The sequence below is a fragment of the Dyella humi genome, assembly GCF_044904605.1.
GTDB classification, from domain to species: Bacteria; Pseudomonadota; Gammaproteobacteria; order Xanthomonadales; family Rhodanobacteraceae; genus Dyella_B; species Dyella_B humi.
In genome coordinates this window covers 2,000,681-2,116,023 of record NZ_JADIKI010000023.1, presented here as the reverse complement: position 1 = coordinate 2,116,023, position 115,343 = coordinate 2,000,681, and the positions used below count along the sequence as shown (strand labels likewise).

General features: G+C 61.6%; 99 protein-coding genes and 1 riboswitch (2 of these 100 running past the window's edge). Of the genes, 53 read left to right on the top strand and 46 right to left on the bottom strand.

What is annotated here, in order from left to right:
* Positions 1-824 carry the 5' portion of a UDP-N-acetylmuramate:L-alanyl-gamma-D-glutamyl-meso-diaminopimelate ligase gene (mpl, locus tag ISP18_RS20490; RefSeq protein WP_380011878.1) on the bottom strand. Its footprint begins 532 nt before the window's first position, so only the first 824 of its 1,356 coding nucleotides appear in the window; its start codon is at positions 822-824; the stop codon falls past the left edge of the window.
* A 60-nt stretch (positions 825-884) separates the two neighbouring features.
* Positions 885-1,469, bottom strand: coding sequence for an adenylate kinase (locus tag ISP18_RS20485; protein ID WP_380011875.1), 585 nt, complete (start codon positions 1,467-1,469; stop codon positions 885-887).
* Positions 1,470-1,660: 191 nt separating this feature from the next.
* Here ISP18_RS20485 and ISP18_RS20480 point away from each other — a divergent pair, with 191 nt between their 5' ends.
* From ISP18_RS20480 to ISP18_RS20470, 3 genes are all read left to right on the top strand, one after another.
* Positions 1,661-2,932 (top strand): 6-phosphofructokinase, encoded by a 1,272-nt coding sequence (locus tag ISP18_RS20480; RefSeq protein ID WP_380011872.1) that lies wholly within the window; start codon positions 1,661-1,663, stop codon positions 2,930-2,932.
* Between the two features lie 259 nt (positions 2,933-3,191).
* Positions 3,192-5,219: a sodium-translocating pyrophosphatase gene (locus ISP18_RS20475; protein ID WP_380011869.1), complete on the top strand. Its 2,028-nt coding sequence runs from the start codon at positions 3,192-3,194 to the stop codon at positions 5,217-5,219.
* 169 nt (positions 5,220-5,388) lie between these two features.
* Positions 5,389-6,342 (top strand): polyprenyl synthetase family protein, encoded by a 954-nt coding sequence (locus tag ISP18_RS20470; protein WP_380011866.1) that lies wholly within the window; start codon positions 5,389-5,391, stop codon positions 6,340-6,342.
* On the opposite strand, the gene ISP18_RS20465 is transcribed toward ISP18_RS20470, so the two are convergent.
* Positions 6,334-7,344 carry a terpene synthase family protein gene (locus tag ISP18_RS20465; protein WP_380011863.1) on the bottom strand — a complete coding sequence of 337 codons (1,011 nt, stop codon included), beginning with the start codon at positions 7,342-7,344 and terminating at the stop codon, positions 6,334-6,336. The two genes, ISP18_RS20470 and ISP18_RS20465, sit on opposite strands and share 9 nt — an antisense overlap.
* 418 nt (positions 7,345-7,762) lie before the next feature.
* On the bottom strand, positions 7,763-8,929 hold the full coding sequence (locus ISP18_RS20460; protein ID WP_380011860.1) for a hypothetical protein: 1,167 nt from the start codon (positions 8,927-8,929) through the stop codon (positions 7,763-7,765).
* A 137-nt stretch (positions 8,930-9,066) separates the two neighbouring features.
* Between ISP18_RS20460 and pdxR (ISP18_RS20455) the strand changes: the two genes are divergently transcribed.
* The 3 genes from pdxR (ISP18_RS20455) (at position 9,067) to ISP18_RS20445 (ending at position 13,731) form a co-directional block, all read left to right on the top strand.
* On the top strand, positions 9,067-10,605 hold the full coding sequence (pdxR, locus tag ISP18_RS20455) for a MocR-like pyridoxine biosynthesis transcription factor PdxR (protein WP_380011857.1): 1,539 nt from the start codon (positions 9,067-9,069) through the stop codon (positions 10,603-10,605).
* Between the two features lie 94 nt (positions 10,606-10,699).
* Positions 10,700-12,826, top strand: a complete 2,127-nt coding sequence (locus ISP18_RS20450) for a prolyl oligopeptidase family serine peptidase (RefSeq protein ID WP_380011854.1) — start codon at positions 10,700-10,702, stop codon at positions 12,824-12,826.
* Positions 12,827-12,879: 53 nt separating this feature from the next.
* Positions 12,880-13,731 (top strand): 2OG-Fe(II) oxygenase, encoded by an 852-nt coding sequence (locus ISP18_RS20445; RefSeq protein ID WP_380011851.1) that lies wholly within the window; start codon positions 12,880-12,882, stop codon positions 13,729-13,731.
* 175 nt (positions 13,732-13,906) lie between these two features.
* Here the strand turns inward: ISP18_RS20445 and ISP18_RS20440 are convergent, their stop codons facing one another.
* A complete protein-coding gene (locus tag ISP18_RS20440; RefSeq protein WP_380011848.1) occupies positions 13,907-14,401 on the bottom strand; it encodes a hypothetical protein in 495 nt (164 codons plus the stop codon).
* A gap of 226 nt (positions 14,402-14,627) precedes the next feature.
* On the opposite strand from ISP18_RS20440, the gene pdxR (ISP18_RS20435) reads away from it, so the two are divergent.
* Positions 14,628-16,061, top strand: coding sequence for a MocR-like pyridoxine biosynthesis transcription factor PdxR (gene pdxR, locus ISP18_RS20435; protein WP_380011845.1), 1,434 nt, complete (start codon positions 14,628-14,630; stop codon positions 16,059-16,061).
* A 136-nt stretch (positions 16,062-16,197) separates the two neighbouring features.
* Positions 16,198-16,725 carry an inorganic diphosphatase gene (ppa, locus tag ISP18_RS20430; RefSeq protein WP_380011842.1) on the top strand — a complete coding sequence of 176 codons (528 nt, stop codon included), beginning with the start codon at positions 16,198-16,200 and terminating at the stop codon, positions 16,723-16,725.
* Between the two features lie 28 nt (positions 16,726-16,753).
* Here ppa and ISP18_RS20425 read toward each other — a convergent pair whose 3' ends face one another.
* Positions 16,754-17,686 carry a LysR family transcriptional regulator gene (locus tag ISP18_RS20425; protein WP_380011839.1) on the bottom strand — a complete coding sequence of 311 codons (933 nt, stop codon included), beginning with the start codon at positions 17,684-17,686 and terminating at the stop codon, positions 16,754-16,756.
* A gap of 102 nt (positions 17,687-17,788) precedes the next feature.
* Here ISP18_RS20425 and ISP18_RS20420 point away from each other — a divergent pair, with 102 nt between their 5' ends.
* From ISP18_RS20420 to ISP18_RS20410, 3 genes are read left to right on the top strand one after another with little or no spacing between them, the layout of a single operon-like run.
* Positions 17,789-19,000, top strand: coding sequence for an MFS transporter (locus ISP18_RS20420; protein ID WP_380011836.1), 1,212 nt, complete (start codon positions 17,789-17,791; stop codon positions 18,998-19,000).
* 40 nt (positions 19,001-19,040) lie between these two features.
* Entirely contained in the window at positions 19,041-20,081 is a 1,041-nt protein-coding gene (locus tag ISP18_RS20415; RefSeq protein ID WP_380011833.1) for an aldo/keto reductase, read from the top strand.
* 24 nt (positions 20,082-20,105) lie between these two features.
* Positions 20,106-21,122 carry a zinc-binding alcohol dehydrogenase family protein gene (locus tag ISP18_RS20410; protein ID WP_380011830.1) on the top strand — a complete coding sequence of 339 codons (1,017 nt, stop codon included), beginning with the start codon at positions 20,106-20,108 and terminating at the stop codon, positions 21,120-21,122.
* A 166-nt stretch (positions 21,123-21,288) separates the two neighbouring features.
* Here ISP18_RS20410 and ISP18_RS20405 read toward each other — a convergent pair whose 3' ends face one another.
* Positions 21,289-21,732, bottom strand: a complete 444-nt coding sequence (locus ISP18_RS20405) for a DUF3224 domain-containing protein (protein ID WP_380011827.1) — start codon at positions 21,730-21,732, stop codon at positions 21,289-21,291.
* A gap of 47 nt (positions 21,733-21,779) precedes the next feature.
* Here ISP18_RS20405 and ISP18_RS20400 point away from each other — a divergent pair, with 47 nt between their 5' ends.
* Positions 21,780-22,598 (top strand): DUF6597 domain-containing transcriptional factor, encoded by an 819-nt coding sequence (locus ISP18_RS20400; RefSeq protein WP_380011824.1) that lies wholly within the window; start codon positions 21,780-21,782, stop codon positions 22,596-22,598.
* 160 nt (positions 22,599-22,758) lie between these two features.
* Here the strand turns inward: ISP18_RS20400 and ISP18_RS20395 are convergent, their stop codons facing one another.
* The 6 genes from ISP18_RS20395 to ISP18_RS20370 all read right to left on the bottom strand — a co-directional run bounded on the left by ISP18_RS20395 (position 22,759) and on the right by ISP18_RS20370 (position 27,733).
* Entirely contained in the window at positions 22,759-23,343 is a 585-nt protein-coding gene (locus ISP18_RS20395) for a hypothetical protein (protein ID WP_380011821.1), read from the bottom strand.
* A 377-nt stretch (positions 23,344-23,720) separates the two neighbouring features.
* The gene (locus ISP18_RS20390) at positions 23,721-24,179 is read right to left on the bottom strand and encodes a nuclear transport factor 2 family protein (RefSeq protein ID WP_380011818.1); all 459 of its coding nucleotides are present in this window, start codon (positions 24,177-24,179) and stop codon (positions 23,721-23,723) included.
* A gap of 47 nt (positions 24,180-24,226) precedes the next feature.
* Positions 24,227-25,219 (bottom strand): methyltransferase, encoded by a 993-nt coding sequence (locus ISP18_RS20385; RefSeq protein ID WP_380011961.1) that lies wholly within the window; start codon positions 25,217-25,219, stop codon positions 24,227-24,229.
* 58 nt (positions 25,220-25,277) lie between these two features.
* On the bottom strand, positions 25,278-26,273 hold the full coding sequence (locus ISP18_RS20380; protein ID WP_380011815.1) for an aldo/keto reductase: 996 nt from the start codon (positions 26,271-26,273) through the stop codon (positions 25,278-25,280).
* Positions 26,270-27,370 (bottom strand): type III polyketide synthase, encoded by a 1,101-nt coding sequence (locus tag ISP18_RS20375; RefSeq protein ID WP_380011812.1) that lies wholly within the window; start codon positions 27,368-27,370, stop codon positions 26,270-26,272. The genes ISP18_RS20380 and ISP18_RS20375 overlap by 4 nt, the downstream gene beginning before the upstream one ends.
* 126 nt (positions 27,371-27,496) lie before the next feature.
* Entirely contained in the window at positions 27,497-27,733 is a 237-nt protein-coding gene (locus ISP18_RS20370; RefSeq protein WP_404559557.1) for a hypothetical protein, read from the bottom strand.
* A gap of 342 nt (positions 27,734-28,075) precedes the next feature.
* On the opposite strand from ISP18_RS20370, the gene ISP18_RS20365 reads away from it, so the two are divergent.
* Positions 28,076-28,453: an ArsR/SmtB family transcription factor gene (locus ISP18_RS20365; protein WP_380011809.1), complete on the top strand. Its 378-nt coding sequence runs from the start codon at positions 28,076-28,078 to the stop codon at positions 28,451-28,453.
* Between the two features lie 39 nt (positions 28,454-28,492).
* Positions 28,493-29,041, top strand: coding sequence for an SRPBCC family protein (locus ISP18_RS20360; protein WP_380011806.1), 549 nt, complete (start codon positions 28,493-28,495; stop codon positions 29,039-29,041).
* Positions 29,042-29,138: 97 nt separating this feature from the next.
* On the opposite strand, the gene thiC is transcribed toward ISP18_RS20360, so the two are convergent.
* Both thiC and ISP18_RS20350 read right to left on the bottom strand, forming a co-directional pair.
* Positions 29,139-31,016: a phosphomethylpyrimidine synthase ThiC gene (gene thiC, locus ISP18_RS20355; protein WP_380011803.1), complete on the bottom strand. Its 1,878-nt coding sequence runs from the start codon at positions 31,014-31,016 to the stop codon at positions 29,139-29,141.
* A gap of 91 nt (positions 31,017-31,107) precedes the next feature.
* Positions 31,108-31,203, bottom strand: a riboswitch (TPP riboswitch).
* Positions 31,204-31,270: 67 nt separating this feature from the next.
* A complete protein-coding gene (locus tag ISP18_RS20350; RefSeq protein WP_380011800.1) occupies positions 31,271-31,924 on the bottom strand; it encodes a TetR/AcrR family transcriptional regulator in 654 nt (217 codons plus the stop codon).
* A gap of 106 nt (positions 31,925-32,030) precedes the next feature.
* Here ISP18_RS20350 and ISP18_RS20345 point away from each other — a divergent pair, with 106 nt between their 5' ends.
* The 3 genes from ISP18_RS20345 to ISP18_RS20335 all read left to right on the top strand — a co-directional run bounded on the left by ISP18_RS20345 (position 32,031) and on the right by ISP18_RS20335 (position 34,528).
* Complete coding sequence (locus tag ISP18_RS20345; protein ID WP_380011797.1) at positions 32,031-32,339, top strand: hypothetical protein; 309 nt, start codon at positions 32,031-32,033, stop codon at positions 32,337-32,339.
* Positions 32,340-32,501: 162 nt separating this feature from the next.
* Positions 32,502-33,161, top strand: coding sequence for a protein-L-isoaspartate O-methyltransferase family protein (locus ISP18_RS20340; protein WP_380011794.1), 660 nt, complete (start codon positions 32,502-32,504; stop codon positions 33,159-33,161).
* A 35-nt stretch (positions 33,162-33,196) separates the two neighbouring features.
* Positions 33,197-34,528, top strand: a complete 1,332-nt coding sequence (locus tag ISP18_RS20335) for a TolC family outer membrane protein (RefSeq protein ID WP_380011791.1) — start codon at positions 33,197-33,199, stop codon at positions 34,526-34,528.
* A 49-nt stretch (positions 34,529-34,577) separates the two neighbouring features.
* Here ISP18_RS20335 and waaA read toward each other — a convergent pair whose 3' ends face one another.
* Positions 34,578-35,843, bottom strand: a complete 1,266-nt coding sequence (gene waaA / locus ISP18_RS20330; protein ID WP_380011788.1) for a lipid IV(A) 3-deoxy-D-manno-octulosonic acid transferase — start codon at positions 35,841-35,843, stop codon at positions 34,578-34,580.
* Positions 35,844-35,954: 111 nt separating this feature from the next.
* Here waaA and lpxL point away from each other — a divergent pair, with 111 nt between their 5' ends.
* The 3 genes from lpxL to ISP18_RS20315 all read left to right on the top strand — a co-directional run bounded on the left by lpxL (position 35,955) and on the right by ISP18_RS20315 (position 38,891).
* Positions 35,955-36,881 carry an LpxL/LpxP family Kdo(2)-lipid IV(A) lauroyl/palmitoleoyl acyltransferase gene (lpxL, locus tag ISP18_RS20325; RefSeq protein ID WP_380011785.1) on the top strand — a complete coding sequence of 309 codons (927 nt, stop codon included), beginning with the start codon at positions 35,955-35,957 and terminating at the stop codon, positions 36,879-36,881.
* Positions 36,882-37,044: 163 nt separating this feature from the next.
* Positions 37,045-37,818, top strand: a complete 774-nt coding sequence (locus ISP18_RS20320) for a polysaccharide deacetylase family protein (protein ID WP_380011782.1) — start codon at positions 37,045-37,047, stop codon at positions 37,816-37,818.
* Complete coding sequence (locus ISP18_RS20315) at positions 37,815-38,891, top strand: glycosyltransferase family 4 protein (protein WP_380011779.1); 1,077 nt, start codon at positions 37,815-37,817, stop codon at positions 38,889-38,891. The genes ISP18_RS20320 and ISP18_RS20315 overlap by 4 nt, the downstream gene beginning before the upstream one ends.
* A gap of 117 nt (positions 38,892-39,008) precedes the next feature.
* On the opposite strand, the gene ISP18_RS20310 is transcribed toward ISP18_RS20315, so the two are convergent.
* The 6 genes from ISP18_RS20310 to ISP18_RS20285 form a co-directional block, all read right to left on the bottom strand.
* The gene (locus ISP18_RS20310) at positions 39,009-39,794 is read right to left on the bottom strand and encodes a glycosyltransferase family 2 protein (RefSeq protein WP_380011776.1); all 786 of its coding nucleotides are present in this window, start codon (positions 39,792-39,794) and stop codon (positions 39,009-39,011) included.
* Positions 39,784-41,043: an O-antigen ligase family protein gene (locus ISP18_RS20305; RefSeq protein WP_380011773.1), complete on the bottom strand. Its 1,260-nt coding sequence runs from the start codon at positions 41,041-41,043 to the stop codon at positions 39,784-39,786. Before ISP18_RS20305 ends, ISP18_RS20310 begins: the two co-directional genes overlap by 11 nt.
* Positions 41,044-41,094: 51 nt before the next feature.
* On the bottom strand, positions 41,095-42,219 hold the full coding sequence (locus ISP18_RS20300; protein WP_380011770.1) for a glycosyltransferase: 1,125 nt from the start codon (positions 42,217-42,219) through the stop codon (positions 41,095-41,097).
* Positions 42,220-42,307: 88 nt separating this feature from the next.
* The gene (locus ISP18_RS20295) at positions 42,308-42,514 is read right to left on the bottom strand and encodes a zinc-finger domain-containing protein (RefSeq protein ID WP_115496296.1); all 207 of its coding nucleotides are present in this window, start codon (positions 42,512-42,514) and stop codon (positions 42,308-42,310) included.
* Positions 42,515-42,747: 233 nt separating this feature from the next.
* Positions 42,748-43,335 carry a YceI family protein gene (locus ISP18_RS20290; protein WP_380011767.1) on the bottom strand — a complete coding sequence of 196 codons (588 nt, stop codon included), beginning with the start codon at positions 43,333-43,335 and terminating at the stop codon, positions 42,748-42,750.
* A 106-nt stretch (positions 43,336-43,441) separates the two neighbouring features.
* Entirely contained in the window at positions 43,442-44,035 is a 594-nt protein-coding gene (locus tag ISP18_RS20285) for a malonic semialdehyde reductase (protein WP_380011764.1), read from the bottom strand.
* Positions 44,036-44,116: 81 nt separating this feature from the next.
* Between ISP18_RS20285 and ISP18_RS20280 the strand changes: the two genes are divergently transcribed.
* Entirely contained in the window at positions 44,117-45,133 is a 1,017-nt protein-coding gene (locus tag ISP18_RS20280) for a mitochondrial fission ELM1 family protein (RefSeq protein WP_380011761.1), read from the top strand.
* A gap of 9 nt (positions 45,134-45,142) precedes the next feature.
* Here the strand turns inward: ISP18_RS20280 and glnE are convergent, their stop codons facing one another.
* A complete protein-coding gene (glnE, locus tag ISP18_RS20275) occupies positions 45,143-47,995 on the bottom strand; it encodes a bifunctional [glutamate--ammonia ligase]-adenylyl-L-tyrosine phosphorylase/[glutamate--ammonia-ligase] adenylyltransferase (protein WP_380011758.1) in 2,853 nt (950 codons plus the stop codon).
* A 147-nt stretch (positions 47,996-48,142) separates the two neighbouring features.
* Here glnE and ISP18_RS20270 point away from each other — a divergent pair, with 147 nt between their 5' ends.
* A complete protein-coding gene (locus ISP18_RS20270; RefSeq protein ID WP_380011755.1) occupies positions 48,143-48,439 on the top strand; it encodes a peptidoglycan-binding domain-containing protein in 297 nt (98 codons plus the stop codon).
* Positions 48,440-48,449: 10 nt separating this feature from the next.
* Here the strand turns inward: ISP18_RS20270 and ISP18_RS20265 are convergent, their stop codons facing one another.
* The 5 genes from ISP18_RS20265 to ISP18_RS20245 all read right to left on the bottom strand — a co-directional run bounded on the left by ISP18_RS20265 (position 48,450) and on the right by ISP18_RS20245 (position 53,644).
* Entirely contained in the window at positions 48,450-49,595 is a 1,146-nt protein-coding gene (locus ISP18_RS20265; protein WP_380011752.1) for a sulfate/molybdate ABC transporter ATP-binding protein, read from the bottom strand.
* Positions 49,596-49,609: 14 nt separating this feature from the next.
* Complete coding sequence (cysW, locus tag ISP18_RS20260; RefSeq protein ID WP_380011958.1) at positions 49,610-50,470, bottom strand: sulfate ABC transporter permease subunit CysW; 861 nt, start codon at positions 50,468-50,470, stop codon at positions 49,610-49,612.
* Positions 50,470-51,294, bottom strand: coding sequence for a sulfate ABC transporter permease subunit CysT (gene cysT / locus ISP18_RS20255; RefSeq protein WP_380011749.1), 825 nt, complete (start codon positions 51,292-51,294; stop codon positions 50,470-50,472). Before cysT ends, cysW begins: the two co-directional genes overlap by 1 nt.
* A gap of 5 nt (positions 51,295-51,299) precedes the next feature.
* Positions 51,300-52,301, bottom strand: coding sequence for a sulfate ABC transporter substrate-binding protein (locus ISP18_RS20250; protein WP_380011746.1), 1,002 nt, complete (start codon positions 52,299-52,301; stop codon positions 51,300-51,302).
* Positions 52,302-52,438: 137 nt separating this feature from the next.
* The gene (locus tag ISP18_RS20245) at positions 52,439-53,644 is read right to left on the bottom strand and encodes an OprO/OprP family phosphate-selective porin (RefSeq protein ID WP_380011743.1); all 1,206 of its coding nucleotides are present in this window, start codon (positions 53,642-53,644) and stop codon (positions 52,439-52,441) included.
* A 224-nt stretch (positions 53,645-53,868) separates the two neighbouring features.
* On the opposite strand from ISP18_RS20245, the gene ISP18_RS20240 reads away from it, so the two are divergent.
* The 4 genes from ISP18_RS20240 to ISP18_RS20225 all read left to right on the top strand — a co-directional run bounded on the left by ISP18_RS20240 (position 53,869) and on the right by ISP18_RS20225 (position 59,952).
* Entirely contained in the window at positions 53,869-55,713 is a 1,845-nt protein-coding gene (locus ISP18_RS20240; RefSeq protein ID WP_380011740.1) for an assimilatory sulfite reductase (NADPH) flavoprotein subunit, read from the top strand.
* A gap of 10 nt (positions 55,714-55,723) precedes the next feature.
* A complete protein-coding gene (gene cysI, locus ISP18_RS20235) occupies positions 55,724-57,421 on the top strand; it encodes an assimilatory sulfite reductase (NADPH) hemoprotein subunit (RefSeq protein ID WP_380011737.1) in 1,698 nt (565 codons plus the stop codon).
* Positions 57,418-58,140 (top strand): phosphoadenylyl-sulfate reductase, encoded by a 723-nt coding sequence (locus ISP18_RS20230; protein WP_380011734.1) that lies wholly within the window; start codon positions 57,418-57,420, stop codon positions 58,138-58,140. The genes cysI and ISP18_RS20230 overlap by 4 nt, the downstream gene beginning before the upstream one ends.
* A gap of 66 nt (positions 58,141-58,206) precedes the next feature.
* Positions 58,207-59,952, top strand: a complete 1,746-nt coding sequence (locus ISP18_RS20225) for a bifunctional sulfate adenylyltransferase/adenylylsulfate kinase (RefSeq protein WP_380011731.1) — start codon at positions 58,207-58,209, stop codon at positions 59,950-59,952.
* A 62-nt stretch (positions 59,953-60,014) separates the two neighbouring features.
* On the opposite strand, the gene ISP18_RS20220 is transcribed toward ISP18_RS20225, so the two are convergent.
* Both ISP18_RS20220 and ISP18_RS20215 read right to left on the bottom strand, forming a co-directional pair.
* On the bottom strand, positions 60,015-60,539 hold the full coding sequence (locus ISP18_RS20220) for a DUF4019 domain-containing protein (protein ID WP_380011728.1): 525 nt from the start codon (positions 60,537-60,539) through the stop codon (positions 60,015-60,017).
* A gap of 214 nt (positions 60,540-60,753) precedes the next feature.
* A complete protein-coding gene (locus tag ISP18_RS20215) occupies positions 60,754-61,761 on the bottom strand; it encodes a LysR substrate-binding domain-containing protein (protein WP_380011726.1) in 1,008 nt (335 codons plus the stop codon).
* 301 nt (positions 61,762-62,062) lie between these two features.
* Between ISP18_RS20215 and cysG the strand changes: the two genes are divergently transcribed.
* From cysG to ISP18_RS20200, 3 genes are all read left to right on the top strand, one after another.
* Positions 62,063-63,502 carry a siroheme synthase CysG gene (gene cysG, locus ISP18_RS20210; RefSeq protein WP_380011723.1) on the top strand — a complete coding sequence of 480 codons (1,440 nt, stop codon included), beginning with the start codon at positions 62,063-62,065 and terminating at the stop codon, positions 63,500-63,502.
* A 26-nt stretch (positions 63,503-63,528) separates the two neighbouring features.
* Positions 63,529-64,170: a peroxiredoxin gene (locus ISP18_RS20205; protein ID WP_380011720.1), complete on the top strand. Its 642-nt coding sequence runs from the start codon at positions 63,529-63,531 to the stop codon at positions 64,168-64,170.
* Between the two features lie 199 nt (positions 64,171-64,369).
* Positions 64,370-66,274: an LTA synthase family protein gene (locus tag ISP18_RS20200; RefSeq protein WP_380011717.1), complete on the top strand. Its 1,905-nt coding sequence runs from the start codon at positions 64,370-64,372 to the stop codon at positions 66,272-66,274.
* 156 nt (positions 66,275-66,430) lie between these two features.
* Here ISP18_RS20200 and ISP18_RS20195 read toward each other — a convergent pair whose 3' ends face one another.
* From ISP18_RS20195 to groES, 4 genes are all read right to left on the bottom strand, one after another.
* Positions 66,431-67,174: an MHYT domain-containing protein gene (locus ISP18_RS20195; protein WP_380011714.1), complete on the bottom strand. Its 744-nt coding sequence runs from the start codon at positions 67,172-67,174 to the stop codon at positions 66,431-66,433.
* A gap of 109 nt (positions 67,175-67,283) precedes the next feature.
* The gene (locus ISP18_RS20190; RefSeq protein ID WP_380011711.1) at positions 67,284-68,051 is read right to left on the bottom strand and encodes a hypothetical protein; all 768 of its coding nucleotides are present in this window, start codon (positions 68,049-68,051) and stop codon (positions 67,284-67,286) included.
* A gap of 252 nt (positions 68,052-68,303) precedes the next feature.
* Positions 68,304-69,947 carry a chaperonin GroEL gene (groL, locus tag ISP18_RS20185; protein ID WP_380011708.1) on the bottom strand — a complete coding sequence of 548 codons (1,644 nt, stop codon included), beginning with the start codon at positions 69,945-69,947 and terminating at the stop codon, positions 68,304-68,306.
* Between the two features lie 125 nt (positions 69,948-70,072).
* Positions 70,073-70,366: a co-chaperone GroES gene (gene groES / locus ISP18_RS20180; RefSeq protein WP_380011705.1), complete on the bottom strand. Its 294-nt coding sequence runs from the start codon at positions 70,364-70,366 to the stop codon at positions 70,073-70,075.
* A gap of 286 nt (positions 70,367-70,652) precedes the next feature.
* Between groES and ISP18_RS20175 the strand changes: the two genes are divergently transcribed.
* A complete protein-coding gene (locus ISP18_RS20175; protein WP_380011702.1) occupies positions 70,653-71,318 on the top strand; it encodes a class II aldolase/adducin family protein in 666 nt (221 codons plus the stop codon).
* A gap of 10 nt (positions 71,319-71,328) precedes the next feature.
* Positions 71,329-71,652, top strand: coding sequence for a divalent-cation tolerance protein CutA (gene cutA, locus ISP18_RS20170; RefSeq protein WP_380011699.1), 324 nt, complete (start codon positions 71,329-71,331; stop codon positions 71,650-71,652).
* On the opposite strand, the gene ISP18_RS20165 is transcribed toward cutA, so the two are convergent.
* The 3 genes from ISP18_RS20165 to pdxR (ISP18_RS20155) all read right to left on the bottom strand — a co-directional run bounded on the left by ISP18_RS20165 (position 71,616) and on the right by pdxR (ISP18_RS20155) (position 74,680).
* Positions 71,616-72,056: a cupin domain-containing protein gene (locus tag ISP18_RS20165; protein WP_380011696.1), complete on the bottom strand. Its 441-nt coding sequence runs from the start codon at positions 72,054-72,056 to the stop codon at positions 71,616-71,618. The two genes, cutA and ISP18_RS20165, sit on opposite strands and share 37 nt — an antisense overlap.
* 50 nt (positions 72,057-72,106) lie before the next feature.
* The gene (locus tag ISP18_RS20160) at positions 72,107-73,120 is read right to left on the bottom strand and encodes a TlpA family protein disulfide reductase (RefSeq protein WP_380011693.1); all 1,014 of its coding nucleotides are present in this window, start codon (positions 73,118-73,120) and stop codon (positions 72,107-72,109) included.
* 108 nt (positions 73,121-73,228) lie between these two features.
* Complete coding sequence (gene pdxR / locus ISP18_RS20155; protein ID WP_380011690.1) at positions 73,229-74,680, bottom strand: MocR-like pyridoxine biosynthesis transcription factor PdxR; 1,452 nt, start codon at positions 74,678-74,680, stop codon at positions 73,229-73,231.
* A 108-nt stretch (positions 74,681-74,788) separates the two neighbouring features.
* On the opposite strand from pdxR (ISP18_RS20155), the gene ISP18_RS20150 reads away from it, so the two are divergent.
* The 11 genes from ISP18_RS20150 to purH all read left to right on the top strand — a co-directional run bounded on the left by ISP18_RS20150 (position 74,789) and on the right by purH (position 86,090).
* On the top strand, positions 74,789-75,487 hold the full coding sequence (locus ISP18_RS20150; protein WP_380011687.1) for a glutathione binding-like protein: 699 nt from the start codon (positions 74,789-74,791) through the stop codon (positions 75,485-75,487).
* 92 nt (positions 75,488-75,579) lie between these two features.
* Positions 75,580-76,491, top strand: coding sequence for a DMT family transporter (locus ISP18_RS20145; protein ID WP_380011684.1), 912 nt, complete (start codon positions 75,580-75,582; stop codon positions 76,489-76,491).
* Between the two features lie 53 nt (positions 76,492-76,544).
* Positions 76,545-78,716, top strand: coding sequence for a protein-disulfide reductase DsbD family protein (locus tag ISP18_RS20140; RefSeq protein ID WP_380011681.1), 2,172 nt, complete (start codon positions 76,545-76,547; stop codon positions 78,714-78,716).
* A gap of 19 nt (positions 78,717-78,735) precedes the next feature.
* On the top strand, positions 78,736-79,281 hold the full coding sequence (locus ISP18_RS20135; RefSeq protein ID WP_380011678.1) for a peroxiredoxin family protein: 546 nt from the start codon (positions 78,736-78,738) through the stop codon (positions 79,279-79,281).
* A gap of 144 nt (positions 79,282-79,425) precedes the next feature.
* Positions 79,426-79,878 (top strand): type II 3-dehydroquinate dehydratase, encoded by a 453-nt coding sequence (gene aroQ / locus ISP18_RS20130; RefSeq protein WP_380011675.1) that lies wholly within the window; start codon positions 79,426-79,428, stop codon positions 79,876-79,878.
* 83 nt (positions 79,879-79,961) lie between these two features.
* The gene (gene accB / locus ISP18_RS20125) at positions 79,962-80,426 is read left to right on the top strand and encodes an acetyl-CoA carboxylase biotin carboxyl carrier protein (protein ID WP_380011672.1); all 465 of its coding nucleotides are present in this window, start codon (positions 79,962-79,964) and stop codon (positions 80,424-80,426) included.
* A gap of 15 nt (positions 80,427-80,441) precedes the next feature.
* A complete protein-coding gene (gene accC, locus ISP18_RS20120; protein ID WP_380011669.1) occupies positions 80,442-81,815 on the top strand; it encodes an acetyl-CoA carboxylase biotin carboxylase subunit in 1,374 nt (457 codons plus the stop codon).
* 261 nt (positions 81,816-82,076) lie between these two features.
* On the top strand, positions 82,077-82,973 hold the full coding sequence (prmA, locus tag ISP18_RS20115) for a 50S ribosomal protein L11 methyltransferase (RefSeq protein ID WP_380011666.1): 897 nt from the start codon (positions 82,077-82,079) through the stop codon (positions 82,971-82,973).
* Positions 82,974-83,102: 129 nt separating this feature from the next.
* Positions 83,103-83,885 (top strand): zinc-ribbon and DUF3426 domain-containing protein, encoded by a 783-nt coding sequence (locus ISP18_RS20110; protein WP_380011955.1) that lies wholly within the window; start codon positions 83,103-83,105, stop codon positions 83,883-83,885.
* Positions 83,886-84,079: 194 nt separating this feature from the next.
* Positions 84,080-84,367, top strand: a complete 288-nt coding sequence (locus ISP18_RS20105; protein WP_380011663.1) for a helix-turn-helix domain-containing protein — start codon at positions 84,080-84,082, stop codon at positions 84,365-84,367.
* Positions 84,368-84,479: 112 nt separating this feature from the next.
* Positions 84,480-86,090, top strand: coding sequence for a bifunctional phosphoribosylaminoimidazolecarboxamide formyltransferase/IMP cyclohydrolase (gene purH, locus ISP18_RS20100; protein WP_380011660.1), 1,611 nt, complete (start codon positions 84,480-84,482; stop codon positions 86,088-86,090).
* Positions 86,091-86,162: 72 nt separating this feature from the next.
* On the opposite strand, the gene ISP18_RS20095 is transcribed toward purH, so the two are convergent.
* The gene (locus tag ISP18_RS20095) at positions 86,163-87,173 is read right to left on the bottom strand and encodes a bile acid:sodium symporter family protein (protein WP_380011657.1); all 1,011 of its coding nucleotides are present in this window, start codon (positions 87,171-87,173) and stop codon (positions 86,163-86,165) included.
* A 94-nt stretch (positions 87,174-87,267) separates the two neighbouring features.
* On the opposite strand from ISP18_RS20095, the gene ISP18_RS20090 reads away from it, so the two are divergent.
* Positions 87,268-88,164 (top strand): LysR family transcriptional regulator, encoded by an 897-nt coding sequence (locus ISP18_RS20090; protein WP_380011654.1) that lies wholly within the window; start codon positions 87,268-87,270, stop codon positions 88,162-88,164.
* A gap of 86 nt (positions 88,165-88,250) precedes the next feature.
* Positions 88,251-88,961 (top strand): glutathione S-transferase, encoded by a 711-nt coding sequence (locus tag ISP18_RS20085; protein ID WP_380011651.1) that lies wholly within the window; start codon positions 88,251-88,253, stop codon positions 88,959-88,961.
* An 8-nt stretch (positions 88,962-88,969) separates the two neighbouring features.
* Here the strand turns inward: ISP18_RS20085 and ISP18_RS20080 are convergent, their stop codons facing one another.
* Positions 88,970-89,401, bottom strand: coding sequence for an EamA family transporter (locus ISP18_RS20080; RefSeq protein ID WP_380011648.1), 432 nt, complete (start codon positions 89,399-89,401; stop codon positions 88,970-88,972).
* Between the two features lie 160 nt (positions 89,402-89,561).
* Entirely contained in the window at positions 89,562-90,095 is a 534-nt protein-coding gene (locus ISP18_RS20075) for a DUF2782 domain-containing protein (RefSeq protein ID WP_380011645.1), read from the bottom strand.
* A 150-nt stretch (positions 90,096-90,245) separates the two neighbouring features.
* Here ISP18_RS20075 and polA point away from each other — a divergent pair, with 150 nt between their 5' ends.
* From polA to ISP18_RS20050, 5 genes are all read left to right on the top strand, one after another.
* On the top strand, positions 90,246-92,993 hold the full coding sequence (gene polA, locus ISP18_RS20070; RefSeq protein ID WP_380011642.1) for a DNA polymerase I: 2,748 nt from the start codon (positions 90,246-90,248) through the stop codon (positions 92,991-92,993).
* Between the two features lie 286 nt (positions 92,994-93,279).
* The gene (locus ISP18_RS20065; protein WP_380011639.1) at positions 93,280-94,371 is read left to right on the top strand and encodes a LacI family DNA-binding transcriptional regulator; all 1,092 of its coding nucleotides are present in this window, start codon (positions 93,280-93,282) and stop codon (positions 94,369-94,371) included.
* A gap of 155 nt (positions 94,372-94,526) precedes the next feature.
* On the top strand, positions 94,527-94,940 hold the full coding sequence (locus tag ISP18_RS20060; RefSeq protein WP_380011636.1) for a VOC family protein: 414 nt from the start codon (positions 94,527-94,529) through the stop codon (positions 94,938-94,940).
* A gap of 12 nt (positions 94,941-94,952) precedes the next feature.
* Complete coding sequence (locus ISP18_RS20055; protein ID WP_380011633.1) at positions 94,953-95,366, top strand: YciI family protein; 414 nt, start codon at positions 94,953-94,955, stop codon at positions 95,364-95,366.
* Between the two features lie 52 nt (positions 95,367-95,418).
* Positions 95,419-96,696, top strand: a complete 1,278-nt coding sequence (locus ISP18_RS20050) for an RNA polymerase sigma factor (RefSeq protein WP_380011630.1) — start codon at positions 95,419-95,421, stop codon at positions 96,694-96,696.
* Positions 96,697-96,787: 91 nt separating this feature from the next.
* On the opposite strand, the gene ISP18_RS20045 is transcribed toward ISP18_RS20050, so the two are convergent.
* The 6 genes from ISP18_RS20045 to ISP18_RS20020 form a co-directional block, all read right to left on the bottom strand.
* Positions 96,788-98,290: an MFS transporter gene (locus ISP18_RS20045; protein WP_380011627.1), complete on the bottom strand. Its 1,503-nt coding sequence runs from the start codon at positions 98,288-98,290 to the stop codon at positions 96,788-96,790.
* Positions 98,287-100,467 (bottom strand): alpha-L-rhamnosidase-related protein, encoded by a 2,181-nt coding sequence (locus ISP18_RS20040; protein ID WP_380011624.1) that lies wholly within the window; start codon positions 100,465-100,467, stop codon positions 98,287-98,289. The genes ISP18_RS20045 and ISP18_RS20040 overlap by 4 nt, the downstream gene beginning before the upstream one ends.
* A 220-nt stretch (positions 100,468-100,687) precedes the next feature.
* Positions 100,688-102,244, bottom strand: coding sequence for a GH39 family glycosyl hydrolase (locus ISP18_RS20035; RefSeq protein WP_380011621.1), 1,557 nt, complete (start codon positions 102,242-102,244; stop codon positions 100,688-100,690).
* A 184-nt stretch (positions 102,245-102,428) separates the two neighbouring features.
* Positions 102,429-104,792: a TIM-barrel domain-containing protein gene (locus tag ISP18_RS20030; protein WP_380011618.1), complete on the bottom strand. Its 2,364-nt coding sequence runs from the start codon at positions 104,790-104,792 to the stop codon at positions 102,429-102,431.
* 140 nt (positions 104,793-104,932) lie between these two features.
* Entirely contained in the window at positions 104,933-106,501 is a 1,569-nt protein-coding gene (locus ISP18_RS20025; protein ID WP_380011615.1) for an alpha-amylase family glycosyl hydrolase, read from the bottom strand.
* A gap of 173 nt (positions 106,502-106,674) precedes the next feature.
* The gene (locus ISP18_RS20020; RefSeq protein WP_380011612.1) at positions 106,675-109,569 is read right to left on the bottom strand and encodes a TonB-dependent receptor; all 2,895 of its coding nucleotides are present in this window, start codon (positions 109,567-109,569) and stop codon (positions 106,675-106,677) included.
* Between the two features lie 654 nt (positions 109,570-110,223).
* On the opposite strand from ISP18_RS20020, the gene ISP18_RS20015 reads away from it, so the two are divergent.
* The 4 genes from ISP18_RS20015 to ISP18_RS20000 all read left to right on the top strand — a co-directional run.
* Positions 110,224-111,864, top strand: coding sequence for an alpha-glucosidase family protein (locus ISP18_RS20015; RefSeq protein WP_380011609.1), 1,641 nt, complete (start codon positions 110,224-110,226; stop codon positions 111,862-111,864).
* 459 nt (positions 111,865-112,323) lie between these two features.
* Complete coding sequence (locus tag ISP18_RS20010; protein ID WP_380011606.1) at positions 112,324-113,826, top strand: hypothetical protein; 1,503 nt, start codon at positions 112,324-112,326, stop codon at positions 113,824-113,826.
* A gap of 117 nt (positions 113,827-113,943) precedes the next feature.
* Entirely contained in the window at positions 113,944-114,738 is a 795-nt protein-coding gene (locus ISP18_RS20005) for a TOBE domain-containing protein (RefSeq protein WP_380011952.1), read from the top strand.
* Positions 114,739-114,840: 102 nt separating this feature from the next.
* A protein-coding gene (locus tag ISP18_RS20000) for a molybdopterin-dependent oxidoreductase (protein ID WP_380011603.1) crosses the window boundary here: on the top strand, positions 114,841-115,343 show its 5' portion. The gene runs 19 nt beyond the window's last position; only the first 503 of its 522 coding nucleotides appear in the window; the start codon lies at positions 114,841-114,843; its stop codon lies off the right edge, out of view.

Sequence of the window (115,343 nt, the reverse complement as noted above, 5' to 3'; positions counted from 1 at the left end):
GGCCAATGGATCTCACCGATCACGTCGCCCTTGTACTGCACGGAAAAATGCGAGCCGTCCGCCGCGATCAGCGTGGCCTGCCAATCGCCCTTGTCGATGCCGAAGGTTTCCACCGGCGTCCAGCAGCCCATTGCCAGCACTTCTTCCAGATACGCATCATGCGCGTTGACGATCAGCCTGCCGTTGCCGGGCACGGTGCGAACCAGATGATGAAACTGGCGCTGGATCGCGGCGACGTCAGGAAAGATATCCGCGTGGTCGTATTCGAGATTGTTGAGGATGGCAATGCGCGGACGGTAATGCACGAACTTGGAGCGCTTGTCGAAGAACGCGCTGTCGTATTCGTCAGCCTCGATCACGAAATGCTTGCCTTGCCCGAGCCGCGCGGAAATGCCGAAATTGCCGGGCACGCCGCCGATCAGGAAGCCGGGCGCAAGCCCCGCGTTGTCGAGCAGATGCGCGAGCAAGCTAGTGGTGGTGGTCTTGCCGTGCGTACCGGCCACAGCCAGCACTTCGCGTTCGACCAGCAAACGCTCGCCCAGCCATTGCGGGCCGGAGACATAGCGCAGCTGCTGATCGAGCATGTATTCGACGGCGGGATTGCCGCGCACCATCGCATTGCCGACGATGACCAAGTCCGGTGCGGGCTGTAGATATTCCGCTTTGTAACCCTGCATCAGCTCAATGCCGAGCGCTTCGAGCTGCGTGCTCATCGGCGGATAGACGTTGGCGTCGGAGCCCTCCACCGTTTCGCCGAGTTCGCGCGCCAAGGCGGCGACGCCGCCCATGAAGGTGCCGCAGATACCGAGGATGTGCAGACGCATGAATGGCTCGTGTGATCTTAAGCACCTCTCCCTTCGGGAGAGGAATGCTGAGTAGCAGGCTCAACCGTTCGCCGCAGCTGCCTCATTGGACAGCGCACGCTTGACGCGCGCCGTGACCTCATCCAACTCACCCACGCCGTCCACCACCTGCAGCTTGCCGCGGCGGACGTAGAAATCGGCAACCGGTGCGGTCTGCTCCGCATACACCTTCAGGCGATCGCGCACCACCACCGGGTCGTCGTCCTTGCGATGCTCGGCGGCGAAGCGGATTTCGCAGCGCTTGATGATCACTTCGCTCGGCACTTCGAGCTTTACCACTGTATCGAGCGGCTGGCCGATCTTGGTGAGCAGGTGATCCAGCGCATCGGCCTGCGCGAGGTTGCGCGGATAGCCGTCGAGGATGAACCCGGAGCGCACGTCGGCTTCCGCCAGGCGCTCTTCCAGCATGCCAAGCAGGATGTCATCGGACACTAGCTGGCCGGCATCCATCACCGCCTTCGCCTTCACGCCAAGCGGCGTGCCCGCTTTCACCGCTGCGCGCAGCATGTCGCCGGTGGAAATGTGCGGCACGCCGAGATCGGCCTTCAGCCGAGCTGCCTGGGTACCCTTGCCCGAGCCGGGCGCGCCAAGGAGGACAAGTCGCATAGAACTCCACAGATCCCAAGTTCTGCCGCACACTGCGGCATTCCCAGGGATTCCTTAGATGAATGCCGATCAAGGTAGCGTCTGCGGGGGGTGGCGTCAAACGACGCACGCCTCAAATTCACGCCAACTGCTTGATAAATATGTGATCCAAGATTGAAGCCGAATTGTCACACGCCTACGGAGAGCGCCTTATGAAGTCCAAAGCCCGGCCGGCCAGCGGCCGCCTGCTGTATGCCCAGTCTGGCGGCGTGACTGCCGTGATCAATGCGACCGCCGCCGGTGTGATCCAGACAGCCCGTGCGCACCGCATTCCGGTGTATGCGGCACACAACGGCATCCTGGGCGCGCTGCGCGAGGAGCTGATCGATACCACCAAAGAAACCGCCGCCGCCATCGCCGCGCTGAGGCACACGCCGGGTGGTGCGTTCGGGTCCTGCCGCTACAAGCTGAAATCGCTGGACGCCAATCGCGCCGAATACGAGCGGCTGATCGAAGTACTCCGCGCGCATGACATCCGCTGGTTTCTCTACAACGGCGGCAATGATTCGGCCGATACGGCGCTGAAGATTTCCCAGCTCGGCAAAGCGATGGATTACGACATTCGTTGCATCGGCGTGCCTAAGACGGTGGACAACGACCTGGCCGTAACCGACTGCTGTCCCGGCTTCGGCTCGGTGGCGAAGTACACGGCCGTGTCCACGCTGGAAGCGAGTCTGGACGTAGCCTCCATGGCCGATACCTCCACCAAGGTATTCATCCTGGAAGTGATGGGCCGTCACGCGGGCTGGATCGCTGCTGCCTCAGGCCTTGCAGGCGAAGGAGCGGATGCGCCGCCGCACATTATCCTGTTCCCCGAGCGGGTGTTCGACGAAGCCGCCTTTCTCGAAAAAGTGAAGGCCACGGTGGAGCGCGTGGGTTGGTGTACGGTGGTCGCTTCCGAGGGCATCCGGAATGCCGAGGGTCAGTTCCTAGCCGAAGCGGGTACGCGCGACGCATTCGGCCACACGCAACTCGGCGGCGTAGCGCCGGTGCTGGCTGCACTCGTGAAGGAGAAGCTCGGCTACAAGTATCACTGGGCGTTGCCCGACTACCTGCAGCGTTCCGCACGCCACATGGCTTCGAAGACCGATGCCGACCAAGCCTATGCCGTCGGCAAAGCCGCGGTGGATTACGCGTTGGCCGGTATGAACGCAGTGATGCCGGTGATCGTGCGCACCTCCGATACGCCGTATCGCTGGAAGCTGGAACCGGCGCCGCTGGAAAAGATCGCCAACCACGAGAAGAAGATGCCGAAGAACTTCCTCACACGCGATGGCTTCGGCATCACGCCCGCTGCGCGGCGCTATCTCGCGCCACTGATCCAAGGCGAGGCGCCACCGCCGTATGGGCGCGATGGCTTGCCGAAGTATGTGCAGTTGAAGAATGTGGTGGTAGAGAAGAAGTTGCCGGAATTCGCGCGCTAAAACGTAGTAAGCCGGTAACACCCTCTCCCCTCCGGGGAGAGGGTTGGGGGTGAGGGGCCAAGGCTCGCCTCACTCTTTGATAAGAGCAACGCAAGAATCACCTGCGTCGCTAGATTGTCCCCTCACCCTAGCCCTCTCCCCGAAGGGGAGAGGGAACCAAGGCGCTGCAACGCACAACGTTTCATCACACAAGCTCTGCCTATACTCGGCCCGAACCGTCCCATTCTGGACGGTCGACACAACTTGAGGGGAGGCACCGATGCTGCAGCAGTATGGCTTGTGGATCGCGTTGGCTTGCGCGGTCGTGGCGATTTTGTACGGGGCATTTTCTGTGCGTTGGGTGCTGGCGAAGTCGCCGGGCAACGAACGCATGCAAGAGATCGCCTCGGCTATCCAGGAAGGCGCACGTGCCTACCTCAACCGCCAGTACCGCACGATCGCGCTTGTGGGCGTGGTGCTGCTGGTCATCATCGGGTTCGCCCTGGACTGGGGCACGGCCATAGGCTTCGCGATCGGTGCTGTGCTGTCCGGCGCCACCGGCTACATCGGCATGAACGTATCGGTGCGCGCCAACGTGCGCACCGCTGAAGCGGCACGTCATGGACTGGCTGCCGCCCTGAACGTGGCATTCCGCGGCGGCGCGATCACCGGCATGCTGGTGGTAGGCCTGGCCCTGCTCGGCGTGGCCGGCTATTTCACGGTGCTCACGCATATGGGCTATGACAACGGCCGCGCCTTGCACGCGATGGTGGGGCTGGCGTTCGGTTCTTCACTGATCTCGATCTTCGCGCGTCTCGGCGGCGGCATCTTCACCAAAGGTGCGGACGTGGGCGCGGACTTGGTCGGCAAGGTGGAAGCCGGCATTCCGGAGGACGACCCGCGCAATCCCGCAGTGATCGCCGACAACGTGGGTGACAACGTGGGCGACTGCGCCGGCATGGCCGCCGACCTGTTCGAAACCTACGCGGTGACGCTGATCGCCAGCATGCTGCTCGGTGGCGTGGTGGGCGAACAGGCCGGCGTAAACGCGGTGCTTTATCCATTGCTGCTGGGCGGCGCCTCGATCATCGCCTCGGTCATCGGCACCTTCTTCGTGCGAGCCCGCGCTGGTGCAAAAATCATGAGCGCGCTGTACATGGGCGTGATGGTTTCTGCCGTGCTGGCGGCGATCGCGTTCTGGCCCATCACCAAGGCGTTGATGGCCGATGCCACGCTAGGCGTCACCCGCATCTACGGCAGCGCGCTGATTGGCCTGGTGCTGACGGGCGTGATCGTGGTGATCACCGAGTACTACACCGCCACCGAATACGCGCCGGTACGTCACGTGGCGAAGTCGTCGACCACCGGCCATGCCACCAACATCATCGCGGGTCTGGGCGTGTCGATGAAATCGACCACGCTGCCGGTATTGGCGGTGTGTGCGGCGATCTGGGGCGCCTACGCGCTGGCCGGCCTGTACGGCATTGCCGTCGCGGCCACTGCGATGCTGTCGATGACCGGCATGGTGGTCGCACTCGATGCATACGGCCCGATCACCGACAACGCCGGCGGCATCGCCGAAATGGCCGACCTGCCGCCGGACGTACGCGGTGTCACCGATCCGCTCGATGCGGTCGGCAACACCACCAAGGCGGTCACCAAGGGTTATGCGATCGGTTCGGCTGGCCTGGCTGCGCTGGTGCTATTCGCCGACTACACGCATCGCCTGTCGCTGGAGCATGCGGGCACGGTCTACACCTTCGATCTTTCCGACCATCGCGTGATCGTGGGCTTGCTGATCGGCGGCCTGATTCCGTACCTGTTCGGCGCTATGGCGATGGAAGCGGTGGGTCGCGCCGCTGGCGCCGTGGTGGAAGAAGTGCGTCGCCAGTTCCGCGAGATCGCCGGCATCATGGAAGGCACCACCAAGCCGGATTACTCGCGCGCGGTGGACATGCTGACCAAATCGGCAATCCAAGAAATGCTGATTCCTTCACTGTTACCAGTGCTGGTACCGATTATCGTCGGCTTCGTGCTCGGCCCGGTGGCGCTGGGCGGCATGCTGATCGGCACCATCGTCACCGGCTTGTTCGTGGCCATCTCCATGACCACTGGCGGCGGCGCTTGGGACAACGCCAAGAAGTACATCGAGGATGGCAACTTCGGCGGCAAGGGTTCCGATGCGCACAAGGCGGCCGTTACCGGTGACACCGTGGGCGATCCCTACAAGGACACCGCAGGGCCGGCGGTGAATCCGCTGATCAAAATCATCAACATCGTGGCGCTACTGTTGATTCCGCTGCTGTAAATACCACGATGAACTAACCCTCCCCTGTTTGCAGGGGAGGGTTTCGGGTAGGGCCTGGCGCTTGCCCCACCCAGCATGTCTCTCACTAGAGCGCCAAGACGGCTCTTGATAGTTGATGCACCCTTTCTTGACGTCTGAAAGCCAGGGATCGCTATAGGGAGATACCAAAATGACTGGGCCACTTCTGACAACGATGGTTTCAGAGGATGCACGGTACGCGCTGGCCAAAAAGCGATGGGTGGATCCTTTCGACTATCAGGAGCGACAAGGGGGCAAGAAAATTCGGACAGAATTGACGCATGCCATGGCCTCACTCTTCGGAATTGGCGAGCGGCAGGCCAATTTGCTATGCGAGGTCGTTGAGAAATTCAATGCGGCGTCGTTAATTCATGATGACATTGTCGACCAGAGCGAAGTTCGCCGCGGCGCTCCCTCAGTGTGGATGGCATTTGGAGTGGGCGCCGCGCTTAACTGCGGCATGCACGGATACGTCCACGGATTGCAACTCTTGGCGAAATTAGAACGCGTCGATCTGCTTGAGGTCGGCCTCAAGAGTCTTGAGGCACTGCATATGGGGCAATACCTCGATACACAAGTCAGCGAAGGCTCGGCGCTGCCGACCATGGAAGAGTATCGTTTTATTGCTGAAACAAACACCGGCTGTTTCTTCGTGCTTATCCTGGATTTTTGCCAGTTATTGAAGCCTCTTTCCGAGAGACTGTACGTCGAACTCAAAGCGCTGATGCTAGAGCTTGCTGTTTATTATCGCTACGTCAATGACTACTGCGATATCAACCACATCCCTCATTTCGAGAAAAAAGGATTTGCACCGGATTTGGACGAGGGACCAAAATCATTCCTAATGATTTTAGCCGACTGCCCCTTGATTAAGAAAAAAAGATCGGACGAGCAGAAACAAAAAATCATCGTCGACTTTGGTCGCGCAGGCATCTTTAGCCAGGCAAAAAAGGTGATGGATGCCAGCTACGAAAAGATATTGCAGCACCTAAATCTTGCACGAGACCTCTCCACGGATCGAAATATCACCCCGTTAAGTGCTTTTTTGTGCAACATTCGTTTTGAGCAGCAGATAAAAGACAACTATTACGAAGGCTTAGTCTGAGTATTGGGGCGGCACTTCATTCAATGAACCCTCCTGTGGCTGGAACCGAATCTCCCGATAACGGGGGGCTTCCAGATGCCATCCGATATTGCCGTGCCACTGCAGCTTGAATGCCTCGGCACATCGCAAGGCTTGTTCATGAACGATATCGTCGCATTTGAGTTGGTCCAACGCCCTTGGCAATCCTAGTTGGGCGTGCTCGAAGCGCTCGGCCCATTCTTCAAGGCGCCTGGAAACCTCACAGGCCGCTCGGTCCGGCGAATACCCACGGCTATGCCTCAGGTGCGTCAGCAGGTTGTAAATATCCTCATCAGGGTTTTCCATGATGCTGAAAGAAAGCAGGTCGTTGACGGCTTTCAGCAAATTCAGGTTCAGGAGACGAATCTCCTGCCACGCGGCGCTGTAGTAAAGAAAGGACGGCAAGTGCACGTTCCTTTCGAAGTAGGTGAATTCATGACACACCTGAAAGCCGCCGGCGTTGCGCCAAATGCTTTCATATTCTTCAGCGCCTGGCTGTGTTTTCTGCAGACGATGTATGGCCGCAGTCACGCAAGGGAACAGATAACTGGCGTATTGTTCGGCAGTACGTTGTTTCCACTGTTCGGGCATTCGCTTGCCACTGCGTCGCACGATATCCGCGAGTCCTGCGCCGAGTGCGCCGACCGGTTTTGTACCTCTACCGAATGCTGTGCGGTATACCTCGTGCAGCGATGCCTCCAGGGCAACCGGGTCCTGACTCAAATCTTCGTCAGCAATGTCGTCCTGACAGCTGAACCATCCAGTCAGATCAGAAAGAATAAACAGATCGTTGCGTGACGCTTGCGGCCACATATATCCCGCATACGTGCCCGGCAAATAGATGTCGAGTTGGTGAGCCGTATGTTCCGAGTGTTCGAGGCCCTGCTTTATGGTCCACTGTCGTGTATGTCGCTGTGCTGCCTCGGTGTGGCGATTGCGCGCAATCGCTATGCTGCGTAATGGTTGAGGCAAGGGATAGTTCATGATGGAGCTCCTAGCGCCAAAACGGATTTGACGGACACTTGATGGAGCATGGAGATTTCCTTGCCGCTCGTGCGTCTAATTTTGCTCGGACGGTGTGGATTTCCCCTCTTCGTAGATCCACTTCCTAAGTGCTTCCCATGGCCGCTTGAGTGGTCATCGCCATGTTGGCAATGGCGACCGTAGCGCTGGTGAATACAGAGCCGGATATTGAGCAATGGATTATGTGTTTCTTTCTTCAAACCAGAGCGAAAATTAAGTTATGAAGACGCTAAGAAAACCGACTCGACTTCGAGGTTTGATTTAGCACACGCAGCAGCAAGCACTTCGCCATGGTCCTCTGTGGAAAGGACCATGACAAAGCGATCTGCGATGCGTTTGTGAGGTGTGAGGCAGAACCTTGACAGCAGGTAAGCTCTTCTTAGCGACCAGCTGGCAAAGCTAGAAATGCCGAAGCAATATTTGTCGTCGCATTCACCGCTTGCCCAGTGATCGCACCCGCGTCATTGATGTCATTCGCATACACCAGTTGGTCGGTGTATCCCGGCGCGACCAACGTATTGAGATCGACGATGCCGCCATCGCGGCGCCACAGCACTGCGCGACATCCGTTGGCTCCGCACGACTCGCCGACAATCACGCCTTCGTCATTGATGCCCAGCGCTTCACTGATGCTATCGCCGGGGAGCGTACCCAGATCACGCATACCGCCGCCGGCAGTCCAGATAAAAGCGTGCGCGTTGAAATTCCCCGCGCTTCCGCCGCCAAGCACGTTGGCGAATCCAACCACCATGCCATGCTCGTTGATGGCCATGGGCGTATTCCACGCCGGCACACCGAGACTGCCCAGATCCGTTGCATGGTTGTTTTGCCACAGCACCGCATGGATGGCCGAGTAACGCCCGACCGCCTGATCGCACAAGCCCGAAATGCCGACTATCTGGCCATGGTCGTTGATGGCTGTCGCCGCACCGGATGTGTCGTTGCCAATCAGCGGCAAGGCCTGGATGTCGTCCTCACCCGGCCCCCACACCACCGGCTTGAACTGCAGCACTTGTGTGGAAGTTGGGTCGCAAGTGGAGTCGTGCACGGTGTTTTCTGCCCAACCGACGGCCAAGCCGAAGTTGTTCGCACCCGTGGCAAACCCATTGTTGCCACCCAGTGTGGGCAAGGCGTGCATGTGCCCCCACCGCCATACAAATCCTCGACAGATATGGCCGGTGACCGTCGGGAAGAACGCCGAACAGCTCCAGTTTTCGCCCAGCGGATCCAGTTGTGCCGTTTCGGCAATGCCCACCAGCACGCCATAGTCATTTTTCACTGGCCAGGTAATCCCACTATTGGGCCCGCCCAGCGTGCCGAGGTCGAACGCCGAACCGTTCAACCAGAGCGCTGCATGCATGCTCTGGTTACCGGCCAGGTTGGAAAACCCGCTCACCAAACCAACATTATCGATGCTGATGCCTGCGCTGGACGTACCACCCAGCGAACCGAGATTGCGCACTTGATACTTGCCGTCCGCTGCCGCCGGCGCGGACGCCGCCATCGTGCACAAAGCCGCCACCAACACGCTTGTGATCCGACGCATGGGATGCTCCTTTCTTCACCTTGTAGGGCTGGAATCAGCCGTGGGGACGAACGGCTCCAGCGTGACCCATTCGATTGGCCGCCGAAAGCGCCACTTTTGCGATGCCGGCTAGTCCGGTCCGCGCTATAGTTCTGGCCATGCGTCGCTGGGCATTGACCATTGCGCTCGATCCCCAAGGCGAACTGCCGATCTTTCTGCAGCTCGCGAATGCGATTGCCGATGACATACGCTGCGGACGCCTGAAGGTCGGCGAACCGCTGCCCGGTACGCGCGAGCTGGCCGAGCAACTTTGCGTTAACCGCAACACCGTCGTAGCCGGCTACGAAGAACTCGCTGCGGAAGGGCTGGTGCATACGCGCATTGGCGGCGGCACGTTCGTTGCGTCGTCATTGCCTCCGGCCACTCGCGCCGCACCATCAGCGCAAGACACGCCGACGTACCCGCTCACCGAATCCATCCAAGCCGTGCCTGCCGTCAAGATCCCACCACTTGGCACCCTGATGATTGCGTACAGCTTGCCGGATACGCGACTGTTTCCCGCTGAAGCACTCACCCGTGCGTTCCGGCGCGCGATCGTGCAACGCGGCCGTTCGCTGATCGGTTATGCAGACCCATGCGGTCACATGCGCCTGCGCGAAGAACTCGCAAAGATGCTGCGCAGCACGCGTGCCCTGCCCGCTACTGCCGATTGCCTGATGGTGACGCGCAGCCTCGAACAAGGCATCGACCTGGTCGCGCGCATGCTGCTCAAACCCGGCGATGTCGTGGCGGTGGAGGTGCTGGGTTATCCACCCGCATGGAGCGTACTGCGCTTGGCCGGCGCGCAACTGATGCCACTGCCCGTGGACGATGATGGGCTAAACGTGGATGCGCTGGAGGATGCGTTGAAACATCAACGTATTCGCGCCGTGTTCCTCACACCGCATCATCAGTTTCCCACCACTTGCGTCATGTCAACCGCGAAGCGTGAACGGCTTGCCGCGCTGGCGCTTTCGCATCAGTTTGCGATCATCGAAGACGACTACGATCACGAATTCCATTACGCCGGCAAACCCGTGCTACCCATTGCCGCGGGGCCTGGTCGCGCCAACGTGATCTATATAGGCTCGCTGTCGAATATGCTTGCGCCGGGCATCAGCACCGGCTTCATCCACGCGCCACCGTCCGTGTTCGGACAGCTTGCCGGCCTGCGTGCGGCCAGCGATCCACGTAGCGACGTCGCCATCGAATGCGCCATCGCCGAATTGTTTGAGGATGGCGAGGTGCTGCGGCATGTGCGCCGCCTGCAACAAACCTATGCGGCACGCCGGGATGCGCTGGCCGAAGCGCTGCGGCGCCATCTTGGGAGTGCCTTGGATTTCCGTATTCCCGATGGCGGCATGGGGCTATGGGCGCACGTGGACGAAGCCATCGCCATCGACTGCTGGAGCATGGAAGGCGAACGCGAAGGCGTGCAGTTCTTCGGTGCAAAGCGCTATGACTTCCATCAACGCGAACAACCGTACCTGCGCCTGGGTTTCAGCTATCTCAACGAAACCCAACTCGACGAAGCGGTGCAGCGCATGGCGCGTGCACTGGCGCGGGTGAACACCCGGCGGTCGCCCAGAAAAATGTCCCGAGCGGCACCGGCCGGCACGATCGGGCATGGCCAGCGACCCGGCGTGCGGTCTGCGTAGGACTGACTTCCACCACTGGTGTTTTGTGTGTGAACGTGCATGCTGATCGTTCCGCGCGAGGACCCGCCTTGCGCCTCCACCACGGAGCGGAAGCATGAGTTTGAAAGCATCGATGCAGCTGGCCCTGGCGCTGGCCGTCATAATGGGCGGCATGACTCAAGCCCACGACACCTCGGCCCCCGGCGCGGCCGCAAGCGCTGACGATCCCTACCTCTGGCTGGAAGACATCCACGGCGCGCGCCCGATGGATTGGGTGAAAACCCAGAATGCGGTCACCGAGAAGCAGTTCGCCAGCAGCGCCGAATTCACGCACACGCGCGACCGCATCCTGGAAGTGCTCGATTCCGATGCACGCATTCCGTATGTGGAACGCCGCGGCGACTATCTCTACAACTTCTGGCAGGACAAGGCGCATCCGCGCGGACTCTGGCGCCGCACCACGCTTGACGAATACCGCAAGGCCGATCCCAAGTGGGAAGTGCTGTTGGATATCGACGCGCTCAACAAGGCCGAAGGCAAGCGCTGGGTGTTCAAGGGCAGCGATTGCTTGAAGCCCGATTACAAACGCTGCCTGATCAACCTGTCGCCCGACGGCGGCGACGCGGTGGAAGTGCGCGAGTTCGACATTCCCAGCAAATCCTTCGTGAAGGAGGGCTTTCTGCTGCCGGTCGCCAAGAGCCAGGTGGGCTGGATCGATGACGACCACATTTATGTGGGCACGGATTTCGGCCCTGGTTCGATGACCACCTCGAGCTATCCGCGCATCGCAAAAGTGTGGAAGCGCGGCATGCCGCTCAGCACCGCCACCACGGTGTACGAAGGCAAGATGGACGATCTTGCAGTGAGCGCCTTCCACGATCGCACGCCTGGCTTCGAGCGTGACTTCGTTAGCGTCAGTCACGATTTCTTCCACAGCGACATGTATCAGCTCAAGGATGGCAAGCTGATTCACCTTGATGTGCCCGAAGATGCAGCGAACGTGGATGCGCATCGCGAGTGGCTGCTGGTCCAACTGCGCAATGCGTGGACGGTCGCTGGCAACACGTATCCATCCGGTGCGCTGATCGCGATCAAATACGACGACTTCATCGCCGGCAAGCGCCAGTTCACCACGCTGTTCGCACCAGATGAGCACACGGCGCTATCGAACTATGCGTGGACGCGGCATCACCTCGTCCTGGACATCATGGATGACGTGAAGAGCCGCCTCGACGTGCTCACGCCCAAGGACGATGGCAACTGGGCGCACGAAGACATGCCCGGCGCACCGCAGTTCAGCACTGTGTCAGTGACCGATACCGATCCGGACCATAGCGACGAATACTGGCTGAGCGTCACCGGCTTCCTCGCGCCTTCCTCGCTGGAACGCGGCGTACTGGGCGAAGGCAAGGCGCAGACGATCAAGCAGAGTCCGGCGTTCTTCGATGCATCGAAATTCCAGGTGAGCCAGCACTTCGTCACGTCCAAGGACGGCACGCAGGTGCCGTACTTCGAGATCGCACCGAAGAACATCAAGCTGGACGGCAACAGCCGCACGTTGCTGTACGGCTACGGCGGCTTCGAAGTTTCGCTGCAGCCGTTCTACAGCGGCAGCATCGGCCGCGCCTGGCTGGAACGCGGCGGCGTGTATGTGATCGCCAATATCCGCGGCGGCGGCGAATACGGTCCGCGCTGGCACCAGGCGGCGCTACAGGCGAATCGTCCGCGCGCGTATGAAGATTTCGCAGCGGTAGCGAGCGACCTGATCAAACGCGGCGTCACCTCGCCCAAGCATCTGGGCGCCGAGGGTGGCAGCAACGGCGGCCTGCTGATGGGCAACATGCTCACGCTGTATCCGCAGTTGTTCGGCGCGATCGCCTGCGAAGTGCCGCTGCTGGATATGAAGCGTTACGTGCATCTCTCCGCCGGCGCATCGTGGATCGCCGAATACGGCAATCCGGATGATCCCAAGCAATGGGAGTTCATCAAAACGTTCTCGCCCTACCAGAACGTCAAGCCCGATACGGCCTATCCATCGGTGCTGTTTTACACCACCACCAGCGACGACCGCGTTGGCCCGGTGCAGGCCCGCAAGATGGCTGCGAAGATGGAAGGCATGGGCTACAACAACCTGTGGTTCTACGAGAACACCGAAGGTGGCCATGGTGCGGGTGCAGACAACAAGCAATCGGCCCATATGCATGCGCTCGCCTATGAATTTTTGTGGGACAAGTTGAAGTAACAGCGATCCATCTCCCTCTCCCCAGCGGGGAGAGGGAGGTTAAAATCGCCCACATGAAATCGCAGATCCCCATACGTCCCGAACTTCGCGAGTGGATCCTCACCACTACGCGCGACGGCCACAGCGTCGAAACCGTGCTGAAGATGATGCAGGACAATGGCTACGATCCACGGCAGAGCCGAAGCATCGTCGCCACGGTATTGAACATGCCGATCTCCGCGCTGGATGCGCACGCCCAGGCCCCGAAAAACCAAGGCCGCCGCACGCAGCATCCAGAACCGCCGCAGATGATGATCGATAGCCGCACCGTTCACGTGGGACTGAGCATGGAATCTCCCGCGCTACGCGTGCTCAACGATTTTCTTTCGGCCGAGGAATGCGACACCCTAATCGAGCAGGCCCGGCCGCGCCTGCAGCGCGCCAAGACCGTCGACAGCGCAGGTAAGCAGCAGATCGACGCGCGCCGCACCAGCGAAGGCATGTTTTTCACCCTCGGCGAAACACCACTGATCAAACGCATCGAGCAGCGCATCGCCACGATGCTCGGCATTCCCGCCGACCACGGCGAAGGCCTGCAGATATTGCATTACCTGCCGGGTCAGCAGTACGAACCGCATTACGACTGGTTCAATCCCGAGCAACCCGGTTTTGCCGCGGTCACCGCCAAGGGCGGCCAGCGCATTGCCAGCCTGGTGATGTACTTGAATACGCCCGAGGCCGGCGGTGGCACGGCGTTTCCGGAGGTGGGCGTTACCGTAACGGCGCTATGCGGTTCAGCTGTTTATTTCGCCTACGACACCGGCGATACGGCGTCGCTGCATGCGGGGCTGCCGGTGCAGAAAGGTGAGAAGTGGATCGCTACGAAGTGGTTGCGGGAACTGCCGTTTCAGAAGGCTTCCCGCTGAACTTACCTCGCTTGACGACACCGAACCTTGCCTCATTGTCATTCCGGCGCAGGCCGGAATCCAGTCAAATTAATCGTGCGAAGCACACTACATTCTTATTTGTGTTGAGTGCTACGCACAGAGTGTTTTCACTGGATTCCGGCCTGCGCCGGAATGACTGTGAGGTGTGATGTGGCTAGCCGCGAAACGCGCGCCGCGCACTAAGCGCGATCACCAATCCAATGATCAGATGCACTACGACGCTGCTAATGATCCAGCTCAACACCACCGGCGCCTTAGGGGCCGCTGACAACGGCACGACAATCAGATTCATCACGACGAAGAGTATGGCGCCATACAGCACGCCATACAGCCAAGGCCGCTCAACGAGCGCCTTCATCCTTCGAGCCATCAGATAGTACGTAGCCACCATCACGCCCATGATGGCGTAGTGCAACAAAGCGCCCAGCAACACGGTACTGCTTCCGCCGACAAACGCACGCTTGCCCAGCAAGCCCGCCGCAATGTTCTGCATGAGGCGCAATGGCGGCACGCCATACATCGTTCGCCAATACGTGCAGGCAAATAGCAGATCCGCCGTTGCCAACACCAACGTTATGACCACCGCGAACGTCACAGCGCGCTGCGCGCGCGCATGCTGCGGCACGGCGGAATCAAAGGATACGGACATGGCTGTCACTCAATAAAAAGACCCGCGGAGCAGTTGCGAAAGAGAACTGCCCCGCGGGTGTGGGAAGTGAGGGAGACGTCGTCGCCGCTGGGTTCGTCAGCCTGGGGAGGTGCTAACGATAAGGTTTTGTTAGCGAGCCCTGCGACGATATGAGACTAGGCAGGTCGGCACATTCCCTCCATAGCCAATTGCCCGTATTTTCATAGAGCCAATAGGAGGGCACGGCGTGTATCTACAACTTGACGGACGTGGGCCGCTCTACGACCAGCTTACGCGAGCCTTAAAAGCTTCCATTTTGGATGGCCGCATTGCGGCAGGCACGCAGTTGCCGCCTACGCGCGAACTGGCACAGGAGCTGGAGATTTCTCGCACTACCGTGCTGACCGCCTACGAGCAGTTGCGCGCGGAAGGCTTCATCGACGGCCGGGTGGGTTCGGGCAGTTTCGTCAGCCAGCTGCAAACCAGGCCACCGGTGCATCATGACCGCACCGACATCGATGCGCCGTCCCGCTATGCGCAACGTGTCCGCGAAGTATGCAATTGGGACATTCCCCGCCTGCATCGCGGCCTGCGCTACAACCTCGAATACGGTTATCCGATGATCAATCCCACGCTCAACAATGCGTGGGGGCGGGAACTGGCCCGTGCTGCTGCGTATACACGTCTCAACAGTCTTGAAGCGGCCGGGCTGAGCGTGTTGCGCAAGCAGACATGCGATTACCTGGCGCGCCGCCGCGGCGTGCAGGCACAACCGGACGACGTGCTGATCGTCAGCGGCACGCAGCAGGCCATCAATCTGACCGCGCGCGTGCTGGTGAATGAAGGCGATCCCGTGGTTTTGGAGGAGCCTCACTACTTCCTTGCCCATCAGGCACTGGTTGCGCACGGCGCTAGACTTGTCGCCGTGCGAACCGACGAGCACGGCCTGGTTTGCGACGAACTTCCCGCGCAAGCGCCGCGACTGATCTATGTGACGCCTTCACATCATTTTCCCTCCGGTGCCGTGCTCTCCATGCAGCGCCGGCTGGATCTGCTGCATTACGCCGAACAGCACCAATGCTGGATCCTGGAAGACGACTACGACGGTGAATTCCGCTACGACGCGCATCCGCTGGCGGCGTTGCGCTCGCTCGACGAACAGGACCGCGTGATCTACGTGGGCACCTTCTCCAAGGTGATGTTTGGTGGCTTGCGCCTCGCTTACATGGTGATGCCCGCCGCGCTGCGCTCGGATTTCCTCGGCGCGAAATACCTTGGTGACATGGCCTGCCCGGTGATCGAACAGGCGGCCTTGGCTCGCTTTATGGAAGACGGTGGCTTCGAGCGGCATCTGCGCATGGCGCGCAAGGAGCTGAAGGCGCGTCGCGAAGCGGTGATAGCCGGGTTGAAGGAGCATGCGCGCGATCGTGTCGAGATCACCGATACACCCGCTGGCATGCATCTAGTGGCGTGGTTGCACGGCTACGATGCACCACGCTGCCAGGCACTGATCGCCCACGCGGCCGAATATGGTCTCGGACTTCATCCGATGGCGCCGTTGTATTTGCATACACCAGAGCGGCAGGGGCTGCTGCTGGGTTACTGCGGGTTGTCGGTGAACGAGTTGCGCGAGGCGATGCGCTTGTTTGGGCAATGCTTGGATCACATGGAGCTTGCATGATCCGCCCCCTCCCCCTCGGGGGAGAGGGAGAAAGATGTCGCAGCATCGGAAGTTTTGGCCCCGTGGTGCACCGCGACAAGCTTTGCCTTATGCTGAGCGGCTTTCCCTGCTTTGGCAAAGATGTGAGGAGTGCCCCATGGGCCTGGATATGGTTAGCGCCGGCCGCGACGTGCCGAACGAGATCAACGTCGTCATCGAAATTCCGAAGGACGCGGAACCGGTTAAATACGAGGTCGACAAGGAAAGCGGCGCGATTTTCGTGGATCGCATCCTGTCCACCCCCATGCGCTACCCCTGCAACTACGGCTACGTGCCGGGCACCCTGGGCGGCGACGGCGACCCGCTCGACGCGCTGGTGATCCTGCCGCTGCCGCTGGTACCGGGCTCGGTGATCCGCTGCCATCCGGTCGGCATGCTGAAGATGACCGACGAAGCCGGCAGCGACGAGAAGCTAGTGGTGATCCCCTCACCGAAGATCTTCCCGGGCTACGCCCATATCAACGACATCAAAGGTGTCTCCGGTCATTGGCTGGAACGCATCGGCCACTTCTTCGAGCACTACAAGGATCTAGAGAAGGGCAAGTGGGTAAAGGTCGAAGGCTGGGTCGGTGCCGAAGAGGCCAAGGCCGAGATCATGGCCGGCATCGAGCGCTGCAAGAAATAAGGCGCGATCCGCTCTGCTCCCTCTCTTCTTATGTGGAGAGGGAGCCGTTCAACCCACGCTCCCACGGCGGCACCTCTCCAAACTGCTCCGCTAGAAAATCCACAAACGCCCGCACCCGCAACGGCACCAGCCGCCGCTGCGGCATCACCGCGTAAATGCCGGTATCGGCGATCGAATACTCCGGCAGCACCACCTTCAAACGTCCCTCGCGCAAGTCATCGCACACGTGCCAGATCGAGTGCTGCGCAATACCCAGCCCGGCCAGCACGCCATCGCGCAACATCTCGCCCAGCGTCGACTCCAGCCGCCCGTTCACGCGTACGGTGCGCAATTGACCCTGTGCATCGTGCAGTCGCCAGATGTCCTGGCGTCCGTTGCTGCCCACCAGCATCAGGCATTCGTGCTTGACCAGATCTTCCGGTGTTTTCGGTGCGCCGAAGCGGCGCAGGTAATCCGGCGAAGCGCATAACACGCGGCGGTTCACCGCCAGCTTGCGCGCGACCAGCCGCGAGTCGTGCAGTGCGCCGATGCGGATGGCAAGGTCGAAACCGGAACTGATCAAGTCCTGCAACTCGTCTGTGAGATGCACGCTCAGGCGCACGCGCGGGTAGCGCGCCATGAACGCCGGCAGCAGCGGCGACACGTATTGCCGCCCGAAGGAAGCCGAGACAGTAAGGCGCAATGTGCCGGTCACGTCCGCGGCGCCCTGGCGCAGGCCCGACGTGAGCGCTTCCAGATCTTCCACCAGCGTACGCCCCTGCTCGGCCAGGGCCAGACCCTCCGGGGTGGGATGCAGGCGACGCGTGGTCCGATGCAGCAAGCGCACACCCAGATGCTGCTCCAGCCGCTTCAAGCGCTGACTGGCCACGGCGACGGAAAGGTCCAGACTGCGCGCGGCGGCGCTGATCGAGCCCTGGTCCAGCACGCGCATGAACAGAACGAGGTCGCCGACGCGATCCATATTTTCAACGTTTCATTGAAAGTTATTCATCATCTTGGCGGTTTTTGCAGAAGATGCAAGCGCCTACGCTGCACTGCATCGTTTTCCCGACGGAGTCGCCGTATGGCCGCCAACCCTTCCCGCTCCATGCCGCTGGCGCTCTACGCGCTGGCCGCCGGCGCCTTCGGCATCGGCACCACCGAGTTCGTGATCATGGGCTTGCTGATCCAGGTGGCGGCCGACCTGAAAGTAACCATCGCCACGGCGGGCTTGCTGATTTCCGGCTATGCGTTGGGCGTATTCGTAGGCGCGCCGGTGCTTACCGTCGCCACCAGCCGCCTGCCGCGCAAGGCGGTGCTGATCGGGCTGATGGCGATCTTCACCCTCGGCAATGTGTGCTGCGCTATCGCGCCGAATTACGCGGTGCTGCTGCTGGCCCGCGTGATCACCTCGCTGGCGCACGGCACGTTCTTCGGTGTGGGTTCGGTGGTGGCCACCGGCCTGGTGGCGGCGGATCGGCGCGCCTCGGCCATCTCGGTCATGTTCACCGGCCTGACCATCGCCACGCTGCTGGGCGTACCGGCGGGTGCGTGGCTGGGCCTGCATTTCGGCTGGCGCTCGACGTTCTGGGCGGTTGCTGCCATCGGCATAGCAGCGATGGTGGTGATCGCAGCGCTGGTACCCGCCGGTCATGAGCATGGCAAGCGCATTGCGGTGCGCGACGAGATGCGCGCTATCGGCAATCCTTCCGTGCTGCTCGGTCTGCTGATGACGGTGCTTGGCTTTGCGGGCGTGTTCACCGTATTCACTTACATCCAGCCCATCCTGACCGAAGTGACCGGTTTCGCGCAGAGCGCCGTGTCGCCGATCCTGCTGGTGTTCGGCGTCGGTTTGATCGCGGGCAATCTGTTGGGCGGCAAGCTGGCCGATCGCCATCTGGTGCGTGCGCTGCTGCTGACGCTGGTAGCGTTGATCATGGTGCTTGGCGCGATGACGTTCGCGTTGCACAGCAAAGTGCTGGTGGTACTGTTCGTCGGCTTGCTCGGCATCGCTGCCTTCGCCACCGTGCCGCCACTGCAATTGTGGGTGCTGCATAAAGCCGACGACGCCAAGAGCCTCGCCTCCAGCTTGAACATTGGCGCCTTCAATCTCGGCAACGCGCTGGGCGCATGGCTCGGCGGCGTCGTGGTGGCACGCGGCCCTGGTCTCGGCGCGTTGACGTGGGTGGCGGCACTGATCACTTTCTCCGGCCTGTTGATCGCACTGTGGGCGCGGCAGCGTGATGCCAATCTCCAGCGGCTGCCTGCTGGCGCCTGCCCTAGCAGCGGCGTGTAAGCGCCCCGCTTCCATCGTTGACTGCATAAAAGGAACGATCATGAATTATCGACTGCTTGGTGCATCCGGTTTCAAAGTGCCGGTACTCGGTTTTGGCGCAGGCATGTTCGGCGGCAAAGGTCCGCTGTTCAGTGCGTGGGGCAATGCCGATACGGAAGAAGCGCGCCGCCTGCTCGACATCTGTCTGGAAGCCGGCGTGAATCTGTTCGACACGGCGGACGTCTATTCCGATGGCGCATCGGAAAGCATTCTCGGTGAAGCACTCAAAGGGCGTCGCGATCAGGCAACCATTTCCACCAAGCTAACGCTGCGCGCGGGCGATGGTCCGAATGATGTGGGCGCATCGCGACACCATCTCATCACCGGCGTCGAGCGCGCGCTCAAGCGCCTCAACACCGATTACATCGACCTGCTGCAACTGCATCACTTCGATGCGATGACGCCGGTGGAAAGCGTGATGCGCACGCTCGACGACCTGGTGCGCGCGGGCAAGGTGCGCTACCTCGGCGCATCGAACTTCTCTGGCTGGCAGCTGATGAAATCACAGGGCGTGGCGGATCGTTACGGCTACACACGCTTCGTCGCCAACCAGACGTACTATTCGCTGATCGGCCGCGATTACGAGTGGGAACTGATGCCGTTGGGACTGGACCAGGGCGTGGGCGCAGTGGTGTGGAGTCCGCTAGGCTGGGGCCGACTCACCGGCAAGATCCGTCGCGGCCAGCCTTTGCCAGAAGGTAGCCGCCTGCATGAAACGGCCGGCTTTGCACCCCCAGTGGACGAAGAACGGCTGTATCGCGTGGTCGATGCGCTGGACGAGATCGCCGCCGAAACCGACAAAACCGTACCGCAGATCGCGCTGAATTGGCTGCTGCAGCGTCCCACCGTATCGACTGTGCTGATCGGCGCACGCAATGAAGAACAATTGCGGCAGAACCTGGGCGCCATCGGCTGGACGCTCACGCGCGAACAAGTGATGCGACTGGATGCCGCCAGCGCCGTCACGCCGCCTTATCCCTATTACCCGTATTGGAACGGACAATTCGCCGAGCGCAATCCGCCGGCCATCCAGATCGCTTGAACCTCGCCTTGGGAGATATTCGCCATGAAAGCCGTCGGCCTCACCCGCTACCTGCCCATCGACGATCCGCAATCACTGATCGACGTCGACATAGCCAAGCCGGAAATCGGCGCGCACGATCTGCTGGTGCGCGTTGAAGCAGTATCCGTCAATCCCGTCGATACCAAACTGCGTGCGCCCAAGCCGCAGGTGGAATCACAACCACGCGTGCTCGGCTTCGACGCAGCCGGCACGGTGGAAGCGGTCGGCGCCGACGTCACCGGCTTCAAACCGGGCGATGAGGTGTACTACGCCGGCGACATCACCCGCCCTGGCAGCAATGCGCAATATCAAGCGATGGACGCGCGACTGGTGGCCCATCGTCCACGTCGGCTGGATGCAGCCGCAGCCGCCGCGCTGCCGCTGGTGACGATCACCGCGTGGGAGCTGCTGTTCCATCGCATGCCCTACGACCCAGAGCATGGCGGTGAAGGTAAGTCGCTGCTGGTGATTGCGGGCGCAGGCGGCGTGGGCTCGATCGCCATTCAATTGGCTCGGCGCGCAGGCTTCACCGTGATCGCTACCGCCTCGCGGCCGGAGACACAAGCATGGTGCCGCGCGATGGGCGCGCAGCACGTGATCGATCACCGGCAATCGCTTACCGCGCAGTTGAAAGCATTGGGCTTCAACGAGATCGACGCCGCCATCAACCTGGCCGATACTGCGCACTACTGGACCGAACTGGGCGAACTGCTGGCGCCACAAGGACACGTCGGCTTGATTGTGGAGCCGAAATCCCCGGTAAACATCGGCGATCCCTACAAGGCCAAGTGCATCGGCATCCACTGGGAGATGATGTTCTCGCGGCCCCGCTTCAAAACCGCGGACATGGCCGAGCAAGGTCGCATTCTCGCGCGCGTTGCCCAGTTGATCGATGAAGGCGAACTGCGTGGCATTCAGCGCGAAACACTAAGTCCGATCAATGCGGAAAACCTGCGCGAGGCGCATCGGCGACTGGAGTCTGGCAACACCATCGGCAAGTTGGTGGTGGCAGGTTGGTAATACAGGCCGAAGTAGCGCACCTGTAGCCCCGTCATTCTCGCGAAAGCGGAATGACGGACCCGGGCGCGGATCAATGCCTGAGTGGCTTTGCCTGCTCGCCTTTCTTTCCCAACTCTTCGAGCAAGGTCGACAGCTCCTCTTCACGTTTCATATTCAGACTCGCCGATTAGGAAAACGTGTAATCAAAAACATAAGAATGCTTTCCTTGTTCGATGTGAATCTGCATGGATCCGCTCAAGCCGGTCAATTCATCTGTGCCTGAATCCGGCACCACCGTGACCGATAGCTGCGGCACACCGCGATCCATGATGCCTTGATGCTGCAACACGAAGCTCCCTCGCTTGCCATGCACTGCGCCGGTCACACGCTCGATGGCCACATAGCCGGCCGAGCCTTGCACCTGTCCCATCGCCGAAAGCATTTCACCAAGACTGTTGGCTTCCAAGTCACCGTGAAATTGCTTGTCGATCGTCATCCGCCCCAGGCTGGCCTGCTCGATGCCAGGCGCCGGGGGTTGGGGTGTGAGCTTCACCTCGAAAGGTCCGCTTGCCTGCATAATGACTTCCTCCCATTCGCTTTCTCGCCATGACATTAGTACAACTGCATCCATGACGATTGGAAAAACGCGACAACGTAGCACTGCCTGAGCAAATCGGCATGAGCACCGACCAGGGCAAGCCTCGCGGCGTATTACACCAACGCTTGGAACATGGCGAATTTCAACATGCCCGTCGCGCACCCTCACCCGCCCTTGCAAGCCTGGTCGAGCATTACTGGCATGTCGCTTGGGATCTGCGCGGCTTGCCTGTGCAGCGACAGGAAACGCTGCCCCACCCGAACGTGCAGTTCGTGATCGAACCGGGATTGACGGCCATCTATGGTGTGCACACGAGGCGCTTCATTCGTCTGCTCGAAGGACAGGGCAGCGTATTCGGTATCAAGTTCAGGGCCGGGGGCTTTTTCCCCTTCTACCGCACGCCAGTATCCGGTCTCATGGACCGCTCCCTGGACCCTTCGCAGATTTTTGGTACCCATGCTGCTCGTTTCGAGAAAGACATACTTGCCATCGATAGTATCGATACCATGTCGAGCGCTGCGGAACGGCTGTTACTGAGCCATCTGCCGCCCGAGGATCCAAATGTCGCGCGTATCAGCATGTGGGCGGCCGATATCGCCTCGGACCGCAGTCTGACTTCGGTCGACGAGCTCGCCTCGCGGACCGGGCTCACCAAGCGCGCGTTGCAGCGATTGTTCAACCAGTATGTTGGCATCGGCCCTAAGTGGATGATCAATCGCTACAGGCTGCACGAGGCCGTTGCCCAGCTGCAGGCAGGTATTCCCATTGCTTGGACGGAATTAGCACTTGAACTGGGATATTTCGACCAGGCCCATTTCATTCGTGACTTTCGCAAAATGATAGGTCGTAGTCCCGCTGAATATGCGCGTGACCAAGGCAAATCTACCGAGGAAAGCTGATCATCCTGGGCAGCAAAGGCTCCCAGTTGTCCATCGTGGCTTCTCCTTCCGGCACGCTTTTCGAAGTCACATGCTGTTCGAAGTCACCACGATGGACCCATCCATGCATCGAATGCTCGACTAACTTATCGCACAAGGTGGAAAGACGCGCCCGCTCTTTTCATAGAGGAACGCCGACAATCGTAAGCGTGCTGGTACCCGTGGCACTCGTCACCCCCTTGATGCAACCGTTTTGGACGACTGCCGCCAGGCCCGGGAGTATATACGTCCCCACGACCGCAGCCCCCTTAAATCGGCCTCCCGTAATGCTCCCATTTGCTGCCGCAACAACGAGATTGCCATCCTCATCCGTTACGGCGGGCGTGAAGGTATACGTGCTTGTGTCACCGTTATTCCATTGGATCGTCCATGTAATAGGAGGAGAGGTCATGGACAACAGGGACTGACAATCGAACTGGACCTGGAAGGTGTTTGTCGAAGATGCATTGGCGAGAATATTCAGCGGATCCAAGGCATTTACACACGTCCAGTTGCTCTGCGTGGAAACCGTTACCGTTTCCAGCGCATTCGTCACGCCTGGCGTCCACGTCGCAGAATGACCTCCAACGCATTGAAGTGTCGCCAAGCCTTGCGCGTGCACCTGGCTGCTCGTCGTTTCCACGCCTATTGCCAAAAGGATAGGCACGAACAACGACAGCATGATCCGGAACGTTCGCCGTACACTTGTCACATTTTGCGTAGACATAGTTGCCTCCTAAGCTTAGGTGGCCATGCGGGTGAATCTGGACGGCTGCCTGTACACGTCGCCGATGACGCGTTTGCAGCCATATCTGATTCGTTCGGTAAATCCCCTGGGTAACCTAGGTAGAAATCGAGGCACCCAACTCTGCTGTGTACGCCCGGAGCTGTAGCACGGCAGTGAAACTCCCGTCGCCATGCATTGATGTGACTAAAGCAACCCGGGACACTTTTCCATCCGCATCTCGCAAATATTTATGCGACCTATGCGGAAATCCACGTCACATCGGCCTGTTTCCTCGGGCCTCTTCTTCATGATCTCGGTCGTGCAATTGACGTATTGGCCATCAATCACGACTAGCCTATCGCGATACGTCACGATGCTCAGATACGTGCTTGCGCACCATTCACGTCAGTCTGTCCACCGCTCAACCAAGCGCTCGCGGAGGCAAGTTCGCCCGTGAGGAATCCACCGAGTGCCGATGCGTCATAAGCGTTTTCCCAATGCTCGACAATTCGCCCGTTTCGGAAACGCCATAACCCACAGAACGGCATGCCGACAGCACTTCCATCATGGTGCGCTCGCAACACACCGAGCACGGCGCCGAAATAATCGTTAGCGATGATGTGCTGGACATCCATATGCAATGTTTCGCCAGTAAGCCGGATGAGACTGAGTTCCTTATCGAGTACGGCTTTCTTTCCAACGACTTGAGCGGGTCCGCCCGACGCACCGCGATCCGCGGTGTGAAGCACGATGTCATCGTCGCAGAACTCCGCGATACGACGGAGATCAGCATAGACGATACTAAGCGTTGCAACATTTGAATGAGAACCAAGCATGTTCGTAGCTCCTGTATTTGACGAATGACATTGTTGGTCCGCTTCTCCTAGCGCTTGTGACCGATCACCGCGCCATTGGCTGCTGGCGCATCAAAGCGGATCACTTCGATATCGACGAATCCAACGCTTGTGAGCCAAGCGGCGTACTCGGCGGTGGTGTAATTTCTTCCCCAAGTCTCGATAAGCATGTTTAGACTCATCAAGGCCGCATCGACGGGACCATCCTTGGAGTCATCAACAAGCAAGTCGGAAATGATGAGCCGACCACCCGGCGGCAAGGCGTCATAGCATTTGCCGATGATGGCCATACAGTCGGCCTCCGCCCAATCGAGCAATATTTTCGATAGCAGAATGGCGTCGTGACCTGAAGGCAGCTTCGCATCCTTTAGGAAGTCGCCCTCTGCGAGACGAATTCGATCGGCCAGCCCGGCTTGCTCGATCTTTTTCTTCGTCAACGCGCAAACGAAATCGAGGTCGTATACCGTCGCTTCCAACTGTGGAAAGCGATTGCATAACGTGATGTCGTTGGCTGCCCCGCCTCCGCCTACATCAAGCAGCTTCTTGATACTAGAAAAGTCGACCGCCTCCGCCAGCACCCATGACGTTGTAATGGACAATGCGTACATGGCCTCCCAGAACGTCGCGAGCAATGTCGGATCTTCACCGTCGAAGAGCGACGTCTGCCGATCTGGATCCCAAGTGAGCGGACGATTGGTGCGCAAAGCGTCCTTCAGATGCATCCAAGCCGGATACTCGCGGCGATCAGCCATCTCGATCCAGCCCCCGAAATAAAGAGGCTTGCCGCGCACCAGATACTCTTCCGACAAGGGAGAATTGGCGTAATGCTCACCGTGCCGTTCCAACAACCCTAACGCGGCGCATGCGGTAAGCAGCATCTCAGCAGGGCGGAGCGCCATGCCGTACTGCGCCGCACACTCGTCGATGGTGATGCCGGAAGTACCGGACAAACAGGTAAACAGCTGAAGCTCATGCGCAGTCGATAGGGTTTTGGATGCCCAAAATCCTGTGACCAAGGCCATAAGAGGCTTCGCACCCTGCCCTGCCGAATGGCGGCGGCGACTTGCAGTGCTCGCATGCTTATCGAGAGATGTGACTGACATGAGTCTTGGCTCCTGTCGCGAGGTTGGGTATGTGACGATCAGGCCGCCAGGTAGGCAGGTTCGCCCGATCAACAGCTGCCGTGATCGCGGCGATTTCTGCCGCGTGGAAATCAATGCTTGCCGCCTTGGCGTTCTCGTCAAGGTGAGCGATGGACGTGCTTCCGGGAATCAGCAAGGTATTCGGCGCATGTTGCAACAACCAAGCGAGCGCAAGCTGCGAAGCCGTCACACCATATCGTTCGGCTATCGGACCCAGCGGACTGTCGCTACCGACAAGGCCACCGTGCCCCAATGGGAACCATGGAACGAAAGCGATACCATGCTTCTGCGTGTACTGAAGCGTGTCTTCGTCAGCGCGATCGGCAATGTTGTAGAGATTTTCGATAGCGACGATGTTGGCGGTACGACGCGCATCGATCAGCTGTTCAATGCTGACGCCCGGCTGGTTGGACAATCCGATGTGATGAATCTTTCCCTGCTGCTGCAGCCTGACAAGCTCGCCCAATGACTCGGAAAGAGGCACCATGGGATCAATGCTGTGCAACTGGTAGAGACTGATGCGTTCCACACCCAGACGACGCAGACTCATCTCCACTTGCTGCCGTAAATATTTGGGGTAATTGATCGGCTCGATATAGGGGGCGCCCGGCGCTCCATGAATCCAATCATTGGGGCCGCTGCGTAACATGCCACCCTTGGTCGAGATAACCAGATCTTTGGGATAGGGATGCAAAGCCTTGCGAAGGATTTCCTCATTGTCGCCAGGGCCATAAGCGTCGGCGGTATCGATGAAATTGACGCCCAGATCATGTACTGCATGACGCAGCACGCGAATAGCATGTTCTGGATCGGCTGGCGGTCCCCACATGCCGTACCCAGTCAGATGCATGGCGCCGTATCCAAGGCGGTTGACGATCAGGTCGCCGCCTAGCGACCATTGTCTGGAAGTGACCTTGGTATAAGTAGCCGTCATGACACTATCTCCTCAGTGTGAGTTGTCGTCGTAGTCAAGGGCATTGAAACCGGACTGGTCCACTTGCCGAGAGTGATTTCCGCCGTGATTCCCGGTCCGAAACCAGCAACGATGCCGCGCGCACCCTCGCGCACAGCGCCGGCCTCGAACATCCGACGCGCCGCATCCAGCACGACAACGGATGCCACATTTCCATACTCGGTGAGCGTGGCTCTGCTGTACGCAAACATTTCCGGCGCAACGCCCAGGAAGTGCGAAAGATCATCGAGAATGCGCGGGCCGCCAGCATGGATGATGTAAAAATCCAGCGCCTCCGCATCCCACCCGTATTGCCCGGCGACGGAACGAAGTTCCGGAGCGAGTTGCTCCATCGTGCCCGGCACTCGCTTATCCAGTCGGAAGTGAAAGCCCGTGGCCTTCACCACGTACGAAATCCAATCCTCCGTGCCAAGCACCAAGCGCGTTCCATTGCCTGTGAGATGTATGCCTGTACCGCCTACCCCACGCACCACGGCGGCAGCCACGGCATCACCGAATAGACCATTGGAAAGAAGATTGCCAACGCTGAGATCAGTAGGTTGATAACAGAGCGAACAAAATTCGCAGGCCACGATCAGTACGTTGGCTCCCGGGTACGCCAGGCAAAAATCGTGAGCACGATTGATGGCTGCTCCGCCCGCAGCGCAGCCGAGCTGCGCAATCGGCAACTGTCGTGTGTCGCTGCGGAAGCCTAATTCGTTGATCATCCAAGCGATCAACGACGGCATCGTAAATCCGGTGCATGAAACGAAAACGATGGCGTCAATCTGATCCACAGCAAGTTGTGCATGAGCCAGCGCTTTCTTGATCACGGCCGGTAGCCGCGCCTTCGCTTCGCGCACGTAGACAAGGTTCCGCACCTCGAAGCCGGGATGACGCAGCGTTTCTTCGATCGTCTGCACTAGATGTCGCTGATTAACCCTGGTGTTTTTTATTAGACGAAGCACAAGCGGAAGTTGTTCATGATCCGCATGAAGCGCACGCGCCAGCGCCAAGGTTTCCCGCAGACTGATGGTATGTTCGGGGACAGCTACCGCCGGGCGGCAAAGTGTCGGCATCTCACTCTCCCTATCGTGGAGACGCATATGCACGTGCAAGGAGATTCCTTGCCGTGTACATCAGTGACTGATCAGAGAATTGTTATCGGTATTGCGTAGCAGTGCTGCACATGCATTCGCCAATCATCACAGCCTTCCAAGTGAAGCCTTACGAAGCATGAGAAATGAACGGAGAAGGCCCGCAGGCGGCTGCATGCGCATGCGCTCTTTTGGAACGTCGCGCATTCCGCTGGATGTTTTAGGCAATTCAAGAACACTTTCCGACTGATGAATGCTCTGACGCTTCGGCCGGCCAGATTCGATACTTACAAGGAGCGCATCGACAGTTTCCGGTCGGCTGATATCGATCCAGTGGTAACACATGGATGCCCCCTTTGTGCCTAGTGAAGCGATGAAACACTAAACAGGATAGACATCGGTATAACGTCGAAAATGTTGCGCGTGCATTAGCGACGAATCAAATCGTTCTTCACTCCATCGGATTTGATACGTGCATCAACTTTTCTCTTTTTTCAATTAACGCAACCTGGTCCTGTTATGAAAACTGACGCGGGTGAATGCGTTCCACGTTCCGTCTCGACGCTCATGCAAGCATGCAGGAGATGTTTTGGCACAAACGATATGTATGTCATCGCTGGGCATGCCGCCAGATAATATTCAACCAAAAGGTTGACATCCATCGGACATCGGCATAAATTCAACCTTATGGTTAAATATAACTCTGCCCAGCTCGACGACGTTTTCCAGGCGCTGGCTGATCCCACGCGACGCGCCATGCTCGGCAGTCTCACCAAGCAACCACTTAGCGTAGGCGAACTGGCCGAACCGTTCGACATGTCGCTGGCCGCCGCCTCCAAGCACATCAAGCTGCTGGAGCGCGCCGGCCTGATCGAGCGCAACGTGCAAGGCCGTACGCATCTATGCCGGTTGAATGCCCAGCCGATGCATGCGGGCATGGAGTGGCTACGTCATTACGAACAGTTTTGGACGCAAAAGCTGGATGCGCTCGAAGCGCTACTGCGCGCTGAAGACGAAACGGCCGGCAAAAAGTCCGCGCGCAAAAAACCGCACCGCAGGCGGTGAATCTCGCGGCGCCCCTCATCGACCAAGCAGGAGATTCTCATGAACGACTACGGCGTTGTCACCGAACCCACTTCGATACGCTTCGAGCGTCTGCTGCCCGGCCCCATCGAGCGCGTGTGGAGCTATCTCACTGATTCGGAAAAGCGTGGCCAATGGTTTTCGTCTGGCCTGATCGAAGCCAAGGTCGGCGGAAAGACCGAGCACGTGTTCAACAACAGCAAGCTGACCAAGCACGACGATCCCGCGCCCGAGAAATATGCAAGGCATGGCGGCGAAGTGCGCATGTATGGCCGCGTGCTCACTTACGAACCGCCGCGCCTGCTGGCATACACATTCGGTAGCACCGAAGATGGCGACGCTGGATCGGAAGTACGCTTCGAACTCACACCACGCGGCGATCAAGTGCTGCTGGTACTTACCCACACGCGCCTTGCTTCCTATGACGCGCTGATCGGCGTAGCCGGCGGCTGGCATACGCATCTGGGCATCCTGGCCGATCGTCTCCGCGGCATCGAGCCGCCGGGGTTCTGGAAGACGCATGCGCGGATGGAGAGCGAATATCAGGCGCGTATTCCCCGGCCAGATTGAAATCCCTTCTACGGCGAAGTTGTTTGAAGAATCGCAGATTGGACTTTTCGCGAGCCTACCCCTCTCCCCAGCGGGGAGAGGGAGCTGTTATCGCGCATCACGCCTTGTGATAAACCTCAGCACCTTGCGCGCGGAATTCGGCGGCTTTTTCGGCCATCCCTTCGTCCAGTGCCGCCGTTTCGTCGACACCATGCTCGGCGGCGTAATCACGTACGTCCTGGGTGATTTTCATCGAGCAGAATTTTGGTCCACACATGGAGCAGAAGTGGGCGGACTTGTGCGCGTCCTTGGGCAAGGTCTCGTCGTGGAATTCCTTTGCCTTTTCCGGATCGAGGCCGAGGTTGAACTGGTCGTCCCAGCGGAATTCGAAACGTGCCTTGCTTAGCGCGTTGTCGCGAACCTGTGCACCAGGATGGCCTTTGGCAAGATCGGCGGCGTGCGCGGCGATCTTGTAGGCGATGATGCCATCGCGCACGTCCTGCTTGTTGGGCAGGCCGAGGTGTTCTTTCGGCGTGACGTAGCAGAGCATGGCGGTGCCGAACCAACCGATCATCGCGGCGCCGATGGCGCTGGTGATGTGGTCGTAACCGGGTGCGATGTCGGTGGTGAGTGGCCCGAGCGTATAGAACGGCGCCTCGTGGCACTTCTCGAGCTGACGCTCCATGTTTTCTTTGATCAACTGCATCGGTACATGGCCGGGGCCTTCGATCATCACCTGCACATCGTGTTTCCAGGCAATCTGGGTGAGCTCGCCCAACGTATCGAGTTCGCCGAACTGCGCCGCGTCGTTCGCATCCGCCACACAACCCGGACGCAAACCGTCGCCCAGGCTGAAGGACACGTCGTACGCCTTCATGATGTCGCAGATGTCCTCGAAGTGCGTGTAGAGGAAATTTTCCTTGTGATGTGCCAGGCACCATTTGGCCATGATCGAGCCGCCGCGCGAAACGATGCCGGTGACGCGCTTCGCCGTAAGCGGCACAAAGCGCAGCAGCACGCCGGCATGGATGGTGAAGTAATCCACGCCCTGCTCGGCCTGTTCGATCAGCGTGTCGCGGAACAACTCCCAGGTAAGGTCTTCGGCCACGCCGCCCACTTTTTCCAGCGCCTGGTAGATCGGCACGGTGCCGATCGGCACCGGCGAATTGCGGATGATCCACTCGCGCGTTTCGTGGATGTTCTTGCCGGTGGAAAGGTCCATCACCGTGTCGCCGCCCCAGCGGATCGACCACACCAGTTTTTCCACTTCCTCGGCAATGCCGGAACTCACGGCGGAGTTGCCGATGTTGGCGTTGATCTTGGTGAGGAAGTTGCGGCCGATGATCATCGGCTCGCTTTCCGGATGGTTGATGTTGGCGGGAATGATGGCGCGGCCGCGCGCCACTTCGTCGCGCACGAATTCCGGCGTGATCAGCCTCGGCAGCGATGCACCGAAGGATTCGCCCGGGTGCTGCTTGCACAGGGCGCTGCCTTGCAGTGCTTCGATCCGCTGGTTCTCACGGATGGCGATGTATTCCATCTCCGGCGTGACGATGCCGCGGCGCGCGTAGTGCATCTGCGTGACGTTGGCGCCGGGCTTGGCGCGTAGCGGCGCGCGCGTGTGACCGAAGCGTACGGTATCGAGTTTCGCATCGGCGGCACGTTCGCGGCCGAAGGCGGAGGTGAGTCCGGACAGCTGCTCTACGTCGCCGCGCTCCGTGATCCAAGGTGCGCGCAACGCAGGCAAGCCGGCGACCAGGTCGACGGTGTAAGCCGGATCGGTATACGGGCCGGAGGTGTCATAGACGGTGATGGCCGGATTGCCCTCGCCGCCGAACAGCGTGGGCGTCTGCGCCTGTGTAATTTCGCGCATCGGCACTTTCAGATCGGGCCGGCTGCCCTGCACGTGGATCTTGCGCGAACCCGGAATGGGACGGGTCACGGCTTCGGAGAGTTCTTGCGCGGCGCGTACAAGATCGGAGGGCAAGGCATTCATCGGCATTCGTCCTTCTGGTATCCACATCTGGCGTGGAGGTCGTGCGGAACACCCGCACAGGATCGAAGCGACGGCGCCAACGCACGGTACTGCTCCGTGCGGCGAAGCTCCCTACACCGGTGCTAACCGGATCAGGTTCGAAGGGACTCTCTCAGCCGACATGTGGTCGGCACCCCCGCTTCCTACTAACTAACCACCCTTTCAGGCCCCGCTATTTGAACACGAAGCGGGGTGATAAACGAGTGAGATGCAACTTAACCGCGCGGGGCATACGCCCGCAAAAACATAGCCACACCCGCGCGGGCGTTTTCTTCTACTTCTTTGGCATAGGCCTGCGCGCAATCGGCGCAACCGAACATGCGGCGCATCATCATGTCGCCCTTGATCAGCGAGATGAACTGCACGCCGGCACGCGGCACGTCGGCGATGTCGAGTTTGCCGGCGTCGACCGCCTGCTGCAGCATGCGTTCCAATAGCGCGCGCGTGCGCATGGGGCCTTCTTCCCACATCAGCTTGCCGAAGCGGGGATTGCCCTGGCGGCAATCGCTGAGAATGGCGCGGAACGTGCCGACGGTTTCCGGATCGCAATCCAGATGGGCGTGAATGAGGGCGATGCGGTTGAGGATGTCGCCTATGTCGGCGGTGGGATCGAACTGGTAGGTTTCTTCGGGCAGAAGGTCCTGGATGCGCGAACGGATGACTTCGCGGAACAGGTTGTCCTTATCGCCAAAATGACTATAGACCGTGAGCTTGGATACGCCCGCCTCTGCAGCGATGGCATCCATGCTGGTGCCGGCGAAGGCGTTGCGTATGAACAGAGCCTTGGCGGCGTCCAGAATGGCCGCGCGCTTTTCCATGTCCTTAGGGCGGCCTGGCCCATGCGGCTTGGTTAGCGGGATCGAGTTCATGGATGCACCTTCACAAATCAAATAACCCAATTTATTATACGGGCCGGTTTACTTATTTTCTGAATGATACCGAATATTTCGGCCGATGTGCGCAACTATCCCAGAAATGGCGCTCAGCGCGCCCTACCGCAAGATCCAACGCCTGCTTTCGGAGTGGCTGGAAGGCGGCCGGACAGCGCGCAGACAGGTCTTCGCGATCCGTGCCACCATCGCGGCGTTGGATGCGCTGGATCGGCACCGCCTGTCCCGCTGGCTGGCTTGGTGGTGCGTGGCGGCGGCAGGTCGGGGAAAGTGGATGCTCGGACGCATCGAACGACTGGATCCCGCGCTCGGCGCGAGCACCGAGGCGGCACTTTCGGGCTTGCCTTTCGGGGTCGATGCGAGCGTTGTTCGTCATCATCGGAAAAGCGCGTAAGTGTCCGCGGACACAGGACATTGCATGACTTACGTCAGGTCATCGCGATGACTTCCGGCACTTCGTGCGAAGCATGATGCAACGCAACCTTACCATTGTCGAAACAGGGTCTAAACGCTTATCCTTTTTGACCTTTTTTCGATCCACATAGGCTTGTTTTCCATGGCGATGAACTTCGATCAGGCGCGTCAAAACATGGTTGAGAACCAGGTGCGCCCCTGGGAGGTGCTGGATGGCCGCGTGCTCGACGTGCTGCGCCACGTCCGCCGCGAGGATTTCGTCCCATCCGAGCATCGCCAGCTGGCCTTCGCCGATCTGTGCCTGCCGCTCGGGCACGGCGAAGTGATGATGAAGCCGATCATGGAAGGCCGCGTACTGCAGGCGCTGGAGTTGAAACCCGAAGACAGCGTGCTGGAAATCGGCACCGGTTCGGGCTTTCTCACCGCTTGCCTGGCCAAGCTCGCCGCGCAGGTCACCAGCGTGGACATCCATGCGGACTTCACCGCTATCGCCGGCGAGCGCCTCAAGGCCGCTGGCATCAGCAACGTGCAATTGCTGACAGGCGAGGCCGTTTACGACTGGCAGCCTCAAGGCACGTTCGATGCCTTAGTTGTCACCGGTGCCGTCTACCGTATCCCTGACCGTTTCCTCGGCTGGCTCAAGCCCGGCGGCCGGTTGCTTGCCGTTCGCGGCGAGTCGCCGGTGCAGCAGGTAGTGGTGCTCACGCACGAAGGCAACGGCCGTTATCGCGAGGAAAGCCTGCTCGAGACAGATCTTCCCTATCTCGCACACGCCGCACCTCCTCGCCGTTTCGTTTTTTGAACCTGCTCCGATCCCGAACTCTACGAGGCGAACCCATGCGCTTGAAGCTTCTGACCCTTGCCCTGTCCCTGGCTGCAGTTTCGCTGCCCAGCTACGGCGAGGATTTGCTGGATGCATACCGTCAGGCGCGTGCGAACGACCCTGTGCTAGCACAGGCCGACGCCACCCGTCTTGCTGTCCACGAAAACGTTCCGCAGGCGCGCGCCCTGCTGCTGCCACAAATCAACGCCGGCATGAGCCTGCAGCAGCAGACCATCACCGGCAGCAGCAGTCTCAGCCAGATCGGCTTGAACTCGGGCCATGAGCGCACGCGCTCGATTTCGGCGAGCGTGGACCAGACCATCCTCAACCTGTCCGACATCGCCAGCCTGCAGGCCGCGCACTCGACCTCCGATGCGCAGGAAAAAACCTATGATGCCGCCGCGCAGGAATTATTCGTGCGTGTGGCCAGCGCCTACTTCACCGTGTTGAACGATGAGGAGCAGGTCTCCTACGCCAAGGCCAACGAAGAAGCCTTTCGCGTCACCTACGACCAGGCCGAGCAGCAGTACAAGGTAGGCATCGCTGCTGTCACCAACGTGTACCAGGCCAAGTCGTTCTACGAGGCCGCCAAGGCAACTACGGTCACGAACGAGAACACATTGGCCAACGATCGCCAGGCGCTGAGCGTGATCACTGGTAAACCGACCGGTGACCTGAAGAAACTGCGCCCCGAGCTGCCCATGGATCCGCCCACACCAGCCGATCCGCAGTCCTGGGTGGACACCGCGATGAAAAACAGCCCTACCCTGGCGTCAGCGCAGCTCTCCGTCGATGCGGCCGAGCACTCCATCAACGCGGCCCGTGCCGGCCATCTGCCCACCATCACCGCCAGCCTTACCCGCGCCAAGAGCACCTCCTGGCTGGAGAACGGCAGCTACAACGTGGCCGGCAACGGCCGTTATGGCAACACGATCGGCGTCACGCTGTCGGTGCCGATCTTCTCCGGCGGCGCCACCCAGTCGAAGGTGCGCCAGTCGATCGACCAGCGCGATGAAGCGCAGGATTCGCTGGAGCTGACCCGTCGCCAAGTCACGCAGAACACGCTGAACTACTACAACTCGGTGCTGGCCGGCATCAGCGAAGTGGAATCGGGCAAGGCGGCGGTGGACTCCGCGCAGAAAGCTGTGGATGCCACCAGGGCCGGTTTCCAGGTGGGTACGCAGATCATGCTGGACGTGCTGACTTCCATTCAGCAGCTCACCCAGGCGCAGAGCACCTACTCGGTCGCGCGTCATCAGCTGGTGCTCAACCGCCTGCTGCTGAGGCAGTCGGCCGGCACCATCGATTACAACGATCTCGAATACATCAATTCGCTGCTGCAGTAACTGACGTCGATTCGATGCATCAAAAAAGGCCGGGGCATCCCGGCCTTTTTTATTCCTGCAACATCCGGTCGATCAGCAACATCACGCGCCCCACCGCGCCGCGCTCGCTGTCGAACACCACGCGCGCCTGATGCCCCATCTGCTTGCAGCGCGCTTCATCCTGCAACAGTTCAAGCACTTCGCCTCCCAGCGCGTCGCTCTGCAGCACGCGCTTTGCGCCGCCGCCGCGAATTAGCGTCAGCGTGATCTCCTCGAAATTGAAGGTGTGCGGCCCCACCAACACGGGCCGGGCCAATGCCGCCGGTTCGAGTACGTTGTGACCGCCAATCGGCACCAGGCTGCCGCCCACGAAGGCCAGGTCGGAGGCCGCGAAGAAGGGCATCAGTTCACCCATCGTGTCGATCAGGAACACCTGATGCGATTCGCCTGGCACACGGTCGGTGCTGCGCATAGCCATGGTGAAGCCGATGCTGCGCACCGAGTGCTCGACCAGGCGGAAGCGCTCGGGGTGGCGCGGCGCAATCAGCAGCAGGGCGTCGGGCAGCCGCTTGAGCACATCCAGATGCGCCTCCAGCACCGCCAGTTCCTCGCCTTCATGCGTGCTGGCGGCGATCCATACCGGGCGCAGGCGTCCCCATTGCTGACGGAACGCCTCGCCATCTTCCACCGCGCCCTCCGGCACGGGCATGTCGAATTTCAAGTTGCCGCTGACGGTGACCAGAGCCGGATCGGCGCCCAGCAATCGATAGCGCGCCGCATCGGTGCGCGATTGCGCCGCGATCTGCCGCACGCAGCGCAAGGCCGAGCGCAGCAGGGCGCGCATCGGCGTATAGCCGCGCAACGAGCGGCCGGATAGGCGTGCGTTGACGATCATCAACGGAATCCCGCGCCGGTAGCAGCCGAAATACAGGTTCGGCCAGATCTCCGTCTCCACAATCAGCGCCAGCCGCGGCCGCACCTGCTGCAAGAAACGGTGCACGGAAAACGGCAGGTCGTACGGCAAGTACACATGAAACACGCTGTCGCCGAACAACTGCTGCACGCGCGCCGAGCCGGTCGGCGTAACGGTGGTGACCACCAGCGGCGCATTGGGATAGTCCTCGCGCAACGCCTTGATCAACGGCTCGGCCGCGTTCACCTCACCCACCGATACGGCATGCACCCAGATGCTGCCGCGCAGATCCGGCGCCTTGAAGATGCCGAAGCGCTCCGGCCAACGCTGGTGATAGTTGCCGTAGCGCATCCCGCGCGTCAGCAGCCGCATCACGATCAGCGGCGTGGCGAGGTACATCAGGAGGGTATAGAGATAGCGCAACGTACATTCCCGTCTTAGGACGCGGAAGTATACGGGTGCATGCCCTCAATGCCCCGAAGAGAAGATGGAGAGGAGGAGAGGGAAAGCACCTGTACCGCTACAATCGCCCGAATGCCCGGAACACCCTTTCCCCCATTCACCCGCTCCCTGCTCTCCCCCCGCCTGTGGCCCGCGTGGCTCGGCGTGGGTGTGATGAAGCTCATCGCCATGCTGCCGTTTCCGGCGCTGATAGGTCTTGGGCGCGCGCTGGGCTGGATGATCGAACGCTTTCCTTCGCCACGGCGCAAGGTGGCGGCCACCAATATCGCGCTGTGCTTTCCCGAGCTCGATGCCGAGACCCAGGCCGCGCTGGTGGATGCGCATCTGCGCGACATCGGCCTGATGTTGATCGAGTTCGCGCTGGGCTGGATGGGTTCCGAGCGCGCTATCGAGAACATTCCGGTGACCGTCGAAGGGCTGGAGCACCTGGAAGCCGCGCACGCCGAGGGCCGCGGCGTGCTGCTGGTCGGCGGGCATTTCTCGCACCTGGAGCTCTGCGCGCGCCTGGTTTCACAGCGCATCCGCATCGCCGGCATGTACCGGCGCATGGACAACCCGGTGTTCGAGTGGACGGTACTGCGCGCGCGCCTGGGCTATGCGCGCGCGATGTTCGACAAGGACGACATCCGCGGCACGGTGAAATACCTGCGCGGCGGCGGCACGCTTTGGTACGCGCCCGATCAGGACATGCGTAGCAAGGACAACGCTTTCGTACCGTTCTTCGGCATCACTGCGGCCACCATCACCGCCACGCATCATCTGGCGCGCATGTCGCATTCGGTGGTGGTGCCGTTCTTTCATCGGCGCCTGCCCGGCAGCCAGGGCTACGCGCTGCGCCTGGGCGCGCCGTTGGAAAACATGCCAAGCGCGGATGCCGAAGCCGATACCGCACTTGTCAACCGATGCATCGAAGAGATGGTGCGCGAGGCACCGGAGCAGTATCTGTGGGTGCACAAACGCTTCAAGACACGTCCGGAAGGGTATCCGCCGATCTATTGAACTGCGACGACAGGCTGACGTCAGCCTTGGCCGGTACATAGGCGTATTGGCTTTTTGTCGCGCCTCTCGCCATGCCCCACTACTGCCCACCCAGCCGGCCGAGCCATCGTCTGGCACCGCTGACTGCCGTAAAATCCTGCACACGGCAGACAAGGAGCGCTGCATGACCACGCAGGAAAGGCAGCAGGCGCCGGCTTGCCCGATCTTCATGTACCACAACATCGGCCGCGCCCCGCGTGACCTCAAGCGCTGGCGCAGCCTGTACGTGAGCCCGGGTGCATTCGCGCGGCAGTTGTGGCTGCTCAAGCGCCTCGGCTACCAGGGTCTGTCCATGTCCGACGCGATGCCCTACCTGCGCGACGAACGGCGGGGCCGCATCGCGGTGATCACGCTGGACGACGGCTACGTCGACAATCTCCAATCCGCGCTGCCGGCGCTACAGCGCTACGGCTTCACTGCTACCTGTTATGTCGTGAGCGGCAGCATCGGCCGCTACAACAACTGGGATGCCGAAAAACTCGGCATTCAGAAGCCCTTGATGACGCCCGCGCAATTGCGCGCCTGGCATGAGGGCGGCATGGAGATCGGCGCACACACGCGCAGCCATCCGCACCTTACACAGTGCAACGATGCGCAACTGCATGATGAAATCGCCGGCAGCAAGGCCGATCTGGAAGACGTGCTTGGCGCACCGGTCACGCAGTTCTGCTATCCGTACGGCGACATGGACGATCGCGTAGCCGACGTGACGCGCGGGGCAGGTTATGCCGCCGCCACCACCACCCGACGTGGACGCGCCGTCATCGGCATGAATCTCTGGCGCCTGCCGCGCGTGCAAGTCGCGCGTCATCACATCCTGCCGCAATTCGCCATGCGCGCATTCACCGATTACGAAGATAAGCGCGGCCAAAGCGGACGCTCGAGCGACTACGCATGAAATTCCTTTTCGTCGGCACCAATCCGGAAAACACCGGCGCCGCCACGCATTTCGTCGCGCTCGCACAGGCGATGGTGGAAGCAGGCCATCAGGTCAGCGCCGTGGTATATCCCAACGGACTGATCGCCAATGCCCTCGCCAAATCCGGCGCGCGGCTCTATTTTGCGAAATTCCGCAACGTGTTCGATCTGCGCGGCTACTTCGCCACGTTCAAAGCTGCACGCGAACTACGTCCCGATTGGCTGGTGGGCAACTTCGGCAAAGAATACTGGCCGCTGATCCTGGTGAGCCGCCTGCTGGGTATCCCGGTGGCGCTGTTCCGCCATCGCACGCCGCCGATGGGGCGTGTGTCGGGCTATTTGGTGCCGCGCTTGGCGCAGCGCTTTTTCGCTGTCTCCAGCCATGCGCGACAGGCTTATCTCGAGCGCGGCGTACCGCCGCAACTGGTACGCGTGCTGTACAACCCCGTGAACATGCAGTGGTGTAAACCCGACGCGCAACAACGCAGCGAAATTCTGCACCAGCTAGGCATTCCGCAGGATGCGATCGTGATCGGCTACTTCGGTCGCATCCATCACAGCAAGGGCATCTTCACTCTGCTCGAAGCCCTCGATGGCGCGATGCCCCAGGAATCGCGCCTGCATTGCCTATGGCTGGGCCATGGCCCGGATGTACAGCAACTGGGCGAGAGCATCGAAGCCGGCACCTTTGCGCATCGCCATCATATGCTGGGCTGGATTGACGACGTGCATCCTTACTACAGTGCAATCTCGATGCTGGCGTTTCCCTCGATCGCTACCGAAACCTTCGGGCGTGTTTCCGTCGAAGCGCAGGCCGCGGGCGCACCTGTGCTCGGCAGCAATATCGGTGGCGTACCCGAGACGCTTTCACCCAACGTCACCGGATTGCTGCTGCCACCGGGCAACGCCGCCGCGTGGCGCAACGCCATCCTCAAGCTGTGCGAATCGGAGGTGCGCGAGCCGATGAGTGTCGCCGCGCGCGATTTCGTCGATCGGCATTTCAGTACGCGCGTCATCGCGGATGAGTTTGTGCGGATTTTGAAGGACGGCTAGTCCGCCCGACTCCCTCTCCCCTTCGGGGAGAGGGTTGGGGTGAGGGGGCAACCTCGCGACCAACCTACATTCCAAACGCACGCTGATGTGAGATGGCCGCAAGGTTGGCCCCTCACCTCAATCCTCTCCCCGGAAGGGAGAGGAAGCAGAGCGTGTAGCTCTACGCGCCTCATGCAACTTGGCGTATTTCAGGAATACGTAAAACGCGCCCAGCATGCTAGCAATAAAACCCGCCCAACCGCTCAAGAAATATCGCTTCAATACAAACTGCCGCAAAAAAAACAGCGGCGGATAGATCACCATGCGCACACCGGTGAAGCGCTGCCCACGTCGCAGCTTGTGCGCGACCATGCCGCTGCTGTAGCGGTTGATCTTCTCCACACGCACGGCGACATCGCCATCGCCGTTGTTGACGAAGTCGGCGCCCCATAGCGTCTTCACCGGGCCGCGCACTTCCACGGCCGAGTGCACTTCCACGTCATTCATGCCACCACGCTTGCGATTGAACAGGCGCAAGTGGCCGTTGCGGTGGCTCCAGCGATGCTGCACGGTCCAGAACATGCGCTCGCGGCGTGGCAGGCGAAAACCGGCATGCTGGGGATCTTCCAGCGCGCGCTCGATGATGGCGCGTGTGCCGGGCGAAAGAATCTCGTCCGCATCCAGATTGAGAATCCAGTCGTTGCGCGCCAGTTCGTAGGCACGCTGTTTCTGCGGACCGTAGTCGTCGAATGGATGCACTTCCACGCATGCGCCGTGCATGCGCGCAATGGCCACGGTGCTGTCGGTGGAGCCGGAGTCGAGCACGACGATCTCGTCCGCCCAGTCCACTTCGCGCAGGCAGGCATCGAGCGTATCGGCGTTGTTGTAGGTGATCACCACCACCGAGAGCGGCTCACGCGCCATCGCTCTGCTCCTTCGTTACTGCAAACAGCAGCGCACACCATAGTCCCAGCAGCCAGGCGAACAACAGCCCCCACCAGGCCGAATAGAACGCCAGATGGGAATTGAGCGGAAACAGCATCGCTACCAGCGACACCGTTACCGGAAAAGCCATGGCGCGACCGACAACGCCAGCCCGCCACCACGCCCTGCAGGCAAGTACGACGCCGATCAGCCACAACAACGCGCCAACAAAACCGGTTTCGGTAAGCACTTCCAGAACCAACTGATGCGCATGACACGCGCCTTCGCCTTCGCCACAGCTTTCCGCCACCATGAAATGGTCGTTCGCCGGTGCGTACTTCGGATACGCGTAACGGAAACCGCGCACGCCCACTCCCAGGAACGGATGTGCTTCGATCATCGCCAAACCGGTGCGCCAGATATCGAGACGGCCAGTCATGGCCTCGTTGACGCCCTGCTCGTTGCCGCTCAGCGCCATCAGGGTACGTTGCATGCGTACATCAAAGCGCGAGGAAGTTTTCCAGGCGATGCCGCCCGCGGCCAGTAGCAGCATCGCGCACGCCGTGCACACTGCGAGGAAGCGCGAGAGCGAACCCGCTTCGCGCCATATGAATGCCAACGTCACCACGCCGAAGCCGATCCATGCGGAACGCGAGCCGCTCAGCATCACCGGACCGAGCAGCAGCACGAATGCGACGATCAGTCCACGCAATCCCCAGCGTTGCCGCGCTGCCCACAACGCGAAAGGCGACAGCACGGCCAGCGTCGGCCCGAGCTTGGGATCGTCCGCACCGAACAAACCGGAAATGCGCTCCGGCTCGGCATGACCGCGCAAGCTCCAACCGGTGAGCATCTGCATCCATGCATCCAGCGTCCAGAAGCCGATCACGATAGCGATGGCAAAATAGAAGCCATGCACGCGCCGCTCGCCACGTAGCACGTAGCAAGCATAAAGCCCCAATGGGAGATAGCGCAGCAACGCCAGCACCGTGCTCCAACTTTTGCCCGGCACCACGGCGGTGAACGAAGACAACAGCGCTGCACCGATGTAACAAGCCAGCAAGGAAAGCAGCAGACGAACCGCCGGCCGCTTCAATTCCGAAGCGGCATCACGCCGCCATGCGACCAGCACACCAATCAGACACAACAGCGTGCCTAGTTCGGCGCTGCGACCGAACGGCAGCAGGGCAACCAGCAGCCACAGGGGTAGCAGCGGCGAGCGTAGAAGGCTTTTCAGTGACGGGCGCATGCCGGATCCGCGGGAAACGTCCAGGCATTGTAGGCGACGCGCGGAGAGCGGTTAGGCCGTCACTTCCTCGTACAGCGTCAGCGCCGCGTGCTGCATGTCGATCAGGCGATAGCGCTGCAGGAGCGAAATGGGCGGCGCTACGCGCAGCAGTTCCGCCGCGCGCTCGACCAGGCGTTCGCGGTCGCCGGGCGGTACACGGCCGGCGGGGTAAAGCTCGGCCAGTAGTTCGCCTACGCCGCCATGGGCGTAACCGAGCACCGGCCTGCACAACGCCAGCGCTTCCACCACGGTGCGGCCGAAGGCTTCGGGTTTGTTGGAAAGCTGTAGCACCAACGCCGACATGGCGTAGATGTCGCGTACGTCCGAGCGCGGCGGTGTCATTACCACCTGGCTGGCCACGCCGCGGCCTTGGATCAGTTCCTTGAGCTCGCGCACATAGGCTTCGCGACCCGGCTCGATCACGCCCAGCAGCAGCAGGCGCGTGTCGATGCCGCGCTGCTTGAGCTCGGCCACCAGCTCGATCGCATCGTGATGACCTTTCAGGCGCGTGCCGCGGCCCGGCAAAGTGAGCAGCGGCGCGCCGGCGAGGTTGGGAAATTCGTTGAAGAACGCCTTCTGCCAATTCTCATCGGGGCGGTGGCCGTACGGAAACGCTTCCGGATCGATGCCGCGCGGAATAATGCGGATGCGGCCAGTATCCAGCTTGCTGTAGTGACTGATCAGGTAATCGCGCACCGTCTGCGAAACCACCACGATACGCTCGCCGCGCAACATGATGGCGCTGTAACGGCCGGGCGAATTGAGCCCATGCACGGTGGTGATGAAATGCGGTCGGGGCGACATGCCCTTGAGCGCCCACCACCCCATCCAGGCCGGCAGCCGCGAGCGGACGTGAACAACGTCCGGCTTCAGTTCGCGCAGGATGCGTCGCAACCGCCCCAGCCGGCCCAAGGTGAGCAGCGACTTGCGGCCGACGTCCAGTGTGATGTGTTCGCTGCCTTCGGCCTTGAGTTGTTCGGTCATGCGACCGCCGGCGGAGATCACCACCGAACGGTGTCCGGCTTGCACCAGCGCTTGCCCCACTTCCAGCACCGAACGCTCCGCACCGCCCGAGTGCAGCGCGGGGATCAGCTGCACAACGGTCAGCGTTCTGGCCGGTGTGGCGGCAACGGACATGGTTCCCTCATTCGCGACTCTCATCCATAAACACCAAGCACCAATCGTGCCGTATGGCGCGATTTATGCACCAGGCAGGGGCTATCGTTCAGTCGCGCAGGACGTAATGCGCGCCGCAGTAAGGACATACGGACTCGCCGCCGTCCTCGACGATGGGAAGGTAAACCTTCGGATGAGAGTTCCACAGTGCCATGCCGGGCATCGGACACGACAGCGGCAGGTCCGAACGCGTCACTTCATAACGATTTTCGGCATTCGCCAGGATGGGCGTGACGGCGGCAGAGGAACCCGACATGGGATGGTGCTCCGGGGCAAGACATTGGGATCGGCAATGTTAGCAGGCCCAAGTTCGCCCTACAGCTGTCTCTCCCCCTTTGGAAAGAGGGGGTTGAGATGAGGGACCAATCTTGCGGATATCGCAGCCACATGGCGTGGCCCCGATTCCACTCTTCAGCAAGATTCGCCCCTCACCTCGGTCCTCTCCCCATCCTTAGCCGAAGATAGGGAGAGGAGGAAGAGCGGCAAGGTTTACTGGCCGGCCTTCGGCACCGAGCCTTCGGTGGTGATGCTGATCTGGATCTCGTCGCTCACCTTCGGCGCGTACGCACCCAGGCCGAAATCCGAACGCTTGATCGTGCCGGTGGCGTTGAAGCCGATCGCCGGCTGGCCGGTCATCGGGTGCGTGCCGACATTGTTGAGGGTGGCATTGAGCACCACCGGCTTGGTCACGCCGTGCACGGTGAGGTCGCCCGTCACCTTGTAGTGTTTGTTGCCAGCCGGCTGGACGCTGGTGCTCTTGAAGGTGACGGTCGGGAATTTGTCGGCATCAAAGAAATCCGGCTCCTTGAGGTGCTTGTCAAGCGCCGGCACGTGCGTATCAAGGTTGCTCAGCGGCAGGGTCACTTCCACCGAAGCCTTCGATGGATCCTTTTCGTCGAACACCAGCGTGCCATCGCCGAGACCGATGTCGGCGGTGGGATGGGAGAAGCCGAAGTGGCTCCAGCTGAACAGCACCATGGTGTGGCCCGGATCGAGCTTGTAGGTCACCGGGGCGGCCTGGGCCGAGAGTGCGGTGCCGAGCAGTCCGGCCAGCAACACGTAGCGAAGATTGCGCATGAAAAAGTCTCCTGCCTTCATCGAGTGGATAGAGAGAAATCGCTTTCGCGTGGACAACGAGATCGCCTTGGGAGCATAGCCCGACGGGCGATCCTTCAGAAAAGCCTTAGGCGATGCGGGATGCCTCGTCAAAGGAGAGCCGCGGGCTGCGCGGGAACAGATCACGGCTGGCATCGCCATAGCCGATATTGATCAGAAAGTTCGATTTGATCGTGGTGCCGGCGAAAAACGCCTGATCCACCCCGGCGTTGTCGAAACCGGACATCGGGCCGCAATCCAGACCCAGCGCACGCGCCGCGATGATCACGTAAGCGCCTTGCAGCGTCGCGTTGCGGAACGCCGTGGTGTCGATCATCGGCTGATTGCCGACGAACCAGCTACGTGCATCAGCGTGCGGAAACAGCTTGGGCAAGTTTTCATAGAACGTATGGTCGGTCGCCACGATCGCCGTGACCGGCGCCGCCATGGTCTTGGCGCGATTGCCCTCGGACAGGAACGGCTTGAGCTTTTCCTTGGCCTCTGCGGACTTCACGAACACCAGGCGCATGGGTGAGGAATTGGCGCTGGTCGGGCCGAACTTCGCCAATTCGTACAGGGCGTGCAGTTGCTCGTCTGTCACCTCCTTAGGGAGGAAGGCGTTGTAGGTACGGGCGGTTCGGAACAATTGGTCCAGCGCGACCTCGGCAAGCTTCTCGCTCATGGGTATCCTTTGCGTGAACAAACAAAGCGCAGAGTGTAAGCGCAAGCCGGGCGAACCAGCGGTGATAAAGGCGAACATACTGTGCACGATCCGGCGACAATCGACCCATCCTGGCATGAACGGCCGCACCGGCTGCAAGGCGAATGCTGGGCTATCACGGACCGTTCCGCCGGCAACCAGCGTCAGGCATTGGCCTTGGCCGAGCGTATGGGCATGCCGGTACGGCACCTGATGCTGTCGCTGCGCGCGCCGTGGTCATGGCTGTCGCCGCGCATGCTCCTGGGCGGCCGCCTCGCCCTGCCCGCTTCGCAACGCATGGCGTTCGCACCGCCGTGGCCCACCGTCGCCATCGGCTGCGGACGCAGCGCGGCCTTATTGACGCGCATGTTGCACACGCTGACCGAAGGTCGCTGCCATACCGTGCAGATACTCGATCCGCGCATTGAGCCGACGCACTGGGACACCGTCATCGCGCCACGCCACGACGGCCTGACCGGCGCTAACGTACTGAACCCGCTGAGTTCGTTGAATCCGATCGACGACGCTTGGCTGGAAGACGGCCGCCAGGCCAGTCCATCGCTGGGCCACTTGCCGCGCCCGCGCGTAGGTGTACTGCTCGGCGGCCCGCGCACGGGTATTCATATCGATACCGATTACGCGCAACATCTCGCCGAACGCTTGCTCGCGCGCCGGCAGCACGAAGGCGGCAGCCTGCTGGTGCTCACTTCGCGTCGCACCCCTGCGGCGGTGGCGGACGTCATGCGCACTGCATTGCGCGGCATCCCCGGCCTGCTCTGGACCGGACCCGACGACGGCAACAATCCCTATCCCGGCGTGCTCGGCTGGGCCGACCGCCTGGTGGTAACGCCCGATTCGGTGAACATGCTCAGCGAAGCCTGTGCGGTTGGATGCGCGGTGCACACCTTCGTCGTGGGTGAGTTGCCAGCGAAACTCGCGCGGTTCCATCACAGCTTGCGCAAGGCTGACCTGTTGCACGATGTGGACGATGATGCGCCTGCAAAGCAAGCGCCATTGCGTGAAACCGAAGCCATCGCCGAAGCATTGCGCAGCCGTATCCTTGCCGCGCAGTCGATGTAGGTTGGGGTATCAGAAATCGAAGCCCAACGCATGCGTCACAACCGTGACCTCGCTGCACAACTCCTCCAACTCCGCATCACGCGGCGAAATACGCGAGCGCAAATCCAGCGTGCAAAGCAACGCACGACGCAACAGCTCAGCATGTGCACGGCTGAAGCAATTAGCCTGCGCGGTATCCAATAGCCCGGCGTTGCGGCATACCTCGATCAATCCGGCATTCGCTGTGGTCGACAGCAAGTTGGGCGATTTCGCAGCATGCGCCAGTACCAAACCCTGCAAGGCGAATTCGATATCCAGCAAGCCGCCATGTCCTTGTTTGAGATCGATCTGTCCTGCATCCGAACGATCACGCTCCGCCCGCCAGCGCTGCCGCATGCTGCTGACCTCCGCAAGCACTGCCGCACGATCGCGCGGTACGGCCAGCGTGCGACGTCGCACTTCGGCAAGCTCGGCATTCAGTGCCGCATCGCCCGCAACCGACCGTGCGCGCAACAGCGCCTGATGTTCCCAGGTCCAGGCGCGACTTTCCTGATAGGCGACGAAGGCTTCCAGGCTGCCGACCAGCAAGCCCTTGGAACCGTCCGGCCGCAGGCGCGTATCCACCTCATACAAACGACCCGCGCGCGTGAGTACCGTCAGCCAGTTCATCACACGCTGCGTAAGGCGCTGATACCAGCGAGAACCTTCAAGCGGACGTGGACCATCACTCATCGCCTGCGCGCGCTGGCCGTCGAACACGAACACCAGATCAAGATCGGATGCGAATCCCAGCTCTTCACCGCCCAAGCTGCCATAGCCGAGAATCGAAAAACCCGAGCCTTCACCCGGTAAGCGTCCATGCGCGGCAATTACTTCGCGTTCGGCCAGCGCCGCGACGGCGTTGACCACCGATTCCGCCAGCGCACCCAGTCGACGCGCCGTCGCCACCGCATCGGCGCGTCCGTCGTTGAAGGCCAGGCCCAGGCGAAACGCAATGCTCGATTTGAATTCATTGATGCGTTCCAGTTCCGCCTCGGCTTCCCGCTCGTCCAGCGTGGTGAGCACACGCGCGATTTCCGCGCCGATATCGGCACGCTTGAGCGGCAGCTGATCGATGCGCGGATCGAGCACGTCATCAAGCAGCAAAGGTTGCGCAATCACACGCTCGGCCAGGAAAGCGCTGTCGGCAAACACCTGCGCCAGGCGCTTGCGCGCCAAAGGCTGCTCTTCCAGCAACGCAAGATAGGAAGGCCGGCGTGCGACCGCCTGCACCAGGCGGCACAAGCGCAACAAGCAAGGTACCGGCGCAGCCGTATCGCGCGCGACCGCCAGCAATTGCGGCATCAAATGATCGAGTTGCTCACGCGCACGCGCCGACATCGCCCGCAGCTGCCCAGCCTGCGGCAGCTTCAGCAACGCGTCCGCCGCTTCGGCACCGGGCACGAAGCCGGAGGCTTCGAGCACGTTCGCGTCGAGCGATTCGTTGCAGGCACGCTGCCACAGAATCGCATCGGCAGCCGGCACGCTGGCCTTGGCGCCTCCTTCCGGCATCAGCATGGCTTCAAATTCATTGGCGACGATGTCGCGATGCTTCGCCAGCTCCTCGGCCAACGGTTCCCAGGCGGGATAATCCAGCGCCAGCGCCAGGCGTTCGCGGGTCAGATCGTCTTCCGGCAGATCGTGCGTCTGCGCGTCGCGCATCATTTGCACGCGATTTTCCAGCTGGCGCAAAAACACATAAGCCTGACGCAAGGCGCGCGCGCGTAGCGCGGGAATATGCCCGCGCGCCTCGCAAGCGGTGAGCGCGGGCAGTAGTCCGCGCACGCGCAGGCTGGGTTCACGGCCGCCGCGAATCAGCTGTACCAGCTGCACGACGAATTCAATCTCGCGAATGCCGCCGGGGCCGAGCTTGAGATTGTCGGCCAGATCCTTGCGCGCCACTTCGGCGTCGATCAACGCCTTCATCTCGCGCAGGCCCGCGAACGCGGTGTAATCGAGATATTTGCGGTAGACGAACGGCCGCAACATTTCCTGCAGTTGCTTGCCCTCGCTGCGATCGCCGGCGACCGTGCGCGCCTTGATCCACGCATAGCGTTCCCAGTCGCGGCCTTCGCGCTGGTAGTACTGCTCCATCGCGCTGAACGGCAACGCGAGTCGTCCGGCGTTGCCGAACGGGCGCAGACGCAAATCTACGCGCGCGCAGATGCCATCGGTAGTCGGCTCGTGCAGCAGGCGCACCAGTTGGCGTCCGAGGCGCACGAAGTATTCGCTGTTGTCCAGCACGCGCGCGCCGTCGCTTTCGCCGCCCTGCGGGTAAGCTAGTACCAAGTCGATGTCGGAAGAAAAATTGAGTTCGCTGCCACCGAGCTTGCCGAAGCCGACCACCACCAGCCGTTGCAGCTCGCCGTCGGCATCCCGCGCGTGACCGTAACGCACGGCCAAGCTGCGCTCGGACCAATCGAGCGCAACACCCAGCAAAGCTTCGTAGAGCACGCTGGTGGCGGAAAGGGTTTCCGGCAAATCGTCCAGGCCGTTCACGTCGCGGAACACCAGCCGTAAGGCCTCCGCATGTCGGAACCGGCGCAGCGCCGCCATGCAGGCCGCTTCATCGGTGTCCAGCTTCAAAGCCTCGATACGCGCCGATGCGTCGCTGCTCGAACGAAGGCGCTCCAATCCCTGCGGTGCCAGCAACAGCGGCTGGTTGCGCCAGGTTTCGAAAGCGAAATCGCTGGCCAGCAAGGTGCGACGAATGCGTTCAGCCACGCCCGCGTCGTCATGCAGGGGCACGCCCGCCGCGCGGCAGCGAGCCACGAGCTGTGCGTAACGGTCGTCGACCAGGGCCCGGAGCGCGGACGATTCAGTGGGGGAAGGGATGACAGCCATACGGCCATTATGAGCCCTGCGCGTCGCGCGACAGAACCGTTTTTCCGAGCCCTGCTCTTTCATCCTCGTTCGCGATCCTCCGACAGCGCCCGCCTGGATGCATATCGCAGCCTTATGCCAAGGCGACAACAGCTCGGAGATCAACGCATGCAACCGACGGCGCATGATGCGAACCGTTCATCCACCGCTCCCACGCTTCAATACGACTCGCAAGGTGATGCCGTGCGGGAGCTGCAGCATCAACTGCGCGAGCTGGGCTACCGGGATCTGGATGGCCCGGTACGCGCCGATGGGTACTTCGGCGATCGCACCCGGCGCGCGGTGGAAGCGTTTCAGTACGACTATGGCCTTGCCGTGGATGGCATCGCAGGCCCCAAGACGTGGCAGGCATTGCGGCATGCGTTGCGCGGGGCACCCTCAGTTGCGCGAGCTTCGCAGGCCTAGCGCCTTCGCATCAGGCTTCGACCCGCCGCCACGGTCCCACTGCTATGGGAAAGCCCGCATGTGGCGGATGCACAGTCGCCCGCGATTGCACGCGGCCTTCGCGATCCATAGCGAAGACGGTCAACGCCTGCAGATGCACACCGATGGCATCGCCGGACGGAGCACCATGTCGTGCCCAGTCGCGCTCGCTCCACTCCGCTTCGAGTGGATCGTCCAGACTCTCCACACGCAAGCTGGCGCGCACGGTGCCAGCTACGTGCCGCAGATTGAGCAGTTGCGCTTTCAGCGCATCGCCCGACAGCGGCGCGAGCACGATGTCTTCGGGACGAACGTGCACGGTGATCTCGTGCGCATCGTCGCCCGCAAAGGATTCGATGTGCCAGACGTGGCCGAACAGATGCAACTGCTGCCCCTTTACCTGCGCCGGCAGCGTCTGGCCACGCGCAATGAAGCGCGAAGCGAACGGCGTGGCCGGCTGGCGATAGATCTGCTCCGGCGTGCCGACCTGATCGATGCGACCGCGATTCATCACGACCACGCGATCGGCCATCTCCAGCGCTTCGTCCTGATCGTGCGTGACAAACAACGTGGTGATACCGAGCGAACGATGGAATTCGCGCAGCCAGCCGCGCAACGTCACGCGCACCTGTGCATCGAGCGCACCGAACGGCTCGTCCAGCAGCAGCAGGCGCGGTTCGATGGCCAGCGCCCGCGCCAACGCCACACGCTGACGCTGCCCGCCGGAAAGCTGCGCGGGATAGCGATCGGCGAACCCCTCCAGTTCCACCTGACGCAGCAAGCCCTCGACACTCGCCTTGATCGCCGATGCCCTGGGCCGCAGCCGCCACGGACGAACGCGCAGGCCGAACGCCACGTTCTGTGCCACCGTCATATGTGGAAACAAGGCGTAGTGCTGGAATACCAGACCTACGCCACGGCGACGTGCATCCAGCGCGAGCAGATCGTGGTCATCACGGAACACGCTGCCGGCGTCCGGCTGATCGAGTCCCGCAAGAATGCGCAGCAGGCTGGTCTTGCCCGAGCCGGATGGACCGAGCACAGCGACAAATTCGCCGTCGCCGATTTTCAGGCTAACGTCGTCCAGCGCCACGAAGGCGCCAAACTGGCGACGCAAGCGGGAAATCTCGATGCCCATGCTGCTTGAATTCCTCAGTGATTGGCGCCTAGTTCGCCACCGTGCCGCCACTCCACGAAACGCTTGATGCCAAGCGTGAGGACAGTAAGCAGGGCCAGCAGTGAAGCCGCTGCAAAGGCGGCGGAAAAATTTTCTTGGTAGAGCTGATCCACCTGCAGCGGCAACGTGTTGGTGATGCCACGCAGGTGGCCGGAAACCACGTATACGGCGCCAAACTCGCCCATGGCCCGCGCATTGCATAGCAGGACGCCGTACAGCAGCGCCCAGCGCACACGCGGCAGGGTGACGCGGAAGAAAATCTGCCATCCGTTGGCACCCAGCGTGAGTGCGGCTTCTTCCTGCTCCGAACCTTGCGCCTGCATTAGCGGAATCAGCTCGCGCGCCACGAATGGCAGCGTCACGAACACGGTAGCCAGCACCAGGCCCGGCAGGGCGAAGATCACCTGCAGGTCGTGCGCCTCCAGCCATGACCCCAACCAACCGTCCTTGCCGAAGACCAAGATCAGCATCATGCCGGCGACCACCGGCGATACCGAGAACGGCAGATCGATCAGTGCGCCGAGCAGCGCCTTGCCGGGAAAATCGAAGTGCGTCATCGACCATGCGGCGGCCAGGCCGAAAATCAGGTTCAACGGCACGGCGATCGCGGCAACGGTCAAGGTCAGCCGCACCGCGGCCACCGTATCCGGCTGGCGGATCGCATCCAGATAGAACGCCACGCCCTGGCGGAAAGCCTCCGCAAAAATCGCCAGCAGCGGCAGCACCAGCAACCAGAACAGCACGGCAAGCGCAGCAAACACCAATGCGATGCGCACCAAGCGCGTCGACCAGGAAGGCCGAATGCCGATCGATACTACGGCAGCGACGGCGGCCATCAGCGCACCACCGCCCATCGGCGCGTCCAGCGCTGTAGCCATGCCATCGCCACCAGCAAAACCAACGATGCCGCGAGCATCACCGCGCCCAAGGCAGCCGCGCCGCGGTAGTCGTACTGCGAATCGATTTTCTGCACGATCAGGTAAGGTGCGATCTCGGTGCGGAACAGTCGATTGCCCGAAATGAAAATCACCGAACCGTATTCGCCGATCGCGCGTGCCAGCGCTAGCGCATAACCAGTGAGCAGCGTCGGCAGCAGCAAGGGCAGCACCACGCGGAAGAACCGCTGCGCGGGCGAAGCGCCGAGCGTATAGGCGGCTTCCTCCAGATCGCTCTCCATGCTCTCCAGCACCGGTTGCAGCGTGCGCACCACGAACGGCAGACCGACGAACACCATCGCCAGCAACACGCCCAATCGCGTGTATGCCACTTCGATGCCCAATGGCGCCAGCCGGCTGCCCAGCCAGCCGTTCGGCGCATACAGCGCAGTCAGCGCAATGCCGGCGACGGCGGTGGGCAAGGCAAACGGCAGATCGACCAGGGCGTCACACACGCGACGGAAGGCGAAGCGATAACGCACCAATACCCATGCCACCAACAAGCCGAGCAGCGCATCGATGGTGGCCGCGAGCAGCGCCGCACCGAAACTCAGCTTCAGCGAGGCCAGTACGCGGCGCGTGCCGATCTGCGCCCACCAGCCCGCCGGCCCGAGCTCGCATGCTGTCCACAACAGCGCGACCAACGGCAGCAGCACGCAACTGCCGAGCACCGCTAGCGTGTAGCCGGTGCTGAGGCGAAATCCTGGCAATACGTGCCGTGCCATCGCCGTCAATGCGCTCCTTCGGTGATGTCGTCGAATACGCCGCCATCGGCAAAATAGGTGGCTTGCACCTTGCGCCAGTCGCCGAACTGCTCGGCGATGGTGAAGGTTTTCACTGCGGGAAACTGCACGGCGTACTTGGTGGCCACCGATGCCAGGCGCGGACGGAAGAAATGCTTGGCGGCAATTTCCTGCCCCTCCGGACTGTATAGATATTGCAGAAACGCCTGCGCGACCTTCTGCGTGCCGTGCTTGGCGACGATCGTGTCTACCACTGCCACCGGCGGCTCCGCCAAGATGGTGGTGGATGGCACGACGATCTCGTATTTGTCTTTGCCGAATTCCTGTTGTGCCATCAGGGCTTCACTTTCCCAGGCAATCAGCACGTCGCCGATACCACGCTGGACGAAAGTATTGGTGGCGCCGCGCGAACCGGTATCGAGCACTGGCACGTTCTTGTAAAGCGCGGTGACGTACGCGCGCGCTTTGTCCGCGTTGCCGCCCGGTTGCCGCACTGCCCAGCCCCACGCCGCGAGAAAATTCCAACGAGCGCCGCCGGAGGTCTTTGGATTAGGCGTGATCACCTGCACATCGGAGCGGATCAGATCGGGCCAGTCGTGGATCTTCTTTGGATTGCCCTTGCGCACCAGAAACACCACGGTGGAGGTGTACGGTGAACTGCTGTCCGGCAGGCGCGTCTGCCAGTCCTTCGCCAGCAGCCCCTTATCGGCGAGCACGTCGATGTCGTACGCCAGGGCCAGCGTCACCACGTCTGCCTGCAAGCCATCAAGCACCGCGCGCGCCTGCTTGCCGGAACCGCCGTTGGAGGTCGTGACCGTGACGCTCTGCCCCGACTGCTTGGCCCAGTACGCCATGAAGGCCGCATCGGCGTCCTGGAAATATTCGCGTGTGGGGTCGTAGGAGACATTCAGCAGCTTCGCATCCTGGGCCATCGCGCAAACCGCGCTCAGCGAAAGCAGCGCTGCCAGTACGAGCAGTAGGCGTTTCATACGTGAAAATCTCCCTTGGGCAGGTACACCCATCGTGCACTATAGATTTGGAAGGCTGGACGTCCGAAAGCGCGGATCGTTCTAACTATATGCTCCACATACTCCCGCTCTCCGGAAGCGGAGACCGCACGTCGCTGCTATATGAAGATCTCCGCACGCAACTCGAAAATATGCGGATCGATCACCAGTCCCTTCTTGTTGCTGAAAGCACGAATATAATTGGCCTGCAAGCGCAGATGCGTGCCCACGTACCAGTTCGCACCCGCCGTCCAGTCGTGTTCCGTGCCGCCCAGCACGCGGCCATCGTTGAGATTAAGCTCGCTATAGCGGACCGCGAATTCGACCGCTCCCCAGGGATGCGAGGGAATCACGTTACTGACATTACCGTCGTGATATTGACGTGATTCGCCCGTTAGCACCCAACTGCCGAATACGTAGTAGCCGCCAATGTCGTAATTGGGCTTCGCCACGTTGAAGGTGGTCTGTGCATGCAGGTATTCGCTTTGCACCGACCAGGGGCCGTCGATCCACAGGCCTTCAAGACCCATGCGGTTGATGTGATCGACGCCAGTGAGCGTGCCCGAGCTGATCAGGGTGACCGTGGTCAGCCCGGCTTCCGGTGGTGTCTTGAAGCTGGTCGTGGGCGGTTGCTGTACGCCCAGCGCATTCACCAGCCCATACGGGCGCTCTTGCGAAGCGGCCACGCCCAGATGCAGCACGTTCGTCGCTTCATGAATCGGCACCCAGGCCGCGCGTGCCGCCAGCGTATGGCCGCGATTCTTGCCCGTCAGATTCTGGCCGTAATAGCCAAGACTGGCCAGCCAGTGCGTACGCTGGATCGCCCAGTCAATTCCCACGCGGCGATTCTCATAAACCGCCTGTGACGGCAGGGCCAGCTCGATAAAGGTCGTCTGGGTAGACGTAGTGACGCCTTCGAAACTCACTGGCGTCTTGCTCTGGCCGAAGCGTACGGCACCGAAATCCTGGCCGAACACTACCTGCGATTGCAGGCGGGCGAAGACGTCCTGCCATTGCTTGGACTGAAAGTCGTAATACACCGTAGCGTCGTACACGCCGGGTTTCTTGACATAGAAGCCAAGGTACTTGCGGCGATTGGTATGCGCGTCCGTGAACTTGCCGTCGTTGTGTGAGAAGTCGTTCACGTCGTACTGGTAGCGCAACACCAGCCCGATGTCGGTGCCGTCGCTCAGCTTGGCATGGGTAGGCCAGTTGTAGAGCCAGTCGTCGTCGCCAGCCTTGGCGGTGGTTGAGGCAAGCACAGCCAGAGAGGCTGTTGCGGCCAGCGTCAGCACAGCGAATGCAGGTTTCGATCGTCGCGGCATGGAAGACTCCGGCGCCGTATGACGGCGCCCGTGACAGATGGATGAAGAAAAACCCTGATGGACGCTCGAGGGGATGGCGCCCGATTCCATGCTGCCTGCCGGGTTTCCCGCGATGGAAAGGAGGGAATGGCATGGGGATATGCCACCCCATCATTTCTTCGCCAAAAAACGAAGTTCTAACATTCATGGACCAAATGGACGTCTATACGTCCAGGGATCCAACGATGACTGCCGCCACACTATCGCCTTTGCCCGAAGACAAGCAACCGCTGGTTGCGCGTCTGATCGACGGGCTGGAAGCGCCGGCGTTGCTGTGGCTTTCCGGCTACCTTGCGGGCGTGGCGCGCCAGCTCCCCGGCAAAAGCGCAGCAGTCGAGGCTTCACCTTCCGTCGACGCACAAGCCCGCCTTACCGTGCTATACGGCAGCCAGACCGGGAATGCCAAGCGTCTGGCCGAAGATCTCGGCCGCCGCGCTTCCGCTGCCGGGTTGGCCGTGCGCGTGGTTCGCGCGGATACCTATGCCACGCGCGAATTGAAGCAGGAACGCCTGCTCTACGTCGTTGTCAGCACGCAAGGCGATGCCGAGCCGCCGGACGACTCGCGTGCCTTCGTCGAATTCCTCAGCAGCGCCCGCGCGCCGAAACTGGAAACGCTGCGCTATGCCGTGCTGGGCCTGGGCGATTCCAGCTATCCGAATTTCTGCACCATTGGCCGCCAGCTCGACGAGCGCTTCACCGCACTCGGCGCGCAGCGCCTTTTCCCGGCGGGCGAAGCGGATGTCGATCTGGAAACCGTCGCGCAGCCTTGGCTGGAACAGGCGCTGCAGCAGGCACGCGAGCAGCTGAAAACCTCCGCGCCATTAGCCAAGGTCACCACCTTGCGCACTGCGCGCAGCACGCCGGTGTGGCATCGCGAGCAGCCGTTCCAGGCACCGTTGTTGCTCAATCAGCGCATTACCGGCCGTGACAGTGATCGCGACGTGCGTCACCTGGAAATTTCACTCGAAGGTTCCGGCCTGCGCTATGCACCCGGCGATGCGCTTGGCGTATGGCCAACTCAGTCGCCGGCACTGGTCGATGCCGTGCTGGCCGCCTCGCGGCTCGATGGCAATGCAACGGTACGCGTCGGTGAAGAAGAACATGCACTGCGCACCTGGCTGGCCGAACATCGCGAATTGACGCAGCTCACACGCCCGTTCTTCACCGCGCATGCCGAACGCAGTGGCGATGCGCAACTGCGCGATCTGCTCTCCCCCGCAGCGCGCGAGAGCTTGGCCGAGCTTTTCTCGCGCTGGCAAGTGCTGGATCTACTGCGTCGCCATCCCGCCGACTGGACCGCCGAAACGCTGATCGGCGCGCTGCGTCCGCTGGCGCCGCGGCTCTACTCCATCGCCTCCGCGCAATCGGTGGTTGGCGACGAAGTGCACCTCACGGTGAGCCACGTCGACTATGCATTTGATGGCGAACCGCGTTGGGGCGCCGCCAGCCGTTATCTCGCGCAACGTGCGGAAGGTGAGAACGTACCGGTGTTCATCGAAGCCAACGAACGCTTCCACCTACCAAGCGACGATCGCGACATCATCATGATCGGCGCAGGCACCGGTGTCGCGCCGTATCGCGCGTTCGTGCAGGAGCGTGCAGAACGCGGCGCCAGCGGACGCAATTGGCTGGTATTTGGCAACCCGCATTTCTATGCCGATTTCCTGTATCAAGTGGAATGGCAGCAGGCATTGAAGCAAGGGCAGCTGCATCGCATCGATCTTGCTTTCTCGCGTGATCCCGCTCCTTTTGAAAGTCCGCACACGGATGTGCGGGGTTTTGCGAGGGAATCGCATACGAAAAAGATTTACGTGCAGCATCGCCTGCTTGAGCAAGGCCGTCGCCTGTACGACTGGCTCGAGAACGGCGCGCATCTCTATGTCTGCGGCGACGCCAACCGGATGGCCAAGGACGTGCACAAAGCGCTGGCCGCGATCGTCGCCGAACATGGTGCGCGCTCGCCCGAAGACGCCGAGGCCTGGTTGAACCAGTTGATCCAGCAGGGCCGCTACGCCCGCGACGTGTATTGAGGTGCGCGCGATGAGCGACACAACCCTTTCCGACTTCGAACGCATCAAGGCGAATAGCCGCTTGCTGCGCGGTACGCTGGTCGAAAGCCTGGCGGATCCTATCACCGGCGCAATCAGCGACGACGACAACAAGCTGCTCAAGTTTCATGGCAGCTATCAGCAGGACGATCGCGATCTGCGCGAGGAACGCCGCAAGCAGAAGCTGGAGCCTGCGTATCAATTCATGGTTCGTGCGCGTCTTGCCGGCGGCGTGTTGAGCCCCGCGCAATGGCTGTCGTTCGATCACATCGCGCGTACCTGGGCGAATAGCACGCTGCGCATCACCACGCGGCAGACGTTTCAGTTGCACGGCATTCTCAAGCGTGAGCTGAAGCATTCGATCGCGGCCATGAACAAGGCGCTGGTCAGCACCATCGCCGCCTGCGGCGACGTCAACCGCAACGTGGTCGCCAGCGCAAACCCGGTCGCTTCGCCCGCGCATCGGCTGGCTTATCGCTGGGCCGAGCGCCTGTCTGATCATCTGAAGCCGAAGACACGCGCCTATCACGAGATCTGGCTGGACGAAAAACTAGTCGCAGGCGGCGAGGAAGAGAGCGAACCGCTGTACGGTCCGACCTATCTGCCGCGCAAGTTCAAGATCGGCATCGCGGTGCCGCCGACTAACGACGTGGATGTGTTCGCGCAGGATCTCGGCCTGATTGCAATCATCGAACACGACGAATTGCTTGGCTTCAACGTGGCAGTCGGCGGTGGCATGGGCGCAAGCCATGGCGACCCCAGCACGTATCCCCGACTGGGCAGTGTGATCGGCTTCATCGAACCCGAACAGCTGCTGCGCACCGCCGAAGGCGTGATCGAAGTGCAGCGCGATCATGGCGATCGCAAGGAACGCAAGCACGCGCGTTTGAAGTACACCATCGATCGCATGGGCGTATCGGCCTTCAAGGCGGAGCTGGAACGCCGCATCGGTTTCGCGCTTCAGCCTTCGCGCGCCTATCGCTTCGACCATAACGGTGACCGTTACGGCTGGTCCGAAGGCGATGACGGTCGCTGGCATCTCACTCTACAGATCGAATCGGGCCGTCTTGCCGACCTTCCTGGCCAGCCGCACCTGAGCGGACTGCGCGCCATTGCGGAGGAACACCAGGGCGATTTTCGGCTTACCTGCAACCAGAACCTGATCATCGCCAACGTGCCGCCGGCACAGCGCGAGCGCATCGATGCGCTAGTGGCCGAGTACAAGCTGGATGGCTATCGCCATCTCAGTGGCATTCGCCGGCACGCGGTGGCGTGCGTGGCCCTGCCGACGTGCGGTCTGGCGATGGCCGAAAGCGAACGCTACCTACCGCAACTGCTGCCGAAGCTGGAAGCGCTGCTGGAACGTCACGGCTTGCGCGACGAGCCGATCGTGCTGCGTCTATCCGGCTGCCCGAATGGCTGCTCGCGCCCTTACCTGGGCGAGATCGCACTGGTGGGTCGCGCCATCGGCCGCTACGACCTGCGCGTGGGCGCCGACTTTGCCGGGCAGCGCATGAACCGCGTGCTGCGCGAAAACATCGACGAAGCCGGCATCCTCGCGGAGTTGGATGGTTTGTTCGCCCGCTATGCCGCCGAGCGGAACGAACATGAACGGTTCGGCGACTTCCTCGTGCGCAGCGGCGTGTTGCCGGCTGCGCGCCATTCCATTGATGCAGAGGTTTTCGCATGAACTTGCCGACGCCCGAGCAAGCGGCCAGCGATACGCGCGCGCGGGATAAGCTCGAAGCGCGACTACTCGCGCTCAGCGCAGAGGAGCGTATCGACTGGGCGCTTGAGCATCTGCCCGGCCCGCACGTGCTGTCCTCCAGTTTCGGTGCGCAGTCGGCGGTATCGCTGCACCTGCTGACCCAACGGGTGCCGGAGATTCCGGTGATCGTGATCGATACCGGCTACCTGTTTCCCGAAACGTACCGCTTCATCGACGAGCTCACCGAACGCCTTTCACTCAACCTGCACGTGATCCGCCCAAAATTGTCGCCGGCTTGGCTGCAGGCACGCTACGGCGAACTATGGAATCAGGGACGCGAAGGGCTCGATCACTACAACCGTCTGGCCAAGGTGGAACCGATGCAGCGCGCGCTGGTCGATCTTGGCGCCGGCACGTGGTTCGCGGGCTTGCGTCGCCAGCAGTCGCTGAGTCGCGCCGCGGCACCGGTACTGGATCACAAGCATGCACGCTGGAAGGTGCATCCCATCATCGACTGGACCGATCGCGACGTCGGCCTTTACCTGCGCCGTCACGACCTTCCCTATCACCCGTTGTGGGACAAGGGATACGTCTCGATCGGCGATACGCATACCACGCGCCGCTGGGAACCCGGCATGCGCGAAGAGGACACCCGCTTTTTCGGCATCAAGCGCGAATGCGGATTGCATCTGGATGTGTAAGCAAGACCCGTAATACAAAAACCCAAAGCACAAAAACAAGATCAGCCCCGATTCCAAGGAAAACCTATGAAAGCCCTCGCCGCCGAGATTGTCTTGGCCGAACACGATGCGCTGATTGCGCCGCACGGCGGCGTGCTGCGCGAGTTGTATCTTCCCCATACCGAAGCCGAAGCACTCAAGCGACTCAGCGCCTCGCTGCCGCAATGGACGCTCAATCAACGCCAGCTGTGCGATCTGGAACTGCTGCTCAACGGCGGCTTTTCGCCGCTGCAGGGATTCCTGGGCCGTGCGGATTACGATCGCGTCGTCAACGACATGCGACTGGCGGATGGCACGCTATGGCCGATCCCGATCACGCTCGACGTAGATGAAGCCTTCGCCGCGCGCCTGCAGGAAAATGCGCAGATCAGTCTCAACGACACGCAAGGCACGCCGCTGGCGGTGTTAACGGTGGAAGACGTGTACTTTCCCGATCGCATCGCCGAAGCACGGCAAGTATTCGGCACGGTCGATCGCACGCATCCGGGCGTAGCCGAATTGCTGGACCGCACCGGCTCGGTGTATCTGGGTGGACGCGTGCAAGGCATCCAGCCGCCGGCGCACTACGATTTCTCCGCGTTGCGCCACAGTCCGCGCGAGCTGCGCGATTGGTTCCATCAACACGGCTGGCACCGCATCGTGGCGTTCCAGACACGCAATCCGATGCATCGCGCGCATCGCGAACTGACCTTGCGCGCGGCCGAACAGGTCGGCGCGAAATTGCTGATCCAGCCGTCGGTGGGACGCACCAAGCCCGGCGACGTCGATCACTACACGCGCGTGCGCTGCTATCGCGCGTTGCTGGAACATTATCCGCACGACCACGCCACACTCTCGCTGTTGCCACTGGCCATGCGCATGGGCGGTCCACGTGAGGCTTTGTGGCACGCCATCATCCGCAAGAATTACGGCGCCAGCCATTTCATCGTGGGTCGCGATCATGCCGGCCCCGGCAAGGATGCGGAAGGCAAGCCGTTCTACGGCCCCTATGCCGCGCAAGAACTGCTGGCCAAGCACGAGGATGAACTGGGCATTCGCATCGTGCCGTTCCCGGCCATGGTCTATGCCGCCAATCGCGACGTCTACGTGCCGCAGACCGAAGTGCAGCCGGACGATGAAGTGCGCGACATTTCCGGCACCGAACTGCGTCGCCGCCTGCACGATGGCGACACCATTCCCGAGTGGTTTACGTTTCCCGACGTGGTGAAGATCTTGCGTGAGCGCCATCCGGCGCACGCACCCCAGGGCTTTGCACTGTTCTTTACCGGCCTTTCCGGCTCGGGCAAGTCCACGCTGGCGCAGGCGGTAGTAGCGCGCTTGATGGAGACCAGCAGCCGTCCCGTGACCATGCTGGATGGCGATGAAGTGCGCCGCCACCTCTCGAAGGGATTGGGCTTTTCGCGCGAGGATCGCGACGCCAACATCACGCGCATCGGCTTCGTGGCCAGCGAAGCGGTGCGGCACGGCGGCGTCGTGATCTGCGCGCCCATTGCGCCTTATGCGGGAGCACGCACTGAAGCACGGCAGTTGGTGGAAACACATGGACGCTTCGTGGAAGTACATGTTTCCACGCCACTGGAAGTGTGCGAAGCGCGCGATCGCAAGGGCCTTTATGCCGCCGCGCGCGCGGGCAAGATCAAGGGTTTCACCGGCATCGACGATCCCTACGAAGTACCGGCGTCACCGGAATTGCGCGTGGACACCAGCAAGAGCACGGTCGCTGAGGCCGCCGACCGGGTGTACGAATGGCTGCGCAACGAGCAACTTATTTGAGCGCATAAAAAACGCCTCTCCCGCCCATGCAGGAGAGGCGTGCATCCGAGTACGTTGCCGATTTATTTCTTGCCGGGGTCAGCCGCAGCAGGTTTGGGTGCCACGTTGTTCGGCGCGGCGCTTGCCTGAGGCTGCTGCTTGCGAACGATGTAGCCCACTGGCTGCCAGTTCGAGGAATCCTTGGCCATCGAGACCGTTTCCACGGTCATGCCGTTGGCGTACTTGGTGGCATAGATCACGTTGAGGTATTCACCCGACGGCAAACCCTGCGGGTTGTCCACCTTGCTCACGCCTACCCAGGATCGGCCCTGACTGGCGCCAAGCTGCGAGCGAAGCGTGGCGATGTATTTGCCCCAATCGGCCTGGCTCACGTTTTTCTGCATGGTTGAGCTGCTGGCCTTCCACATGGCATCCGCCTGGTTGGCGTCGGCCTGCCCGACCCACTTGGCCGCCGCCGTCATGGCCTTGTCCAGCCCGGCGGGAGCTTGCTGCGCCGATGCCACGCTCGCGCCAGCCAATGCCAACGACAGAATGAGAGCCTGGCGTGCGCGCTTGCCGAACGAAAACTGAGAGGCGCCCTGCGTCATACGAATTCTCCTTGTAAGCCAATGGGTGAAGCTACCCCACTGCGTCATTCCCGAAACTTGTAGGGTGCGCCTGGGTAAGCGTGCGTTCCATCCTGTCACGTCGGTATGAAATGCGCCTTAAGGTTTTGCCCTGTAGGGATGTCCGATTGAGTCCAGGCGTAAAGGCGCTCGCCAGCTTGGGCGAGAGGGCCTTTAGGGACTTCCGAACGAGGACTCAGGCCGCGCGAGGCGTGCTGCGACGAACACCACGCTGCTGCAGCTCGCTCCACAGCGGCGGCGCGGGCCAGTTCGGCTCGGCGTGCCCGGCTACCACGCGGCGCAGTTCCGCCTCGTCGATCTGCGGCGCCACCAGCCGCGCGAGCTGCGCCACGTAGCTGCGCAGCACGTGATCCCGGCGCAGCACCATCCAACTGGTGCAGACCGGCAGCAAGGTGTCGATGTCGAGCGTAACCAGCTCGCGCGCATCCGCCGGGGTGATAGCCATCTCGGCCAGAATGCCCACGCCGAGACCGGCGAGGACGTAGGTCTTGATGAGGTCCGCATCGACCGAGGTGCAGGCGATGCGCGGGGTGAGTTCCGCCGCGGCGAAGACACGCCGCAGCGAGGATTCGGGTTGCAGCGAGGATTCGTAGCTCACCAGCGGATGTTCCGCCAGATCCTCGATGCGCAGCGGACGCCCCAGCTTGGCCAGCGGATGGCCATGCGGCACCACTGCGCGACGGTACCAGCGGAACAGCGGCACGGCGATGCCGCCCTCCGGCGCCTGCCCGCTGGTGCTGACGATCACCAGATCCACTTCGCCGCTCTCGAACAGGCTGATGATGCGGCCCTCGCCCTGCGGACGAATGTGCACGCCAAGCTCGGGGTAATGCTGCTTCAGCCGAGCGATGGCTTCCGGCAACACGAAGCGCGCCTGCGTATGCGTGGTGGCCACGGAAAGCTCGCCCTGCGCCTCTTCGCGCAGATTGGCGGCCAGCGCGCGGATGTTGCGCGCCTCGTGCAGGATGGTGCGCGCCCGTTCCAGTACCTGCGCGCCGGCGGGCGTGATGGCGTCCAGGCTCTTGCCGCGGCGGGTGAAAACCTGGAACCCCAGCTCGCCTTCGAGCTGTTTGAGTTGCTTGCTGATGCCGGACTGGGTGGCGTGAACGTTGTCGGCAGCGAGGGTGATGTTGAGACCAGCGTCGGCGATGGCGACGATGTAGCGCAGTTGCGTGAGGGTCATGAGATCGGCTCCGGGATGAATCGCATATGGGGGTGTGCTCGGCGCATGGCAAAGCGCATACAGCTCACGAGCCACCCTGAACAGCGTTTCATCACAATCTCCCCACGCATGCCGACCCATCACCGGTCGTCATCGGACCTTAACACAGCGTTATTTGGACGTCTATACATCTAAAAATCCATTCCGCGTGATGGCCAAGCCTATGCCGTGTCGGCATATCTTCCGTCCCAGCGGCCATTTCCATTCAGGCATACGGCGGCGTTAGCGTCATCAACCAACCTGTGTAATCCGGACTCGATCCATGCCGCTTTATCCGCTGTTCGCCGATCTCAACGATCGCCACGTACTCGTGGTGGGCGGTGGCGACGTGGCGGCCCGGAAAACGGCCATGCTTCTCAAGGCCGGCGCCAAGGTCACGGTGGGTGCGCCGGTGCTGGCGCCGGAACTGCGCGAATGGGTGCAGCAGGGACGCATCATTTATAAATCAGGTGCATACCAGCCCGATTGGCTCGACGGCACTTGGCTAGTGATCGCGGCCACGCGTTCGCGTCCGCTCAATGCACGCATTGCCGCCGACGGACACGTCAGGCAGCGGCTGGTCAACGTGGTGGATGATCCGGCCTTGTCCAGCTTCCAGGTGCCGGCGCTGATCGATCGCTCTCCGTTGCTGGTGGCCATCTCCAGCCACGGTGCGGCACCGATGCTGGTGCGACGCCTGCGCGAGCGAATCGAAAGCCTGCTCGATCCCGCACTCGGCTCGCTGCTGCAGCTTGCGCAGCGCTATCGCGCGCGTATTCGTGCACGGCATACGGATCACACGCAGCATCGCCGCTTTTATGACTGGCTGCATGACGGTCCCGTGCATGCACTGCTGCGCGCGGCACAACCGCTGCATGCGGAACGCCAGCTCGTTGCGGCGCTTGCCGATCGCGCTGTGCCGAAAGCAACCGGCTCCATTGCGTTGGTCGGCGCAGGCCCCGGCGATCCCGGACTGCTTACCTTGCGAGCCTTGCGCGCATTGAACGAAGCGGACGTCATTCTGCACGATGCGCTGATCAGCGAGCCGATTCTCGATCTCGCGCGTCGCGACGCACTGCGCATCACAGTCGGCAAACGCGGCGGCGGCACGCATACGCCGCAGGCGTCGATCCATGCCTTGATGCTTGAACATGCCCGCGCGGGGCAGCGCGTGGTGCGCCTGAAAGGTGGCGATCCGTTCGTGTTCGGCCGTGGCGGCGAAGAGCTGGAATTCCTACGTGCGCACAATGTTTCCTACGAAGTGGTGCCCGGCATCACCGCCGCACTCGCCTGCGCTGCGTACAGCGGCGTACCGCTCACGCATCGCGATCATGCGCAATCCGTACGACTGGTCACCGCGCACTGCGGACAATCCTTGAACACGCTGGATTGGTCGGAACTGGCGCGCGAGCGGCAAACCTTAGCGATCTACATGGGCGTAGGTCAGCTCGATGAACTCACGCAAGAACTCATCGCGCATGGGCGCGGCGGTGATACGCCATTCGCGTTGATCGAAAACGGCACGCTGCCACAGCAGCGCACACTGACCGGCAAGCTCGGTGACTTACCGGCGCTCGCAACACGCCATGCGATCAGCGCGCCCGCGCTGCTCATCCTGGGTGAAGTGGCTGCGCAAGCAGACGCCGCACATTGGTACGGCGAACTGCTCGGCGATCCGCCACAACACTTGGCGTATCTTCGCACTTTGGCCGATGCGGCATGACCGCCTCTACTGCTACGGAGATCATCATGAGCTTGCAACTGGGCGAAATCGCCCCTGATTTCACTCTCGACTCCACCGAAGGCCCGATCCATCTGCATGATTACATCGGCAACCATTGGCTGGTGTTCTTCTCCCATCCGAAAGATTTCACGCCGGTGTGCACCACCGAGCTGGGCGCCTTCGCGCGCCGCAAGGTGGAGTTCGACAAGCGCGGCACCAAGCTGCTCGGCCTGTCTGTCGATCCGGTGAACGACCACAAGGCGTGGATCAAGGACGTGGAAGACGTGGGCGGCGCTGCGGTGAATTATCCGATCCTGGCCGATCCGGATCTGGAAGTCGCCAAGCTTTACGGCATGTATCACCCCAAGGCCGATCCCAAAGTAACGGTACGCTCGGTGTTCATCATCGATCCGCAGAAAAAAGTGCGCCTTACCCTGACCTATCCGCCGAGCGCCGGCCGCAACACAGATGAGATCCTGCGCGTGCTCGATTCGCTGCAACTCACCGATGGCCGCAAGCTCACCACGCCGGTGGACTGGCGCCCGGGCGACGAGGTGATCATCGCGCCCTCGGTGTCGGACGACGACGCGCGCCAGCTGTTCCCGGAAGGCTGGCGGACCGTCAAACCCTATCTGCGTCTATTGCGGTTCAGCAACACGCAGCACTGAAGCAATCCTGGCCAAGTCGTTGTTGACACACAGGATGGGCCGCCATGGCACGATGGCGGCCCGCTTTTTTTCGCTAAGTTCCCGTAAACGCGAAACAAACAGCCATGAATCCGCCCTGACCCCTGCCTGATGGGTGACAACCGATTCATGTCAGTCACGTTACAGTCCGCATCCCCCGAGATGATGGGTCACGGACTGCATGGCTTTCGTTTCCTCCAGCTTGCTTTCAAAGCGATCAGTCGCCGTACGGGCCATCGTGGTGCTGGCGATGATGGTTTCGTTCGTCCTGTTGACCGCGCTGCTGGATGGCAACGATGGCGTGGCGGCATCCCAACTGCTTGCGCAACCCTCCTTTCCGCTGGCCAACGCCATGCCCGGCTTGATGCTGGCGTTGCTGTTGCTGGTGCTGACGCGCCGCACGTTGCTCTCTTTCGGCCTCGCCTATCTGCTGCAAGCAGTGATGTATGGCGTGAACGCGCTGAAGGTGGCCAATCTCGGCACGCCGCTGCTGCCGGCGGATTTCCGCATGGTGGAACAACTGCACAAGGGCGGCCTGCACGTGCTGGGCAGTTATCTGCCACACAGCTTCTTGCCGTATCTCGCCATGCTTGGCGGTGTCGCGGTCGTCATAGCGATGTGGCGTTACGAACCACCGCTGTTCGTGCCGCGCACCGGCGGCAAGCGCGTTGTGACCGGTACCTTGCTCGGCCTCACGCTGGTCACGCTGCTGCTGGGCATGCCCGGCTGGCGCAATCTCTATAACGGCCAGAAGTTATGGCTGGAACCGTGGTCGGCCGCGGCCACGACCAGTCATTCCGGCCTGGTCAGCTCACTGGTGATGTTCCATCTGCAGGATCGGCGCACCAAGCAGAAGGCCGATCCCGGCGCCGTGAGCAATCTGCTGCAGACCACCGGCGATGCCGTGCGCGCGCGCATGCAGACGCCGGCCGATCCTGGCACAGCGCTACCCGACATCGTGGTGGTGCAGAGCGAATCATTTTTCGATCCGCGCATCGTGCATGGCTACGAGAACACCCATCTCACGCCCAACCTCACCCGTCTCGCCGCGGAAGGTATGAGCGGTCCGTTGCATGTACCCACCTACGGCGGCGGCACCATCCGTACCGAATTCGAAGTGCTCACCGGGCTCTCGCTGCGCTACTTCGGCAACATGCAGTTCCCCTATCTGCAGTTGAACGACAAAGTGGTGCCGAGCATGGTGCGCACCTTGCGCGCGCACGGCTATGAAACAGTGGCCATTCACGGCAACGATCCTACTTTCTGGAATCGCAATACCGCATTCAAGGTGCTGGGCTTCGATCGTTTCGTGTCGCAATCAGCCTTCCCGGCAAACGCGCCGATGGATGGCAAGTACATGGCCGACAGCGCAATGACTGACGAGATCATGGCGCAGCTGAAAGATGCGGGGCCGCCGCAGCTTCTGTTCGCGATCAGCCTGGAAGCGCACGGCCCCTATGACGTCGAGCCGAACGACCGCGCCGCACGCGATGCCATTCCAGTGCCGGCCGCCATCGACGCCAAAGATAAGGTGGAAGTGCAGAACTACCTCTATCACATGCAGCATGCGGACGAGGAACTGGGCCGTCTGGCTGAATCGCTAGCCAAGCGCAGCCGTCCCACTCTGCTGCTGTTCTACGGCGACCATCTGCCCGGCCTCACCAGCGCGTACCGCGCGACGGGTTTCGTGAATGGCCAGGACATGCTCTCCCAAGCCGGCACTTGGCTGCTGGTTGATCCGCGCAATCCGGGCCAGCCGCAGCGCATCGACATGGCTTCGTGGATGCTGCCCGGGCTGCTGCTCGAGCGCGCTGGCATTCATGACGATGCGTACTTCGCACTGACGCAGGTGCTTGCGCCGTCGCTGGCTGCGCTCACTCGCGCACCCGGTGCAGCGCTGCCGGCGATCGACGCGCAACAGCAGCAGTTCGACAAGGACATGGCTAGCGTCTCCGTGCTGCGCATGAAGGGCAAACTGGACAAGCTGTTGCCCACCAGCCTGCTGCCGTCCACCACTGCCGTGGCGAAGCAGGACAATGAGGAGCAGGGCATTCCGGCATCCGCAGCGATGGGTATGCATCGCTGAGAACGGGGAACGGGGAACGGGGAACGGGCGCCATGCTTTTGGAACCGCTTGCCTCCGTAAACTCCGTCTGTCGTGCTTGAACCATCTATTTGCGCGACCATCACGCTCGCGATACGTCGCACGTTCCCTGCTCCCCGTTCCCCAGTCCCTACCTCATCAAATACTGATCGTCGCCCGTCGCTGCTGGCGCTTGTAATGGATCAGCAGCGCGGCGATCAGTATCAGCAGGGTCACCACGAAAATGCTCATGCCGAGGTTTTCGCCGCGCATGCCACTGGCGAATCCGGCCGGAACCTGGCCGCCGTTTTCATCGATGTTGAAAGCCGCCATGCCGGTGTAGTGCATGCCGCATACGGCCAGTCCCATCACCAGCGCACTGCCAATCATCTGCACGCGGCCACGTAGATTGAATGCCAGCCACAGCGCGACGATCGACGCCACGATCGCGATGATCATCGAGGTCGCCACCAGATTCATATCGTAAGTTGTGAAGGCCGCCATCATCACCGCCGCCATACCTAAGTAATGCATGCCGGTAACACCCAGGCCCATGCACACGCCGGCCGCGGCGAGCTTGGCCCAGCTGAAATCGCCGCTGCTGGCGATCGCCAGGCCCAGCGAACAAGCGCCGAAGGCAATGATTGCGGACAGCGCCGTTAGCAGCGGGTCGTAACTCACCGGCATGCCCATGTCGCACGCCAGCATGGCGATGAAATGCATAGCCCAGATAGCACCCACACCCATCGCGGCACCCGCTGCCAGCACGGCGGCGGTGCGCTGGCGCGACGTCTTCGCGATGGGAATGACTACCGCCAATTGCAGCGCTGTAAACGAACCGAGCACCGATATCACGTACGAGAGCAAAACCAGCATCATGTTGTAGTGCTGATGCGCAGGCATGGATTCCACCTCCTCCGGTTGCGTATGTCGTCAGGTGATGCGATGGCAAGACGAGCCAACGTCACTCACCACGTTTCCAGCATGGATGCGCGCGCCCTCCACGCCCGCATCAATGCGATACTTCGAGAATGCAATCGCCCATGCCGCGACTGCTGCGGCAATGCAGGTTGCGCACGAAAACCGTCTGCGGCGCGGACGATGCGCCCAACATGCCTTCAAGAAAACCTTTGAAGAACTTGCAGCCGGAATGACCGCCTGGCGGACAGAGCGGGCAGTCCTGGATATGAATGTGGCGATCGCGCACGTCGACCGTCACCAGTGCCCGCAGCGCGGGCGAGGCGATGCGCTTGATCGCTTCGGCCAAGCCCAGCTTGCCGCCCATTTCGAAATCGCGCTTGAACACCCAGATGCCCGTCCGCCGACCAGCGAGCAGCAGCGAGGCCTCGCGCGCCTCGGCCGTCACTTCGTGCTCCAGCGCCAGCAGCCAGGGAAAAACCTTCGGATAATCGCGCGCCAGTTGCGGCAGCACGCTTTCGACTTTCTGCACGTCGGGCCCGACGTGAGCCAGCGGCGTTGTTGCGCCATTCACTGCGCCATTCGGTACACGTGGCGCCGATGCTGTAACTGCCTGCGCCGTGCCCGGCGCCAGCAATGTCGCTTCGAAACTCAGTACGCGGTTGTGCGTGGCAAGCACTTCTTCCAGGCCGAGCTGCCGCTCCGGCTCACCGCGCACCACCATGACCAGCCATGCGCCGTGATTGTCCTGATACACGCGCTGGCGCAACAGCGTGAATCCGCTGGCGACCACTACGCGACCAAGTTCCACGAGCAGTCCTTCCCGGCGATCCGAAAGGATCTGGATTTCCAGCTCGATCATCGAATCAAGCTCCCCCTGTTTGGTCGATGCTGGCAAACGAATTGTGAAAATTACGATGAGTCCTTTCAGCGCCAAAAAGTGTGATCAACCTCGCAAAAGAAACCGAAGAATTTGAAGGTAATACGCGTTTTCGGCAATGCGTCGTGTTTGGCGTCGCACACAGCGACCCGCATCGCGCACCATGTGCGCGCAAAAAGAAAGCCCCGCTTGCGCGGGGCTTTCGATTCTTGCAGACAAGCGGGAAATGGACGTTTAGAAGTCCATACCACCCATGCCGCCCATGCCGCCGCCCGGGGCGCCATGGTTGTGCTCTTCCTTCTTCGGCAGTTCGGCCACCATCGCTTCGGTGGTGATCAGCAGGCCTGCCACGGAGGAGGCGTACTGCAGCGCCGAACGGGTGACCTTGGTCGGATCCAGGATGCCGAACTCGATCATGTCGCCGAACTCGCCGGTGGCGGCGTTGTAGCCGTAGTTGCCTTTGCCTTCCTTGACCTTGTTCACGACCACGGACGGCTCGTCACCGGAGTTGAACACGATCTCGCGCAGCGGAGCTTCCAGCGCACGACGGGTGATGACGATGCCGTGGTTCTGGTCTTCGTTGTCGCCCTTCAGGTTTTCGATGGCCTTCAGCGTGCGGATCAGCGCCACGCCACCACCGGGCACCACGCCTTCTTCAACGGCTGCGCGCGTGGCGTGCAGGGCGTCTTCGACGCGGGCCTTCTTTTCCTTCATTTCGATTTCGGTAGCAGCACCGACCTTGATCACTGCCACGCCGCCGGCCAACTTGGCCACGCGCTCCTGCAGCTTCTCGCGGTCGTAGTCGGAGGAGGTTTCCTCGATCTGCGCCTTGATCTGCTTGATGCGCGACTGGATCTTCTCAGCTTCGCCGGCGCCGTCGATGAGGGTGGTGTTTTCCTTGGTCACCACGACCTTCTTGGCGCGGCCCAGATCCTGGATGGTGGCCTTCTCAAGCTGCAGGCCCACTTCTTCGGAGATGACTTGGCCGTTGGTAAGGATGGCCATGTCTTCCAGCATCGCCTTGCGACGATCACCGAAACCCGGCGCCTTCACGGCGGCAACCTTGACGATGCCGCGGATGGTGTTGACCACCAACGTCGCCAGCGCCTCGCCTTCGACTTCCTCGGCGACGATCAGCAGCGGCTTGCCGGCCTTGGCCACGCCTTCGAGGATCGGCAGCATTTCGCGAACGTTGGAGATCTTCTTGTCGTACAGCAGGATGAAGGGATCTTCCAACTCGACCTGCTGGCTCTGCTGGTTGTTGATGAAGTACGGCGAGAGGTAGCCGCGGTCGAACTGCATACCTTCGACGACGTCCAGTTCGTTCTCAAGACCCGAACCTTCCTCAACCGTGATCACGCCTTCCTTGCCGACCTTCTTCATCGCGGTGGCGATGATGTCGCCGATGGCGACGTCGGAGTTGGCGGAGATGGTGCCGACCTGGGCGATGGCCTTGTCGTCAGCGGTGGGCTTGGAGAGCTTCTTGAGCTCTTCCACCGCGGCGGTCACGGCCTTGTCGATGCCGCGCTTCAGGTCCATCGGGTTCATGCCGGCGGCCACAGCCTTCAGGCCTTCGCGCACGAACGCCTGGGCCAGCACGGTGGCGGTGGTGGTGCCGTCACCGGCGTTGTCGGAGGTCTTGGAAGCGGCTTCCTTGACGATCTGCGCGCCCATGTTCTCGTAGGCGTCGGACAGTTCGATTTCCTTGGCGACGGACACGCCGTCCTTGGTGACGGTGGGGGCGCCGAAGCTCTTCTGGAGCACGACGTTGCGGCCCTTCGGGCCCAGCGTGACCTTGACCGCGTTGGCCAGGGTGTTCACGCCCTTGAGGATGCGCGCGCGCGCGTCTTCGCTGAAGCGGACTTCTTTGGCTGCCATAATTTTTTGCCTCAAAAAATTAAATTAAAAATGGGAAAATCTTGCGGGAAAGCTGCGGAAGGAGCCGAAGGCGACTGGCATAGCGCGGTTGTACTGTTCGCGCTCGCTCACCTGGCACCGTCGGATCAAGCTTCGATCACCGCAACGATGTCGTCTTCCTTCAGAAAGACCAGCTCTTCGCCGTCGATCTTGATTTCCTGGCCGGCGTACTTGCCGAACAGCACCGTTTCACCGGCCTTGACCGACATCGGACGAACCTTGCCGTCCTCCAGGATGCGGCCTTCGCCAGCGGCGATCACCTTGCCGCGGGTCTGCTTTTCGGTGGCGCTATCGGGGATGACGATGCCGCCGGCGGAGACACGCTCCTCCTCCAGGCGCTTGACGATGACGCGATCGTGCAGCGGACGCAGTTTGCTCATGGGATGAACTCCAGCTGTGGCTTTGGGTTAAAGATTGGGTGACCCCTGAACCGGCCTTGGCGGCGGTGTTAGCACTCGGGGTACACGAGTGCCAATTCTAGCCGCCAAAAAAACCCCTGCAACAGGGGCCGGATAGGTCGTGAAGCCGTTATGGGGGAAGCGGGTGGGCTTTCAAGGGCTTGCAACGAAACGACGCGGTTTGCAAATTGGTCGCGGGTGCCGGGGAGGATCGACACGGCCGGCGAAAATGCCGACGATGGTCCATTTCCACACAGGGAACCAGGCAGTGAGCAGGGACCAGACACTACGCGAGCAGATCGTCGCCCACGGCTTGAAGCTGACGCCTTCCGGCCTGAGCCAGGGCACCTCCGGCAACCTGAGCGTGCGCCACGACGAGGGATTCCTGATCACCCCCAGCGGCACGCCCTATGAGGAGATCACGCCCGAAGCCGTGGTGCAGGTGGCGATGGACGGCAGCTACGCACACCGGTTGCGGCCTTCCAGCGAGTGGCGCTTCCACCGGGACATCTATGCCGCACGGCCGGACGTGCATGCGGTGGTCCATGCCCATCCGCCCTACAGCACCGCGCTGGCGATGTGCCGCATGGGTATTCCCGCGGCGCACTACATGATCGCCGTAAGCGGCGGCGATTCGATCCGCTGCGCGGGTTACTACACCTACGGCACGCAGGAGCTCTCCGATGCTGTCGTACATGCGCTCGATGGCCGCCTGGCCTGCCTGCTGGCCAACCACGGCATGATCGCAGTGGGCGCCACCCTGGAGCAGACCATGTGGCGCGCAGTGGAAGTGGAAACGCTGGCCCGGCAATACGCGCTGGCACTGCAGGTAGGCAAGCCGGCGCTGCTCAACGATGCGGAGGTCACACAGGTGCTGGAAAAATTCGGCAACTACGGCCTGATCTCGCGCAATTCATCGTCCACTTCGACCTGAACTCGCCCCCATGTCCGACGACGTTCTGCTTTGCTACTGCACCTGTCCCGACGCCGCCAGTGCGCAGCGTCTGGCCGAAGCCTTGGTGGATGAATCATTGGCAGCCTGTGTCAATCGCGTGCCTGGTGTTCATTCGACGTATCGCTGGAAGGGCAAGATCACCACGGATAACGAAGAATTGCTTTTGATCAAAACCACGGCCAAACGCTTCGACGCCATGAAGACACGCGTGCTGGCTTTACATCCGTACGAGCTGCCGGAACTGATCGCCGTTCCGGTAGAACACGGTTACGCCGCCTATCTGGATTGGGTGCGCGCCGGCGTGGATGCGTGAGCTTCCGCATTATCGAGTGTGGTCAAGACCGCCTTCGGTGAGGCGATGAAAACCACCAGCATCGTCGCAGGCTCGCTGTCGCTTGCGTTGCCGCTCACCACATGATGCGCGCCTGCTGCTTCGAACCAGCTTTCACCCGGACCGAAGACATGCAACGCACCGCCTGCGAGCTGACTGCGGATGTGGCCTGACAGCACGTAAACGAAGATATCGCCGCCATGCCGATGCGGCGACGTGGATTGACCCGGCGCATACGTCACCGTCTCCGCACTCAACTGGCGCCCAACCGCCTGCGTGAGCGGCGCCGACAACAGTGCACGCTCTTCGGCTGCAAAACTATCCATCGAAAAAGTCGCCGCTGCGATCGCGATCAGCATCAATACGGACATCGTCATGCGTTTCATAAATCACGCCTTCTTTGAATCAACCGAAACGGCAGCAATAACGTATCCACTCAACCCGAACTGAGCGCCTTCAACTCGCTACTCAGCGTCGGATCCACACCTTCCACGCGGCGCACGATGCGACCATTTGCATCGACGACCAGCAACGTCGGCACATGCATGACGCGGAAACTGCGGAAGAGCGCACCGGAATCATCCAGTGCCAGCGGCATCGCGACGTGATGTTGCTGCTGATAGGCACGCAAATCATCCTTGCCCGCCCACAAACCTGAGGCAATGCCGAGCCAGCGAACGTTCGTGTTGTGTGATAGCGCGGTGACCTGTTCGCGCACTGCACGGCAACTTGCGGCAAGGGCCGGGCGGCTGCCTGCAAGATAGGTTTCGCACCACGGCGACAGGAAGACCAACACGGTGGGCTTTCCGTTGCTCTGCTGCAATGGAAACGACCCATGGTTCAGCGTCGCAACGGTAAGGCTGGGCAACCGATCGCCCACGTCATAGTGCGCCTCATCCTTTGCCGCTGTAGACACCGCATTCGATGACGTCGCGGAAGTGCGGGCTGCCAGCAACGCGGCATCGAGTTTCGCGTTTGCCTCGTGCCCGATAAATGCAATACGACCATCGCGTCCGATGACCACATGCTGTGGCGTGACGCGTAAATGAAAGGCTTCGCCGATTGAGCCATCATCGAATACGATCGGCATCTTCAATCCCATGTCATGCCGATACTTGCGCACGTCCTCCACGGTATCGTCGAAACCGACATCGACGGCAATCACCGCCAGATCCGGACCGGCCTGCTCATAGACCTGCTTCAGGTGTGGCATCTGCTGCCGGCACGGCACACACCAGGTCGCCCAGAATTCCAGGTAGACGGCTTTCTTGCCGTAAAGACTGGCAAGGTCGATGGATTGCCCATCAATTGTCTTCAACACAAGACGCGGCGCCGGCGTGCCGACCAGACCGTGCGCCGCCGCCTGCGCATGCTGATCGCCCGTTTCGGCATGCAGCACGGCGCTGAAACCACACAACATTATCAACGCAAGCAGGGTCACGACGCGCACGACAATCTCCTTAATGAGGTCGCATACATCCTCGCGATTCGGCGCAGCCGCCATAAGAGCCACTTTGCGGCAAATGCAGGGTGCCACCGCATGACACGACGCGCCACGCTATCGATCTAAGAGCTGGACCAACCGGCGAATACCCTCGTCGATGCGCTGCGCATCGATCATGCCAAAGCCAAACGCCAGGCCATTTACTGCGGCCGAATCCAGGGCGCAGCTGTTCAAGGTTTCCAGTCGAATGCCAACAGCTGCAGCACGTTTCGCCAGTTGGGTCGCATCGACAGAATCAGGAAGCCTTACGGCGAGATGCAAACCGGCGTCCGAAGGATACACATGCAAACGCCCATCACCATGCCGTTTCAACGCATCCAGCAAGATATCGCGTCGCTCCGCGTAGATCTTGCGCATGTGACGTACATGGCGCACGAGATGCCCTTCGGCGACAAACGCGGCAAGCGCGTCCTGCGCCATCACGTTGCCGTGCCAATCCGCCTGATATTTCGCATTCGCAAGGGCTACGCGCAACCATGGCGGCGCGACCGCATAGCCGATGCGCAGCGTTGGAAACAAGCATTTGGAAAATGTGCCGACATAGCAAACTACGCCATCACGATCCAGCGTCTGCAGCGCATCCAGTGGCCTGCCGCTGTAGCGAAATTCGCTGTCGTAATCGTCCTCGATGATCACCGCACCACGCGACCGGGCAAAATCCAGCAAGGCCATGCGCCGGCGCGGTGACATCAAGACACCGAGCGGAAACTGATGCGACGGCGTGACATAGATGACGTTGGTGTCATCGGGGAGTTTGTCCACCACCAGCCCTTCTTCGTCCACCGGCACGCCGACGACCTTGGCATCCGCGGCTCTAAATACTTCCTGCAACGGCGGATATCCCGGATCCTCAACGGCAAGAACCGTACGTCCCGGCGTAACCAGCACGCGCGCCAACAAATCGAAGGCTTGTTGTGCGCCGTTGGTCACGATCACATCGTCCCGCTCGCACGCTACGGCGCGCGCAAACGAAATGTGGCGGGCAATGGCTTCCCGTAACGCGGGGCTACCCTGCGGATGGCCATACAAAGGCGCTGCGTTGGACAAGTGACGCAAGGCGCGCGCCGAAAGGCGACGCCACACCTCATAAGGAAACGAACGGCTATCGGGAATGCCGAGGCGAAAATCGCAGGTAAACGCGCCCAGTTCCATTGGCGCTGGCATGGTATCGATGTGACGCCAGTACGGCGCCAATCGACGCTCATTGCGATCCGCCAAAGTCTTCGCCGGAACAACCGGCCTCCGTGCGGCGAGATCGGCCACGAAATTGCCGGCGCCGCGCCGGGCCACGATATAGCCCTCGCTGAGTAACAAGTCGTAGGCCGCGACAACGGTGTTGCGCGACACCCCTAACGCATCGGCCACCACACGCGTTGCAGGCAACCGCAGGCCGGCTTTGAGCCGCCCGTCAAGAATCGCAGCGCGCAACTGCCCATGCAGCGCCGCCAGCCGCTGCCGGGAACCACGCTCTGGCAAGTCCAAGGGAAACTCGAAAGGGTTGTCCATGCGTCACAGGCGCTCAAAACTGGACCCGTAGATTTGCCCTGATGTGGTTCTTTTGCAAGACCACCTGATTACCTAGGATGGCCTTAACGCCCGCTGGAGCCATCCGTCATGATCGATCTCTATTTCGCCGCGACGCCGAACGGCCTCAAGGCCAAGCTGTTCCTCGAAGAAGCGCAGCTGCCCTATCGCATCGTGCCGGTGGGCCTCAGCAAGGGCGAGCAATTCAAACCCGAATTCCTGGCCATTTCGCCGAACAACAAGATCCCAGCGATCGTCGACCACGCGCCGGCCGGTGGTGGCGAGCCAGTGCAGTTGTTCGAATCCGGCGCCATCCTGCTGTATTTCGCTGAAAAGATCGGGCGCTTCATCCCGCAGGACATCCGCGGGCGCAGCGAAGTGCTGCAGTGGCTGTTCTGGCAGATGGCCGGCCTCGGGCCGATGGCCGGGCAGATTGGTCATTTCAATGTCTACGCGCCTGAAAAAGTGCCCTACGCCATCGACCGCTACACACGCGAGACCAGCCGGCTTTACGGCGTGCTCGATCGTCGCTTGGCTGATCGCCCGTTCATTGCGGGCGAATTTTCGATTGCCGACATCGCCTGTTACCCATGGATCGTTCCGCACGAAGCATATGGACAGAACCTCGCCGAGTTTCCACATCTCAAGCGCTGGTTCGAAAGCATGGCAACGCGACCGGCCACCATGCGCACCTACGAGGATGTCGAGAACGTGTATGCGCCCAAGCAGGCGATATCGGAAGAAGAACGCAAGATATTGTTCAACCAGGGCGCAAAGGTTCGCGCCTAGGTGTAGTGCGTCGCTTCCTACCAAGACTGCTGACAGGTCCTGTCACCGTGCAGGGCTAGGGTTAACTGCCCGCCTTTACGAGCGCATCCGCCATGAAGAAATCCGACGTCGCCGCCCTGCTGTTGCTCGGAGCCCTGTGGGGTGCCTCGTTTCTGTTCATGCGCATGGGCGCGGCCCAGTTTGGAAGCATGGCGCTGGCCGGCATGCGTGCGATCGGCGCGGCAATCTGCTCGATACCGTTGCTGATGTCGCGCGAACGCCTGGCGGAATTGCGCGCGAATTGGCGCTCAGTCGCATTGATCGGCCTGGCCAATTCCGCGCTGCCGTTCGTGCTGTTTTCGTACGCGGCGCAGAGCTTGCCGGCCGGGTTGTCGGCCATCTTCGATGCCATCGCACCGTTGCTGGTGGCGGCCTCCGGCGCGCTGTGGCTGGGCGAGAAGTTGAATGCCACACAGGCGAGCGGCCTGGTGATCGGCATGACCGGCGTGGTGTGGCTGATCGGTGGCAGCCTGGGCTTCGGCCATGGCGGTGCGCCGGTCGGCTGGGCCATGGCGGCCTGCGTGGGCGCGAACATCTGCTATACCTTCGGCGCGCACTACAGCCATCGCCGCGTGCAGACCGTGTCGCCGCTAACGGTGGCGATCGGCAGCCAGGTCGCCGCGGCAGTGATGCTACTGCCCTTCACGGTGTGGCTGTGGCCGGCCAAATCGCCGACGGCCCAGGCGTGGATCGCCATGTTCGGTCTGGCGGCAGCCTGCACCTCGCTCGCCTACGTGCTGTTCTATCGGCTGTTGGCGCGCATTGGTTCAACGCGCTCGATGGCAGTGCTGTACCTGATCCCTGTGTTCGGCGTGGTGTGGGGCGCAATGTTTCTGCGCGAATCGATCACGCTGGCGATGGGTGGCGGTTGCGCCGTGATCCTGCTGGGTGTGGCACTCACCACCGGCATGTTGAAGCTTCGTCCCGCGGCACCCGCGCCGCTGGATGCGGTCGAAAAGGCTTAAGGTCCATAATCCCCGTTCGCGCCCCCGCGCGATCCCCACTGCATGGAGTTGGAATGCGTTCGCTTCGTTACGGCCGCGTCGCCGCTTATCTGCTTACTTTGCTTACGCTGGCGTTCGGTATGCAGGCCGTTGCCCAGGATGCCGAAGACAACCTGCTGCCGGTGACCGAGGCCTACAAGCTCACCGCCGACGCCAGCACGCCCGGCGTGGTGAAGCTGCACTGGACCATCGCGCAGGATTACTACCTCTATCGCGGACGCATGGCCTTCAAGGGCGGCGACGGTGTGACGCTGGGCGAAGCGCAATTGCCCAACGGCGAGAAGCACGACGATCCTTACCTTGGACCGGTCGAGACGTATCACCACAGCGTAGATGCCACCATTCCCTACACACTGGCACCCGGCACCACGACGCTTGCATTGAGCGTGCGGTATCAGGGCTGCCACGAGACCGATCCGAAGATCTGCTATCCGCCGCATACCGAGCACCTGTCTCTGCCGGTTCCCGCCGCGGCGGCAACACCGACCAACAACAAACTCAACGATCTGCTCGGCTCGCGCCCGCAGGCATTGGTCGGTGGCAACAACGGCACGCCGCTGCCGGCCGAAGACGCATTTCATTTCGATGCGATCGCGCAGGATGCGCACCACCTACTGCTGCGCTGGACGCTTGCCAAGGGCTACTACCTGTATCGCGATCAGACGCAGCTTGCAGTGAAAGATGCGCCGAAGCTTTCGTTGTCGCCAGCGTGGCCTGCTGGAACCATGCATCAGGATGCGCATTTCGGTAACACCACCGTGTACTTCAATGAAGTGACCTTGCCGGTGGCCATCAATGGCGACACTGGCGGCACCAAGACGCTTGCCTTGGTGGCCAGTTTCCAGGGTTGCCAGGATGGCGGTCTGTGCTATCCGCTGATGACGCGCGAAGCGCATATCGATCTGACCGGCAATGGCGGCACCACGGTTGAAGCTGCGCCCAATCCCGCACCGGAGATGCCGCCGGTCGACGCGAAGAACGGTGGATCGCCGGGCGTGAGCTTTTTGTACGCGCTGCTGCTCGCCCTGGGCGGCGGCCTGGTGCTGAACCTCATGCCGTGCGTGCTGCCGGTGCTGTCGATCAAGGCGATCGGCCTGATCGAAAGCGGTGAGAACCCGGCGCGCCGGCGCCTGCATGCACTGATGTACACAGCCGGTGTATTGGTGAGCTTTGCGGTGCTGGGCGTAGTGATCATCGCGCTGAAAACCGCGTGGGGCGCGCACCTGCAGAATCCGATCGTAGTGGCCGTGCTGGCGTTGATCATGCTCGCCGTAGCGTTGTCGATGTCCGGCGTGGCGCAGTTCGGCGCATCGCTCGGCAACACGGGCAGCGCGCTGGCGAGCCGTTCCGGACCTGCCGGCGATTTCTTTACCGGCGTGCTGGCGGTGGTGGTCGCCAGTCCCTGCACGGCGCCGTTCATGGGCAGTGCGCTGGCGTACGCGCTGGTAGCGCCGATCGCGAGCGCCATCTGCGTGTTCCTTGCGTTAGGTGTGGGCCTCGCCTTGCCGTTCCTGGCCGTGGGTTTCGTGCCGGCGTTGTCGCGCTGGCTGCCGCGCCCCGGCCGCTGGATGGAAACGCTGAAAGAAGTCCTCGCCTTTCCGATGTATCTCACCGTGGCGTGGCTGGCATGGGTGCTCGCCAATCAGCGCGGCGCCGATGCGGTGGGTCTGCTGCTGGTCGCCGCCGTATTGCTGGCCATGACGCTGTGGTGGTTCGAACGCAGCCGCCATCGCGGCGTGCTGAGCCGCGTGCTGGTCGGCCTGCTCGCGCTGTTCACGCTGGCGCCGCTGTATTACCTCGCCACCTTGCCTGCCGTTGCACAGACGGCCGGCGCCAGCGACGGCGTCGTTGCCTACTCGCCCGAAAAACTCGCCGAACTGCGCAAGGCTGGCACGCCGGTGTTCGTGGACATGACCGCCGACTGGTGCGTGACCTGCAAGGCGAACGAGCACGCCGTGCTCAACGGCGACGATTTCAAGGCGCTGCTCAAGCGCACCGGCGCCATCTATATGAAGGGCGATTGGACCAACGAGGATCCGGCCATTTCGGCCTTCCTGCAGGAATACCACTCCCCCGGCGTGCCGCTGTACGTCGTGTTCCCGAAGGATGGCGGCGCCGGCCGGAAATTGCCGACGGTGCTGACCTCCTCGCTGGTAGAGCAGGCCTTGAACGAGGCAGCCAAGTGATGGGAATGGGCTCCCGCGCATGCTGAGCCGCACCAACCTCGTCATTCTCGCCCTGGCGCTGCTGGCAGCCATCGCTGGCGGCTGGCTGCAGCATGAAAGCAGCCAGACGCACGTACCGCCCGGGGTTCAGGTGGCGAACGTCGGCGATCTTCGACCGGATATAGCGCTGCTGGACCTCGACGGCAAGGAACGCAGGCTGTCCGGATACCAAGGTCGACGCCTGCTGCTGAACTTCTGGGCCAGCTGGTGCAAGCCGTGCTTGGCCGAGATGCCCGCCTTGAACGCTGCCCAGCATAAGTTCGCCGATCAGGGGGCGATCGTGCTGGGTATTGCGATGGACGAGCCCGATCGTGTTCGGGCCTACTTGACCCAGCATCCGGTGGACTATCCCATTCTGATCGGCCAGCTCGATTCACCCAGCACCTCGCTGCGCTTCGGCGACACAGGCGAAATGCTTCCCTACAGTGTGTTGCTGGATGAAAACGGCCGCATCCTGGCGGCGCATCGAGGCCCGCTCGACGCCAATCAGCTCGATCGCTGGCTATCCCCGACAACCGCGCCCTGATGCGGTTTACGACGCCATACGTTCCCGCACGTTTAACATCTTCTTTCTCCGTCAAACATCGCCGATCTACGCCGAACTAGACAATATTCCTGACAGCCCGCACACTTCGCGGATTCTGGATACCCCGGGGGACGCCGGAGCTCTATGGCGAAGCTGCTGGTCCTGCACGGACCCAACCTCAACCTGCTCGGCGTGCGCGAACCCGATATTTACGGCCGGGAGACGCTGGCTGACATCAACAACCAGCTCGCCCAGCACGCCCAGGCGGCCGGTCATGAGCTGGACTGGTATCAGTCAAACGCCGAGCACGAGCTGATCGGCCGCATCCACCAGGCGCGGGACGAGCAGGTGGCCTTCATCCTGATCAACCCCGGCGCGTTCACCCATACCAGCGTGGCCCTGCGCGATGCACTGGCCGCAGTGGGCATTCCTTTCATCGAGCTGCACATGAGCAATGTGCATGCCCGCGAGCCGTTCCGCCGCCACTCCTATCTTTCCGACCTGGCCGTGGGCGTGATCTGCGGCTTCGGCAGCGCCAGCTACCACCTCGCGCTGGACGCCGCCCTTAGCAAACTTGAACAGAAGGCCGGCGGCTAGCCGCCTGTCGTTTCCTTTCACTCCATACCGTTCACTCAAGGGCCGCCACGCTGCGGCCTCCAGACCCTGAGAAGGCAAGCCCTATGGATCTGCGCAAGATCAAAAAACTGATCGACCTACTCGAGGAATCCAACCTCGCCGAACTGGAAATCAAGGAAGGCGAGGAAGTCGTGCGCCTGTCGCGCGTTCCCAAGGGCGGTATCACCGTCGCCGCGCCGCCCGCCGTACACGTGCCAGCTCCGGCTCCGGTCGCCGCTCCGGTGGCCGCTGCGCCGGCACCGACCGAAGGCGAGCCGGGCAGCAATCTGCCAGCCGGCCACGTGCTGAAGGCGCCGATGGTCGGCACTTTCTATGCCTCGGCCACCCCGGGCGGACCCGCGTTCGTGAAAGTAGGCCAGCAAGTGAAGGCTGGCGAGACGCTGGGCATCATCGAAGCGATGAAGATGTTCAACCAGATCGAGGCCGAAGTCGCCGGCGAGGTGAAGGCCATCCTGGTCGAGAACGGCCAGCCGGTGGAATTCGACCAACCGATGTTCGTGATCGGCTGAGCGGCCCCTATTCCCATGCAAAAGCTTGAGAAAGTCGTCATTGCCAACCGTGGTGAAATCGCGCTGCGTGTGCTGCGCGCGTGCCACAGCCTTGGCATCAAGACCGTGGCGGTGCATTCCACCGCCGACCGCAACCTGAAACACGTCGGGCTCGCCGACGAAGCGATCTGCATCGGTCCGGCGCCGTCCGTGGATAGCTATCTCAACATCCCACGCATCATCGCCGCCGCGGAAATCACCGACGCCAACGCGATCCATCCCGGCTATGGCTTTCTGTCCGAGCGTGCGGATTTCGCCGAGCAGGTGGAACAAAGCGGCTTCATCTTCATCGGCCCCACCGCCGACGTGATCCGCCTGATGGGCGACAAAGTGGAAGCGATCCGCGCCATGAAAGCGGCGGGCGTGCCGTGCGTGCCAGGTTCCGGTGGTCCGCTCGGCGAAAACGTCGAAGAAAACGTGCGCATCGCGCGCGAAATCGGCTACCCCGTGATCATCAAGGCCGCTGGCGGCGGTGGTGGTCGCGGCATGCGCGTGGTGCGTACCGAAGCGCATCTGGGCAACGCCATCACCATGACCAAGCAGGAAGCCAAAGCGGCGTTCGGCAACGATCAGGTGTACATGGAGAAGTTTCTGGAGAATCCGCGTCACGTGGAAATCCAGGTGCTCGCCGATGGCCAGGGCAATGCGATTCACTTGGGCGAACGCGACTGCTCGATGCAGCGTCGCCATCAGAAAGTGGTGGAAGAAGCACCCGCGCCCGGCATCACGCCGGAACTGCGCGCGCAGATCGGCCAGGTGTGTGTGGACGCTTGTTTGCGCATCGGTTATCGCGGCGCCGGCACCTTCGAGTTCCTGTTCGAAAACGGCCGCTTCTACTTCATCGAGATGAACACGCGCATCCAGGTGGAACATCCGGTAACGGAACTGATCACCGGCGTGGATCTGGTACGCGAACAACTTCGCATCGCTGCCGGCGAAAAACTGTCGCTCAAGCAGGAAGACATTAAGATTCAGGGTCACGCGATCGAATGCCGCATCAACGCAGAAGATCCGGACACCTTCATGCCTTCGCCGGGTACGGTGAAGCGCTTCGAAGCACCGGGCGGCCCCGGCGTGCGCGTGGATACGCACTTGTACGACGGCTACAAGATTCCGCCGAACTACGATTCGATGATCGGCAAGCTGATCGTGCACGGTCCCGATCGCGAAACCGCCATCGCGCGCATGCGTTTGGCGCTGGCCGAGACGGTGATCGAAGGCGTGAAGTGCAATATTCCGCTGCAGCAACGCATCATGTCTGACGTCGGCTTCCAGCAGGGTGGGCAGAACATCCACTATCTGGAAAAGCGCATGGCGGAGAGCAAGGAACATCCGCACAGCGGGCATTGAGTACTCACGCTCGTCATTCCGGCGAAGGCCGGAATCCGGTTAAACATGCTGTGCGAAGCACTCAACATAAATTTTGTTTGCTCCGCACTGCGTATTAAAACTGGATTCCCGCCTTCGCCGGAATGACGGCAAGGTGTGACTGCGCATTACGCTAGGTTCAAACTTTCGGCTTGAACCTCATCGCAAGTTTCACCCCTCACCCTACCCTCACCCCACCGTGGAGAGGGACAATCCCCGCATCACCCTCCTCACGGAACACCGATGCCCTGGCTCGAACTCTCCTTGATCGTCCGCGCCGAACAACAACCTCGCGTGGAAGAGGCGCTGGAAGATCTGGGCGCCTTGTCGGTCACCCTGCGCGATGCCAACGCCGAAACGCCCGACGAGCAGGCTATTTTCGAGCCGGGCGTGGGCGAGCTACCGCTATGGCCCACCATCACTTTGAATGCATTGTTCGACGCCGACTCCGATCGTCGCGGCCTCAGCGAAGCCCTGAGCGAATTGCTGCCGTGGCTGGAGCCCGATCAGCTGAGCTTCCACGACGTGGCCGACGAGGATTGGGAGCGTGCATGGATGGACCAGTACCAGCCGATGCCGTTCGGACGGCGGCTGTGGATTTACCCGTGGAACATTGCGCCGCCCGAGGATGACGCGCTGGCGATCGTGCAACTCGATCCCGGCCTTGCGTTCGGCAGCGGCACGCATCCGACCACCGCGCTGTGCCTTGAATGGTTGGATGGCCTTGATCTAGCAGACAGGCGCGTGATCGACTACGGCTGCGGCTCAGGCATTCTGGCGATCGCCGCGCTCAAGCTGGGTGCGGCATCGGCCGTGGGCGTGGACAACGATCCGCAGGCGCTGACAGCCTCCGCGGACAACGCCGAACGCAACCATGTCGGCGATCGGTTGGCGCTGTTCCTGCCCGAGGATTTTGAAGGCGAGCCCGCCGACGTATTCGTCGCGAACATTCTCGCCGGTCCGCTCAGCGAACTTGCGCCTCAGTTCGCCAGGCTTGCCAAGCCCGGCGCGCCGTTTGCGATCTCCGGCATCCTGCAGGGGCAGCACGAAGAACTGCTGGCGCGTTATGCCGAATGGTTCGATGCACTGCGCGTGGATGCACGCGAGGATTGGGTGCGGATCAGTGGGCATAGACGCTAGAAAAAGCGAGGATCGGGGAACAGGGAACGGGGAACATGAAGCTCACGAGATCTTGATGTTCCCCGTTCCCTGTTCCCCGATCTTCATTCGTTATAACTTCCCGTTATCGATCGTGCCGTCCTCGTGAGCATGTATACGCAATGCCCTGAATGCCTGTCCGTGTTTTCCGTCGATGCGCGCACGCTCGCGCAGGCGCACGGCTTCGTCATGTGCGGGCATTGCGGCGGCAGCTTCGATTGCATCGCCACGCTGGCCGATCAACTGCCGCCGGAACCGTTCACCGAACTGCCTTCGCACGAGCCCGGCGTGGAACCGCCGCGTCTGGAATCGGCGGTGTATCGGCCCAAGCCGGAAGCCGCGGCGGATGAAACACTGCCATTACGCGATGATTTCGTTGATCTCACCGTCACGCCACGTTTCGCTCGCGAGTCGCGCGCCAACCGGCCGCGCCGCTGGCCGTGGATCATCGCATGCCTGCTGTTGCTGTTCGGCCTGCTTGCGCAACTGGGTTGGGCGCTGCGTGACACATTGATCGCCGACGCCACCATCGGCCCACTGTTACAGCAGACGTGTGCCGTCTTTCAATGCCGCTTGCCGCAGGTGCACGACGTCAGCAAGCTGCGCTTGCTGGCACGCGACGTGCAGACGCATCCTACCGTTGCAGGTGCGCTCATGATCAGCGCCATGGTGCGCAACGATGCCAGCTTCACCCAGCCATGGCCGGTAGTGACCATACGTCTGTCTGACGGCAACGGCAAAACGATCGCCATGCGCCGCCTTAACCCCTACGAATACCTCGACGACATCGATGCCTTGCGTCGCGGCCTCGCACCCGGCGCTAGCACAGCCTTGGTCTTCGAGGTAGAGGATCCGGGCCATCAGGCGGTCGCCTTTGACATGGGATTTGAATAACCAACGCTTAGTCCCTGTTCGGCATGGCGTTATGCGTTTTCATGGCCGAAGGCTCTTAATTTTGTCGCCGGTCGCGAGTACACTCGGTCCCTCGCGCTAAACAAAAGCGCGCAACTGCGACCCGCCGCGAAAGCGGTAACTGCCAAAACATGGCGACGGCCCATGCAGCCGTTGTGTGGAGTACGTGAGGGGAAATGTCCTTGAACGCCGTCAGACTGCCTGCCAACGAGGCTGTTCGTGAATCCTCGTCGCAGAGCGCACTGAGTGAATGCGTAAGTCGTACCGTACGCCGCTATCTTGCGGACATCGGTGACACGCCGTGCGACGAAGGTTTGCACGCACTAGTGATTCGCGAAGTCGAAGGTCCGTTGCTGCGTGAAGTATTGGCTTTCCACGATGGCAACCAGAGCCGTGCAGCAGCAGTGTTGGGCATCAATCGCGCCACGCTGCGCAAGAAGTTGGCCGTGCACGGCCTGCTCTGAGTCACGGCCGCGCCTGGTCGCAAATCATTCCGTTTAGCCGTCCAAACAGCGTGCCGCCGAGGCATGCTGCATCGCGCTATAATGCAAGGCTTTCATGCTTCCGGAAGCCGCCATGCCCGCACCTGCCGTCACTCCCATCCGCCGCGCCCTGATCAGCGTTTCGGACAAGACCGGGCTGATCGAACTGGGCCGCCGCCTGGCCGCGGCAAAGGTGGAACTGCTTTCTACCGGTGGCAGCGCCAAGGCCCTGCGTGATGCCGGCGTGCCAGTGAAGGACGTCAGCGACGTCACCGGCTTCCCCGAGATCATGGACGGCCGCGTGAAGACCTTGCATCCAAAAGTCCATGGCGGCCTGCTTGGCCGTCGCGGCACGGACGATGCGGTGATGGCCGAATTGGGCATTGCGCCCATCGATCTGCTGGTACTGAACCTGTATCCATTCGAAGCTACCGTGGCCAAGCCCGATTGCACGCTGGAGCAGGCCATCGAGAACATCGACATCGGCGGCCCTGCCATGCTGCGTTCCGCTGCCAAGAACTGGAGCGACGTCGGCGTGCTCACCTCGCCAGACCAGTACGAGGAAGCGCTCGCGGAAGTCGAGCAGCACGGCGGCTTGAGCCGCTCCACACGCTTCAAGTTTGCGGTGGCCGCGTTCAACAACGTTTCCAGTTACGACGGCGCGATCAGCGATTACCTGTCGGGCCTGCAGCTTAACGATACGCAGGATGCCATCGCCGGCCATGACGCCTTCTCGGGCCAAGCCAATGGCCGCTTTGTGAAGCTGATGGATCTGCGCTATGGCGAAAATCCGCATCAGCAGGCGGCGTTCTACCGCGACCTGTATCCGGCGCCGGGCACGCTCGCCACGTTCCGCCAGTTGCAAGGCAAAGAACTGTCATTCAACAACATCGCCGATTCCGACGCCGCATGGGAGTGCGTGCGCAGCTTCATCAAGCCCGCTTGCGTGATCGTCAAGCACGCCAACCCGTGTGGCGTGGCTGTAAGCCTTGATGGTATCGGCCGTGCGTACGATCTGGCTTACCAGACCGATCCCACCTCGGCCTTCGGCGGCATCATCGCGTTCAATCGCGAAGTAGATGCCGGCACGGCGCGCGCTATTGTCGAACGGCAGTTCGTGGAAGTGGTGCTGGCTCCGGGCTATGCGGATGATGCGCTGAAAGCCTTTGCCAAGAAGACCAATGTACGCGTGCTGGTAATTCCACCGCCGGCCGGCGGCGACCTTAGCCAGGCACATCCGGGCAACGATTGCCGCCGAGTAGGTTCAGGCCTGCTCATCCAGACGGCGGATCGCGGCATGGTTACCGCGGAAGACCTTAAGATCGTTACTCGCCGCGCGCCCACCGAAGCGGAAATCAGCGATCTGATCTTTGCCTGGAAAGTAGCGAAGTATGTCAAGAGCAACGCCATCGTCTACGCGCGTGATCGCCAGACCATCGGCATCGGCGCCGGCCAGATGAGCCGCGTGTACAGCGCGCGCATTGCCGGCATCAAGGCCGCTGATGAAAAGCTCGAGGTGCGCGGCTCGGTGATGGCTTCCGATGCGTTCTTCCCGTTCCGCGACGGTATCGACGCCGCGGCTGCGGCAGGTATTCGCGCGGTCATTCAGCCGGGCGGTTCGATGCGCGATGCGGAAGTGATCGCTGCGGCGGATGAGCACGATATGGCGATGGTATTCACCGGCATGCGCCACTTCCGTCATTGACGTAGGCTGGGATGACAATCCCAGCATCAGGAAACCACGGGGAAAGCTGGGATTGCCATCCCAGCCTACACATCATTCGGCGGTAGCCACTTCGTTACTCGACGTATAACGCTGCGTGACGTCTTTCCGCCGCGCGTACCTGCGCGCCAATACCGCACACGTCATCAACTGCATCTGATGGAACAGCATGAGCGGTAGCACGATCATGCCCAGCGCATGCGCGGGAAACAGCACATTCGCCATCGGCACGCCGCTGGCCAGGCTTTTCTTGGAACCGCAAAAGACAATAGTGATCTCGTCCTCACGCTTGAAGCCAAGCGCACGCGCGCCGTAACGCGTGATCAATAGCGCCGCGGCTAGCAGGATGGCGTTGACGACCAGCAAGCCACCCAGCACCGGCAGCGGCAGTTGTTTCCACAGGCCCTGCAACACCGCCGCGCTGAATGCCGTATACACCACCAGCAGGATCGAACCCTGATCGACCAAGCCGATGAGCGGACGATGGCGCTGCACCCAGCCGCCGATCCAACGCTGCGCGATCTGACCTGCCACGAACGGCACGAACAGTTGCAACACGATGTCGCCTACTGAGTGCCAGGACATGCCGCCCTGACCCTGCGTCTGCACCACCAACCCCGTCAGTAGCGGTGTGACGACAATGCCGATCAGGCTGGACGCCGAGGCGGAACACACCGCCGCTGGCACATTGCCGCGCGCGATCGAGGTGAACGCGATCGACGATTGCACCGTCGATGGCAAGGTACAGAGAAACAGAATGCCCACATAAAGTGCCGGCGTAACCAGCGGCGACAGCACCGGCTTCAGCAACACACCCAGTACCGGAAACAACACGAACGTGCTGGTCAGCACCACCAGATGCAGGCGCCAGTGCGTGATGCCCGCCACCACCGCTTCGCGCGACAGTTTCGCGCCGTGCAGAAAGAACAGCAGCGCGATCGCCAGATTGGTCAGCCACTCGAACGCGTGCGCTGCGTTGCCACGGCACGGCAGCACGCTGGCCGTGATCACGGTGGCGATGAGACAGAGCGTGAAGTTATCGGGAAGGAAGCGGCGCAGGGACATGGCAGGGAGCGAGGAAACGGGCTTGCTGGCTATTTCAGCGTGCCGGTATTGATTAATCAAATCACTTTATTGTATTCATTGATTCACAATGAGCATGAATATCAGCCTCCGGCAGTTGCGGGTATTCTTGGCCGTGGCGCAGCAGCGCCACTTTCGCCGCGCGGCCGAGCACCTACATCTCAGCCAACCGGCGGTCAGCCGTCACATTGCCGATCTGGAAGCCGAACTCGGCGTGCGCCTATTCGATCGCAGCACACGCGAAGTACTCCCTACCGAAGCGGGCCGCTATCTGGAAAGCGCAATCGAGCGCGTGTTGGACGAACTCGAAGGCGTGCTCGATCACGTGCATTCCGAAGGCGAACGGCGACGCGGCAAAATCCGCATCGCTTCAGTGCCCACGCTGTCGGCTAGCCTGATGCCGGCCTGCATCGCCGATTGCGCGCGCGAATATCCAGAGCTCACGATCCAGCTGCACGACCAGGCGCAAACCCTGGTGCTCGACAGCGTGCGCGGCGGCGAGGTGGATTTCGGCATCGCGATCGAACCGCCCGAAGCCGGCGATTTCGACAGCGAAATCATCATGCGCGACCCGTTTCGCCTGGCCTGTCGCCCGGATCATCCGCTGGCACGGCACAAGACCGTGCCATGGAAAAATCTGCAAGGCCAGCCGCTGGTGCTGCTGGATTATTCCTCCGGCAGCCGGCGACTGATCGACCAGGCCTTGCAGAAGCACGGTGTACAGGCGCACGTCGTGCAACAGACCGGTCACACACATACGGCGTTCCGCATGGTGGAAGTGGGGCTGGGCGTTACCGTGACGCCCATGCTTTCATCACCGCCGCCAACACTTGCTGTGCGGCCATTGACGCCTACCGAACAACGCGCCGTGACGTTGATTCATCGCCGCCAGCGCTCGCTGTCGCCATTGGCGGCGCTGGTGTGGAATCGATTGCGCGAGCTGGCCACCAAAGGCCCGCTCACACAGCGTTGAAGATTTGCTTCTTACGCTTACAACAAATTCGCGGATGCAACGTTTCGGTGGTCGCACTCCTTTGGCCGTCCTTCCGGAGAAGCCTCATGCGCTACGAACTCTATTACTGGTCAGGCATCCAGGGCCGCGGCGAATACGTGCGCCTGGCGCTGGAAGACGCGGGTGTCGACTACGTCGACGTGGCGCGCGAACGCGGCGACAACGCCATCATGCCGTTCCTGCGCGGCAGGCAGGAAGGTGCGTTGCCTTTTGCGCCACCATTCCTCAAGGCCGGCCGCTTGGTGATTGCGCAAACGGTCACCATTCTCGCTTATCTCGGCCCGCACCTCGGCCTGGTGCCGGGCGGGCAGTCGGCGGAAATCTACGCGCAGCAACTGCAGATGACGATTTCCGATTTCATTGTGGAAATTCACGACACGCATCATCCCATCGCCGCCAGCCAGTACTACGAAGAACAGCGCACGGCGGCGCGCAAGCGTTCCCAAGTGTTTCGCGAGGAGCGCCTGCCAAAATTCCTGGCTTATTTTGAACAGGTCATCGAGCGTGGCAATGGCCGGCAAGCACTTTCGCGCCATTCTTATGTGGATTTGTCGCTGTTCCAGCTGATCAGCGGGCTCGACTACGCGTTTCCGAACGCCATGCGCCGCATGCAGAAACGCATTCCGCGTTTGCGCGCCCTGGCCGAGCGCGTCGCAGAACGGCCAAACATCGCCGCATACCTGGCGTCACCAAGGCGTATTCCGTTCAACGAGGAAGGCATCTTCCGCCACTATGCGGAGCTTGATCCGACGCGCTGAGCGACGCCTCAAAACAAGGCGATGACCAGCGAGCCGGCCACGATCAGCAAGCCGCCGATCAGCACGGACCAGCTCGGCTTTTCGCCCAGCACCACGAGGCCAAGAATGATCGCCATCGCCACGCTGAGCTTGTCGATCGGCGCCACCTTGCTTATCGGCCCCAGTTGCAGCGCGCGGTAATAGCACAGCCACGACAGCCCGGTGGCGATGCCCGAAAGCACCAGAAACATCCAGCTATGCCACGGCAAGCCGGCAGGCTTTGCCCACTCTGCACGCAAGCTGAGAATGCCCGCCGTCACGGCGAGGATCACCACGGTGCGGATGAACGTGGCGAGATTGGAATTGATACCCGCCACGCCCAATTTGCCGAACAGCGCCGTCAGCGCGGCGAAAAACGCCGAGCCCAGAGCGAACAGCAGCCAGCTTTCGCGCAGATTCATGAGTTAGAGCGGGAAACGGGGAACAGGGAACAGGGAACAGGGATCATGAAGCGCAACAAGAAAAAGGCGATTTCGCCGACGGTAGCTGAGGAGCACATACGGCCAGCCTGCCGTGTTCTTCGCGTTCCCCGTTCCCCGTTTCCTGTTCCCTGCCATCACATCACTGCCCGTTATCTTCCGTGGACGATGCAGACGCCGGCTTGGTGTTGCCCCACTCCATCACCTTGTACATCACCGGCTTCACCGGCGGCTGGCCGTTCGGATCCAGCATGTGGCCGTCCGGGTCCACGTTGTAGATTTGCTGCAGGCCGTGCTTGGGCGTGACCACCACCATGTAGACGCGGCCGTTCTGGCGGTATTCCTGGATAGTGTTCTCGCCTTCCTGACGCACCCTCACATCCGGCGGCGGCTGGCCATTGGCGTCACGGCCGGCCGGCACGCCTGCAACTTTCGGCACCGGAATCGGCTTGCCGGGCAAGTGGCTGGGTTCCATCTCCGCAGGGCTCGAAACCGGCCGGCTACTGGTGCTCGCCGCAGCGGGCTCCTTGGCCGGATTCACACCTGGATCGTTCATGCCGGGCGGCGGCGGTGCAGGTGCGAAATGAGGCGTGGCCGACGATGAGGACGATGTCTGCGCGAAAGCCGACGAGGTGGCCAGAAGCGAAAGGGCGAGCAAGCAGGCGGCATGTTTCATGGTTGGGGACACCTCATCGGGGATGGCAAGCATACCAATCTCGGGAATCGTAAATCGTGAATCGTCGAAGCGGGGTGTCGCAAGCTCGCGGATGGCCGCTCCCCACTTATTTACGATTCTCGATTTACGATTCCCGATAGAATCAAAGGCATGCCAAACCTCACGCTCATCGACGGCTCGTCGTATCTCTATCGTGCCTTCCACGCGCTGCCGCCTCTCAGCAATGCGCAGGGCGAACCCACCGGCGCATTGTTCGGCGTGGTCAACATGCTTCGCACGACACTGAAGGCGAAACCCGATTACGTGGCGTTCGTCAGCGACGCCTCCGGCCCAACCTTCCGCAATGTGCTGTACGAGAAGTACAAGGCGAACCGCCCGCCGATGCCCGATGACCTGCGCGCGCAGATCGAGCCGATGTTGCAAATCGTCGGCGCACTGGGCTTTCCGATCCTGCGCGTCAGCGGCGTGGAGGCGGATGACGTGATCGGCACGCTCGCCACGCAGGCGCACGAACACGGCGTCGACGTGTTGATTTCCACCGGCGACAAAGATCTGGCACAGCTGGTGCGCCCAGGCATCACGCTGGTCAACACGATGACCAACACCACCATGGACAGCGCCGCCGTGATGGAGAAGTTCGGCGTAAAGCCTGAGCAGATCATCGACTTCCTGAGCCTCACCGGCGACACCGTCGACAACGTACCCGGCGTCCCCAAGTGCGGCCCCAAGACCGCCGCGAAATGGCTGGCCGAATACGGCTCACTCGACGGCGTAATGGCCCATGCCGACAAGGTCGGCGGCAAGATCGGCGAATACCTGCGCGAAGCGCTGCCTGCGTTGCCGTTGTCGCGCCAATTGGTGACGATCAAGATCGACGTGCCATTGGACTTCACCGTACAACAGCTCGCCTTGCGCGAGCGCGACATCGAAGCACTGCGCGAGTTGTATACGCGCTATGAATTCAAGGCCGCGCTAAAGGAACTGGACAGCGCCACCGCGGAAGTCGTCACGACACCTTCGCCCGCCACGGCGCCAGTGGTGGTCGAGCCTGCGCGCATCGATACCTCCAAACCGTCCGTTGACCTCGCCGCGCAAGGTCAGTACGAACTCGTCACCACGCAAGCACAATTTGATGCATGGCTCGCGCGGCTGCACGACGCGCCGCTGATCGCCTTCGATACCGAAACCACCAGCCTCGATGCGATGCGGGCGGACGTGGTCGGCATCAGTTTTTCCGTGCAACCTGGTTACGCCTGTTACATCCCGCTCGCACACGACTATCCTGGCGCACCCGCGCAATTGCCACGCGACAAGGTGCTCGCCGCGCTCAAGCCGATCCTTGAAGATCCCAGGCGGCCGAAAGTCGGCCAGCACGCCAAGTACGACATGAACATCCTGTCGCATTACGGCATCGTCGTGCAGGGCCTGGCACACGACACCATGCTCGAATCCTACGTGTGGAACGCCACTGCAACGCGGCACGACATGGATTCGCTGGCGAAGAAATACCTGGGCTACGACACGGTGAAATACGAAGAAGTCGCTGGCAAGGGCGCCAAGCAGATTTCGTTCTCGCAAGTGGACCTGGATACCGCCTGCCGCTACGCCGCCGAAGATGCCGACATCACCCTACGCCTGCATCATGCGCTGTGGCCCCAACTGGAAGGTGAGCCGAAGCTGCGCAAGGTCTACGAAGACATCGAAATACCGCTGGTGCCCGTGCTGGCCAGCATGGAGCAGCGCGGCGTACTGATCGATGTGAACGAACTGCGCAAGCAGAGCCAGCATCTCGGCAAGCGCATGCATGAGCTGCAACAGGAAGCATGGAAGTCGGCCGGTCGCGACTTTAATCTCGATTCGCCCAAGCAATTGCAGGCAATCCTGTTCGACGAACTCGGCCTGCCGGCGAAGCTGAAAACGCCCACCGGCCAACCTTCTACCAACGAAGAAGCGCTCGAGGCGATTGCCGAGGAACACGCGCTGCCGCGTTTGATCCTCGATTACCGCGGCCTGGCCAAGCTGCGTTCCACTTATACGGAAAAGCTTGCCGAGATCGTCAATCCACGCACTGGCCGCGTGCACACCAGCTATCACCAGGGCGCGGTGGCGACGGGACGCATTTCGTCCACCGATCCGAACCTGCAGAACATCCCCGTGCGGACTGAGGAAGGCCGGCGCATCCGCCAGGCTTTCATTGCGCCGGAAGGCTGGCTAGTGATGGCGGCAGACTATTCGCAGATCGAGTTGCGCATCATGGCGCATCTGTCAGGCGACGAAGGTCTATTGCGCGCATTCCACGAGGGCGGTGACATCCACCGCGCCACCGCGGCGGAAGTATTCGGCCTCGAACCTGAAGCCGTTACTAGCAACCAGCGCCGCGCCGCCAAGGCGATCAACTTCGGCCTGATGTACGGCATGAGCGCCTTCGGCCTCGCGCGCCAGCTCGGTATCGACCGTGGCGAAGCCAGCGACTACATGGCGCGTTATTTCTCGCGTTATCCCGGCGTGCACGCCTTCATGGAAGCCACGCGCGAACGCGCGCATCGCGACGGTTACGTTGAAACCTTGTTCGGCCGGCGCCTTTATCTGGAGAACCTGAAGTCGCGCAACCAAGCCTTCCGCGCCGGCGCCGAACGCGCCGCAGTGAACGCGCCGATGCAGGGCACCGCTGCCGACATCATCAAGCGCGCGATGATTGCCGTGGCCGCCTGGTTGAAGGATCGCGACGACGCGCACATGTTGATGCAGGTGCACGATGAACTGGTGTTCGAAATCCGAGCCGACACCGTCGACACCGTGCGCGATACGATCCGCCAGCACATGTCTGGCGCAGCGGAACTGCAGGTTCCGCTGGTCGTGGATGTGGGCGTGGGTAAGAACTGGGATGAGGCGCACTGATGGCGCCTCAATCCATGAATCCCTGCTGACCACGCAAGTATTTCTGCACTCTCTAGTGAACTTTTTGACCGCTGCTGCGTTCTAACTCTACGGATGCACGCAACGGCATCCCCCGGCGACCCACCTCCCTGGGTCGCCACCCGGAGTCGGACCTCTCCCCTGGGTCTCCGATTCCCCGGCCCCGCGAACTTCCCCCTAAAGTTCGCGGGGCCTTTTCTTATCTGGGATGTGTTATCCGGGGTTTTTCTTGCCCCGCGTCAGGACATGCGCCGACGCAACCGTTAGGATGCCGTTACGAGACCGGCCACCGCCCGCCGGCCACCAAGAGTTGTCCGCAGTGCACACCAAAGGGAAACCTACTTCCTTCGACATTGCCCATCTGACTGGGGTCTCACAGTCCACGGTTTCACGTGCCTTGCGCGGCAGCCCGCTGGTCAGCGAGGAGACGCGACAACGCATCAAGGCTGCGGCCGACCAGCTCAACTACAAGGTGGATAAAAACGCCTCGAACCTGCGCTCGCAGCACTCAGGCACGCTGGCGCTGCTGCTGTTCGAGGATCCCACCGCCGACGACTCGCACATCAACCCTTTCTTCCTGTCGATGCTGGGCTCGATCACTCGCGCTTGCGCTCTGCGCGGCTACGACCTGTTGATCTCGTTCCAGCAGCTATCCGACGACTGGCACGCGGATTACGCCGATACCAAGAAGGCCGACGGCATCATCCTGCTGGGTTATGGCGACTATCTGGCCTACCGCGACAAACTGCAGAAGCTGGCCGCGCAAGGCACGCGTTCGGTGCGCTGGGGCGCGGTGCTGCCAGACCAGCCGGACGTCTCCATCGGCTGCGACAACTTCCAGGGCGGGCAGGCGGTAGCGGCCCATCTGCTCGAACAAGGCTGCCGGCGCATCGCCTTCCTGGGTGACGCTTCCAGCCACTATCCCGAATTCTTCGACCGCTATCGCGGCTACGTCTCCACCCTACGGGAAGCTGGTGTACAGGCTGACCCCGCCCTGCAAGTGGACGCTATCGAAAGCACCGAGCAAGCCGGCTACGACGCGGCCGAGACGCTGCTCCAGCGCGACGTTCCATTCGACGCCGTGTTCGCCGCCAGCGACCTGATCGCCATCGGTGCGATGCGTGCGTTGGCCGACCGCAACATCAAGGTGCCCGAGCAGGTTGCGTTGGCAGGCTTCGACGACATTCCGATGGCCCGCTTCCTCAACCCGCCGCTGACCACCGTACTGCAGGACACCAAGCTCGCCGGCGAAACCCTGGTCGACAACCTGTTGAGCCTGATCCGCCGCGAACCGGTGGAAACGCACCTGCTGCCGGTGAAGCTGGTGGTACGGCGGTCCAGTCAGTACGGTCCCCCCTGAACCCGTCGCCCTGGCGCAAGCCGGGGCCTGTTGTCTTTCACGGCTCCACCGTCACTGGGCTCCGGCTTGCGGCGGGGCGACGACATCGTGTCGATTTCGTTCCGTCTGCTTCGTCGCTTATCCGAAAAGCTCATTCAAACCACGGAGAAAACACCATGTACGTCCAGCCCTACCTGTTCTTCAGCGGCCGCTGCGAAGAAGCCCTTGGTTATTACGAAAAGCATCTCGGCGCCAAGGTGAACGCGAAGATGCGTTACAAAGAAGCCCCGCCGAGCGATGGCCCCGGCTCGGACGCCAATGGCGAGCACATCATGTACAGCAACTTCACCCTTGGCGACACCGTGCTGATGGCGTCTGACGATTGCGTCAACACGAATACGAAGTTCCAAGGTTTTTCGCTATCGCTTACCGTGAAGACCAAAGATGAAGCCGATCGTGCATTCAACGCGCTTGCCGATGGCGGCAACGTGCATGCCCCGCTGGGCCAGACCTTTTTCTCGCCCTATTTCGGCATGGTGGTCGACCGTTTCGGCATCAGCTGGATGGTGATCATTCCGTCGGAACAATAAGGAGAACGCGCCATGCGTTACATGATGCTGATGTTGCCCGCCGGCTACCGCGATGCGGCGTCCGATGCCAGGCCAAGCGCCGAGGCGGTGGAAAAGATGATGCGTTTCAACAAGTCGCTGCAGGAAGCCGGCGTGCTGTTGGCGCTGGACGGCCTGCACCCGCCTTCGGCTGGCGTGCGCGTCAGTTCGGTCGATGGCAAGCCGAAAATCGTCGACGGCCCCTTCACCGAAAGCAAGGAAGTGGTGGGCGGCTATTGGATGATCGACGTGGGCTCGCGTGAGGAAGCCGTGGCCTGGGCTTCGCGTTGTCCGCTCAACCCCGGCGACACCATCGAGATTCGCCAGGTGTTCGAGATGACGGATTTTCCACCTGAAGTTCGCAAGACTGCCGAAGGCTTCGAAGATCCGCGGCACTCGGCCGCTTGATGCAAGACCATGAACTTGCGCCGGAGCGATGCAAGTGCTGTGATCGGTGACCATGACGGTCACCGACATCCATCGCACGATCGAAGCGGTATGGCGCATCGAATCGGCACGGCTCATTGCCGGCCTCGCGCGCATGGTGCGCGACGTGGGGCTGGCCGAGGAATTGGCGCAGGATGCACTGGTGACCGCGCTCGAGCGCTGGCCGGAAAGCGGCGTGCCGGACAACCCCGGCGCGTGGCTGATGACCGCCGCCAAGCATCGCGCCATCGACCAGCTGCGACGAAAAAAGCTGATCGAGCGCAAGCATGAAGCCCTCGCCTACGAATCGGAAGGCGAAGCCGGGGACGGCAAGTCGGAGCTGGAAACCATGCTCGACGACGACATCGGCGACGACCTGCTCAGGCTGATCTTCACCGCCTGCCATCCGGTGCTTTCCGCCGAGGCGCGCGCGGCGCTCACCCTGCGCCTGCTCGGCGGCCTGACCACGGACGAAATCGCGCGCGCGTTCCTCGTACCGGAGCCGACCATCTCGCAGCGCATCGTGCGCGCCAAGCGCACCTTGTCGGAAAAGCACATTCCTTTCGAAGTGCCGCGCGGCGAAGAGCGCGACGAACGGCTCGCCTCCGTGCTCGAAGTGATCTACCTGATTTTCAACGAAGGCTACGCGGCCACGTCGGGCGACGACTGGATTCGTCCGGAGCTGTGCAACGAGGCGATGCGTGTTGGCCGCGTGCTGGCCGGCCTCGCGCCGCGGGAACCGGAAGTGCTGGGTTTGATGGCCTTGATGGAGATCCAGGCATCGCGCCTCCGCGCACGCACCACACCTAACGGCGAGCCGATCCTGCTGCCGGATCAGGATCGCAGTCGCTGGGATCCGCTACTTATCCGTCGTGGCCTGGCCGCATTGGAACACGCGGAAAAACTGGGCGGCGCACGCGGTCCCTATGCACTGCAAGCCGCCATTGCCGCCTGTCACGCACGTGCGCGCACCGCAGAAGTCACCGACTGGCCGCGTATCGCCGCTCTCTATGCCGAACTGACGCAGGTACTGCCGTCGCCGGTGGTGGAACTCAATCGCGCGGTGGCGGTGGCAATGGCTTCGGGACCTGCAGCAGGCCTCGCACTAGTCGATACGCTGGCGGATGAGCCATTGCTGCGCAATTACCATTTGTTGCCTAGCGTGCGCGGCGATTTGCTAAGTCGTTTGGAACGCCACACAGAAGCGCGCGAGGAGTTTGAACGCGCCGCATCCATGGCGCGCAATGTGCGGGAGAAGCAGTTCCTTCAACAACGCGCCGCCGCCAGTGCAGATGCCGCACGTCAATCGTAGGTTGGGGTGAGGCGCAGCCGAACGCCAACATCACGACATGCATGGCAGCGCTGGGGTTCGCATACGCTCACCACCCACTACGGTTCGCCACTCACCCAGCCCCTCTCTCCGAAGGACTGAGCGATCCCGCAACCGCCGGCTCACTCACCCGCAACACCGTCAACCCGGCCACCAACAGACTCACCCCGCCCAGCAGCAGCGCATAGATCGGCTGCCCATGGAAGAACACACGTAACAGCACGCCGAGCACACTGGCGGCGAGCAGCTGCGGAATCACCACGAAGAAATTGAAGATGCCCATGTACACGCCCATCTTCTCCGCCGGCAGGTTGTCCGACAGCATCGCGTACGGCAGTGAGAGGATCGACGCCCAGGTGAAGCCCACGCCCACCATCGGCAGCAGCAGCCATATCGGATCGCGAATCAGCAGGAACGAAACCAGTCCGGTGCCACCCAGCCACAAGTTGACTAGATGGCTGATTCGCAAACCCCAGCGGCGCACCATCAGCGGAATCACCAAGGCGGCCACCGCCGCGAAACCGTTGTAGGCACCAAACAGCACGCCCACCCAGTTGGCGCCGTTGTTGTATGCCTCCGAGTGCGGATCGCTGCTGCCGAAGTGCACCTGCGCCACACCCGCGGTGGTGTAGATCCACATCGCGAACATCGCGAACCAAGAGAAGAACTGCACCAGCGCAAGGCGACGCATTGCAGGTGGCATGTTGTGAAGATCGGTCATTACCTGCGTGAACATGCCGCCGCCGCGTCCCGCGCTCAGCCACAACTGCGAAAAACCGAATGCTGCAAGCCCTCCGGCCAGCAGGTACAGCTCGTGCTCCAGATGATAGGCGTGCACCAGCCACGCACAGAGCAATGCCGCCGCCAACCAGAGCAATCCGTAACGGGCTGCGTTGGGGCGCTCCACTTCGATGGGCTCAGGCGCTACTGCATCGGCAAACAGACGAAGTTGGTCCGGTGGATATTCGCGCGTAGAAAGCACCGTCCACAGCACCGATCCAAGCAGCACCACACCACCGATGTAAAACGCATCACGCACCGTATCGGGAATACCTTCGGCCCCGGCGGTATTGCTTACGCCAAGATGAGCCAGCAGATAAGGCAACAGCGACGCCACCACCGCGCCCAGGCCGATGAAGAAACTCTGCATCGCATAACCCAGCGGCCGTTGCCCAGTCGGCAACTGGTCGCCGACGAAGGCGCGGAATGGTTCCATCGACACGTTGATCGATGCGTCCATCACCCATAGCAGCACCGCGGCGATCCACAGCGCGCCCGAGTTGGGCATCCACAGCAAACCCAGCGTCGCCAGCACGGCTCCGGCAAGAAAATAAGGACGACGACGTCCCAATCGTCCCCAGGTGCGGTCGGAGGCATAACCTATCAGCGGTTGCACGATCAGCCCGGTGAGCGGTGCGGCGATCCACAACATGGGAATGTCCGCCACGCTTGCACCTAGCGTCTGGAAGATGCGGCTGACGTTGGCGTTCTGCAGTGCAAAGGCAAACTGGATGCCCAGGAAACCGAAGCACATGTTCCATATCTGCCAGAACGACAGGTTCGGTTTGCGATTCATGGCGTACCCGTGGTGGGCGTGATGATGAGATCGCCGATGCGCGCATCGTTGAGCGGCCCCTCGATGCCGCCCTTGCCGCCGGTGTAGTGCGCGAAGTGGCTGAGGTCGCTCATGTTGAAACCTTGCTCCAACTCGAAGCGGCATGCCGTGCCGGCCTTCGCGGTGATCACGCCGTAAGTGGACAATTGCTCGCCCACGCTGTGTGGCATCACGATGGGCACACGCTGCGGTGCGTCGTTACCGCAATGCGCCACCAGGAACTTCACCGCCGCGGTCACGCCGGTCTGGATGGAGCCATGATTGTTTTCATACCGCAATGCGACGCGATAGCGACCGGAAGCCGGTGCAGTCCACGAGCGCGGCCAGCTGTCGCCGAGCGCCACCGGTTCGCCGCCGCAAACAGCAGGGCTGTGCAGCGATTCGATGCCGTGCTCGTCCACACGGGTCACACTCACGCAGGGCGGTTGCGCACCTTGCGCAATATACGTACTGCTGTCGATGCGACCGACGCGCTGACCGTCGGCATACAGCACCACCTTGCCGTCCGCCTGCACGCGCCAGCCCTTGTTGTCCTTGTCGATCGAAGGCGCATCGGGTGCAGCCGGCGCATACAGCGGCGCGTCAGTGCGCACAGGAAGGGCCGCCACGTCGATGCCTTTCAACGTCACTAGCGTTTCCGTGCCGCGTTGCTTGATCGTATCCGTCACCAGCAGATCGCCGTGCAGTGCATGCGGGCGGCGCAGGGTGATGGTGCGGTCCGGTGTGCGCAGCGTGATGCTTTCCCGCTCGCCGAACAGCATCGGCACCAGGGACGCCGGCAGCTTGGGTTCGATGCGGCCATCCTCGGTGAGGCCGAACACGCCCTCGCTCACCATGTCCAAATAGGCCGCCACGGACCACAGCTGGCGCGGCGAGTCGACCACCGGGCCGCTGAGCTTGCCCTCATCGACGTGCGTGGCCTGCGTGACCAGTTCGTAGTTCTCCATGTTGGCGCCGGACATCGCTGCGCCACGCATGATCGAACGCAGTTCGTGCGCGATGCGCGCCGGATCGTTCACTACGCGCGCCGCACGCAGCGCATAAGCGCTGACGAACGGCCAGATCGCGCGGTTGTGATAGATCGGCTGATCGGCCCGCTCGGGCCAGATCACCGGGCTTCCCGCCGGCCACGTCGGATAGTTCGCCAGCGCGATGCGCGCGGCGTCGCCTTCGGCAACGCCGCTGGTGATCGCCAGCGCGGTGCCGAGCAGATCGTAGGTGTCGTAGGGTGTGCCGTCGCCGCCGATGTAGCTCATGTACATGCCGCGATCCTTGCGCCAGAAATGCGCATGGATGGCGTTTTTCAACGCAGCGGCCTGTTCCTGATAGTGCTTCGCCCTGGTGCCATCGCCGTGCGCCTGCGCCAGCTTCGCTCCAAGTTGCAAGGCTTGGTAATGCAGCACATTGGTGGAAAGCGCGAACGATTGCGCGATGAACACCACGTTGTCGGCAGTCCACACCGGATACGTCTGCTCGCGCCAGTCGAGGAAGGAGGTTTCGCCACGATACAAGCCGAAATCCGCATCGAAGACGTACTGCCGATCCTGCGCCAGCGTGTCATTCAAGGCGCGATAGACGTTATCGGCAAAGACCTTGTCATCCAGCAAATGCTGCGCACCGAGAAACCACACCACGCGATCGGTGCTGATCGGCCAGCTGCCGCCGGAGCCCGTGTCCTGCATCACATACAGGCCTTGTGGCAGCGACGGATCACGCACGTCCGACAGCTTGAAGCTCAAGCCGTTGCGCGAGCGCTGCGGATCGAATTTCCACAACCCCAAGTCGATGGAATAAGAAAGATCGCGCGTCCACACGTACGGCCATTTCGCGCCGGTTTCGAAGCAGGTGCAGGGAATCGGCTGGCCGTGATCGAACGCGCCGTCGCGAATCGCGGTGACCGAATCCTGCTTGAGCTCGTCCTGCGCCATCGCGAACAAGCCATCGAACAGGGGGCTCGCCGTATCCACACGCATGCCTTGCGCAGCGATGTCGCGCTTGCCGAACGGGCCGGTCAGGGTGAAACGCCCATCTTTCGTCTCGCTCATGTGCGCCTGTGCGCCACGCCAGGACATGTCATCGCGCCACACATCCCCTTGGGCGCCCGCAGCCAGGGCCGCCATCATCACAACGCTCAGCATGCACACTCCGCGGATGGGTGATTCAAAATAGACTTTCCCTGTTATGTCACGACGCGAACCGATGCACATGCTGCAGTTGCAGCATGGCGGCGGAGATTTCGTGCGAGGGAGCGTGCATGGTAGGCAAGCTCGCAGGTGGCGGCAGATTTATGCATACGTATTCATCCACCTAGCGCTGTGTAGGTTGGGGTTCGCATGCGCTCACCCCAACCCACCGGCGTCACCGCAGTTCGATGACAACCAGCCCCTGCGGCGGAATATCGATGAGCAGGCGACCGTTCTGCACCGCCATAGACTCCGGCGCCGCCAACTTTCCCGCTGCGCGCAGTTGCGCAATCTGCTCGCGACTGGGGAAATCCGGCCGCCCCATGGCATCGAACGCAGCGACCGCATTGCCGTGACTTTCGTCCACGTGCCACACGGCTGCCTTCGCGTTCGCGCCCAGATGCGACACGTCCACGTCGAAATGCTTGATCGAACCTTGCGGAGCGCCCTTGGTGTAGGTATCGGTGTCGCCAACCGGCGGCGCATAGTTCCACAACGCCAGCACCACGGTGCCGTCGTCACGACGCGTGACAAGGGCACTATCGGAGGAACCCGGCAGGCGCGTATCACCTAGGCGATGCAGCATGGCAAACGCGTTGAACGCGGGCTTCTCGATGCGATCGGCCGCAATCAAGCCGAAGCCGCCATAGAACGGGTTGCGCACCACGCCTTGTTCCTCGAACACATCGGAGAAGGCCCAGTAACTCATGATCTCGACCTTGCCGGCGCATTCGCGGATCGTGTTCGCCATCCACGGCCCCATGTAGATCGTGTCCGTGACGTTGGGCAGGTTCGCGTACGAAGCGTTGTACTCGCTATAGATCAGCGGCATTTTCGGATAAGGGGAGGCTGCGATTTCACGATGCGCCTTATCGACCGCGCGGCACACCATGTCGGCGCGCGGAATGTTCTCCTCCGTCTTGAACACGTTCTGCGCGGTGTCATCGCCGTACACGTGCGTGCTCACGAAATCCGCCGGCACCTTCGCGTCATGCACGTGCTTGAGGAAATCCGGCACCCACGCCGCCTGCGCCGTGGCCGGGCCGCCCACGCGCAGGCGCGGGTTGACCGCCTTCAGCGTGCGTGCGGTGTGGTCGTACAAGGTGAAATACGTGGATTGCTCCGGCCGACCGCCCCAGAAGGTGAGGTTGGGTTCGTTCCACACCTCGAAATACCAGCTGGCCACTTCGTCGATGCCGTAGCGGGCGACCAGATGCTCGGCGAAGGCACGGATCATCGCATCCCACTCGGCGTAATCCTTCGGCGGCATCACGTTGGGGTGATACCAAAAATCATGCTGCTGCGAAGGATCGGAGCTGAGCTCCGGCGGCATGAAGCCCAGTTCGACGAAGGGTTTGATGCCGCGCTCCAGCAGACCGTCGTAGATCTGGTCGACGTAGGAGAAGTTGTAACTGATGCGGCCATCCTTATCGCGCCGTACCAAGCCCACGTCGCGGTCGAAGATGCCGTGGAAGCGCACATAGCCGAAGCCGGTGGCCTGGTGCACGGCCTCGATGTCCTTGCGGTAGTCGTCTCGCAGCGCAAGCGATGCGCGGCCTGAGCCGAACATCTGTTCCCAGAAATGGGGGAAGGCCGTGCCCTTCGCCGTGGCGTCGACCTTGATCGCAACCGTGTCGGCAGGTGGCGTTGCAGCGTATGCGACGCCGAAAGCCAGCAGAGCAGCGAAGCCTAGCTTTGATGCAGTGCGGCGTAACGGGATGAGATGGGGCATGGCGGTTCCTTCGGGTTTTGCCGGCATGTAAACGTTTACTATCGGAAGACGCAAGTGTCTTACAGATAAGGGGCTGCGTTCAATGCCGTATACCTCGAAATGGCCGCATCTGCGTAGGCTGGGATGCTAATCCCAGCATTACCATCCACATGAAGCTGGGATTTTCATCCCCGCCTACGCCGCATCAATGCGAGCTGGCCGCCCGCAACGCCACATCTCTCACCACACCCGCAGGAATTCGCAGCAAGGTCACGCTGCCATAGCGATCGTGATCGACCGCCCATCCCTCGCCCTTTGCAGCGAGCAGGGCATCCGCGCCGGGGTAGGACTTGAGCGCGCTTGTCCCTACTTTCACGGCAGCAGCCGTCACGCCATACACTTTTACCAAGTAATACTTCAGCGTCGGTTTGTAGCTGCCATGCGCGACTTCGGTGCTGAATTTCGCATCATCGCCATCGCGTTGCGCCATCCATCGCTGCGAAAAGAATGCGCCATGCTCGTAGGCATAGGTGCTGCCGTCGTCGTCGTAATAATCGAAGTGCGTGGCATGGTCGGCGGGAAAAACATCAACCGTCAGCTCGGTCACCGGCTGCTCGCTCACGTAATCCATCGCAGGCTGCGTAGGAATGATCGCGCCCTGGCGAATGAAGAGCGGGATGTCTCGCCAAGTCTCGCTGTCTACCGCGTAATGGATGGTTTGTCCGCCCTGATAGACCTTGCCAGTGAAGTAATCAGTCCACTGTCCGACTGGCAGGTAGATGTCCTTTTCCGTCTGGCCTTTCATCACCACGGGCGAAACCAGCAGGCTTTCGCCGAACATCCATGCGTCCACGTCATCGCGCACTTGAGGATCGTTCGGATAGTCGAAAGTCAGCGGGCGCACGATGCCTACGCCTTCCGTCGTGGCGGCGCGCTCGTAGCTGTAGATATAGGGAATCAACGCATAGCGCAGACGCATCGCATCGGTAGCGGCCTGTTCCGCCGTGGCGCCGTACATCCATGGCTGGCGCTTCTCACCCAGCGTGCCGTGCACGCGGAAGATCGGCACGAATGCGGCAAATTCGATCCAACGCGCGTAGTTCTCGTTGTCCGGATGGCCTTTGAAACCGCCGCCGTCCATACCCCATTTCATTTCACCTACATCGATGGCGCTCAGCATGCGCTGGCGCTGCGCCGCCATGCTGTCGAAACCGGTGTCGATGTCGCCGGACCACAGGCCATAGGCGTAACGCTGCGCGCCGAGATAGAAATCGCGGTTGATCGACCAGACGCGGTTCGGTGTATACGCGCGCTGCCCTTCGTATAGCGCGCGCTGCATGTTGAGGAATTGCGTGTTGCTGTTGGTGTCATCCGCCTCGTCGTTCCACCAGCCAACGATGCCGGTATCGAGGGAATGCTTGAGCGCATCGTTGAAGAACCACGTGCGCACCGCGGCTTTGTCGAAATCCAGCTCGCGCACGGGCTTCAGCGAGAAATAATCCATGTTCTGCGGCCGGCTGACAGCCCAGAAGTCATGCGCCTCGGCATAACGGCCCTCCACGGTATCGACATGGATGCGCGGCTTCATGATGCCGGTCATGTGCATGCCGAGCTGATCCATCGTGGTTTTCAAAGCGCCGCTGGGGCCGTCCGGAAATTTCTTCTCGTTCCAACGAAACTCGCCGTAGTTATCGTCGCCCCAGGCCTTCCAGTCGAAGTCGAACGTGAAGTTGTCGATCGGAATATGCCGGCTGCGATAGCCGTGCACGATGGCCAGCAGTTCCTGCTGATCGATGCCCCACTGGCTGTTGGTGAAACCCATCGCCCACTTCGGGAACATCGGTGGCGCACCGCTGAGTGTGGCGAGCGCTGCGAAGATCTTCGGCGGCGTGCCGGCGATCACGTCGTAGCTGACGTCCTCGCGGCTGATGCCGGTGACGTCGATATGCCCATCCGTCAATTCGAACTTGGCGCCGACCGTGTCGACCAGCACGCCGTAGCCGCGCGTGCTCCACACGAACGGTCCGCCCGGATAACCCTGCTCACCGGCCTTGGCGATCTGCACGCCTTGACGCAGTAAGCCGCCTTTGGCCGGTTCGAAGGCATCGTAGCCGCCGATACCGTACAGCGCGTCGGCGTCATCGTGCTGCAGATCGATACGGCGATTCATCAGCGTGGCAGGATCGGTCTGCACCAGCACATGCCCTTGCGCGTCGGCAATGATGAGGCTACCGGCCTGCTTGTCCCAGGTGGCGACCAGCTCGCTGCTCGCCACGGATGTGTTGCTGGCGATGCTGCGGACACGCAGGTTGGAAAGCGTATCGCGCGAGGCGCGCGGATCCATCACGGTGCCCGGGCGCGTGCTCAGACCCTGCGGCATGCCGTGAATCTGCACCACATTCGGGGCAACGAAACGCACCGTGATGCGATCTTTGCCTTGCACGAGCTCGAGGCCGCGCGCATCAGCGTGTTCGAGCTGGAAAGCTGGCTTGCTTTGATCGGCGAGCGCCGCGTGAAACGCCGAAACGAACAACAGGCCGCAGATGGCCAAATTGCGCAGGGTTGTCATCCACCCATCCTTTTTATGTCGCTTGCTGCGTGCGGAGATGCTGCCCCCTCCCCTGCTTGCAGGGGAAGGAGATGTTCAAGCCTTGCTTCAAGCTCCCGAATATAACCGCACTACATCGGCATGGGGATAATTGAACGCGATCACTGCAGCACGGCAGTCGTATAAGGCGGCAAGCTCAGCCTCCCATTCTCCAGCACTACACCGTCCTCGCTCTGCAGCAGCACGGACGAAACATGTGCATCCGCCCCCAGCTCGAACACGCGTGCTTCACGCGATAGGTTGTGCGCCACTAGTACGCGCGATTGCGCGTCCTTTAGCGTGTAGGCCAGTACGTGCGGATCGACCACCGGCATGTCATGCAATACACCATCGCGCAGCGCGCTTATCTGTTCACGCCAACCGATCAGCTTGCGGTACAGGTTGAGCAGCGAAGCAGGATCGTTCTGCTGCGCTTCCACGGAAATCGCCGCATCATCGCTCGTACTCCAGTCCTTCCAGCTCGCCGTGCCCTCCCCCTTGCCGTTGCGATACCAGCGCATCGGCTCGCGGATATTCTCGTCCGGCTTGGCGCCCTGCATGCCCAGCTCTTCACCGTAATAGATGAAGGGATGTCCCGGCAGCGTCAGCAACAACGCGGCAGCAAGACGCATGTGCGCCATGTTGTCGTCGAGCTGGCTCATCACGCGTTCCTGATCGTGATTAGTGAGGAACGGCGCATCGTCGAATTTACCTTGCGCATGCGTGCGATAGGCCGCATAGCTGTATTCGAGCCCACGACCGATGCCGAGGTTGCGTTCCTGGTTCACGCTCTCGATCAGCTGCGTCGCCACCGGAAAATTGAACACGGTATTCAACGGGCCCATGTACGGCGTCAAATCATCGGGATTCTGCCGCGCCACTTCGCCGACCAGCCAAACGTGCGGATTCGTCACCTCCAGCGCATGACGATATTCGGCCCACCAACGCGCGTTCTTCTGCAGCGCGATGGGATCGTTCATATCGGTGCGCAGGTCGTCGTAGATATGCTGCGCGGCGTCCAGGCGAAAACCATCCACGCCCTGCCGCAGCCAGAACCGGCCTACCTCGATCATTTCCTTGCGCACGGCCGGATTGTCGTAGTTGAGATCGGGCATGGCGCCGGTGAAGGTGCCTTCGTAATACGCCCCGTTCGACGCGCGATGCCAGGCGGGACCGCCGACGGCGCTGATGGCATGCAGATCCGTACCGGGCTTGGCCCAAAGGTACCAGTCGTGATGGGGGTCCTTCGCATCCAGCGCCGCCTTGAACCAGGGATGCTGATCGCTGGTGTGGTTGATCACCATGTCGATCACCACCTTGATGCCGCGCTTGTGCGCCTCATCCAGCAGCTTCTTGAAATCCTGCAGCGTGCCGTACTGCGGATTGATGCCTTCGTAATCGGTGATGTCGTAGCCGTGATAGCTCGGCGAGGGATTGATCGGCATCAGCCAGATGCCGCTGACACCCAGCGATTTGATGTAATCGAGCTTGGCGGTGATGCCGTTGAGATCGCCGATGCCGTCGCCGTTGGTGTCATAGAACGCACGGACGAAGATTTCGTAATAGACGCCGGATGCCTGCGCGGCGGACTTGGCGACCGCTGCATCCTCGCGTGCAAGCGCAGGCAGGCACAGCAGCGATAGTGCCGCGGCGATCGCGACGGAACGTAATACGGCAGAGAGCTTTGACATGGATCGTCTCCCGGAGGTGGAGGTTCGTTGCCTCGGCGGCGGCCGCACAACGATGTCCAGGGGACGACTATAGCGTTCGCGCCACGAAAAAGACCCGGTTCCACAATCGTCAACAGAACCGGGCGGGGGGAACGTGCCGGACACCACGGGGGTGCCCGGCACGATTGCTTTGCTTAGAGCTTGAAGTTGACGCCCAGGTAGCTGGTGCGTCCGAAGTACTGGATGGTGCCGGTCTGCTGCGGATTGCCGCCGAAGTAGGTGCGCGTCGGCTGATTGCTCAGGTTGAGCATCTGGTAGACCACGCTCAGCTGGCTGGTGACGTTGTACGAAGCCTGGAAGTCGTACACGGTTTCGGCCGCGAACGTCACCAACTGGTTGGTCACCGCAATCTGCGTGTTGGAGAGGAACGACGAACGGTGGTTCGCGGACAGACGGGCAGAGAACGTGCCGTTGTCGTAGAACACCGCCGCACTCGCCACGCGACGCGACAAGCCAGGCAGGCCGATGTACGTGGTCGGGCCGGCCAAGTTGGTCGGGTTGCGCACGTTGCTGTTGGTAAGCGCCAGGTTCGCATCGAAGCCCAGGCCCGACCAGATGCCCGGCAGGAAGTGCGTCTTGGTAAACGAGGCTTCGAAGCCGCGCACGTCGCCGCCCTTGGCGTTGTAGGACGTCTGATACTGACCGTTCGCGTAAGGCTGACCGGTCGCCGGATTGGTCGGCACCGTGATGCCCACCGACGCGAAGTCGAAGTTGTTGTACGTAACGTTCTGAATGAACGAATTCACTTTCTTGAAGAACACGCCGGCCGTCACCGCGCCGGTGGAATCATTGAAGTAGTGTTCGTAATCCATGTCGTACTGCTGTGCGCGGAGCGGATTCAGCAGCGGGCTGGTACCGCCCCACACGTTGTACTGGCCGTTCGACACCCACGAACCGGCACCGGCCAGCATGGTGTTGATCGGCGGACGCGACAGCACCTTCGAGGCCGAGAAGCGGGTCTGGTCGTTGTCCGTCCAGTGATAGATCAGGTTCACCGACGGCAAGTAGTCGGTGTAGGTCTTGCCGGACTTGATCGGCGCATAGTCCATGCTGCTGTTGCCGTTACCGTCGACGATCAGCACGCCCTCGCCATTACCCACCTGCTGCAAGCCGTAGCTGTACTGCGCCTGGCGGGACACGCGAACGCCCACGTTGCCGGTCAGCTCATGACCAAAGAGCTGCGCATCGATATCGCCCATCACGAACAGATCGCGTGTCTTCTCGTTGACCGAACCGCTCTGGATTTCAGACCAACTCTGGTCGGTGATGTTCTTCACCGGGTTCGCAACGATGCCGTGCGCAGCAAGGATCCCCGGACCATTGAGCGTGAGGAAGCAGGGGTAGCCACTGAAGTTGCCCTTCCAGCAGGTGACGTGCGCATCGGCCGCCGGAATGGTCAGCGGCGGTTCGCCGGCAACCGGCGAGGTGTTCCATTCCGAGCCATACACGTAGACCTCGCGATCCGCCCGGTAGTCATGGTTGTTGAGGTATACGCCTGCCTCGATCGCCGAGAACAACGGGTTGTTCGGCAGGTCGTATTGCACGGCTGTGCGGAATGCCTTGTCCTTGTCGTGATAGATGTACGGATACACACCGTAGCGCGACAGCGCCATGTCGTTGAGGTTGGTGTAGACGCCCGGATTGGCGACCGAAAAATCGCCGATGGAGCGTCCCTTCAACTGGAAATTCGCAGACTGCGCCATTAGCTGCGGATTGCTGGTGCCCAGGCCGGTGTAGGGATCGGCAGTGGTGTCGACGTTGATCTCATTGCTGGAAGCATGCGACAGCGACACATCGGATTCGACGTGCCAGTTGCCGTGGTTCCACTTCAGATTGAGGCCGCCGGAAAACACGCTGGTGTTGTCGGTGTAGTTGTCGGCCGTGGTTTCGTTGGAGAACTGGTTGCCGCCTGTGCCGGCCGGATTGCTGCTCGCCGTACCGCCGACCACCGTACCCAGCGAACTGAGTACCGGATTGGTGATCTGCGCATTGTTGCCGTAATAGTTCTGCGAACGTAACCCAAAGCCGTACGAAGAATTGTCGAACTTCGAGAAGAACGTGTCTGCCGTCAACTGCAACTCTTCGGTCGGTTTCCACACCACCGTGCCGAGATAACCGCGACGACGCTCTTCACCACCGTTCTGCTGCAGCTGCACGCCTTCCGGCAGATAAGCTTGCTGCGAGCCGTTCTTGTTCAGCGTATACAGGCTGCCATCCGACGCCTCACCCACGAACTGCTCGGATACGTGCGGTTGATACATATCCGCAAAACCCAGGCCGATACCCAACGTGTTGTCCAGGAACTTGCCCTGGTACGCCACGCTCAGGCGATATCCCATCGCGTTGGCGTTCGGCACATCATGCGCCTGGCCGTCGTAGCTGCCGCGCGCATCGATGTTGAGCGATTGATCCTTGCTGTTTTCCAGCGGATTGGCTGTCTGCAGCGCGATGGTACCCGCCACGCCGCCTTCGATCAGCGAGGCCTGTGAGGACTTGTACACAGTCGCCATGTTGATCAGCTCCGACGGATACTGATCGAACTGGATGTAGTTGGTGCCGCTGGTCGACGGCTGTTCGCGGCCATCCAGCGTGGTGAGGATGAAATCGCCCGAGAGACCGCGGATATTGATCTGGGAAGCCTGGCCGGCAATGCGCTCGGCCGAAACGCCAGGCAGGTGCGTCAGCGAGTCCGCGATGGACTGATCCGGCAGACCGCCGATATCGGCCGCCGTGACGACGCTCTGGATGGTGTCGGCATAGCGCTGATAGTCGATCGACTTCTCGACGCTGCTGCTGAAACCGGTCACCGTCACCGTGGACAGGCTCTTGGCCAGTTGCGACTGGCTCTTCGGGCTGGTCATCGACTGATCGGAACTGCTACTGCCGCTGTTATTGCTTGCAGTGCTCGTTTGCTGCGTGCCAGGCGCGGTCTGCGCGCCGGCATCACCCGTCGCAGCCTGCACGCCAAAGGCAGTAGTTAGACCGGCCGAAGCCAGAGCGATCACCAACAGATTACGCTTGAGTATCACGTGTCCCCTCCCCAAAAATATTTTTTGTAGTCGCCTCTTGTTGGTCGCCGACGCGAGGTTCGCGGTGCTGTCGGCGCCCACGCAGACGGACGAAACCGGCGGCGTGAGCGGATGGTAGGGCGCGCGTTTCCAAGCAAACCACATCCTGCATACGTATTCATACCCGCCCCCTGGCGCCACTCATCGCATTGCAGCATGAGCGCAACGCATGCTTGTATTACTGCGCTGATACAGGCAAAAACACAGCGATGGCGCGATTTTTTCGATCCACACCGGCAGCGGGGAAAACAATGTGCGTTTTGCGCCGCGCACTTCATGCCGCAACCGCAGCACGAATGAATACGTATGCAGGCAGTGCGAGCAACAGGAACCTGCCAACTAAGCTGCACCGCACGCTCTGCCCTCTCCATTCGATCTGGGGAGAAGCATGGATGTGCCTCACCGTCATTCCGGCGGAGGCCGGAATCCAGTCTAAATACGCGTCCAAAGGACACCACATCGGTTGTTGAGTGCTTCGCACGACGTGTTTGAACTAGATTCCGGCCTTCGCCGGAATGACGGCAAGGCAAGGTTGCACCTCGATAGAAACTTGTAGATCTCTATAAGAAAGAAGCAGAGCAGCGAGTTTGGGCACTACTAAGGAACGCGTTTCACATGACCGATGCACCCTGGTGGCGCGGCGCCGTCATCTATCAGATCTATCCACGCAGTTTTCTGGATACCAACGGCGACGGCGTGGGCGACCTGCCGGGCATCATCCAGCGGCTGGATTACGTGGCGAGCCTGGGCGTGGACGCGATCTGGGTCGCGCCGTTCTTCCGCTCGCCGATGGCCGATTTCGGCTATGACATCGCCGATTACCGCGACGTGGATCCGCTGTTCGGCACGCTCGCGGATTTCGACCGCTTGCTCGCCAAGGCGCATAGCCTTGGGCTGAAGGTGATGATCGACCAGGTGCTCAGCCACACTTCCGACCAACACGTATGGTTCAAGGAAAGCCGCGAAAACCGGCACAACCCAAAGGCGGACTGGTACGTGTGGGCGGACGCCAAGGCCGACGGTAGCCCGCCGAACAACTGGCTATCGATCTTCGGCGGCTCCGCCTGGCAATGGGAACCGCGGCGCGGTCAGTACTACTTGCACAACTTTCTCGCCTCGCAGCCGGATGTGAATTTCCATAATCCGGATGCGCGCGCAGCGGTGCTCGACAATGTGCGTTTTTGGCTGGACAAGGGCGTGGATGGCCTGCGACTGGATGCGATCAACTTCTGCTTCCACGACAAGCAACTGCGCGACAACCCCCCCAAGCCGAAGGAAAAACGCGTCGGCCGCGGTTTCAGCCCGGACAATCCGTACGCGTTCCAGTATCACCACTACAACAATACGCAGCCGGAAAACCTGGATTTCCTGCGTGAGCTGCGCACGCTGCTCGATCATTACCCGAACGCGGTATCGCTGGGCGAAATTTCCTCAGAGGATTCGCTCGCAACCATGGCCGAATACACGCGCGACCATCGCCTGCACATGGGCTATAGCTTCGAACTGCTTAGCAGCGATTTCAGCGCAACTTATATCCGCGATACGGTTGAGCAACTGGAAGCGCAGGTCAGCGAAGGTTGGCCATGCTGGGCCATTTCCAATCACGACGTAGAACGCGTGCTCACGCGCTGGGGCAATGGCAATGCATCGCCGCGCCTGGCCAACCTGCTCACCGCCATGTTGTGCTCGCTGCGCGGCTCGGTGTGCGTGTACCAGGGCGAAGAACTTGGGTTGACCGAAGCCGAGGTGCCGTTCGAATCGCTGCGTGATCCCTACGGCATCACGTTCTGGCCGAACTTCAAAGGCCGCGATGGCTGCCGCACGCCGATGCCGTGGGACGACAGCACGTTCGCCGGCTTCAGCAAGGTCGCGCCGTGGCTGCCAATCGACGAAGCGCACAAGAAGCTGGCCGTCGCACATCAGGAAACCGATCCGGACTCCGTGCTGCACGGTTTCCGCCACTTCATGCAATGGCGCGCCACCCAGCCCGCGCTGCGGCGCGGTGCTATTCGCTTTTTGGATACGCCCGAACCGCTGCTCGCGTTCGTACGCAGCGATGCCGAAGACCAGGTGCTGGCGGTGTTCAACCTCAGCAAGCAGCCGCAGTCGTTGGCTCTGCCTGGTTTCGAGGTAAAACGGCCGCTTTCCGGCCATGGCCTGCAACAGGGCGTACTGCAGAACGGCAAACTGGTACTTCCAGGGCACGGCGTGCTGTTTGCGATGCTGGCTACTGTTATGCAGCCGTCGAAAGCTTAATCATCCTGCCCCCATTAAAGCGGGCATGTGTCCCGCTTTTTTCTGTGAAACAGGTCATCCCGTGGACGAACGCATTCGCACCAAAATCGATGCGTTCGTGCAGGCGGCCGTGGATGATCGACTATCGCGAATGGGCGGCCCGTAATACACGGCGCCGATCGGGCCACATAACTGAACCGGACACGGCGATCGTGGCTTGGTAAAGCCCGCGGCGTATCGGTCCGACGCTGCGCACCCAGCAGTCATGTCGCCCAGAATGGAAACAAACGGTTAAAATCCCGTGACTCCGGCCGGGCGCACCGCATCATCCCTGTTTGGACGGCTTTCCGGCGACCGCCCCTTGATCACGGAAATCCGGTATTCGACGCGCTCCTCCTGTCCGTGTACCTGGCATGCACCCGCGTGCAGGCATCACCATGACGGCCGGCGTTGCTCCGACATCACCGAGGAATCAAGGTTTTGAATACAGCGAACGATACGGCGGCACGACGCAATCCAGGCGTGAGCGGCATGAGCCTGTACGTACCCCAGCCCCGCGTGTCCCTGCGCGACTGGTGCGAGTGGACCGGCAATTCCTGGGACAAGGTTCAGGCCGTGGTGGGCCGCAGCTTCCGCCAGCCGGCGCCGTATGAGGATGCGTACACCATGGCGGCCACCGCCGTGCTGCGGCTGATCCGCAACTACAACGTCGACCCGCGCAACATCGGCCAGCTCGCGCTCGGCACCGAAAGCAGCAAGGACAATTCCGCCGGCGCGGTGATCGTGCGCGGCATGGTGGATCGTGAGCTGGAGCGCCTTGGCCTGCCGCGCCTTTCCCGCCAGCTGGAAGTACCCGAATTCAAGCACGCCTGCCTCGGCGGCGTGTATGCACTCAAGAGCGCGCTACGCTACGTGGCGTTCGACGGCCAAGGCCGGCAGGCGATCGTGGTGTGCAGCGACGTCGCCGAATACGAGCGCGGTTCCAGCGGCGAGCAAACTCAGGGCGCGGGCGCCGTGGCCATGCTGGTGGAAGCGGAGCCGAAGCTGTTCGAGGTGGATCTGGCCCATGCCGGCAGCGCCTCGGACTATCGCGGCCCGGACTTCCGCAAGCCCTTCGCGCGCCATTTCCACGAAGAATACGGTCGCCAACACCGTCGTCTGCATGATTTCCCGATCTTCAGCGGCAAGTACTCCACCTTCGCCTACCTCGACGAAGTGGGCCAGGCCACGGATGCGATGATCGAACGGCTCGGCGTATCCGACATCGACTTTCTCAACCATGCGAACGGGCTGTTCTTCCATCGCCCGTATCACATGATGCCGCTGCAGGCGCTGGCCTTCATCTATGCGAGAGCGCTGGCGCGCGCACCACAGTCCAACGCCGAATTCCAGGCGCTGTGCGAGCAAGCCGGCGTGGCGCCGGAGGGCGTGATCGCAGAATGCCGCAATAACCCGGACCTGTTCGGCGAGTTCGTCCGCGGCGGCAGCCATGCCGAAGCGGCACAGGAACCGCATCCGCTCACCACCAAGCTGTCCGGCGTCGCGCGCAAGAGTCCCGCGTTCCAGCAATTGCTGGCCACGCGCGTGAACCTGGGCACGGACTGGGCGATGGAGTTGGGCAACCTCTACACCGCCGCGCTACCGGCGTGGATCGCCGCTGGTTTTGAGCAGGCGCTGGAAAACAACGTCGACTGGACCGGCGCCAGGCTGTACGCCATCGGCTACGGCAGCGGCGACGCCGCCGAGGCCATTCCTCTGCGCGTGGCGCCGGCATGGCGCGAAGCCGCGGCGAAGATCGGCTTCCGCGAGGCGCTGGCCGCCTCCGCCGATCTCACCCGTGAGCAGTACGAAGCGCTGCACGACGGCCATCGCATCGAACTCGACGTGCCGCCGCGCAACCAGTTCGTTATCGCCCGCACCGGCGACACGTACGAAGCGACGTTCCAGGATCTGGGCGTCGACTACTACGACTTCGTGCAGTAACCCTAGCCCGGCCGGGCCGCAGTGTGCGGTCCGGCCGGCGTCCATGCGCCGACCACGCCCGCCTTTGGCTAGACTCTGCACCGGTCAAGCCCTCTCCATCCGCAGGCAAGCGTGACGATGTTCAAGCTCAAAGGCATGCTGTCGCTGCAGGTGGGCGACCAGGCGCTCGGCGGCTCAGACCGCATCGCCCTCTTGGCCAAGATCCACGAAACCGGCTCGATCACCGCCGCGGCGCGCGCGGTGGGCATGAGTTACAAAGGTGCGTGGGACGCGATCGACGCCATGAACAATCTCGCCGACGAGCCGCTGGTGACGCGTGCGGCCGGTGGCAAGGGTGGTGGTGGCACGCGCCTGACCGAACGTGGACGGCGGCTGGTCGAAACGTTTGCGGCGCTGGAAAAGGTGCATCATCGTTTCCTGCAGCAATTCGAGACGCTGACCGATGCCTCCGCTATCGACATCGAGCTGATCAGGAGCCTTATGTTCCGAACCAGTGCACGCAATCAGTTTTCCGGCCGGGTGACGATCATCCACAAGGGCGCCGTCAACGATACGGTGGAACTGGCGCTGCCCGGCGGCGAACACGTGGTCGCCACGCTGACCTCGGAAAGTACCGAGGATCTCGGGCTCGTGCCCGGCGTCGAGGCCATCGCGCTGATCAAGGCCTCCTCCGTGATGCTGGCCTTGCCCGATGAACGGATGCGGCTCTCGGCACGCAACCAATTCGCCGGCACCGTCATCCAGGTCACGCCCGGCGCGGTGAACGCGGAGGTGCGTGTGCGCCTGGCGGGCGGCAGCGTGATGACGGCGACCATCACGTCGGAAAGCGCCACCGAACTTGGCTTAGCCGAAGGCACGGCCGTGGTGGCGATCGTCAAGGCATCGAGTGTGATCCTCGGCACCTCCCGCTGAAACACCCGGAACCGGTAACGCGGGCTTTTCATAGGTCTTTCTCGGAAGCCGCTATATACTCAACTGCATAGCGGCTGTCGGGGTACGGCCAGGGGCTATCGCATGCTTTCCAGAAAAAGCGGGTGCACTTGCCTTCGGTTTGCTGCGCTCGCGCTTGTCTACCTGTCTTCTCATGCCTTCGCGCAAACGCCGCAAACCTTGCACGTGACGGTCGAAGGCCAACCCGCCCTTACGCTGGACCGCGCCGCGCTGGCAGCGATGCCGCGCGTCGATATCGCCACGGCGGCAATCCATCATCAGGCGGCCGCGCGGTGGCAGGGCGTTGCGTTGAGCGAACTACTCCGCCGGGCCGGCGCACCCACAGGCGAATCGCTGCGCGGCCGCGCAATGGCCACGGTGGTGCGCGTGGCGGCCGCCGATCACTACCAGGTCGTTTTCAGTCTCGGCGAACTGGATTCCTCGCTCGGCCATGAGCAGGTGATCGTGGCCGATACCCAAGATGGCCATCCGTTGCAGGGCGATGGCCCGTTCCGCCTCATCGTGCCTGGTGACCAACGCCCGGCCAGGTGGGTGCGCAACGTCGTCGCCATCGAGGCCGCGAACGA

Coding starts and splice junctions, on each gene's coding strand:
- ISP18_RS20485 (WP_380011875.1), bottom strand. CDS start 1,469: ATGCGACTTGTCCTCCTTGGCGCGCCCGGCTCGGGCAAGGGTACCCAG.
- ISP18_RS20480 (WP_380011872.1), top strand. CDS start 1,661: ATGAAGTCCAAAGCCCGGCCGGCCAGCGGCCGCCTGCTGTATGCCCAG.
- ISP18_RS20475 (WP_380011869.1), top strand. CDS start 3,192: ATGCTGCAGCAGTATGGCTTGTGGATCGCGTTGGCTTGCGCGGTCGTG.
- ISP18_RS20470 (WP_380011866.1), top strand. CDS start 5,389: ATGACTGGGCCACTTCTGACAACGATGGTTTCAGAGGATGCACGGTAC.
- ISP18_RS20465 (WP_380011863.1), bottom strand. CDS start 7,344: ATGAACTATCCCTTGCCTCAACCATTACGCAGCATAGCGATTGCGCGC.
- ISP18_RS20460 (WP_380011860.1), bottom strand. CDS start 8,929: ATGCGTCGGATCACAAGCGTGTTGGTGGCGGCTTTGTGCACGATGGCG.
- pdxR (WP_380011857.1), top strand. CDS start 9,067: ATGCGTCGCTGGGCATTGACCATTGCGCTCGATCCCCAAGGCGAACTG.
- ISP18_RS20450 (WP_380011854.1), top strand. CDS start 10,700: ATGAGTTTGAAAGCATCGATGCAGCTGGCCCTGGCGCTGGCCGTCATA.
- ISP18_RS20445 (WP_380011851.1), top strand. CDS start 12,880: ATGAAATCGCAGATCCCCATACGTCCCGAACTTCGCGAGTGGATCCTC.
- ISP18_RS20440 (WP_380011848.1), bottom strand. CDS start 14,401: ATGTCCGTATCCTTTGATTCCGCCGTGCCGCAGCATGCGCGCGCGCAG.
- ppa (WP_380011842.1), top strand. CDS start 16,198: ATGGGCCTGGATATGGTTAGCGCCGGCCGCGACGTGCCGAACGAGATC.
- ISP18_RS20425 (WP_380011839.1), bottom strand. CDS start 17,686: ATGGATCGCGTCGGCGACCTCGTTCTGTTCATGCGCGTGCTGGACCAG.
- ISP18_RS20420 (WP_380011836.1), top strand. CDS start 17,789: ATGGCCGCCAACCCTTCCCGCTCCATGCCGCTGGCGCTCTACGCGCTG.
- ISP18_RS20415 (WP_380011833.1), top strand. CDS start 19,041: ATGAATTATCGACTGCTTGGTGCATCCGGTTTCAAAGTGCCGGTACTC.
- ISP18_RS20410 (WP_380011830.1), top strand. CDS start 20,106: ATGAAAGCCGTCGGCCTCACCCGCTACCTGCCCATCGACGATCCGCAA.
- ISP18_RS20405 (WP_380011827.1), bottom strand. CDS start 21,732: ATGGATGCAGTTGTACTAATGTCATGGCGAGAAAGCGAATGGGAGGAA.
- ISP18_RS20400 (WP_380011824.1), top strand. CDS start 21,780: ATGAGCACCGACCAGGGCAAGCCTCGCGGCGTATTACACCAACGCTTG.
- ISP18_RS20395 (WP_380011821.1), bottom strand. CDS start 23,343: ATGTCTACGCAAAATGTGACAAGTGTACGGCGAACGTTCCGGATCATG.
- ISP18_RS20390 (WP_380011818.1), bottom strand. CDS start 24,179: ATGCTTGGTTCTCATTCAAATGTTGCAACGCTTAGTATCGTCTATGCT.
- ISP18_RS20385 (WP_380011961.1), bottom strand. CDS start 25,219: ATGGCCTTGGTCACAGGATTTTGGGCATCCAAAACCCTATCGACTGCG.
- ISP18_RS20380 (WP_380011815.1), bottom strand. CDS start 26,273: ATGACGGCTACTTATACCAAGGTCACTTCCAGACAATGGTCGCTAGGC.
- ISP18_RS20375 (WP_380011812.1), bottom strand. CDS start 27,370: ATGCCGACACTTTGCCGCCCGGCGGTAGCTGTCCCCGAACATACCATC.
- ISP18_RS20370 (WP_404559557.1), bottom strand. CDS start 27,733: ATGTGTTACCACTGGATCGATATCAGCCGACCGGAAACTGTCGATGCG.
- ISP18_RS20365 (WP_380011809.1), top strand. CDS start 28,076: ATGGTTAAATATAACTCTGCCCAGCTCGACGACGTTTTCCAGGCGCTG.
- ISP18_RS20360 (WP_380011806.1), top strand. CDS start 28,493: ATGAACGACTACGGCGTTGTCACCGAACCCACTTCGATACGCTTCGAG.
- thiC (WP_380011803.1), bottom strand. CDS start 31,016: ATGAATGCCTTGCCCTCCGATCTTGTACGCGCCGCGCAAGAACTCTCC.
- ISP18_RS20350 (WP_380011800.1), bottom strand. CDS start 31,924: ATGAACTCGATCCCGCTAACCAAGCCGCATGGGCCAGGCCGCCCTAAG.
- ISP18_RS20345 (WP_380011797.1), top strand. CDS start 32,031: ATGGCGCTCAGCGCGCCCTACCGCAAGATCCAACGCCTGCTTTCGGAG.
- ISP18_RS20340 (WP_380011794.1), top strand. CDS start 32,502: ATGGCGATGAACTTCGATCAGGCGCGTCAAAACATGGTTGAGAACCAG.
- ISP18_RS20335 (WP_380011791.1), top strand. CDS start 33,197: ATGCGCTTGAAGCTTCTGACCCTTGCCCTGTCCCTGGCTGCAGTTTCG.
- lpxL (WP_380011785.1), top strand. CDS start 35,955: ATGCCCGGAACACCCTTTCCCCCATTCACCCGCTCCCTGCTCTCCCCC.
- ISP18_RS20320 (WP_380011782.1), top strand. CDS start 37,045: ATGACCACGCAGGAAAGGCAGCAGGCGCCGGCTTGCCCGATCTTCATG.
- ISP18_RS20315 (WP_380011779.1), top strand. CDS start 37,815: ATGAAATTCCTTTTCGTCGGCACCAATCCGGAAAACACCGGCGCCGCC.
- ISP18_RS20310 (WP_380011776.1), bottom strand. CDS start 39,794: ATGGCGCGTGAGCCGCTCTCGGTGGTGGTGATCACCTACAACAACGCC.
- ISP18_RS20305 (WP_380011773.1), bottom strand. CDS start 41,043: ATGCGCCCGTCACTGAAAAGCCTTCTACGCTCGCCGCTGCTACCCCTG.
- ISP18_RS20300 (WP_380011770.1), bottom strand. CDS start 42,219: ATGTCCGTTGCCGCCACACCGGCCAGAACGCTGACCGTTGTGCAGCTG.
- ISP18_RS20295 (WP_115496296.1), bottom strand. CDS start 42,514: ATGTCGGGTTCCTCTGCCGCCGTCACGCCCATCCTGGCGAATGCCGAA.
- ISP18_RS20290 (WP_380011767.1), bottom strand. CDS start 43,335: ATGCGCAATCTTCGCTACGTGTTGCTGGCCGGACTGCTCGGCACCGCA.
- ISP18_RS20285 (WP_380011764.1), bottom strand. CDS start 44,035: ATGAGCGAGAAGCTTGCCGAGGTCGCGCTGGACCAATTGTTCCGAACC.
- glnE (WP_380011758.1), bottom strand. CDS start 47,995: ATGGCTGTCATCCCTTCCCCCACTGAATCGTCCGCGCTCCGGGCCCTG.
- ISP18_RS20270 (WP_380011755.1), top strand. CDS start 48,143: ATGCAACCGACGGCGCATGATGCGAACCGTTCATCCACCGCTCCCACG.
- ISP18_RS20265 (WP_380011752.1), bottom strand. CDS start 49,595: ATGGGCATCGAGATTTCCCGCTTGCGTCGCCAGTTTGGCGCCTTCGTG.
- cysW (WP_380011958.1), bottom strand. CDS start 50,470: ATGGCCGCCGTCGCTGCCGTAGTATCGATCGGCATTCGGCCTTCCTGG.
- cysT (WP_380011749.1), bottom strand. CDS start 51,294: ATGGCACGGCACGTATTGCCAGGATTTCGCCTCAGCACCGGCTACACG.
- ISP18_RS20250 (WP_380011746.1), bottom strand. CDS start 52,301: ATGAAACGCCTACTGCTCGTACTGGCAGCGCTGCTTTCGCTGAGCGCG.
- ISP18_RS20245 (WP_380011743.1), bottom strand. CDS start 53,644: ATGCCGCGACGATCGAAACCTGCATTCGCTGTGCTGACGCTGGCCGCA.
- ISP18_RS20240 (WP_380011740.1), top strand. CDS start 53,869: ATGACTGCCGCCACACTATCGCCTTTGCCCGAAGACAAGCAACCGCTG.
- cysI (WP_380011737.1), top strand. CDS start 55,724: ATGAGCGACACAACCCTTTCCGACTTCGAACGCATCAAGGCGAATAGC.
- ISP18_RS20230 (WP_380011734.1), top strand. CDS start 57,418: ATGAACTTGCCGACGCCCGAGCAAGCGGCCAGCGATACGCGCGCGCGG.
- ISP18_RS20225 (WP_380011731.1), top strand. CDS start 58,207: ATGAAAGCCCTCGCCGCCGAGATTGTCTTGGCCGAACACGATGCGCTG.
- ISP18_RS20220 (WP_380011728.1), bottom strand. CDS start 60,539: ATGACGCAGGGCGCCTCTCAGTTTTCGTTCGGCAAGCGCGCACGCCAG.
- ISP18_RS20215 (WP_380011726.1), bottom strand. CDS start 61,761: ATGACCCTCACGCAACTGCGCTACATCGTCGCCATCGCCGACGCTGGT.
- cysG (WP_380011723.1), top strand. CDS start 62,063: ATGCCGCTTTATCCGCTGTTCGCCGATCTCAACGATCGCCACGTACTC.
- ISP18_RS20205 (WP_380011720.1), top strand. CDS start 63,529: ATGAGCTTGCAACTGGGCGAAATCGCCCCTGATTTCACTCTCGACTCC.
- ISP18_RS20200 (WP_380011717.1), top strand. CDS start 64,370: ATGGCTTTCGTTTCCTCCAGCTTGCTTTCAAAGCGATCAGTCGCCGTA.
- ISP18_RS20195 (WP_380011714.1), bottom strand. CDS start 67,174: ATGCCTGCGCATCAGCACTACAACATGATGCTGGTTTTGCTCTCGTAC.
- ISP18_RS20190 (WP_380011711.1), bottom strand. CDS start 68,051: ATGATCGAGCTGGAAATCCAGATCCTTTCGGATCGCCGGGAAGGACTG.
- groL (WP_380011708.1), bottom strand. CDS start 69,947: ATGGCAGCCAAAGAAGTCCGCTTCAGCGAAGACGCGCGCGCGCGCATC.
- groES (WP_380011705.1), bottom strand. CDS start 70,366: ATGAGCAAACTGCGTCCGCTGCACGATCGCGTCATCGTCAAGCGCCTG.
- cutA (WP_380011699.1), top strand. CDS start 71,329: ATGTCCGACGACGTTCTGCTTTGCTACTGCACCTGTCCCGACGCCGCC.
- ISP18_RS20165 (WP_380011696.1), bottom strand. CDS start 72,056: ATGAAACGCATGACGATGTCCGTATTGATGCTGATCGCGATCGCAGCG.
- pdxR (WP_380011690.1), bottom strand. CDS start 74,680: ATGGACAACCCTTTCGAGTTTCCCTTGGACTTGCCAGAGCGTGGTTCC.
- ISP18_RS20150 (WP_380011687.1), top strand. CDS start 74,789: ATGATCGATCTCTATTTCGCCGCGACGCCGAACGGCCTCAAGGCCAAG.
- ISP18_RS20145 (WP_380011684.1), top strand. CDS start 75,580: ATGAAGAAATCCGACGTCGCCGCCCTGCTGTTGCTCGGAGCCCTGTGG.
- ISP18_RS20140 (WP_380011681.1), top strand. CDS start 76,545: ATGCGTTCGCTTCGTTACGGCCGCGTCGCCGCTTATCTGCTTACTTTG.
- ISP18_RS20135 (WP_380011678.1), top strand. CDS start 78,736: ATGCTGAGCCGCACCAACCTCGTCATTCTCGCCCTGGCGCTGCTGGCA.
- aroQ (WP_380011675.1), top strand. CDS start 79,426: ATGGCGAAGCTGCTGGTCCTGCACGGACCCAACCTCAACCTGCTCGGC.
- accB (WP_380011672.1), top strand. CDS start 79,962: ATGGATCTGCGCAAGATCAAAAAACTGATCGACCTACTCGAGGAATCC.
- accC (WP_380011669.1), top strand. CDS start 80,442: ATGCAAAAGCTTGAGAAAGTCGTCATTGCCAACCGTGGTGAAATCGCG.
- prmA (WP_380011666.1), top strand. CDS start 82,077: ATGCCCTGGCTCGAACTCTCCTTGATCGTCCGCGCCGAACAACAACCT.
- ISP18_RS20110 (WP_380011955.1), top strand. CDS start 83,103: ATGTATACGCAATGCCCTGAATGCCTGTCCGTGTTTTCCGTCGATGCG.
- ISP18_RS20105 (WP_380011663.1), top strand. CDS start 84,080: ATGTCCTTGAACGCCGTCAGACTGCCTGCCAACGAGGCTGTTCGTGAA.
- purH (WP_380011660.1), top strand. CDS start 84,480: ATGCCCGCACCTGCCGTCACTCCCATCCGCCGCGCCCTGATCAGCGTT.
- ISP18_RS20095 (WP_380011657.1), bottom strand. CDS start 87,173: ATGTCCCTGCGCCGCTTCCTTCCCGATAACTTCACGCTCTGTCTCATC.
- ISP18_RS20090 (WP_380011654.1), top strand. CDS start 87,268: ATGAATATCAGCCTCCGGCAGTTGCGGGTATTCTTGGCCGTGGCGCAG.
- ISP18_RS20085 (WP_380011651.1), top strand. CDS start 88,251: ATGCGCTACGAACTCTATTACTGGTCAGGCATCCAGGGCCGCGGCGAA.
- ISP18_RS20080 (WP_380011648.1), bottom strand. CDS start 89,401: ATGAATCTGCGCGAAAGCTGGCTGCTGTTCGCTCTGGGCTCGGCGTTT.
- ISP18_RS20075 (WP_380011645.1), bottom strand. CDS start 90,095: ATGAAACATGCCGCCTGCTTGCTCGCCCTTTCGCTTCTGGCCACCTCG.
- polA (WP_380011642.1), top strand. CDS start 90,246: ATGCCAAACCTCACGCTCATCGACGGCTCGTCGTATCTCTATCGTGCC.
- ISP18_RS20065 (WP_380011639.1), top strand. CDS start 93,280: ATGCCGTTACGAGACCGGCCACCGCCCGCCGGCCACCAAGAGTTGTCC.
- ISP18_RS20060 (WP_380011636.1), top strand. CDS start 94,527: ATGTACGTCCAGCCCTACCTGTTCTTCAGCGGCCGCTGCGAAGAAGCC.
- ISP18_RS20055 (WP_380011633.1), top strand. CDS start 94,953: ATGCGTTACATGATGCTGATGTTGCCCGCCGGCTACCGCGATGCGGCG.
- ISP18_RS20050 (WP_380011630.1), top strand. CDS start 95,419: ATGACGGTCACCGACATCCATCGCACGATCGAAGCGGTATGGCGCATC.
- ISP18_RS20045 (WP_380011627.1), bottom strand. CDS start 98,290: ATGAATCGCAAACCGAACCTGTCGTTCTGGCAGATATGGAACATGTGC.
- ISP18_RS20040 (WP_380011624.1), bottom strand. CDS start 100,467: ATGCTGAGCGTTGTGATGATGGCGGCCCTGGCTGCGGGCGCCCAAGGG.
- ISP18_RS20035 (WP_380011621.1), bottom strand. CDS start 102,244: ATGCCCCATCTCATCCCGTTACGCCGCACTGCATCAAAGCTAGGCTTC.
- ISP18_RS20030 (WP_380011618.1), bottom strand. CDS start 104,792: ATGACAACCCTGCGCAATTTGGCCATCTGCGGCCTGTTGTTCGTTTCG.
- ISP18_RS20025 (WP_380011615.1), bottom strand. CDS start 106,501: ATGTCAAAGCTCTCTGCCGTATTACGTTCCGTCGCGATCGCCGCGGCA.
- ISP18_RS20015 (WP_380011609.1), top strand. CDS start 110,224: ATGACCGATGCACCCTGGTGGCGCGGCGCCGTCATCTATCAGATCTAT.
- ISP18_RS20005 (WP_380011952.1), top strand. CDS start 113,944: ATGTTCAAGCTCAAAGGCATGCTGTCGCTGCAGGTGGGCGACCAGGCG.